The sequence below is a fragment of the Gleimia hominis genome (assembly GCF_002871945.2).
Classification (GTDB): domain Bacteria; phylum Actinomycetota; class Actinomycetes; order Actinomycetales; family Actinomycetaceae; genus Gleimia; species Gleimia hominis_A.
This window is the reverse complement of sequence record NZ_CP126963.1, coordinates 115,344-230,686: the sequence shown is the minus strand read 5'-3', so window position 1 is coordinate 230,686 and position 115,343 is coordinate 115,344. Positions and strand designations below refer to the sequence as shown.

Annotated in this window: 107 protein-coding genes, 1 tRNA gene and 1 pseudogene (2 of these 109 cut by a window edge); 34 read left to right on the top strand and 75 right to left on the bottom strand. The window is 57.4% G+C overall.

Features of this window, described 5'->3' with window-relative positions; translation table 11 throughout:
• Both CJ187_RS01060 and CJ187_RS01055 read right to left on the bottom strand, forming a co-directional pair.
• Positions 1–764: the 5' portion of an NTP transferase domain-containing protein gene (locus CJ187_RS01060; protein WP_434737328.1), read on the bottom strand. Its footprint begins 268 nt before the window's first position; 764 of the gene's 1,032 nt are visible here — the first part of the coding sequence; the start codon lies at positions 762–764; its stop codon lies beyond the left edge, outside the window.
• Positions 765–938: 174 nt separating this feature from the next.
• A tRNA-Gln gene (locus tag CJ187_RS01055) sits at positions 939–1,009 on the bottom strand.
• A 190-nt stretch (positions 1,010–1,199) separates the two neighbouring features.
• On the opposite strand from CJ187_RS01055, the gene CJ187_RS01050 reads away from it, so the two are divergent.
• The 4 genes from CJ187_RS01050 to CJ187_RS01035 all read left to right on the top strand — a co-directional run bounded on the left by CJ187_RS01050 (position 1,200) and on the right by CJ187_RS01035 (position 5,051).
• On the top strand, positions 1,200–1,793 hold the full coding sequence (locus CJ187_RS01050) for a TetR/AcrR family transcriptional regulator (protein WP_199171057.1): 594 nt from the start codon (positions 1,200–1,202) through the stop codon (positions 1,791–1,793).
• 100 nt (positions 1,794–1,893) lie between these two features.
• Entirely contained in the window at positions 1,894–2,421 is a 528-nt protein-coding gene (locus CJ187_RS01045; RefSeq protein WP_233187312.1) for a MarR family winged helix-turn-helix transcriptional regulator, read from the top strand.
• Between the two features lie 120 nt (positions 2,422–2,541).
• Positions 2,542–3,384, top strand: coding sequence for an ABC transporter ATP-binding protein (locus tag CJ187_RS01040; protein WP_102216142.1), 843 nt, complete (start codon positions 2,542–2,544; stop codon positions 3,382–3,384).
• The gene (locus CJ187_RS01035) at positions 3,369–5,051 is read left to right on the top strand and encodes a hypothetical protein (protein ID WP_102216143.1); all 1,683 of its coding nucleotides are present in this window, start codon (positions 3,369–3,371) and stop codon (positions 5,049–5,051) included. Before CJ187_RS01040 ends, CJ187_RS01035 begins: the two co-directional genes overlap by 16 nt.
• 155 nt (positions 5,052–5,206) lie before the next feature.
• Here the strand turns inward: CJ187_RS01035 and CJ187_RS01030 are convergent, their stop codons facing one another.
• The 8 genes and pseudogenes from CJ187_RS01030 to CJ187_RS09385 form a co-directional block, all read right to left on the bottom strand.
• Positions 5,207–7,075 carry an ABC-F family ATP-binding cassette domain-containing protein gene (locus tag CJ187_RS01030; protein WP_102216144.1) on the bottom strand — a complete coding sequence of 623 codons (1,869 nt, stop codon included), beginning with the start codon at positions 7,073–7,075 and terminating at the stop codon, positions 5,207–5,209.
• Positions 7,075–8,217, bottom strand: a complete 1,143-nt coding sequence (ispE, locus tag CJ187_RS01025) for a 4-(cytidine 5'-diphospho)-2-C-methyl-D-erythritol kinase (RefSeq protein WP_102216145.1) — start codon at positions 8,215–8,217, stop codon at positions 7,075–7,077. Before ispE ends, CJ187_RS01030 begins: the two co-directional genes overlap by 1 nt.
• Positions 8,214–9,104, bottom strand: a complete 891-nt coding sequence (gene rsmA / locus CJ187_RS01020; RefSeq protein ID WP_102216146.1) for a 16S rRNA (adenine(1518)-N(6)/adenine(1519)-N(6))-dimethyltransferase RsmA — start codon at positions 9,102–9,104, stop codon at positions 8,214–8,216. Before rsmA ends, ispE begins: the two co-directional genes overlap by 4 nt.
• A 165-nt stretch (positions 9,105–9,269) precedes the next feature.
• Positions 9,270–10,448 (bottom strand): resuscitation-promoting factor, encoded by a 1,179-nt coding sequence (locus tag CJ187_RS01015; protein ID WP_102216147.1) that lies wholly within the window; start codon positions 10,446–10,448, stop codon positions 9,270–9,272.
• 95 nt (positions 10,449–10,543) lie between these two features.
• Positions 10,544–11,482, bottom strand: coding sequence for a TatD family hydrolase (locus CJ187_RS01010; RefSeq protein ID WP_102216148.1), 939 nt, complete (start codon positions 11,480–11,482; stop codon positions 10,544–10,546).
• A gap of 9 nt (positions 11,483–11,491) precedes the next feature.
• Positions 11,492–12,880 (bottom strand): sugar porter family MFS transporter, encoded by a 1,389-nt coding sequence (locus tag CJ187_RS01005; RefSeq protein ID WP_102216149.1) that lies wholly within the window; start codon positions 12,878–12,880, stop codon positions 11,492–11,494.
• Between the two features lie 233 nt (positions 12,881–13,113).
• Positions 13,114–13,935 carry a substrate-binding domain-containing protein gene (locus CJ187_RS01000; RefSeq protein WP_233187313.1) on the bottom strand — a complete coding sequence of 274 codons (822 nt, stop codon included), beginning with the start codon at positions 13,933–13,935 and terminating at the stop codon, positions 13,114–13,116.
• Positions 13,936–13,995: 60 nt separating this feature from the next.
• Positions 13,996–14,118, bottom strand: a pseudogene (locus CJ187_RS09385) (LacI family DNA-binding transcriptional regulator); the annotation flags it as partial.
• A gap of 306 nt (positions 14,119–14,424) precedes the next feature.
• Here CJ187_RS09385 and CJ187_RS00995 point away from each other — a divergent pair.
• The 3 genes from CJ187_RS00995 (at position 14,425) to araA (ending at position 18,527) form a co-directional block, all read left to right on the top strand.
• Positions 14,425–16,041: a xylulokinase gene (locus tag CJ187_RS00995; RefSeq protein WP_102216573.1), complete on the top strand. Its 1,617-nt coding sequence runs from the start codon at positions 14,425–14,427 to the stop codon at positions 16,039–16,041.
• Between the two features lie 201 nt (positions 16,042–16,242).
• Positions 16,243–16,941, top strand: a complete 699-nt coding sequence (locus CJ187_RS00990; protein WP_199171080.1) for an L-ribulose-5-phosphate 4-epimerase — start codon at positions 16,243–16,245, stop codon at positions 16,939–16,941.
• A gap of 77 nt (positions 16,942–17,018) precedes the next feature.
• A complete protein-coding gene (araA, locus tag CJ187_RS00985) occupies positions 17,019–18,527 on the top strand; it encodes an L-arabinose isomerase (RefSeq protein WP_102216153.1) in 1,509 nt (502 codons plus the stop codon).
• Between the two features lie 235 nt (positions 18,528–18,762).
• On the opposite strand, the gene guaA is transcribed toward araA, so the two are convergent.
• The 3 genes from guaA to CJ187_RS00970 all read right to left on the bottom strand — a co-directional run bounded on the left by guaA (position 18,763) and on the right by CJ187_RS00970 (position 24,051).
• Complete coding sequence (gene guaA / locus CJ187_RS00980) at positions 18,763–20,337, bottom strand: glutamine-hydrolyzing GMP synthase (protein WP_102216154.1); 1,575 nt, start codon at positions 20,335–20,337, stop codon at positions 18,763–18,765.
• Between the two features lie 121 nt (positions 20,338–20,458).
• Positions 20,459–22,189, bottom strand: a complete 1,731-nt coding sequence (locus CJ187_RS00975; protein ID WP_102216155.1) for an ABC transporter ATP-binding protein — start codon at positions 22,187–22,189, stop codon at positions 20,459–20,461.
• On the bottom strand, positions 22,186–24,051 hold the full coding sequence (locus CJ187_RS00970; RefSeq protein WP_146003061.1) for an ABC transporter transmembrane domain-containing protein: 1,866 nt from the start codon (positions 24,049–24,051) through the stop codon (positions 22,186–22,188). The genes CJ187_RS00975 and CJ187_RS00970 overlap by 4 nt, the downstream gene beginning before the upstream one ends.
• Positions 24,052–24,287: 236 nt before the next feature.
• Here CJ187_RS00970 and pta point away from each other — a divergent pair, with 236 nt between their 5' ends.
• The 12 genes from pta (at position 24,288) to CJ187_RS00910 (ending at position 38,552) form a co-directional block, all read left to right on the top strand.
• Entirely contained in the window at positions 24,288–25,844 is a 1,557-nt protein-coding gene (gene pta, locus CJ187_RS00965; RefSeq protein WP_233187314.1) for a phosphate acetyltransferase, read from the top strand.
• Between the two features lie 46 nt (positions 25,845–25,890).
• Positions 25,891–27,066: an acetate/propionate family kinase gene (locus tag CJ187_RS00960; protein ID WP_102216157.1), complete on the top strand. Its 1,176-nt coding sequence runs from the start codon at positions 25,891–25,893 to the stop codon at positions 27,064–27,066.
• A 42-nt stretch (positions 27,067–27,108) separates the two neighbouring features.
• Complete coding sequence (locus CJ187_RS00955) at positions 27,109–29,181, top strand: NAD(+) synthase (protein WP_102216158.1); 2,073 nt, start codon at positions 27,109–27,111, stop codon at positions 29,179–29,181.
• A complete protein-coding gene (locus tag CJ187_RS00950; RefSeq protein WP_102216159.1) occupies positions 29,178–29,540 on the top strand; it encodes a hypothetical protein in 363 nt (120 codons plus the stop codon). Before CJ187_RS00955 ends, CJ187_RS00950 begins: the two co-directional genes overlap by 4 nt.
• Positions 29,541–29,804: 264 nt before the next feature.
• Positions 29,805–31,382 carry an FTR1 family iron permease gene (locus CJ187_RS00945; RefSeq protein ID WP_102216160.1) on the top strand — a complete coding sequence of 526 codons (1,578 nt, stop codon included), beginning with the start codon at positions 29,805–29,807 and terminating at the stop codon, positions 31,380–31,382.
• Between the two features lie 35 nt (positions 31,383–31,417).
• Positions 31,418–32,089 (top strand): iron transporter, encoded by a 672-nt coding sequence (locus tag CJ187_RS00940; RefSeq protein WP_102216161.1) that lies wholly within the window; start codon positions 31,418–31,420, stop codon positions 32,087–32,089.
• A 97-nt stretch (positions 32,090–32,186) separates the two neighbouring features.
• The gene (locus CJ187_RS00935) at positions 32,187–33,488 is read left to right on the top strand and encodes a Fe-S-containing protein (protein WP_158237713.1); all 1,302 of its coding nucleotides are present in this window, start codon (positions 32,187–32,189) and stop codon (positions 33,486–33,488) included.
• Positions 33,489–33,500: 12 nt separating this feature from the next.
• Positions 33,501–34,937, top strand: coding sequence for an ABC transporter permease (locus CJ187_RS00930; RefSeq protein WP_102216163.1), 1,437 nt, complete (start codon positions 33,501–33,503; stop codon positions 34,935–34,937).
• A 7-nt stretch (positions 34,938–34,944) separates the two neighbouring features.
• Entirely contained in the window at positions 34,945–36,237 is a 1,293-nt protein-coding gene (locus CJ187_RS00925; RefSeq protein WP_102216164.1) for an ABC transporter permease, read from the top strand.
• 20 nt (positions 36,238–36,257) lie between these two features.
• Positions 36,258–36,983 carry an ABC transporter ATP-binding protein gene (locus CJ187_RS00920; protein ID WP_102216165.1) on the top strand — a complete coding sequence of 242 codons (726 nt, stop codon included), beginning with the start codon at positions 36,258–36,260 and terminating at the stop codon, positions 36,981–36,983.
• A complete protein-coding gene (locus CJ187_RS00915; RefSeq protein ID WP_102216166.1) occupies positions 36,980–37,486 on the top strand; it encodes an FMN-binding protein in 507 nt (168 codons plus the stop codon). Before CJ187_RS00920 ends, CJ187_RS00915 begins: the two co-directional genes overlap by 4 nt.
• Positions 37,470–38,552, top strand: a complete 1,083-nt coding sequence (locus tag CJ187_RS00910; RefSeq protein ID WP_102216167.1) for an FAD:protein FMN transferase — start codon at positions 37,470–37,472, stop codon at positions 38,550–38,552. Before CJ187_RS00915 ends, CJ187_RS00910 begins: the two co-directional genes overlap by 17 nt.
• Positions 38,553–38,627: 75 nt before the next feature.
• Here CJ187_RS00910 and CJ187_RS00905 read toward each other — a convergent pair whose 3' ends face one another.
• The 3 genes from CJ187_RS00905 to CJ187_RS00895 form a co-directional block, all read right to left on the bottom strand.
• Positions 38,628–39,932, bottom strand: a complete 1,305-nt coding sequence (locus tag CJ187_RS00905; protein WP_146003062.1) for a glycosyltransferase family 2 protein — start codon at positions 39,930–39,932, stop codon at positions 38,628–38,630.
• A gap of 106 nt (positions 39,933–40,038) precedes the next feature.
• Positions 40,039–41,646, bottom strand: a complete 1,608-nt coding sequence (locus CJ187_RS00900; RefSeq protein WP_102216169.1) for an O-antigen ligase family protein — start codon at positions 41,644–41,646, stop codon at positions 40,039–40,041.
• A 7-nt stretch (positions 41,647–41,653) separates the two neighbouring features.
• On the bottom strand, positions 41,654–43,000 hold the full coding sequence (locus CJ187_RS00895) for an oligosaccharide flippase family protein (protein WP_102216170.1): 1,347 nt from the start codon (positions 42,998–43,000) through the stop codon (positions 41,654–41,656).
• A gap of 229 nt (positions 43,001–43,229) precedes the next feature.
• Between CJ187_RS00895 and CJ187_RS00890 the strand changes: the two genes are divergently transcribed.
• Entirely contained in the window at positions 43,230–44,246 is a 1,017-nt protein-coding gene (locus tag CJ187_RS00890) for a glycosyltransferase family 2 protein (protein WP_102216171.1), read from the top strand.
• Between the two features lie 125 nt (positions 44,247–44,371).
• Here the strand turns inward: CJ187_RS00890 and CJ187_RS00885 are convergent, their stop codons facing one another.
• The gene (locus CJ187_RS00885) at positions 44,372–46,405 is read right to left on the bottom strand and encodes a DUF6541 family protein (RefSeq protein WP_102216172.1); all 2,034 of its coding nucleotides are present in this window, start codon (positions 46,403–46,405) and stop codon (positions 44,372–44,374) included.
• A 127-nt stretch (positions 46,406–46,532) separates the two neighbouring features.
• Positions 46,533–47,852, bottom strand: coding sequence for a nucleotide sugar dehydrogenase (locus CJ187_RS00880; RefSeq protein WP_102216173.1), 1,320 nt, complete (start codon positions 47,850–47,852; stop codon positions 46,533–46,535).
• Positions 47,853–48,043: 191 nt separating this feature from the next.
• On the opposite strand from CJ187_RS00880, the gene wecB reads away from it, so the two are divergent.
• Entirely contained in the window at positions 48,044–49,108 is a 1,065-nt protein-coding gene (gene wecB, locus CJ187_RS00875; RefSeq protein WP_102216174.1) for a non-hydrolyzing UDP-N-acetylglucosamine 2-epimerase, read from the top strand.
• Between the two features lie 75 nt (positions 49,109–49,183).
• On the opposite strand, the gene CJ187_RS00870 is transcribed toward wecB, so the two are convergent.
• The 5 genes from CJ187_RS00870 to CJ187_RS00850 all read right to left on the bottom strand — a co-directional run bounded on the left by CJ187_RS00870 (position 49,184) and on the right by CJ187_RS00850 (position 56,624).
• A complete protein-coding gene (locus CJ187_RS00870) occupies positions 49,184–51,217 on the bottom strand; it encodes a DUF6541 family protein (protein WP_102216175.1) in 2,034 nt (677 codons plus the stop codon).
• Positions 51,210–52,346, bottom strand: coding sequence for a glycosyltransferase (locus CJ187_RS00865; RefSeq protein WP_102216176.1), 1,137 nt, complete (start codon positions 52,344–52,346; stop codon positions 51,210–51,212). Before CJ187_RS00865 ends, CJ187_RS00870 begins: the two co-directional genes overlap by 8 nt.
• Positions 52,343–53,422: a glycosyltransferase family protein gene (locus CJ187_RS00860; RefSeq protein WP_146003063.1), complete on the bottom strand. Its 1,080-nt coding sequence runs from the start codon at positions 53,420–53,422 to the stop codon at positions 52,343–52,345. Before CJ187_RS00860 ends, CJ187_RS00865 begins: the two co-directional genes overlap by 4 nt.
• Positions 53,423–53,515: 93 nt before the next feature.
• Complete coding sequence (locus tag CJ187_RS00855; RefSeq protein WP_102216178.1) at positions 53,516–55,246, bottom strand: asparagine synthase-related protein; 1,731 nt, start codon at positions 55,244–55,246, stop codon at positions 53,516–53,518.
• A gap of 106 nt (positions 55,247–55,352) precedes the next feature.
• Entirely contained in the window at positions 55,353–56,624 is a 1,272-nt protein-coding gene (locus CJ187_RS00850) for a glycosyltransferase (RefSeq protein ID WP_102216179.1), read from the bottom strand.
• 94 nt (positions 56,625–56,718) lie between these two features.
• Between CJ187_RS00850 and CJ187_RS00845 the strand changes: the two genes are divergently transcribed.
• Positions 56,719–57,807, top strand: a complete 1,089-nt coding sequence (locus CJ187_RS00845; RefSeq protein WP_102216575.1) for a glycosyltransferase family 4 protein — start codon at positions 56,719–56,721, stop codon at positions 57,805–57,807.
• Here the strand turns inward: CJ187_RS00845 and CJ187_RS00840 are convergent, their stop codons facing one another.
• From CJ187_RS00840 to CJ187_RS00825, 4 genes are read right to left on the bottom strand one after another with little or no spacing between them, the layout of a single operon-like run.
• Entirely contained in the window at positions 57,808–59,061 is a 1,254-nt protein-coding gene (locus tag CJ187_RS00840; protein WP_233187315.1) for a lipopolysaccharide biosynthesis protein, read from the bottom strand.
• Between the two features lie 33 nt (positions 59,062–59,094).
• Positions 59,095–60,081, bottom strand: coding sequence for a Gfo/Idh/MocA family protein (locus CJ187_RS00835; RefSeq protein ID WP_102216181.1), 987 nt, complete (start codon positions 60,079–60,081; stop codon positions 59,095–59,097).
• Positions 60,081–61,181 carry a DegT/DnrJ/EryC1/StrS family aminotransferase gene (locus CJ187_RS00830; RefSeq protein WP_102216182.1) on the bottom strand — a complete coding sequence of 367 codons (1,101 nt, stop codon included), beginning with the start codon at positions 61,179–61,181 and terminating at the stop codon, positions 60,081–60,083. Before CJ187_RS00830 ends, CJ187_RS00835 begins: the two co-directional genes overlap by 1 nt.
• A complete protein-coding gene (locus tag CJ187_RS00825; RefSeq protein ID WP_102216183.1) occupies positions 61,174–61,776 on the bottom strand; it encodes an acyltransferase in 603 nt (200 codons plus the stop codon). Before CJ187_RS00825 ends, CJ187_RS00830 begins: the two co-directional genes overlap by 8 nt.
• A 117-nt stretch (positions 61,777–61,893) precedes the next feature.
• Here CJ187_RS00825 and CJ187_RS00820 point away from each other — a divergent pair, with 117 nt between their 5' ends.
• Positions 61,894–62,568 (top strand): glycosyltransferase family 2 protein, encoded by a 675-nt coding sequence (locus CJ187_RS00820; RefSeq protein WP_102216184.1) that lies wholly within the window; start codon positions 61,894–61,896, stop codon positions 62,566–62,568.
• Between the two features lie 92 nt (positions 62,569–62,660).
• Here the strand turns inward: CJ187_RS00820 and CJ187_RS00815 are convergent, their stop codons facing one another.
• The 3 genes from CJ187_RS00815 to CJ187_RS00805 form a co-directional block, all read right to left on the bottom strand.
• Entirely contained in the window at positions 62,661–63,632 is a 972-nt protein-coding gene (locus tag CJ187_RS00815) for a glycosyltransferase family 2 protein (RefSeq protein WP_158237715.1), read from the bottom strand.
• Between the two features lie 84 nt (positions 63,633–63,716).
• Positions 63,717–64,760 carry a glycosyltransferase family 2 protein gene (locus CJ187_RS00810; protein ID WP_102216186.1) on the bottom strand — a complete coding sequence of 348 codons (1,044 nt, stop codon included), beginning with the start codon at positions 64,758–64,760 and terminating at the stop codon, positions 63,717–63,719.
• A gap of 149 nt (positions 64,761–64,909) precedes the next feature.
• On the bottom strand, positions 64,910–66,136 hold the full coding sequence (locus tag CJ187_RS00805; RefSeq protein ID WP_233187316.1) for a DegT/DnrJ/EryC1/StrS family aminotransferase: 1,227 nt from the start codon (positions 66,134–66,136) through the stop codon (positions 64,910–64,912).
• Between the two features lie 135 nt (positions 66,137–66,271).
• Between CJ187_RS00805 and CJ187_RS00800 the strand changes: the two genes are divergently transcribed.
• The 4 genes from CJ187_RS00800 (at position 66,272) to CJ187_RS00785 (ending at position 71,908) form a co-directional block, all read left to right on the top strand.
• On the top strand, positions 66,272–68,032 hold the full coding sequence (locus CJ187_RS00800; protein WP_102216187.1) for a polysaccharide biosynthesis protein: 1,761 nt from the start codon (positions 66,272–66,274) through the stop codon (positions 68,030–68,032).
• A gap of 67 nt (positions 68,033–68,099) precedes the next feature.
• Complete coding sequence (locus CJ187_RS00795; protein WP_102216577.1) at positions 68,100–68,417, top strand: DMT family transporter; 318 nt, start codon at positions 68,100–68,102, stop codon at positions 68,415–68,417.
• A gap of 41 nt (positions 68,418–68,458) precedes the next feature.
• The gene (locus CJ187_RS00790) at positions 68,459–71,314 is read left to right on the top strand and encodes an FG-GAP-like repeat-containing protein (RefSeq protein ID WP_102216188.1); all 2,856 of its coding nucleotides are present in this window, start codon (positions 68,459–68,461) and stop codon (positions 71,312–71,314) included.
• Positions 71,315–71,323: 9 nt separating this feature from the next.
• Positions 71,324–71,908: a sugar transferase gene (locus CJ187_RS00785; protein WP_146003064.1), complete on the top strand. Its 585-nt coding sequence runs from the start codon at positions 71,324–71,326 to the stop codon at positions 71,906–71,908.
• 82 nt (positions 71,909–71,990) lie between these two features.
• On the opposite strand, the gene CJ187_RS00780 is transcribed toward CJ187_RS00785, so the two are convergent.
• Positions 71,991–73,118: a GuaB3 family IMP dehydrogenase-related protein gene (locus tag CJ187_RS00780; protein WP_102216190.1), complete on the bottom strand. Its 1,128-nt coding sequence runs from the start codon at positions 73,116–73,118 to the stop codon at positions 71,991–71,993.
• A gap of 75 nt (positions 73,119–73,193) precedes the next feature.
• Between CJ187_RS00780 and CJ187_RS00775 the strand changes: the two genes are divergently transcribed.
• Entirely contained in the window at positions 73,194–73,883 is a 690-nt protein-coding gene (locus tag CJ187_RS00775) for an exonuclease domain-containing protein (RefSeq protein ID WP_102216191.1), read from the top strand.
• Here the strand turns inward: CJ187_RS00775 and guaB are convergent.
• Positions 73,880–75,391, bottom strand: a complete 1,512-nt coding sequence (gene guaB / locus CJ187_RS00770) for an IMP dehydrogenase (protein ID WP_102216192.1) — start codon at positions 75,389–75,391, stop codon at positions 73,880–73,882. The genes CJ187_RS00775 and guaB overlap by 4 nt on opposite strands.
• Before the next feature lie 195 nt (positions 75,392–75,586).
• On the opposite strand from guaB, the gene CJ187_RS00765 reads away from it, so the two are divergent.
• Positions 75,587–75,886 carry a WhiB family transcriptional regulator gene (locus CJ187_RS00765; protein ID WP_102216578.1) on the top strand — a complete coding sequence of 100 codons (300 nt, stop codon included), beginning with the start codon at positions 75,587–75,589 and terminating at the stop codon, positions 75,884–75,886.
• A 367-nt stretch (positions 75,887–76,253) separates the two neighbouring features.
• Here CJ187_RS00765 and groES read toward each other — a convergent pair whose 3' ends face one another.
• Positions 76,254–76,550 (bottom strand): co-chaperone GroES, encoded by a 297-nt coding sequence (gene groES / locus CJ187_RS00760; protein WP_102216193.1) that lies wholly within the window; start codon positions 76,548–76,550, stop codon positions 76,254–76,256.
• A gap of 254 nt (positions 76,551–76,804) precedes the next feature.
• The gene (gene tsaD / locus CJ187_RS00755; RefSeq protein ID WP_102216194.1) at positions 76,805–77,908 is read right to left on the bottom strand and encodes a tRNA (adenosine(37)-N6)-threonylcarbamoyltransferase complex transferase subunit TsaD; all 1,104 of its coding nucleotides are present in this window, start codon (positions 77,906–77,908) and stop codon (positions 76,805–76,807) included.
• 140 nt (positions 77,909–78,048) lie between these two features.
• On the opposite strand from tsaD, the gene CJ187_RS00750 reads away from it, so the two are divergent.
• Positions 78,049–79,458 (top strand): hypothetical protein, encoded by a 1,410-nt coding sequence (locus tag CJ187_RS00750; RefSeq protein ID WP_102216195.1) that lies wholly within the window; start codon positions 78,049–78,051, stop codon positions 79,456–79,458.
• A 119-nt stretch (positions 79,459–79,577) separates the two neighbouring features.
• Positions 79,578–80,117: an NUDIX hydrolase gene (locus tag CJ187_RS00745; RefSeq protein ID WP_102216196.1), complete on the top strand. Its 540-nt coding sequence runs from the start codon at positions 79,578–79,580 to the stop codon at positions 80,115–80,117.
• Positions 80,118–80,124: 7 nt separating this feature from the next.
• Here the strand turns inward: CJ187_RS00745 and CJ187_RS00740 are convergent, their stop codons facing one another.
• Both CJ187_RS00740 and CJ187_RS00735 read right to left on the bottom strand, forming a co-directional pair.
• Positions 80,125–80,793: an ABC transporter ATP-binding protein gene (locus tag CJ187_RS00740; RefSeq protein WP_102216197.1), complete on the bottom strand. Its 669-nt coding sequence runs from the start codon at positions 80,791–80,793 to the stop codon at positions 80,125–80,127.
• Positions 80,790–82,991 (bottom strand): hypothetical protein, encoded by a 2,202-nt coding sequence (locus tag CJ187_RS00735; protein ID WP_233187317.1) that lies wholly within the window; start codon positions 82,989–82,991, stop codon positions 80,790–80,792. The genes CJ187_RS00740 and CJ187_RS00735 overlap by 4 nt, the downstream gene beginning before the upstream one ends.
• Positions 82,992–83,508: 517 nt before the next feature.
• Here CJ187_RS00735 and CJ187_RS00730 point away from each other — a divergent pair.
• Entirely contained in the window at positions 83,509–84,339 is an 831-nt protein-coding gene (locus CJ187_RS00730; RefSeq protein WP_102216199.1) for an HAD family hydrolase, read from the top strand.
• 128 nt (positions 84,340–84,467) lie between these two features.
• Here CJ187_RS00730 and CJ187_RS00725 read toward each other — a convergent pair whose 3' ends face one another.
• Genes CJ187_RS00725 through CJ187_RS00715 form a run of 3 tightly spaced genes read right to left on the bottom strand, consistent with a single transcriptional unit; the run spans position 84,468 to position 87,908 of the window.
• Positions 84,468–85,217 carry a succinate dehydrogenase/fumarate reductase iron-sulfur subunit gene (locus tag CJ187_RS00725; protein WP_102216200.1) on the bottom strand — a complete coding sequence of 250 codons (750 nt, stop codon included), beginning with the start codon at positions 85,215–85,217 and terminating at the stop codon, positions 84,468–84,470.
• Complete coding sequence (locus CJ187_RS00720; RefSeq protein ID WP_102216201.1) at positions 85,214–87,193, bottom strand: fumarate reductase/succinate dehydrogenase flavoprotein subunit; 1,980 nt, start codon at positions 87,191–87,193, stop codon at positions 85,214–85,216. Before CJ187_RS00720 ends, CJ187_RS00725 begins: the two co-directional genes overlap by 4 nt.
• A 10-nt stretch (positions 87,194–87,203) precedes the next feature.
• Entirely contained in the window at positions 87,204–87,908 is a 705-nt protein-coding gene (locus tag CJ187_RS00715) for a succinate dehydrogenase cytochrome b subunit (RefSeq protein ID WP_102216202.1), read from the bottom strand.
• A 313-nt stretch (positions 87,909–88,221) separates the two neighbouring features.
• On the opposite strand from CJ187_RS00715, the gene CJ187_RS00710 reads away from it, so the two are divergent.
• Positions 88,222–88,818 carry a nitroreductase family protein gene (locus tag CJ187_RS00710; RefSeq protein WP_158237716.1) on the top strand — a complete coding sequence of 199 codons (597 nt, stop codon included), beginning with the start codon at positions 88,222–88,224 and terminating at the stop codon, positions 88,816–88,818.
• Positions 88,819–88,938: 120 nt separating this feature from the next.
• Here the strand turns inward: CJ187_RS00710 and CJ187_RS00705 are convergent, their stop codons facing one another.
• Genes CJ187_RS00705 through glmS form a run of 6 tightly spaced genes read right to left on the bottom strand, consistent with a single transcriptional unit; the run spans position 88,939 to position 95,063 of the window.
• Complete coding sequence (locus tag CJ187_RS00705; protein WP_102216204.1) at positions 88,939–89,499, bottom strand: GNAT family N-acetyltransferase; 561 nt, start codon at positions 89,497–89,499, stop codon at positions 88,939–88,941.
• The gene (tsaB, locus tag CJ187_RS00700) at positions 89,480–90,160 is read right to left on the bottom strand and encodes a tRNA (adenosine(37)-N6)-threonylcarbamoyltransferase complex dimerization subunit type 1 TsaB (RefSeq protein ID WP_102216205.1); all 681 of its coding nucleotides are present in this window, start codon (positions 90,158–90,160) and stop codon (positions 89,480–89,482) included. Before tsaB ends, CJ187_RS00705 begins: the two co-directional genes overlap by 20 nt.
• Positions 90,153–90,695 carry a tRNA (adenosine(37)-N6)-threonylcarbamoyltransferase complex ATPase subunit type 1 TsaE gene (gene tsaE / locus CJ187_RS00695; RefSeq protein WP_102216206.1) on the bottom strand — a complete coding sequence of 181 codons (543 nt, stop codon included), beginning with the start codon at positions 90,693–90,695 and terminating at the stop codon, positions 90,153–90,155. Before tsaE ends, tsaB begins: the two co-directional genes overlap by 8 nt.
• A 3-nt stretch (positions 90,696–90,698) precedes the next feature.
• Entirely contained in the window at positions 90,699–92,003 is a 1,305-nt protein-coding gene (gene alr, locus CJ187_RS00690; RefSeq protein WP_102216207.1) for an alanine racemase, read from the bottom strand.
• Positions 92,004–92,005: 2 nt separating this feature from the next.
• Complete coding sequence (locus CJ187_RS00685; RefSeq protein ID WP_158237717.1) at positions 92,006–93,082, bottom strand: ADP-dependent NAD(P)H-hydrate dehydratase; 1,077 nt, start codon at positions 93,080–93,082, stop codon at positions 92,006–92,008.
• A gap of 55 nt (positions 93,083–93,137) precedes the next feature.
• On the bottom strand, positions 93,138–95,063 hold the full coding sequence (glmS, locus tag CJ187_RS00680) for a glutamine--fructose-6-phosphate transaminase (isomerizing) (RefSeq protein WP_102216209.1): 1,926 nt from the start codon (positions 95,061–95,063) through the stop codon (positions 93,138–93,140).
• 128 nt (positions 95,064–95,191) lie between these two features.
• Here glmS and coaA point away from each other — a divergent pair, with 128 nt between their 5' ends.
• Complete coding sequence (gene coaA / locus CJ187_RS00675) at positions 95,192–96,139, top strand: type I pantothenate kinase (RefSeq protein ID WP_102216210.1); 948 nt, start codon at positions 95,192–95,194, stop codon at positions 96,137–96,139.
• Here the strand turns inward: coaA and CJ187_RS00670 are convergent.
• From CJ187_RS00670 to rpsC, 30 genes are all read right to left on the bottom strand, one after another.
• Positions 96,136–96,627, bottom strand: a complete 492-nt coding sequence (locus CJ187_RS00670) for a hypothetical protein (RefSeq protein ID WP_146003066.1) — start codon at positions 96,625–96,627, stop codon at positions 96,136–96,138. The two genes, coaA and CJ187_RS00670, sit on opposite strands and share 4 nt — an antisense overlap.
• On the bottom strand, positions 96,611–97,855 hold the full coding sequence (locus CJ187_RS00665; RefSeq protein WP_146003067.1) for an esterase/lipase family protein: 1,245 nt from the start codon (positions 97,853–97,855) through the stop codon (positions 96,611–96,613). The genes CJ187_RS00670 and CJ187_RS00665 overlap by 17 nt, the downstream gene beginning before the upstream one ends.
• Positions 97,856–98,049: 194 nt before the next feature.
• On the bottom strand, positions 98,050–99,399 hold the full coding sequence (gene glmM, locus CJ187_RS00660; protein ID WP_102216213.1) for a phosphoglucosamine mutase: 1,350 nt from the start codon (positions 99,397–99,399) through the stop codon (positions 98,050–98,052).
• 135 nt (positions 99,400–99,534) lie between these two features.
• On the bottom strand, positions 99,535–100,026 hold the full coding sequence (gene rpsI / locus CJ187_RS00655; RefSeq protein WP_102216214.1) for a 30S ribosomal protein S9: 492 nt from the start codon (positions 100,024–100,026) through the stop codon (positions 99,535–99,537).
• A 36-nt stretch (positions 100,027–100,062) separates the two neighbouring features.
• On the bottom strand, positions 100,063–100,512 hold the full coding sequence (gene rplM, locus CJ187_RS00650; RefSeq protein WP_102216579.1) for a 50S ribosomal protein L13: 450 nt from the start codon (positions 100,510–100,512) through the stop codon (positions 100,063–100,065).
• Between the two features lie 343 nt (positions 100,513–100,855).
• Entirely contained in the window at positions 100,856–101,797 is a 942-nt protein-coding gene (gene truA, locus CJ187_RS00645) for a tRNA pseudouridine(38-40) synthase TruA (protein ID WP_233187318.1), read from the bottom strand.
• Positions 101,785–102,534, bottom strand: coding sequence for an ROK family protein (locus CJ187_RS00640; RefSeq protein WP_102216580.1), 750 nt, complete (start codon positions 102,532–102,534; stop codon positions 101,785–101,787). Before CJ187_RS00640 ends, truA begins: the two co-directional genes overlap by 13 nt.
• 245 nt (positions 102,535–102,779) lie before the next feature.
• A complete protein-coding gene (gene rplQ, locus CJ187_RS00635) occupies positions 102,780–103,355 on the bottom strand; it encodes a 50S ribosomal protein L17 (protein ID WP_102216216.1) in 576 nt (191 codons plus the stop codon).
• 31 nt (positions 103,356–103,386) lie between these two features.
• Positions 103,387–104,376, bottom strand: a complete 990-nt coding sequence (locus tag CJ187_RS00630) for a DNA-directed RNA polymerase subunit alpha (RefSeq protein WP_102216217.1) — start codon at positions 104,374–104,376, stop codon at positions 103,387–103,389.
• A 139-nt stretch (positions 104,377–104,515) separates the two neighbouring features.
• The gene (gene rpsK / locus CJ187_RS00625) at positions 104,516–104,914 is read right to left on the bottom strand and encodes a 30S ribosomal protein S11 (protein ID WP_102216218.1); all 399 of its coding nucleotides are present in this window, start codon (positions 104,912–104,914) and stop codon (positions 104,516–104,518) included.
• A 38-nt stretch (positions 104,915–104,952) separates the two neighbouring features.
• Positions 104,953–105,324, bottom strand: coding sequence for a 30S ribosomal protein S13 (gene rpsM, locus CJ187_RS00620; RefSeq protein ID WP_102216219.1), 372 nt, complete (start codon positions 105,322–105,324; stop codon positions 104,953–104,955).
• A gap of 148 nt (positions 105,325–105,472) precedes the next feature.
• Complete coding sequence (gene rpmJ, locus CJ187_RS00615) at positions 105,473–105,589, bottom strand: 50S ribosomal protein L36 (protein ID WP_102216220.1); 117 nt, start codon at positions 105,587–105,589, stop codon at positions 105,473–105,475.
• A gap of 36 nt (positions 105,590–105,625) precedes the next feature.
• The gene (gene infA / locus CJ187_RS00610) at positions 105,626–105,847 is read right to left on the bottom strand and encodes a translation initiation factor IF-1 (protein ID WP_102216221.1); all 222 of its coding nucleotides are present in this window, start codon (positions 105,845–105,847) and stop codon (positions 105,626–105,628) included.
• A gap of 304 nt (positions 105,848–106,151) precedes the next feature.
• Positions 106,152–106,988, bottom strand: coding sequence for a type I methionyl aminopeptidase (map, locus tag CJ187_RS00605; protein ID WP_102216222.1), 837 nt, complete (start codon positions 106,986–106,988; stop codon positions 106,152–106,154).
• Between the two features lie 197 nt (positions 106,989–107,185).
• On the bottom strand, positions 107,186–107,773 hold the full coding sequence (locus CJ187_RS00600; RefSeq protein ID WP_102216223.1) for an adenylate kinase: 588 nt from the start codon (positions 107,771–107,773) through the stop codon (positions 107,186–107,188).
• Entirely contained in the window at positions 107,770–109,062 is a 1,293-nt protein-coding gene (secY, locus tag CJ187_RS00595; protein ID WP_102216224.1) for a preprotein translocase subunit SecY, read from the bottom strand. The genes CJ187_RS00600 and secY overlap by 4 nt, the downstream gene beginning before the upstream one ends.
• A 158-nt stretch (positions 109,063–109,220) precedes the next feature.
• Positions 109,221–109,673, bottom strand: a complete 453-nt coding sequence (gene rplO, locus CJ187_RS00590) for a 50S ribosomal protein L15 (protein WP_102216225.1) — start codon at positions 109,671–109,673, stop codon at positions 109,221–109,223.
• 2 nt (positions 109,674–109,675) lie between these two features.
• Entirely contained in the window at positions 109,676–109,858 is a 183-nt protein-coding gene (rpmD, locus tag CJ187_RS00585; RefSeq protein WP_102216226.1) for a 50S ribosomal protein L30, read from the bottom strand.
• The gene (rpsE, locus tag CJ187_RS00580; RefSeq protein WP_102216581.1) at positions 109,858–110,544 is read right to left on the bottom strand and encodes a 30S ribosomal protein S5; all 687 of its coding nucleotides are present in this window, start codon (positions 110,542–110,544) and stop codon (positions 109,858–109,860) included. Before rpsE ends, rpmD begins: the two co-directional genes overlap by 1 nt.
• 26 nt (positions 110,545–110,570) lie before the next feature.
• Complete coding sequence (gene rplR / locus CJ187_RS00575) at positions 110,571–110,939, bottom strand: 50S ribosomal protein L18 (protein WP_102216227.1); 369 nt, start codon at positions 110,937–110,939, stop codon at positions 110,571–110,573.
• The gene (gene rplF / locus CJ187_RS00570) at positions 110,939–111,475 is read right to left on the bottom strand and encodes a 50S ribosomal protein L6 (RefSeq protein ID WP_102216228.1); all 537 of its coding nucleotides are present in this window, start codon (positions 111,473–111,475) and stop codon (positions 110,939–110,941) included. Before rplF ends, rplR begins: the two co-directional genes overlap by 1 nt.
• 11 nt (positions 111,476–111,486) lie before the next feature.
• Positions 111,487–111,885 (bottom strand): 30S ribosomal protein S8, encoded by a 399-nt coding sequence (gene rpsH / locus CJ187_RS00565; RefSeq protein ID WP_102216229.1) that lies wholly within the window; start codon positions 111,883–111,885, stop codon positions 111,487–111,489.
• Positions 111,886–111,945: 60 nt separating this feature from the next.
• Positions 111,946–112,131, bottom strand: coding sequence for a type Z 30S ribosomal protein S14 (locus CJ187_RS00560; RefSeq protein ID WP_102216230.1), 186 nt, complete (start codon positions 112,129–112,131; stop codon positions 111,946–111,948).
• A gap of 2 nt (positions 112,132–112,133) precedes the next feature.
• A complete protein-coding gene (rplE, locus tag CJ187_RS00555) occupies positions 112,134–112,679 on the bottom strand; it encodes a 50S ribosomal protein L5 (RefSeq protein WP_102216231.1) in 546 nt (181 codons plus the stop codon).
• Positions 112,676–113,122, bottom strand: coding sequence for a 50S ribosomal protein L24 (gene rplX / locus CJ187_RS00550; RefSeq protein WP_102216232.1), 447 nt, complete (start codon positions 113,120–113,122; stop codon positions 112,676–112,678). The genes rplE and rplX overlap by 4 nt, the downstream gene beginning before the upstream one ends.
• Complete coding sequence (gene rplN, locus CJ187_RS00545; RefSeq protein WP_102216233.1) at positions 113,122–113,490, bottom strand: 50S ribosomal protein L14; 369 nt, start codon at positions 113,488–113,490, stop codon at positions 113,122–113,124. The genes rplX and rplN overlap by 1 nt, the downstream gene beginning before the upstream one ends.
• A gap of 365 nt (positions 113,491–113,855) precedes the next feature.
• Entirely contained in the window at positions 113,856–114,128 is a 273-nt protein-coding gene (gene rpsQ / locus CJ187_RS00540; RefSeq protein WP_102216234.1) for a 30S ribosomal protein S17, read from the bottom strand.
• A gap of 5 nt (positions 114,129–114,133) precedes the next feature.
• Complete coding sequence (gene rpmC, locus CJ187_RS00535; RefSeq protein WP_102216235.1) at positions 114,134–114,370, bottom strand: 50S ribosomal protein L29; 237 nt, start codon at positions 114,368–114,370, stop codon at positions 114,134–114,136.
• Entirely contained in the window at positions 114,370–114,789 is a 420-nt protein-coding gene (gene rplP, locus CJ187_RS00530) for a 50S ribosomal protein L16 (protein ID WP_102216236.1), read from the bottom strand. The genes rpmC and rplP overlap by 1 nt, the downstream gene beginning before the upstream one ends.
• Before the next feature lie 3 nt (positions 114,790–114,792).
• Positions 114,793–115,343, bottom strand: partial view of a 30S ribosomal protein S3 gene (gene rpsC, locus CJ187_RS00525; protein WP_102216237.1) — the 3' portion only. It continues 268 nt past the right edge of the window; 551 of the gene's 819 nt are visible here — the last part of the coding sequence; its start codon lies off the right edge, out of view; its stop codon occupies positions 114,793–114,795.

Genomic DNA, 115,343 nt, shown 5'->3' with positions numbered 1-115,343 from the left:
AGCATGTGCTTGCGCAGGATACGGCGGTTCATTTCGTCGCGCAGTTGTGCTAGTTGAGCGCGGTCGTTACAGCCTTGAGCTTGCCACGTGTCTTTCAGTAAGTACGCGCCCGCTCCCCCGTGTTGTTTGGCGAGGGCAATGGTGTCGGTCAAGTAGACTTCACCTTGATCGTTGTTTTGCTCGAGGCCCTGGAGCGCTTCTTGTAAGAACTGAGCGTCGAACGCGTAAATGCCCGCGTTCATTTCTTTGATTTCACGCTGCTGCGCAGTGGCGTCACGGTGTTCAACAATCGCTGTGACCGTTTCCCCGTCGCGGATTATCCGCCCGTATCCCGTTGGGTCATCGACTACCGTGGTCACCACGGTTACTGCGCGTTTTGATTCTTCGTGCATCCGCGTAAGTTCACGGATCGTGTCACCTTCTAATAGGGGTACGTCCGCTGATATCACGAGGATAGTGCCTTGCAAAGACGCGTGCTTAGAAAGCTCCTGCATACCGCACCACACTGCGCGGCCAGTGCCGGGCACGGCGTCTTGATCGGCAATAATCGCATCGGGCTTCAACTCTTGCACGGCGTTTGCCACGGCCTCACGTTGATGGCGAACCACCACCACCGTGTGCTCCGCGCCGGACTCTTCGGCGGCGTCAATCGCGTGCCCTACTAGCGGCAGTCCACACATTGTGTGCAGCACCTTAGGTGTTGCCGACTTCATGCGCGTTCCCTGCCCAGCAGCCAGGATTATCACAGCGGATGGCGTGGTCAAGTGCCCCTCACTTCAAGAATCGTGCGTTTACAAAACGCGTGCATACCAAGCGTTTCTGTCTCGATTGTAAGCCTAGCGCGCCCACCTTCGCCAAATGAGCTGTAAACAGACCCTAACCGACCAATTAATAGAGCCAAAAAATAGTGGACGTCAAGAAGGTGCGGATATAAAAAGTTCCGCCCCTAGGATTCGAACCCAGACTAGAGGTACCAAAAACCTCTGTGCTGCCATTACACCAGGGCGGATTAGCAACAGCTATTTTGCCATACTTCCTCCTCAGATATCCAATGCGTGTGAGATAACCTGCTCACACCCCGTTCAAAACCGCGAGGCAAGTACACTGATCACTAACCGGAACCTAGGTTTAGCCCCACCGCGTGGGCGACCTTAATACTTGCGGATGGAGGCCTCAAAATTACCGTCAAGCGCACGCGCATGAGCGGCATCGAACGCCGCGAACAACTAATAGAAGTGGCACGCACACTGTTTGCCTCCAAAGGGTTCGACAGCACCTCGGTAGAAGAAATAGCTTCCGCAGCCGGCGTAACGAAACCAGTGGTATACGAACACTTCGGTGGTAAAGAAGGCCTCTACGCAGTAATTGTCGACCGGGAAGTACGTCGGCTCGTTAGCACAATCGCGAACTCACTCGAATCCTCCCTACACCCACGTGAAATTGTAGAAAACACAGCCCTCTCCCTACTGGACTACATCGACAACCACGCGGACGGGTTCCGCGTACTGGTGCGCGACGCGCCGAAAGCACAGTCCCTCGGATCCTACTCGTCCGTCATTGGCGACGTCGCCTCACGCGTGGAACACCTACTTGCACGCCAATTCGAAGTCGGGCGAATGGATAAAAAATGGGCACCACTATACGCCCAAATGCTCGTCGGCCTCATCGCCCAAGTTGGCCAATGGTGGCTAGAAGAAAACGCGTTCGACAAACACACAGTTGCCGCACACGTGGTGAACCTCACCTGGCTCGGTTTACGCAACCTAGAATCAGACCCCCACCTCAAGGGATAGAAACCAAACGCAACCACCGCCTCAAAAAACAAGGGGGCGACACGCAACATAAGAGTCGAAAGTCCCACACAAACCTCTCGACATCAAGTATCTTGAAATTGTGAGTAATGAAGCTAGTCAAACTAGTCATGAGGATGACGTAGACCGGATTGTAGGTGCGTGGGAAGTGCAGCGCCCCGATCTGGATACCTCCCCCATGCTCATTTTCTCCAGAATCACCCGCATCGCCCGACACCTTGATCTGGCGCGACGAACCGCATTCTCGAGCCACGAACTCGAACCGTGGGAATTCGATGTGCTCTCGTCTCTGCGACGCGCCGGTAAGCCCTATGCACTGACGCCCGGGAACCTCATGAACGAACTACTAGTCTCGTCCGGCACCATGACCAACCGGATTGACCGTCTAGAAGCCAAAGGTCTAGTGGAACGATCCCGCTCCTCCACCGACCGTCGGGCAGTGCTCGTCACCCTCACGTCAAACGGGAAACAAAAAGTTGACGCGGCCCTGGCCTCTCTACTCGACGCCGAACGCGCGCTCCTGGTTAGCCTGACGAAACGGCAACGCGAAAACCTCAGTAAACTTCTGCGGCCCATACTGCTGACTTTCACGCCAAAAACGCGGCACTGAGGGCACGCGTGAACCTTGTTGGCATACCTGTGGTCTATTAAACTAAGTGGGTAATAGTGCGGATTAGCACGCAAATGCGTGTATCCACTACCATTTCGACACCCCTTTTTAAGGAGGACCATGGCGCACGAAGATGCACCCGTCGGGAACGAATCAAAAACCGATGGGAAACCGACACTGCCAAACTTCACCGAAGAACAACCACAATCGAACGAACCTGCGCTAGAAATGCTGCAGCTCGCTAAAGTGTTCGGCAACACAGTTGCGGTAGCAGACATGACGCTTTCCATCCCCACCGGATCGTTCTACGGCATTGTTGGGCCCAACGGGGCGGGTAAAACCACGTGCCTGAACATGGCCACCGGCCTGCTGAAACCAGACCACGGCACCGCCCGCATCTGCGGCATCGACATGTGGACCAACCAGGCTGAGGCGAAGACAAAACTTGGAGTAATGCCTGACGGCATGCGCCTGTTCAACCGCCTGTCGGGCCCGGCCCTCGTGACCTACATGGGAATGCTGCGCGGCCTTGACAAAGATGTGGCCCAAGAGCGTGCGGACGCGCTCGTGCGGGCACTCGGGTTAGAAGAAGCGCAGAAAAAACCCGTGTCCGACTACTCCGCCGGCATGACCAAGAAAATCGCGCTCGCCTGTTCCCTAGTGCACGGCCCCCGAGTGCTGGTACTCGACGAACCCTTCGAAGCGGTAGACCCGATTTCGGCAGCGAACATCCGCGATATCCTCAGCAACTTCGTCAACGGCGGTGGCACCGTAGTGCTATCCAGCCACGTGATGGCGAACGTGCAGAAAATGTGCAGCCACGTGGCAATCATCAACCACGGTAAAGTACTCACCCACGGCACCACCGAAGAGGTTTCGCAAGGCAAGGACTTAGACGACGTCTTCACCTCCCTCATCGGCGGCGTCCACCACGCGGAAGGGCTCGAATGGTTGCAACAGTAGTTTCCCTAAAACTTAGAATCTCTTGGGTTAATTTTGTCCAAGCAAAGTGGAAGATCATTCTTTTTGCCCTCGTCGGCCTGTACCTCTTAACTATCTACGGTGTAACGCAGGCAGCTATGTTTCACCTCGGAAGCGCAGGGGTCGCCCCCACGTCCGTGGCCTATGGCAGTATTCTGATGGGCCTGCTGATTGCACTTGGTTGGGCGGGCGCACCCTTCTTCGGGTTCGGGTTAGATAACTCGCTGACCCCTTCTAACTTCGCTCCTTTCGTAGCCCCATCGCGGTCACTAGCCCACGCTTTGATTTTGGCTACCATGGTTGGTCCCGGAGGTTTCGTCACCTTCGCGGTCGCAATACTGCCAGCTACATACCTATTTTCTGCCGGCCACGTTTTGGCGGGCGTTCTAGCCATCGTCGCGGCTCTAGTTTTTACCTATATTTGTGCGCTAGTAAGCCGCCTTATAGGGGTGGCTGTGGACGGTTCCCTGTCACACTCTTCTAAATGGCGGGACCGTTCGGCAACCATCGCCACGGTTGTCTTCCTTCTAATTGTCGCCCCTGCAGGCGCCTGGATGAACGCGTTGGCAGACAAGGATATTTTCAGCACCGTCCTGCGAATCGGCGAAGTCTTAAGCTGGACGCCACTAACGAACCCCACTGCCCTACCACCACTGTTAGCGGGCGGACAATACGTCCCCGCCCTGTTAGGTGTGCTGTACGCAGCCGTGGGGATAGCAGCTTTGCTGTGGCTTTGGACTCGGGCACTAGCCCCCAGTATGCGCGGGCGTTCCCACCCCATTAGCGGGCAGGCTCGCGAAGCGATTGCGGCTGGGCGCCACCTGGTAGACCCCACGCAAGAAGAAACGCGGCAGCAGAAACAATCTAAAGACAATGGTCTGCCTCTACTGGGCATGTGGACCCGCCTGGGAGTATCGAACCCCACCAGCGCTATCGCTGCCCGCACCCTGTCTGCTTGCCTGGGTGACCCACGGCTGTTCACCTCGTTCATCGCCACGTTGATTTTCCCAATCCTGGGCATTGCAATGACGAAACTTACCGCAGATTCTGACCCGACTACGGGCTCGATCGCGGGGATGTTCATTTACCTCGTTCCAATTCTTATGGGCTCCACCATGGCCCTGTTGGTATCCTACGATTCAACAGCATTCTGGATGCATGTCAGTGCAGGCGTCAAAGGCTGGCAAGATAGGTTCGGACGCTTCCTCGGAAGCCTGCTACCAGCAGTAACCGTAATCGTAATCTCTTCGATTGCCTTTGGAGTGTTCTTACCCGAAGCTGGCTCTGCTATCAACTGGACGTTAAAACTACTGTCGATTTACCTGGTGACGTTTGGTTTAGGCTCAACGTTCACTGGGCGTTACAGTATTGGCGTACAACCACCAGGGTCTTCCCCGCTGGCGTCGAAAGGCACGGGGAACCAGATGGTGAACATGCTCATTAGTTTCGGCTTAATGGCAGGCGGGTTCATCCTCTCGCTCCCAGGGTTACTGATTTACTGGAAGGTCCTCCCCGGCATAGCGGGCAGTCTTGTGATGCTCGCCTGGTCGGTAATCATCCTGCTTGCCGGCATGGCGATCGGCGGCAAAGTGTTCGACTCCGGCCAGGTCAAACTACTTAATCTAATCCGCTCCTGGCCCGGCCACTAAGCCTTGGCCAAAAGTCAGAACTGAGCGCGCTCGAGGCACCGGCCTCGGGCGCGCTCAAACATATCTAACCGATGCGTGCTCGCTGGCACGTAGCTTTCAAAAGCCGTTCGGGAGAATCGGGTATCCGCGAATGCGCTCAAGGGGGATAACTGGTGCTAGCTGAGGTCTTCCGCCCGCTGAGCGGCTTCTAACCACTGGGTTTCTAAGGCCTCATGGGTAGACTGAAGCGACTTCAACTGGGCCGCTAAATCCGCCATCTCTTGAATCTGCTGCGCGTTCGGAGTGGGGATAGACGAAACGTCCGCAAGCTGCGCTTCAACTTTTTCAATCTGCTGACTACTGCGTTTCATCTGCCGCTCCACCCGCTGCGCTTCTTTCCGTGCTTCCCGCGAAAGCTGGGCATCAGACGGACCCGCATCCGCAGCAGCCGCTGCACCGGCAGCAACCGCACCGGCCCCTTCCGTGGTCTGACCAGCACGTACCCGCAGGTACTGCTCTACCCCACCCGGTAGGTCAACGATTTTCCCATCCCCATAAAGGGCAACCTGAGAGGAAGTTACGCGTTCCAGAAGGTAACGGTCGTGCGAAACCACCACGAGTGTGCCCGCAAAAGAATCCAGCAGATCCTCCATTGCGGCAAGCGTGTCCGTGTCCAAATCGTTAGTGGGCTCGTCCAGCAGCAGCACGTTCGGCTGGGCCATTAATAGGCGCACCAACTGCAGGCGGCGCCGTTCCCCACCCGAAATATCGGCCACTGGTGTCCACGCGCGATCGCGGTTGCACCCGATGCGTTCCACAATCTGGCTGGCGGTCAACTCTTTGCCACCAACGTCAATCGACAACGCCACCTGCGCCACTGCCTCCGTGACCCGCAAGTGCGAAACCTCATCCAGCTCATGCGTGTCCTGCGACAGGGTAGCGACCTGCACGGTTTTACCGCGTTTAACCCGGCCATGGTCGGGCTGCAAATCGCCCGCCAGCAGCCGCATCAACGTGGTTTTACCCGCGCCATTAACTCCCACCACGCCCACGCGTTGGCCCGGTGCGAGCCGCCAAGTGACGTCATCAAAAATCACCCGGTCACCAAACCTCAGGCTCACACCCTCAAGATCTAAAACCTGTTTACCAAGCCGCGCGGACGCGATACGAACCAACTCCACTTCGTCGCGCGGTGGGGGCTCGTTCCCAATCAACGCTTCCGCCGCATCCACCCGGAACCGTGGTTTCGAAGTGCGGGCAGGGGCGCCCCGCTGCAACCACGCCAGTTCTTTGCGCAACAGGTTCTGCCGCTTCTCCTCAGCTAACTGTGCCAGCCGTGCCCGCTCAGCCCGAGCCAGCACATACGCCGCATACGAGCCTTCGTAAAACTCAATCCGCCCCGGACGCTGATCGCGGCCGTAACCCGGTTCCACCCCCGGTACCACTTCCCACACCTGGTTGCACACGGCGTCTAAAAACCACCGGTCGTGCGTCACCACAATCAACGCGCCATGGCCGCGTGCCAACCGCTTATTCAAATGCGCTGCGAGCCACGCCACGCCCTCAACATCTAAATGGTTGGTGGGTTCGTCTAACACCACCACGCCTGCGGGTCGGCCCTGCACCACGCCTTCGGACAGGACTGTGGCGAGCGAAACCCGGCGGCGCTGACCACCGGATAGTTCGTTCATCGGGCGGGTGATGTCAATATCGGCCAGCAGCCCTGAGTGAATGTCGCGAATATCTGGGTTCGACGCCCACTCGTATTCCTCTAACCCCGGGTGGATCAGCTGGACTGCCGGCACCGGGTCCGTGTTATCACGCTGCGTCAGGTGCGTGAACCGCATGCCTTCGCGGGCCGTGATATACCCCTCGTCGGGCTGGCGCAACCCCGTGAGCAAGTTCAGTAACGTGGACTTACCTGCCCCGTTCGGCCCCAGCACGCCCACGCGGTCACCCTCGTGGATAGACACGTTGATACCCGCCAAGATTTCGCGCGAACCCCCGATTGCCTTCAGGTTGTGGGTAGAGAAAAGGTGAGCCATTATTCCTCTGTTCTAGCCAGCGTCAGCATTTGTGGTTCCTGAGGGACCGGGGCGTCGGTGCGCGGTTTCTCGGTAGCCGGGTCGGTGCCCAGCTTCTCGGTCTCCGCGGTGTCGGTGCGCCATTTCTCAGTGGCCGCCGGGCCTGTCAGGGTTTCCACACGGGCGCCCCCTACTGGCCCGTGGGTGCATAGACAGTCTTCCACATCGGCAAATTCGCGGATTGTGCTGGCAAGTTGCTGCGCGTGTTCGCCGTCGCGCGCGAGCACCGCGATCGTGGGGCCCGAACCAGACACTAGCGCAGCCAGCGCATCCGTGTGGTTAATACGCGTCATTATGCGCGCCAGGTCTGGGCGCATTTCGAAGGCGCTGGTTTGCAGGTCGTTGGTCAAAAGGTGCTTGAGGTCCGTGGCGGACCCAAGGACCTTATGCCGGTCCTGCGGGCGCAAACTGCTTGGGAGCTTCTCGCGGCCACGCTGGTGGGTGTCGAATGTTTTGAACACAGCTGGGGTAGACAGGCCGTCGCGCACCAATACCATCACCCAGTGGCGCGTTTGCCCACGCCCCAGGTTGGTCATTTGATCGCCGTAGCGTAACCCTAGCGAGGTACCTCCCATAAGGCATGCCGGTACATCTGCCCCTAGTTCTGCCCCGATTTCTAACAGCTGCTGCATTGTTAGTTTGAGGCCCAGTAGTTCGTTGACCGCCACGAGCGCAGCCGCCGCGTCCGCTGACCCTCCGGCCATTCCCCCAGCCATAGGTACGCGTTTAAGAACCTCAAACTCTAATCCGGGCGGTAAGGCAGCTGCGCCATCTTCCCCTATGGCCCGCAAGCTCTGATTATGCGCACCCCTGGCGTGCTGCATACGCTTTTGCGCTTCTTGTAGCAGCCGCTCCCCCGCTTTGACCGCCAGGTTCTGCTGCGGTGCGAGCGCGTTTATGGCCGCTTCTATCCGTTTACTACCGGGCCCTAGCTGCACGGTGGTGTGCACGCGGCTGGGCCCTGCGCATGGTTTTACCCGCACGGTTTCGCGCATGTCTAGGGCCTCAAAAATGGAGTAAAGGGGGTGGTACCCAGCTTCTAACCGACCAACCTGGAGTACCAGATTCAGCTTAGCCGGCGCGGAAGCAGTAACTGCTTTCACCGGCTGACCTCCCGCTCTTGGTGCACGGCCCAGGCGAGGCGGTCAAAGTCTTCTACCGTTAAAGTTTCCCCTCGGCGCGTAGGGTCGATTTGGGCGCGGGAGAAAACTGTGTTTAAGTCCACGTCACTGAAAGTATTCTTTAAGGCGGCGCGCAGCATTTTGCGTCGTTGTGCAAAGGCGGTGTCGACCAGTTTGAACGTGGTTTCGCGCGGGGCCAGCCACGTCGGTTCGCTGCGGGTTACGCGCACAAGTGAAGAATCTACGTTCGGCACGGGCCAGAACACTGATCGGCTAATCGCCCCGGCCAGTTGTGCGTGCCCGTACCACGCGGTTTTAACCGACGGCACCCCGTAGATCTTTGAGCCCGCCTGTGCGCTGAGGCGCTGCGCAACTTCGGTTTGCACCATTACTAGCAGTTCGGTCACGGTTTCGAAATGCTTCAAAATGTTCAACACAAGTGGTACCGCCACGTTGTATGGCAGGTTTGCGACCATCCGCGTTGGCGCTTCCCAGTTTTCCGTTTCACCCTGCGCGTTCACAGCTTGGTTTAGTTCTTCGCTTGAGGTTACGGCCAACGCGTCTGCTTGCAGCACTCGCAGCGGCTGGGGTTCGTCGGTGAACCCTTGCACGGTGGCGGGCAGGGCGGTCGCGAGGATGGGGTCGATCTCGATTGCGCTGACGCGGGCGCCAGCTTCCAGTAGGCCAAGGGTTAAGGATCCGAGCCCGGGCCCGACTTCTAGGACGTGGTCGCCGGGTTGCACGTGGGCTGCGCGCACGATCTTGCGTACGGTGGCGGCGTCGTGCACAAAGTTTTGCCCAAGCGTTTTTGTTGGGCGTATGCCGAGTGTTTTGCAGATCTCGCGCACGTGCGCGGGAGATAGGAGCATGTATTACCAACCCATTGGATGTAGCGAACAGATTTTGGTGCCTACCTAGTATAACGCCTCCGCTGGAGGGCGCGGTTTCGCGTTTCCAACGGAGGCGTATGAGCGGCCTTGTTTACTGCCCGCGACCTTCAGCGCAAGCCTAGCGTTCAGAACAAGCCTAGGGTCTTAGCGCAAGCCCAGTTGCGACGTGCAGGCGGGCCACTGGCCCCAGCCGGCGCGTTGCTGTAAGATTTTTGCGCGCATTGTTTGCTCTTCAGCGGACGCATCCGATGGCAACCCGGAGCCACCTACGGAGTGCCACGTGGACGCCGTAAACTGGTACATGCCGTAGAATCCGTTACCCGTGTTTGTTGAGGGGTCGCCCCCGGATTCACACTGCGCTAACGCTCCCCAAACCCCGTCGGGTGCACTCCCGGTGCCGGCACCCGGCTGGGGGCTAGCATTGGCATCGCCATCGGTCTTTGCCGTTTCGGTTTCTGCCGGGCGTTCTTTGGTGCCGCGTTCGATTACCCGGTCCTCAGGTTCGGTGCGGGTCTGCTTCACCTGCGTGGAGACGAGGACGTCGTCACCGCGTTTTTGCTCGTAGGTAGTGGTCTTAATTTGACCTTTCTTACCTTCGGAGACGACCCGCTCTTCACCTTTGTACAGTTCGTCGGTGTCACGTTCCACGGTTTTGAAGTCGATGTCTTTAACTTCTTCTTTAACGCCGCGGCTAACGCGGGTGACGTCGATGAGCATGCCTTTTTCATCGGAGCTGACGTGCACCTGGTCGATTGGAGAAACTTTTAGCCCGGATTTTTCCAGCACGCTCGGCACCGTGTCTTCGGTGGAGGCGGCAACGGAGTGGGTTTTCCCATCGGCTACTACGCGGATGCTCTTGGGTTCGGATACGACTGCAGGTAGAGCAGAGCGCACCGATGAGCGGTCTGCGGCGACGGTTGTGTTGTCGCGGCCGCGTTGAGCCCCGGCCAGAACCTGGTCCATGGAGCTAGCGGCAGACCAGACGGCGCGCGAGGTACTACCTTCTTTAACCCGGTAGGATTTAGCGCGTTCCACTTTGATGTTTTGCCCGTTTTGGAGCCGCGCGTTGACGTTTGGGGTGACTTGGTCGTGGGTCGACACGTCTACGCCCGCGCTGTCTAGTGCGGTAGCTACGGTGCCGCCCCAGACGTCAACGGGGCGGGTGATGCCTTCCGCTTCCACGGTTACCGTGTGGTGCGAAGCTGCGACCCCAACTGCGGAGGTTGCCACAAGTGCAGCAGCGGCTAGACCGGCAGCTGCCGTAACAGTTTTTTTCGAGCAGGACGTAGCCCAACGGGGCTCGGTCTGATTCGAGTGCGTCAAAGTCTTTCCTTACGGTCGTTTCCTTAACTGTTTAACCGTAACCAATTTGTTATCTTTTCGTCACCCTTTACGACTCATTTCACAAATCACTTGGTTTAGAACCATTTGCCGTACACCTGTTCGGTGTTGCGTTCTAGCTGTTCGCAAGTGTTTTCGAGGGTTTCTTCCCACAGGTCTGCGATAAACCGGATGGTGTGGGTCATGACGTAACTTGCGTTTGGATTTCCCCGGTATGGCACTGGCGTTAGGTATGGGGCGTCGGTTTCTATCAGAATTTGGTTACGTGGCAGTGACTTAAAAGCGTCGCGTTGCGCTTCGTTCGGTTTAAATGTAAGGGATCCTCCGAATGATGCATACCACCCGTTTTTCGCGCATTCTTGCGCAAGTTGCATCCCCCCGGAGAAGCAGTGGAACACGATTGGGATATCCGTTTTGTCGGCGCCCGTGCGGTAGAGCGCATTGACGCATTGTTCGTGCGCTTCCCTGTCGTGTATTTGTACGGGTAGGTTGCGTTCCATTCCTAGCTTGAGGTGTGCGCTAAAACTCTCTTGCTGGGCTGCGAGCCCGGCCTCCGCGGTGCGGTATAGGTCTAACCCGGTTTCCCCTACTGCCACTACCTCCGGGCTGTCGAGGTGTTGTTCCACTTGCGCGAGCGCTTCATCGAGCGGCACGTGGTGTGCCTGCGGCTGGTAGGTCATGCCGTCGGGTGCCTGTTCTATTACGCCGGCGTGCAGTGGGGCTTCGTTGGGGTGGATGGCGAGTGCGAGTCGCACAGCCGGATGCGTTTCAGTTTTATTCCTGAGGTCCTTTGCCTGCTGTAGGGCCGGTACAAAGTCTGGGAGTTCGCACGCAACCGTGATAATCCGCTTGACCCCAACATTGAGGGCGCGTTGCAGCTGCTCGTCAAGACCCATTTTGACGCCACTAGCCGCGGGGATCTCTCCTTCATGTAACGGTAAGTGCGTGTGGTTATCCGTAACCGCCGCTGGTAACGGCTGTGCCAGCGGCGGCCACGTACGTTTCTTCTTACTCATACCACTAGTTTAGTGGCGCGCTGCAGTCGCGCTCTGTTCAATCTCCTCGAGGGTACGGCCTCGAGTTTCTGGCACCATTTTCGTAACAAACAAGACGCCCAACAGACAGATTATGCCAAAAATCAGGAACACTGACTCTTGTGGCATGTGCGCGGTCATGATTGGGAAAACGAGTCCAACCAGGAACGATCCGATCCAGTTGAAAGAAGACGCTAGCCCAGAGGCACGCCCGCGGATTGCAAGCGGGAAGATCTCTCCAACAATCACCCAGGTCAAAGACGCCCAAGTGAACGAGTAGAACGCCACATACAGGCTTAGGAATGCGACGATCATCATCGGAGGCATTCCCGGGAACATCCAGTTCAGCAACGAAGGGAGAATAAAGGATAGGGCCATAACTGACCCACCTATAATTATCAACGTTTTGCGGTTAATCTTTTCGGCGATTGCGATAAATAGTAGGGAACCTAGAACCAGGATTACCCCCTGGACAATCGGCCACATCAGCGCTTCACCCGCCGCCTGACCCGTTGCCTTTTCCACAATGAGGGGAATGTAGTAAAAGATCGCGTTCGCCCCCTGGAACTGCTGAAATGCTGCCACTCCTAAACCTGCAATAACCAGGTAGCGGTACCGAGAACTGAACAACATGCCCCAGCTGACTTTGTTTGAAGCTTTTTCTTCAGCGATCGCAGTTGCCTTAATCTCTTCTATTTCTGCATCAACTTCGCTCGCATTACGGATGTACGTTAGTATCACACGTGCCTGTTGCTCTTCACCATGACGGATCAGGTAACGCGGCGATTCGGGTAGCCTGAGCACACCGAAAAACAAAATGATCGCTGGCACTGCTGCGGCAGCGAGCATGACGCGCCATGCGTATTGATGCGGTAAACCTTTTAGGAGGTAGTCAACAATGTAGGAAATCAGCATTCCCGAAACGATCATAGTTTGGTTGAGACCCGATAAGTTGCCCCGCAAACGGGCTGGCGCAAGCTCGGACATGTATGCCGGCACTAATGCCGATGCCGCGCCGACTGCGAGGCCTAAAAAAATCCGCATCGCGATGAGCCAGGCTGCGCCATTGTCGGGCACGATCGCACAGAGGATTGACCCGGTAACAAAAACAATTGCCGAGACGAGGATCATTCGTCTGCGCCCGAACCGGTCAGAGAGCATACCGGCAAGCGCTCCACCAAATACGGCACCTAGCATTACGCCTGAAGTAATCCATCCGATTACGCTGGCGTGTCCTTCCAGGTTCCAGTCCTGTTGCAGAAACGGTAGGGCTCCGGTCATTACTCCGATGTCATATCCGAATAGGATGCCACCGAATGCTCCGAAGAAATATATAAACGCACCCGAAATCTTCCGACTGCCTCTTTTGGTTTCGGCCATCTCAGCTCCTTTGAGAAACTCCTCTGTTTCTTGTGTTCTCACCACAATGTGTTCACGAGTTCAGTTGTTAAATATTCACCGGCAGCGGCTCATAGCCACAACCGCTAATGTGAACGTTAACATTGGTGAGTATATGCAGACGCTTCTGCCAAGTGCAAACGCTCTATTTGATCACCGCACGGCCACTATGCACAAACGGCAGGGCCAAAACCTGTATCTACAAGGCGGAGGCTCTACTTTTGTCCTTGTTTAGACCGACGTTTTGTAGACTCTCGGACCACCAGCACGGCAGGCACGAGCGTGTGTGAGATGTTTGAGCTTTCCAGTAGGTCTAGAGATTTTTCAAGTACTGCTACCCCAAGTTGCTCGAAATCTTGAGCGATAGTAGTTAGTGCGGGCGTGTAGTAGGCACTTTCTGGCACGTTATCAAAGCCCACCACGGACACGTCAGAGGGAACACTAACCCCGCACTTATAGAAGGCCGATAGCATTCCCAAGGCCATGTGGTCGTTGGCAGCAAACGCTGCGGTAATCCCACTTTCATCTATTGTGGAAGCCAAATCGATGCCGATTTCGAAACCCGATTGCGCACTCCAATCTCCGTATTTGTAAGTGGCTGACATCCCTAGTCGACCAACTTCATCTTTCGCTGCAGCTAATCGAAGTTGTGCGTCCGTCCAGTTCGAGGGCCCAGCGATAACCGCTATTTTTTTGTGCCCCAACCGACTCAGATGCCGCACAGCCAGCCTGGCTCCCTGCGCCTGGTCTACGCTAACGTAACTCATGTTCCGCACGTTCTGCGCCTGCCCACCAACCATGACGATGGGCGTCTTGCAATCGAGCTCAGCAGCATATCTCCACGTGCGCTCTCTGGCCGCAATAACGATTATCACGTCTACGGAACGCTGTAAGAACGTGTTCACCACTCTGAGGAACTCAGTTTGCGAATCTTCTTTTACGGTAGCCAGCAAGGTTGCATAGTTGCGTTTTCGGGCAGCTTGTTCAATGGTCGTGAGAGTGTGAGTGGGGCCGAAAAGAAATGACCCAACTGCCACTACCCCAATCATCCCTGACCGATTGGTGACTAGCGTTCGGGCAGCGGTATTTGGGATATAGCCAGTTCGTTGTATGACCTCTTCGACCCGTTCACGCGTTTTCGGTCTAACTCCTGAACCACCGTTTATGACGCGCGAGACGGTTTGGTGCGAGACCCCAGCCATCTTTGCAATTTGGTTCATTGAAACCGCGCGATTACCTCTTCCCACCACACACCTCCCCGCTGTCTTGCGCATAGATTCTGCTGCATTAGTAAATATCACTACTACGTTACGCCAGGGCTTCATCATTGGGGGAATTACTTGCTCGCTCTTCGGCCCACTGCGCTAGCACTGCAACGTCGAGGCGGATTTAAGACGCTCACCCGCCCTATCAAAACAACTTGCGGGATTAAAACTGCTTTGGCATACTGAAAAACGAGCGATGTTAACGTTCACATTTAAGAAGTGATGGGTTTACAGTTGATTCAACACTCGAAGGAGAGTCTTATGCCAACGGATTTTGATCCTAAACAGTTGCTTGCCGCTGGGGACACGTCTTTAGGGATTGAGTTTGGTTCAACGCGGATCAAAGCGTGCCTTGTGGCCCCGGATGCAACCCCGATCGCAACGGGTGTGCACGAGTGGGAGAACCAGTTGGTCGATGGGCATTGGAGCTACTCACTCAAGAGCATCTGGTCCGGTGTGCAGGCTGCTTACACCTCGCTAATAAAGCAGTGCGAAGAAAAGTATGCATTCAAACCCACTAGTTACGCGTCAATCGGTGTTTCCGCCATGATGCATGGGTACTTGGCGTTCGACGCCAATGACGAACTTTTGGTGCCGTTTCGTACTTGGCGTGACACCACCACGGGCCCCGCTGCCGAACAACTGACTAAGGTTTTTAAAGTTAACATCCCGCTGCGCTGGTCCGTCGCCCACTACTATCAAGCGATGCTAGACCAAGAACCGCATATAGAAAATGTTTCCTTCCTAACTACCCTCGCTGGCTACGTGCACTGGAAACTAACGGGCGAAAAAGTTCTCGGGGTGGGGGATGCTTCAGGCATGTTCCCACTAAATAGTGACGGCACCGAGTACCGAGCGGACCTCATCGAAATATTTAACAAGATGAGCACCAGTGAACGAGACATTAAAGAACTACTCCCTGCAATCCGCACCGCCGGGCAATCCGGCGGGAAGTTAACTGAAGCGGGCGCGAAACTACTGGACCCAACCGGAAAACTCGAAGCGGGAATCTTATTTGCACCCCCTGAAGGCGACGCGGGTACCGGCATGGTCGCAACCAACGCGGTAAAGCCACGCACTGGAAACGTGAGTGTCGGCACCTCCATCTTCTTGATGGCTGTGTTAGAAAACCCATTGAAGCACCTGCATCCCGAAATTGACCTGGTCACTACACCAGATGGTCACCCCGTCGCGATGGTGCATTGTAATAACGGCGCGGACGAACTTGCACGGTGGGTCGATATGTTCCGTGAAGTTGCGCAGCTACTCAACGCCCCAGATACGAGTGCGGACGCCGTTTACGCAGCCACACTCGGCGCCGCACTTGAAGGTGAAGCGGATGCGGGAGGAGTGTTTGCGTTCAACAACCTCGCCGGCGAACCCGTCACCCACTTGGATGGAGGGCGGCCCCTCATCACCCGCTCCCCCTGGGCCACATTGAACCTCCCTAATTTCATGAGGGCACAGGTGTGCTCCACGTTCGCAGCTCTCGCGATTGGTTTGGAAGTGCTAGAGACGGAAGCAGTGCAACTGGACGTACTTTCCGCACACGGCGGCGTTTTCCGAACCGAAAAAGTAGCCCAGCGCCTACTCGCAGCCGCAACCCACACCCCCATAACCGTGCAAGACAGCGCGTCCGAAGGCGGGGCGTGGGGAATGGCAGTGCTCGCCGCTTACAGCGCGTACAGCCAGAACGTAGCCTCGCCCCAACCACTTGACGAATATTTAACAGACACCGTGTTTGCCTCCGCTGCGCAAGAAACAATTGCGCCGTCCGCAGCTGATGAACGTGGTTTCGCTACGTTCCTCGCCGGCTACAGGCAAGCGTTAACCATTCAACCTCATGCAATTCGGGCCCTCCCGCCACGCGCACTATAAGCACGCAAGGCGCTGTGCGGCCAGTTTCCGAAAAACAATCGCTGCCGTCAAAGGGGTGGAAACCGGCGCCGTCGAAGGTGTGAAAACCAGCTTATCTAAAGAGGTGGAAACCGGCCCATCCAAAGGGGTGGAAACCAGCTTATCCAAAGGCTTGGAAACCGGCAGTACGGGCATGGACTACGGAGCTAGTTAAAGGAGAACATTTTGCTGAACTATTCATCGGAAGTAATCGATAAAATCGAAAAAACAAAACAGGTCGTGGCCACGCTACACGCGGAACTACCCAGGTGGGGGCTTGTCGTTTGGACCGCAGGTAATGTGAGCCAACGCGTAGTGGTCGGCGCCGAACCCAGTGTGGACGACCTGCTGGTAATTAAACCTTCCGGCGTCAGCTACGACGAGCTCACTCCAGACGCAATGGTGGTGTGCAACTTGAACGGAGAGCTGGTGGAAGGCAGCAAGAGTCCCTCATCTGACACCGCTGCCCACGCCTACGTTTACGCACACATGCCGAACGTGGGTGGGGTCGTGCACACGCACTCCACGTACGCGACCGCGTGGGCAGCGCGGGGAGAAGAGATTCCGTGCGCACTCACGATGATGGCGGACGAGTTCGGCGGACCAATTCCCGTTGGCACGTTCGCAATAATCGGTGACGACTCGATTGGACGCGGCATCGTGGAAACCCTTAAAGATCACCGCTCCCCCGCTGTCCTCATGCAAAATCACGGACCGTTCACAATTGGCGAAGACGCGCGGGCAGCGGTTAAAGCCGCGGTGATGACCGAAGAAGTGGCTCGCACCGTCCACATTGCACGCAGCGCTGGCAACCTAATTCCAGTTCCACCCGAGGCAATCGACCGGCTCTACGACCGATACCAAAACGTGTACGGGCAGTAAACGAAATCGAATGAGACGTATTTAAACCGCAGCAGCACTTGAAGTTTGCATTTAATAGCACACAAAGGAGTAAGTACATGCAGAACCCATTTGAAAACAAGGAAATCTGGTTCCTAACCGGCAGCCAATTCTTGTACGGTAAAGAAACCTTGGATCAGGTGGCCGAGCAGTCCAAAACCATCGCCCAGACCCTGGATAACGCGCAGCAGATTCCGCTTAAAATCGTGTGGAAACCGGTGCTCACCACGTCGGATGACATTCAGCGCACCATTCTTGAAGCCGAAAACAACGAGCGCGTAGTGGGACTAATCGCGTGGATGCACACTTTCTCGCCCGCCAAAATGTGGGTTCGTGGCCTTGAGGCACTGCACACCCCACTGCTGCACCTGCACACGCAGATCGACCAGAAGATGCCGTGGTCGCGCATGGACATGGACTTCATGAACCTAAACCAGGCGGCCCACGGCGACCGGGAGTTCGGCTACATCCTCACCCGCATGGGCATTGCCCGCACCACCGTGGTTGGCCACTACACGGACACCGCTGTGCACGACGAGATCGCCACCTGGGCGCGCGCCATCATCGGTTGGGATGAAGCCCGGAACCTCAAACTAGTACGGTTTGGCGACAACATGCGTAACGTGGCCGTAACAGAAGGGGATAAGACGGAAGCGGAAATCCGGTTCGGCACCTCCGTCAACACCTGGGGTGTTAACGATCTGGTAGCACAAATCAACCAGGTCGAAGAAGCGGACGTTGATGCGTTAATACAGCAGTACCTAGACCTTTACGACGTGGCGCCAGAACTGAAACCCGAAGGTAAACGCCACGAGTCCTTGCGTTACGCCGCCCGGCAAGAAATAGCGCTGCGCACGTTCCTGGATAAGCAAGGGGCGAAAGCGTTTACAGATACTTTTGAGGATCTTGGTGAACTCAAACAACTACCCGGCCTGGCGGTGCAGCGGCTCATGGCGGACGGCTACGGTTTCGGAGCGGAAGGGGATTGGAAAACCGCGATTCTGATCCGCTTAGCGAAAGTGATGGGATACGGGTTAGACGGCGGCGCATCCTTGATGGAGGACTACTCGTACAATCTGGTGCGCGGGGACGAGAAAAACCTGGGTGCACACATGCTAGAAGTCTGCCCAAGCCTGACGGTGGATAAACCGAAACTGGAGATCCACCCGCTCGGCATTGGAGACCGCGAAGACCCGGTGCGGCTAGTATTCACTGCTTCCCCATCAGCTGGGGTTGTGGTTGCTCTATCGGATATTCGTGACCGGTTCCGCATGGTTGCGAACAAGGTGGAGGTAGTGAACCCAGACGAGCCACTGCCGATTCTGCCGGTGGCGCGCGCGGTGTGGAAACCGCTGCCGGATTTCCAGACTGCAACCCGCTGCTGGCTCGCTTCCGGCGCAGCCCACCACACGGTGATGAGCACGCAAGTGGGGCTAGACGTGTGGAAAATGTTCGCCCGAATCGCCGGGATTGAGTTCGCCGCGATTGACGAACACACTCAGGTCGATGCGTTCGAAGACCAGTTGCGTTGGAACAACGTGTTCTACCGCATCCAACAATCGCTCTAGGCGAGGCTGGGAAGAACTACCGCTGTAGATTGGTGCACACTGCAAATGCTATGAGCGTGCACGTACTGCACGTCCATTAACCAGGGCGGAACGCGAAACGCTTGCAGTGCCTAAATAGGTTCTTCAACTACACCTAATGTTCAGGTACATCTAAAGCATGGAATAACCAGTTCCCCGAAGGCTCAGACTAATAATCTGCCTTCGGGGAACTGGTTTAGCCACGTTGTTGGCCTGATTACTCCCATTCAATCGTGGCCGGGGGCTTGCTCGTGACGTCGAGCACTACCCGGTTCACGTCCTCCACCGTGTTCGTTATCCGGTTAGAAATCCGGGCCAGCAACTCGAACGGCAGGCGCGACCAATCCGCCGTCATCGCATCTTGCGACGACACTGGACGCAACACAATCGGGTGCCCATATGTCCGGCCATCCCCCTGCACCCCCACCGAACGCACGTTCGCCAGCAACACCACGGGGCACTGCCAAATCTCACGGTCCAGCCCCGCGTTCGTCAACTCCTCACGCACAATCGCATCTGCCGCCCGTAACACAGCTAAACGCTCACGCGTAACCTCACCAATAATCCGGATCCCAAGCCCAGGGCCGGGGAACGGCTGGCGCCACACAATATTCTCCGGCACCCCCAGTTCCAAACCAACCGCACGCACCTCATCCTTAAACAAGGCTCGCAGCGGCTCAATAAGATCGAAATCCAAATCCTCAGGCAAACCACCCACGTTGTGGTGCGACTTAATATTCGCAGCGCCCTCACCGCCACCGGACTCCACCACATCCGGGTACAACGTGCCCTGTACCAAAAACTTCACTTCTTCACCGGACTCCCCCGCTTCAGAAACCAGCTTGCGCTGCGCATCCTCAAACGAACGGATAAACTCCCGGCCAATAATTTTGCGTTTCTGCTCCGGATCACTCACCCCCGCGAGCGCACCCAAGAACCGGTCCGTCTCATCTACCGTGACCACGCGGATCCCCATCGAAGACGCGTAATCACGCTCCACCTGCTCGCGCTCCCCCTGGCGCAACAGGCCGTGATCCACAAAAATACACGTCAGCTGATCTCCCACAGCCTTGTGCACCAACGCGGCAGCAACAGAGGAATCCACGCCGCCCGACAGGCCACAAATCACGCGTTTATCACCCACCTGCGCGCGGATCTTCGCAACCTGGTCATCGATAATCGAAGTGGAGGTCCAACTCCGCTCTACCCCAACGGCATCCAAGAACGCCACCAGCTGCGCCTGCCCCTGCTGGGTGTGCGCCACCTCCGGATGCCACTGCACCCCATAAAAACCGCGGTCAGCATCCTCAAACGCCGCCACCGGTGTCTGCTCGGTAGAAGCCGTCACCGTGAACCCAACCGGTGCCTCCTGCACCGCGTCGCCATGGCTCATCCACACGGTCTGCTCGCCGCCAGCCCCAAGGATCTGAGAACCGCCCGTGACCTGCGTGGTCGTATGCCCATACTCGCGAGTTCCGGTGCGCCCCACCTTCCCTCCGAGCGAAGCCGCCATCAACTGGAACCCATAGCAGATCCCGAGGATCGGCACGCCCGCCTCAAACAAATCCTTATCAATACTGGGCGCACCCTGGGCGTACACGGAAGCTGGACCACCCGAAAAAATAATCGCCGCCGGCTGCTTCTGCAGCATCTGCTGCGCCGGCATCGTGTGCGGCACAATCTCTGAATACGCATTCGCCTCTCGAACACGCCGCGCAATCAACTGGGCGTATTGGGCACCGAAATCAACAACAAGCACAGGGCGCTGAGCGCCAGTTTGAACTTCACTCACGCCCTCCACACTAGCAGGTGCACCGCTTTCGAATCACACGCCAGCCAGTCAACCACCCGCCCAATTACCCGCGTTCGCGAACATGGTGCCAAGCGCGTCAACAAGCAGGTTAACCAGCCCACTACGCGTGTTGCCAGGCGTGCCACAGGGAGGCGTACTCGCCGCCGCGCGCCACCAGGTCCTCATGCGTGCCCAGTTCCTCAATCTTCCCGTCAATCATCACGGCCACCCGGTCCGCATCGTGCGCGGTGTACAGCCGGTGTGCAATCGCAATCACGGTTCTGCCCGCCAGCACGCGCGACAGTGCGGACTCCAAACTGCGCGCCGCCGTTGGGTCCATCAGCGACGTGGCCTCATCCAAAATCAGCGTGTGCGGATCCATCAGCACAATGCGTGCCAACGCCACCTGCTGCGCCTGCGCCGGAGTAAGTTCTTGCGCAGACGCCCCCACAGCAGTATCCAAACCACCCAGGGACTCCACCCAACCCCACGCATCCACGGCCCGCAACGCGTCTTCCAACTGCTCATCCGACGCGTCCGGCAGGGCCAGCGTCAAGTTATCACGCAGCGTCCCAGTGAACACATGGTGCTCCTGCGTCACCAAAATAACGTTCTTATGCAGATCCTCTTGCTCCAGATCCACCAGCGGCACCCCACCCACAGTCACAGACCCAGAGGTCGGTGGGTGAATCCCCGCGAGCATCCGCCCCAGCGTAGATTTACCCGCCCCAGACGGCCCCACTATTGCCAAGGTCTCCCCCGGCTTGAGATCCAAGCTCACGCTGTGCAAAACCGGTTTCCCCTCCCGGTACTCATAGCTGACATCGTGGGCGCAAATCTGCACCGAGTCGGGCTTCTGGCCGCTCGGGTGACGGTCAGCGGGAACCTCACCGACACCAAAAATACGGGACAAAGAAACAAAGGAAGACTGCAGCGTATCAATCAAAAATACGGACTGGATCAGTGGGGAACGCAGGCCCATCGCGTACATCGCCACGGTAGTGACCGCCCCGATCGTAACCAAACCTGCGGAAGACGCCCACGCGCCCACCAGCACCACCAGCACGGTTGGGGACAAGAAAATGATCGCGAAGCCAGCCAGCAAAAACCCGCGCACGTAAGACGTGTACCGTTTAGTGCGGAACAACTCATCGACCACGGCTTCGAAGTTACGCATCCGCAGCCGCCCCATCGACAGCGCATCGACCGTAGACGCGTGCTCAGCTGTTTCCGAAATCGACCCCGAAATCTTCGCCCACTGCGCCGACGCCGTCCGGTACGCCGGCACTGCCCGGCGCAAATACCAGCGGGCAATAAAGTACAGCAGCGGCAACGGCACGAGCGTGAACAACCCCAGCAGCGGGGACGTCAAAAACGCTGCCCCGTACGTCCCCAAAATAGTTATTACTACCACCAGGATCCGCGATATCCCCCGCCGCACCAAGAAATCGATTTGGTCAATGTCGTGCGTCGTGCGGCCCACCAGGTCACCCGTCCCAGCTGATTCGACCACGGACAGGGGCATGTGCGTGAGGTCGTACACCAGGTCCTCACGCAACTTAGAAAACACGGTTTCCCCCAGCACGCGCGCGTAATACTCCCCGATGTACGTCAAGATCGCTTGCCCAACCACCAGGATCACCACGAACGTAATCCAGTTCATCACAACGCTGCGGGTTGTGCCCGCCACAATCAGGTCAATAATGTGGCCAATCACCCACGGGGTCGCCACAATCGCGAACGTGGCGGCCAGTTGGAACACCAAAATCACGATCATGAGGCGCTTGTAGTCTTTGAACAAGCGCACACACCCGCGCCAGACCGACCGGTTTGATGCGATAGGTAGCCTCATTGTTCCACCCCCGTAGCTCGTTGCGCGATCCGTCTATACGTGCGTCCCGCCGCGTCTTCGCGCGCACTTAACTCGCTGTGCGTACCGCGTCCCAATGCCCGCTGCCCCGTTTCGTCCAGCACGATCACTTCGTCACACTGTTCCAGCACGAGTGGGGATTCAGATACGATCAGCGTGGTTCTCCCCTTGCGTTCGCTTGCGATTCTTGAGGCAATGCGTGCCTCCGTGTGCGAATCCACCGCGGAAGTCGGTTCAATCAAAACCAGTGCGGTGGCGTCCGTGTAGATAGCGCGAGCGAGGGCCACACGTTGGCGCTGCCCACCCGAGAGGGACCGGCCTTTTTCCGTGAGATGGCCATCCAGTCCACCGGCGAGGGAGCCGGCGATGTCTTCTCCGTCCGCCACCCACAGGGCGTGCATCACGGCGTCATCCACGGCTTGGCGGCTGTAGTGCGCTTGCGGTTCCTTCCCTTCCGAATGCACGTAGTCAGTGATGATGCGCCACAGGGGCCGGGCAGGAGCCTGCTGGGCCCGGGGCCCCAAGATCGCGTCGCGCAACGTGCCGACGAACAACTGTGCTTTAGCGCCAGAGAGCACCAGGTTTTCGCGAATATTCGACACCGGGATTTCGCGGGCATCCACGCCCGCGTACCGCACGCAGTCTTCGTCATCGACCCGGGTTAAGCGCGTCGCCACACGCGCGGAATCGTCCGGATCAACCGCCACCAACGCGGTGATTTTACCCGGTTCCACGCGGGTTCCAGTGGCCTCATCAACCAAATCAGCTGCCGGCCAGTCAACCCGCTTTTCGCCGCGCGAGTTAATGCGCGATTCAATCTGGTGCAGGTGCGCGATCTTCTTCGCCCCCACCCAGGCGCGCGTGCCCACCTGGATCGTGTTCGTAGCCGCGTTCAAGGGGCTCGACAGGAACGTGGTGTAACCGTAGAACGCAACCAGGTGACCGGCCGAAAGTTCGCCGTCGTAGACCATCATCGCGGCGATCGCCACCACAATAATTGTAAACGCGCTCGGCGCCGCTGCCCGCGACGTATCCAAAATCGCTTGGAAAGCCGCCACCGTTATTCCCCGGTCACGCACCACCCGGGACTGTTTCGTGTACCGACTGTGGAACTCGTCCTCCCCGCCAATACCACGCAGAATCCGCAGGCCCGCCACCGAGTCGGCCCCCAAGTTTGTGAGTACCCCACGGGCCTCACGCTGCCACATCTGGCGGCGCTGCAAAACTGGCACCACGCACGCCAGGCCGATAATCACTAGCGGCAACCCAATCAGCACCACGAGCCCTAAGATCACTGATGTTTTCAGCATTAGGTACGCCACCACAGCGGTGGAAGTTACGGCCGCCACAATCGCGGGAATAAAGGCAAATAAGGCGCCCACGTAGTCCGTGTCCGACGTGATTGTGGTAACGATGTCGCCGGGCGCTATTTTTTGGGTAATAGACCGGCCGCGTTTAGACGTGCGCGCGGCAACAGATTTACCGCCCAGCACGGGGCCGCTCATCCACCCGGCGATGTCCGTCAGCTGGGTGATCGCACTGCCCACCCCGGTCATCATCACGATCCCAATCAGCCCAAACGTCCACGGCAGCATGTGGACGCCAAAACCTTTCTCTAACCCCGAATCCAGTAGCTTCCCCAGACCCATTGGCACGAGCGCCATGGAAATGTAGTTGATTGAGTTCGCAATCGAACCCAAAATTAGGGGCACGCGGTTTTCTTTCGCGAGCGTCCACAGCACCCCACCCGCAGTTGTGGGTAGGTCTTGGGCCTGTTTTTTATCTACCTGGAGGAACTTGGGCCAGCGCCGGGGTTGGCGGGCGATCTTCACGGGGGTACTCAAATGTGCGATACACCTTCCATTAGTGCCGGGTTTACCTTGCTACGCCGGGTTAAGCCAGCCATTTCACTGTACTTGTTCACCCACCAGTTTTCGCCCGCAGGCAGCGCATCTACCCCGGGGAAGGGACGAAGATCATATGTTGACCAGTATTTTTCGCGTTTCGCACGCAAAATGTGGTGATATTAATAGGTACGAACAGGTTGTTAACGACGTATGCGCGTGGAAGGAATTAGGACGTGACCTATTCGCTGTACATCACGGCCACGGAGTCGGGTGAAGGTGGTTTAGCAATAATCCGCTCGGTTGTAAACAAGTTGAAAGATTCCTACGAGAAAGTGGGGGTTTTTCGCGCTTTTGTTAATGGTGAGGGCACCTTAGACCCGGTGGTGAAAGAGTTCGACGGTGGTTACGGTACTGCCCGAGCGCACTACGCGGACGACGAACTGAGTGCGATGCAGGCAGTTATTCGCGCTTACCGGGAGTTCGCGCGCCACTACGATGCGGTAGTTATTGTTGGGCGCATTGATGGGGATCCAACTAACCCTGGTTTACTGGCGCGGTCGGCCCGAACTGCAGCTAACGTGGGTGCGGCGATGGCGTTCATTGTGGATGGGCAAGACCGTTCTGCTGACACACTTGAGAACTACCTGGAGTTAGCCCGTGAGGAAGTGGCGTTAGCGAACGTACCGCTCGTGGCCGCGTGGCTTCTGGGTGACCCCGCCGAGCTTCCGCAGTTGGAGGGCGTGGAGATCCTCACCAGTGGGGATGACGATCGGGTTCCAGACCTACTGCGGCACCAACTGCAAACTACGACTCCGTTGATGTTCGAATCTGCGCTGATGGAACGCGCCCAGTCGCAAGTGCGGCGCATTGTACTTCCGGAGTCTGACGACGACCGGATTTTGCATGCAGCCGCGATCATTTTGAAATCTCACACTGCGAACATCACGTTCGTTGGGGACCAAGAGAAGATTCACCAGCGCGCAGAGGAACTCCAGATCGACCTGTCTGCTGCCGAAGTGGTGGACCCCACGGACGCGACGTACTTGGATCGGTACATCCCCGAGTTTGTGCAGCTGCGGAAGAAGAAGGGGATGACGCCCGAGCAGGCGCGAGAGAAACTCACGGACCTTTCTTACTTCGCCACCATGATGGTGCACATGGGGGATGCGGACGGCATGGTTTCGGGCGCATCCCACACCACGGCGGAAACCATCGTGCCGTCATTCCAGATCATTAGGCCCCGGCCGGGTACCTCTATCGTCTCGTCCGTGTTCCTCATGCTGCTTAAAGACCGCGTGCACGTGTACGGCGACTGCGCGGTGAACCCGAACCCAACCCCAGAACAGCTAGCGGACATTGCGCTCACGTCCGCGCAGACAGCACGGCAGTTCGGTGTGGAACCGCGAGTAGCGCTCGTGTCATACTCTTCGGGCACTTCCGGGGCGGGCCCGGACGTGGACGCGGTAGCGCAAGCCACACGGATCGCGCAAGAAAAAGCACCGGACCTCCCGATTGATGGGCCCATCCAGTTTGACGCTGCCACCGACCCGATTGTGGCTGCGAAGAAGATGCCGGGCTCGGCGGTTGCGGGCCGCGCAACCGTGTACATCTTCCCGGACCTCAACACGGGCAACACCACGTACAAAGCGGTGCAACGCACCTCGGGTGCGACCGCGGTTGGCCCAGTGTTGCAAGGCTTGAATAAGCCCGTTAACGACCTGTCACGCGGCGCCCTCGTGGCCGATATTGTGAACACAATTGCGATCACCGCTGTGCAAGCGCAGCACTAAACTCAAACCTGAATGCACACCTTAGGCTCGTAAGCGAAAGGTACTTATGACTGTTCTAGTAATAAACGCGGGATCTTCCTCGTTGAAATACCAACTGGTTAACCCCACCACCGGCGAATCTAACGCGTCTGGCCTCGTGGAACGCATCGGCGAAGAAACCGCGATGCTCAAGCACGAGCACGAAGGTGAGGAGTACCGGCTGGAACGCCACATTGAAGACCACGAGGTCGCCCTCAAACTCGTACTCGACATGTTCAACAAGTACGGTCCGGTACTTAAAGAAGCCAGTATTGAGGCAGTGGGCCACCGCGTGGTGCAGGGTGGGAAGTACTTTGACGGACCAGCGTTAGTGACCGATGAGGTGAGCGAACGGATCCGCACACTCATTCCGTTGGCGCCGCTGCACAACGGGGGTAACCTCAAGGGAATTGAAGTGGCGCGCGAACTGCTGCCAGAAGTACCACACGTGGTGGTGTTCGACACCGCCTTCTTCCAGCGCCTGCCCGCGGAAGCTTCGACGTACGCGCTGAAGAAAGAGGTGGCGGAAGAATACGGGATCTACCGCTACGGTGCGCACGGCACCTCCCACTTGTATGTATCCAAGCAGGTGGCGGAGCTGACCGGGAAGACGGATTTGAAACAGATCGTGATGCACCTGGGGAACGGTGCGTCCGTGTCAGCTGTTAAAAACGGGCGGGCCCTGGACACCTCAATGGGGCTCACGCCGCTGGAAGGCCTAGTTATGGGCACCCGTACCGGTGACATTGACCCGGCCGCCGTGTTCCACCTGCAACGCAACGCGGGAATGGACGTGGAAGAAGTGGATCACCTGTTCAACAAGGAATCGGGCCTGAAGGGATTGTCTGGATTCAACGACATGCGCACGGTGCGGGAGCTGGCGGATAAGGGCGATGAGGACGCGCGCCTTGCACTGGATGTGGCGCTGCACCGCCTGCAAAAATACGTGGGGGCCTACACCGCGGTTTTAGGTGGTTTGGACACCATCACGTTTACCGCTGGGATCGGTGAGAATGATAGCGACCTGCGGCGGGAACTGTGTGAGCGTCTCGCATACACGGGCATTGAGTTAGACCTTGAGAAGAATGAGGTACGCTCTAAGCAAGCGCGCTGCATCTCTACGCCTAACTCTAAAGTTCAGGTATGGGTAGTTCCGACTAATGAGGAACTGGAGATCGCCCGCCAAGCCATGACACTGGTGTAGCCGCACGCAGTTACTATTCGAGACAGTTAAAGAGGTATCGCCATGGGATCGACCCGCATTGCTCAGTTTGGTTTTATCCGCACCTGCGCCCTGTCTATCCCCATAGCGCTAGCTGACCCGGTTGAGAACGCGCGTCGCATCGCGCACGCGGCGGCGAATGCGCGCCAGCAGGGGGCAGATATTATCCTCACGCCGCAGTTGTCACTCACGGGAGCGTCGTGCGCGGACCTGTTCACACAGGCGCATTTGCTTGAGGCTACTAACCACGCGGTGGTTGAACTGTTACACGCAACTGCGGACAACCCTGCCCTGCTGGTGGTTGGCGCGCCGGTAGTGGGCGAATCTTCGACCCGCGTTTTTAATGGCGCGCTCGCTATGCAGTCGGGCGAGGTCAAAGCCGTGTTCGCGCAGGCAAACCCCAGCGATCTTGAGGCCCGCTGGTTCGCCCCCGCGTCCGCAGGTTTGCAAAGCCAGTGGGGCCCGGTGATCCAACAGCTGCGGGTTAACTTGGGTCACGACACTCCCCTTCCCGGCGCGGCAGTGGACGCATTCACGCTTGGAGTGAGCGTGGGTGACGATTTCGAATCCACACCTGGCCTCGCGCCAACGGTGCTGCTGCACATGGCGGCCGCTCCCGCGCAAGTGGGGCGCATTAGAACGGTTGAACGCGACGCTGCCGCACTGGCTCGGCGTCGCAACTGCGCGGTGGTTTATGCAAACGCGGGGTTCGGTGAGTCCGCTAACGACGCCGCGTGGTCGGGCCACACGTTTGTAATCGATCACGCCGACACCGTGAAACGCGGCGCCACGTACGCGCAAGAAACCGCAGGAGTCTGCGGCGACATAGACGTGCATGCCCTCGCGATCGAACGGCGAACCGGCGCGAACACGCCCCTCAAGACCGCGCAGCAAGCTGAAGAAGCCTTGTCGCTCGAAAGTGAACATCAAACCAAAGAACGCGCCCCGCTCGGCACTGAATCGATTGCTCTGAGCCCAGTTGCCACGAGTCTGCTCGACCCGATTGCCCGGTTCCCGTACACTCCGGCGGACACGGATGGTTCCGGTGCGGATTTACGGGAGATTTATGAGCTGCAAGCCGCTGCCTTGGTGGCGCGCATGAGGGCGATTGGCGATCCGAAGCCGGTGATCGGCATTTCTGGTGGTTTGGACTCCACCCAGGCACTGCTGGTGATTGCTCGGGCCATGGATTTGATGGGTCGGAGCCGTGAGGAGATCCTCACGTTCACCCTGCCGGGTTTCGCAACCACGGACCACACGAAGAACAATGCGCGCGACTTGTGCGTGGCGCTTGGCACCACGTTTGAGGAACTAGATATCCGCCCCACGGCCACGCAGATGCTGCAAGCGATGGGGCACCCGTTCGGGCGGGGCGAAGAGGTTTACGACGTCACGTTTGAGAACGTTCAGGCGGGGTTGCGCACCGATTTCCTGTTCCGCATCGCGAATGCCCGCGGCGGCCTCGTGATTGGCACGGGTGACCTGTCGGAGTTGGCGCTGGGCTGGTGCACGTTCGGGGTGGGTGACCACATGAGTGCGTACTCTGTGAACGGGGGCCTGCCCAAGACCCTCATGCAACATTTGATTCGATACACAATTCGAGCCAGTATGTTCGGCACCGAAGTTAATCAGACGCTTCAGTCGATTTTGGATACGGAAATCACTCCGGAGCTGATTCCCACTAAACCGGGGGCGAAAGCGCAGTCTACGCAGGGGTCGATTGGGCCGTATGCGCTGCATGATTTCACGTTGTACTACACGTTGCGGTACGGGTTCAGTCCGCGCAAAGTTGCGTTTTTAGCCCGCCACGCGTGGGAGGATGTTGAGCGTGGTTCTTGGCCTGAGGGCACCCCGGAACGCGATCGTACCGCGTACTCAAAGGAGCAGATTCTGCAGTGGATGCGCGTGTTCTACCGGCGGTTTATAAATAATCAGTTCAAACGGTCAACGCTCCCGAATGGCCCGTCGGCACTTGCGTTTGGCAGCGTTTCACCCCGAGGGGGTTGGCTGATGCCTTCGGACGCGCGTGCCCACGCGTGGGTTGCCGAGATGGACGCGTTAATCGCGGAGCAAACCACGGGGCGGCGGCCCGCGTGAGCTACGTTGCAACACTGGTCGCCCTAGTTTTCCTCACTTTTGCGTCTTTTACAACGCGAGTGGCCTTCAGTGCCGCAAAAGGACAGTTACCCAGCGCAGCCGAGCCGAAAAACCCTGAGGATGCACGGACACGCCGGGAGCAGCTCGCACAGCGGTCCCGCAGGGCTTTCCCGCTGATCGCGGTGCTAGCGGTGATCGCGTGGGCCCACGGGCTGGCTCTGCTCACCATGGGGGTACGCGGGTTCGCGGGTACCGCTCCCGGGCCTATGCCCGTGTGGGTGGTAATCGGATCTGGGATCTTCACGTGCGTTGGGGTCAGCCTGGTGGTTTTGAAGTTCTTGAAGAAAGCCGCGGATTAACACCTCACTAAAAGCATGACCTTAGTCCTACCTAAGTACCTCAGGCACATCTGCCACCGCGACTACCATGCGAAAACCCACATAATGACAAGGTGACACTTTACTAAAGTTTTGATTGCCTTAGCATCGGTGTATCGTGGAGCTTAGGTTAGCCCAGGCTAATCACACAATGTCATCAACATTGATCGAGGTACACACAGTGAACTCTCCGTTGTCGCGCCCCCGCCCAATTTTTGCAGGGCAGATCTACTAGCGGTACTCATTATGGCGTTAGCACTGCTAGTGGTCGCACCGCACGCGGACAGTTTCGCTTCCACCCAACCCGCCCACACACGCGGCGCAATCGTGAAAGCCGAATCGAAAGACGGGTGGGGCAAAACAGCACAGCAAACTGCCGCGCTCATTGACGAAGCGACAAAGGCATTCGAAGCAGGCGACACCGAAGGGGCCCGCGCAAAAGCGAACAAAGCCCGCTACGACGTGTACCAAGGCAAAGGTCTCGACAAACAGATTTCTGCGAAACTCTCCGGTTCAGACGCAAACCAGATTGACCTCAACTTCTCCTTGCTGATTCACGCGATCAAAACCGATGACAAAGCTCAAGTAGCGGACTCCGCCGCAGAGATCAAAGACAAACTTGAATCCTCCGCGCAGAAACTCTCTGGCGCCGACCAGGCCGCCCCTCAGGAAGTAAGTAAAGGCAAATGGGGGCAAGTCGCATCCACCATGATCGGCATTCTTGACGAAGCCAAAGACATCATGAAGAAAGGCGACGCGCAGGCCGCGAAAGACAAAGTTAACGAAGCATACTACGGGCACTACGAAACCACGGGGTTCGAAAAAGTCACCATGGCCCGCGTATCCGGCGGCCGGGTATCCGAGATTGAACTCGAATTCTCTCTGATCAAACAGGACATGACAGACGGGAACAGCGACTCTGCCCTGCAGCGCATAGACGAGTTAGAACCAAAACTCGTGGAAGACGCGAACAAGCTAGACGGGTTCGACCCCGAATCCGGTGCCGAAGGCGGCTCCTCCAGCACCACAATCTTCCTCTCCTCTCTACTCGTGATCTTGCGTGAAGGTGTCGAAGCGATCTTGGTGGTAGCCGCGGTGATCGCCTACCTCGTGCGTGCCGGCCACAAAGACAAGACCCGCACCGTGTGGTACGGAGCTGGCGCGGCCCTTATCCTGTCAATCATCATGGCGATCGTGCTGTCGAAAATCACGGCGCTGGCAGGTAAAAGCCAAGAACTCGTGGAAGGTATCACCGCCCTGTTCGCAGTCGCCATGCTGATTTACGTGTCCAACTGGATGCTTGGCAAGTCTCATCAGTCCGCGTGGGACCAGTACATCAAATCGAAAACCGATTTCTCTCTTTCAACCGGCTCCCTGTGGTCGCTGTCTTTCGTGGCGTTCCTAGCGGTTTTGCGTGAGGGCGCCGAGACCATCTTGTTCTACCAGCCGATCCTCGCGATGGCTGGGGACGACAAGCACTGGGTGTGGATCGGACTCGCTATCGGCGCGGTTTGCCTGGTGGTTATCTACACGGCGATTCAACTACTGTCGATCCGCATTCCACTGCGCCCATTCTTTATCGTTACCTCACTACTGTTAGCCGTAATGGCCGTGACCTTCACCGGTTCGGGCATTAAAGAACTGCAGGAAGCCGACGTGCTGCGCGCCACGCCCGTTAACGGCTTCCCCACCATAGACCTCCTGGGGGTATACCCCCGGGTGGAGAACCTCATCGCACAAGCGGTAGTTCTTCTTATAATCATCTCCCTGTTCATCTACGCGCGTTCCAAGAACAAGCGTCTGGACTCGGCAGATGCCAAATAAGCACTATTTATTGACAAATCTGTGGAGACAACTCAATGAACACTATTTTTAAGCGCGCACTCGCCATCGGTTCCGCCGTGGCTCTGGCCGGAACCCTCGCGGCGTGCTCGCCGCAAGCGAAAGATGACAAAGCGGATGCGGGTAAAGACACCGCTGCGTCACAGTCGCAAGAAGAAAACAAGGGTGACGACCAGAAAGAAGACGGAGGCGACGATGACGCCGGCTTCCGTGAAGAGCCCGTCGGTGATGACGTGATCGTCAAGCCCATTAAGGTTTCTGCGGTCTACTTCCAGCCCGTTCCCATGACCCCGGAAAACGCGGGCGGTACCCCCGCTAAGGAAGCGTCTATCCACCTTGAGGCTGACATTTCTGCAATGCCGGACAACGACCTCGGTTACGGTGCTGGCGACTTCATTCCCGGCCTGGGCGTGGACTACGAAATCCTCGACCAGTCCAGTGGAAAAGAAGTGCACTCGGGTAGCCTCATGCCGATGAACGCGTCTGACGGCCCGCACTACGGGCTGAACCTGCCGAAGCTCGACGCGGGTACGTACAAGCTGCGGATCAAAGTGAGGTCGCCCGAGAAGGCGTCCAGCTGGATGCTGCACACCGACCCCGAGACCGGTGTTAAAGGCCGTTTCTGGGGTGAAGACCTGGTGGCGGAGTTTGATAACTGGAACTATGATCCGGCTAACGCTTGGTGGTAAGCCACTGGGACTAAACCGGTAGGATGACGAAGCCGCTGACCTGCGGTCCATGCGGGTCAGCGGATTGTCTTCACGTTACTTATTGGAGAGGAGTCCCGTGAAGCATCTCGTTGATGTCACTGCTGCTGTGCTGTTGGTGGGGCTCAGCATTGGAGCACTAACCCCAACTTTACGTTTAGCGACCGGCTACCCCACTCGCGGTCGCGGCCGTCACTACACCGTGTGGGCCACCCTAATTGGAGCGCTTCTTGGCCTCGCGTTCGTGTACGTGCACGAGAACTCTATTATCCGGTTCGACCGGCAACGCCTAACGCTAACGACCCTGGAACCCACAGTGGTGCTGGGGCTTATTTTGATTGGCCTACTGTTTGCAGGTATGCGGTACACGACGCGGGCTCTTAAAACTGACCCGCGGCTACTAACTAACCCGGTACCCCGCCCCCTGCGGTACGCCACCGCGTTCACCGGTTGCATCTGGATTGTGCTGGCGGTGTTCCGCGATTCCCAACGCGTGTACATGCAGACCTTAACCTTGGTGCCTGCTACCAGCTCTGTTTTTTCTTCTGACACGTTCTTTAACACCCTGTTCTTTTTGCTGGGCTTACTACTGGTTGTGGCGTGCGGCGCCGGGGTGGCGAAACTAGTGCGTTCAGCCCCGCAGTATGCCGCTTGGGCTTCAGCCGCACTGATTGGCGTCATGTCTGCCACCCACATTTTCTTGATTGTGCGGCTACTGAACTCGATTCGGGCTATCTACCTGCCACAATCGACCGTTACGTTCCTGTTGTGGCTGGTTAATAACGAGAAACTGTTTGTTTTTGCCGCACTACTGGTGTGCGCGGTATTAGCCGCAGTAATCTTAGTAAAAGCCATCACAGCAGATAAGCGGGGGCCGAACGCGGCGGCGCGGCGGATTAAACGCGCAGAATCTAAAGCTTACACGCGTCGCAGCGCCCTGACCTTAGCGGCGTTCAGCGCTTCCGTGCTCACGTTGACTGCGGGCGCGAAGTACGCGTATAAAGAAGTTCAGCTTTCCCCACCGGAACCGTTTGATGTGAAGGACGGGCACGCGGTGATTCCCCTGTCCGCGGTGGATGATGGGCACTTGCACCGGTTTGAATACACCACCAAAGGTAAAGTTCCAGTGCGTTTTATTGTGATCCAAAAAGCCGGTTCGTCGTACGGGATTGGCTTAGACGCGTGTGAAATCTGCGGAGCCACAGGGTATTACGAGAAAGACGACAAGGTTATCTGTAAGCTGTGCGAAGTGGCGATGAATATTGCCACTATCGGCTTTAAGGGCGGTTGTAACCCGATTCCGATTGACTACGAGCTTGCGTCTGGGCAGATCACAATCCCCACTTCTGTACTTGAAGATTCCGAAAAGATTTTTGCGTGAGGGGGTAGGTGAATGTTTTTCCGGATGATACGCAAAGCGTTGCTGGGCCAGCGCGGCGGTAGAGCCATGATTATTTTCACCGTGGCACTCGGCACGTGCGTGGCCGCGTCCATGCTGTCGGTCATGTTTGACGTGGGCGATAAGGTGAATCAAGAGCTCAAGTCTTATGGTGCGAATATTACGGTTCGGCCAAAAGACGCGGCGATTGTGCAGGACCTGTACCAGTTCCATGATCAAAAAGAGCAGCAGTCGTACCTCAAAGAATCTGAACTGCCTAATATTAAGACGATTTTCTGGACGTACAACATTTTGGACTTCGCACCACTGTTGAACGTGCAGGCTGAAGTTAAAAACGGGTCTGATACAGCGCAGACTGTGCCCGTGGTGGGCACGTGGTTCGATGAGCACCTGGACCTGCCCACCGGAGACAAGGTGGACACGGGGCTGGCGAAACTGCGGCCCTGGTGGAAGCTAGATGGAAAGTGGCCAAAAGAAACTGCGCCAACCACGCAGGCTGACGCTAAGTCGACAACGGACGCTGCCCCTCAAGCGAAAAACCCCGAAGGCGCGGAAACAATCAAGGCTGGCACCGTAGTTCCTGCTAGCACACATACGGACAAGCGCGCCAAACCGGCCGCTGACCAAACAAAACCACAGGCGGTTGTGGGTACCCGGCTGGCTAAGAAACTGGGGGTGAAACCGGGTGGAACCGTGCAGGTACAGCGCAACGGCCATGACGAAACGGTTGCGGTTGCGGCAGTGGCCACCACGGGTGGGGACGAGGACGATCAGTTGTTCCTGCCCCTCCACCAGGCGCAAACCCTGCTGAACAAACCGGGTGCGGTGGGGCAGGTGGAAGTGTCGGCGCTGACCACGCCGGATAACGACCTTGCCCGCAAGGCCGCGAAGAACCCCGAGTCCCTGTCCATTTCGGAGCGGGAAACGTGGTACTGCACCGCGTACGTGTCTTCGATTGCATACCAGATTGAAGAGGTCATGACCGACTCCGTGGCCCGCCCCGTGCGTGCCGTGTCGGAATCCGAAGGCATGATCCTAGAAAAAACCCAGTTGCTGATGCTGCTGGTGACAGTCCTGGCGATGGCGGGCGCATCCCTGGCAATCGCGAACCTCGTTACCGCTAACGTGATGGAACGTTCGCGTGAGATCGGTTTGCTGAAAGCCATTGGCGCCCGCGACAGCTCCGTGGTGGGCCTGCTGCTGACGGAGATTCTGCTGATCGGCCTGGTTGGTGGCGCAGTTGGTTTCGGCGTGGGCGTCGGGTTGGCGCAGCTGATTGGCCACCTGGTGTTTTCCTCATCCATAACGGTGGCGCCCGCAGTGGCCCTAATTGTGTCGGCCCTGGTGCTGCTGGTGGTGCTCGGCGGGTGTATTCCCGCGGTGCGGTACCTGCTGCGACTGCGGCCCGCTGAGGTTCTACACGGACGGTGATTGACTGATGAATAAGCGAAAAATGTTCGTGCGGATGATCCTGTCATCCGTGTTGCGCCGCCGCTCCCGCGTTTTAATCGCGATCCTAGCGGTGATGATAGGCGCCACCACCCTGTCTGGTTTAGCTACCCTCGCGATTGACGTGCCCAAGCAAATGGCCCGCGAAATGCGTAGCTACGGCGCGAACCTGGTGGTCTTACCAGATGATACCGAAAAAGGTTTTTCCCCTGAGGTTCTAAACGCCGCTAAGTCCACAGTGCCGCGCGGACAGTTGGTGGAAGCCGTGGGCTTAGAGTACCAACCGGTACTGATTAACGACATGCCGTTCATGGCGGCGGGCACCGACGTGGAGGCTTTGCAGCGCATCAACCCGTACTGGTACGTGGATGGGAAATGGCCCACCTCCCCCACTGATGCGCTAGTGGGCAAAGAAGTGGCGGAACGGTTCGGCGCGCAGGTTGGCCAGAGCCTCAAGCTGAAACAAATGGTGTCGAAAAAAGTGGGGAACGCCCCCACTAAAGAAGAAAAGCAATCGGAATCCCCGCACGACCACGACAGTAACGGTAACGACGGTAAAGCCCACATGGAGGGTATGAGCGGACCTGAAGAACCGAATGCTTCCGATGCGCAGGCGGCAGCGCCGGGTGCCGGCGAATCCGCGAACACGGTTGACTTGAAAATCAGTGGCATCGTCGAAACCGGTGGGCCAGAGGACGCGTTCGTGTACACGGACTACAAGAACGTGAACACGCTGACGGGTAAGAAAACGGCGCTGACGGTCGCGGAGTTTTCAATCGCAGCGGACGAAGCGGCGCTCAACACAGCGGCGGAACACATGCAGGCGGCCGCGAAAGGAGTTTCTGCCGAACCGGTTGCCCGCCTGGCACATTCGGATGCGAACGTGCTGAACATGCTGCGGTCCCTGATGGGCATCATCACGGTCGTGGTGCTGGCCCTCATCATGATCGGGGTATCCACCACGATGATGGCGGTGGTGACGGAGCGGCGCAACGAAATCGGGCTGCGTAAAGCACTAGGGGCGTCAAACCGTTCGATAGTCGGCGAGTTCCTCGGTGAAGGCATCGTCATTGGCCTGGTTGGTGGTTTAGGCGGGGCAATCCTCGGGTTCGCGCTCGCGGGAGCCGTGTCTTCGTCCGTGTTCCACCGTTCGATCGGCCTGCACCCGTGGATCCTGCTGGTGACCATACTGGCTGCCATCGCGGTGTCTGCACTTGCAAGTTTGGTGCCGGTACGCCGCGCCGTAGACGTTGATCCCGCGCTGGTTCTGCGTGGGGAATAGGGAGAGTAGAAGAACTAGCTATGTCGAATAAAACGTTGTTAGAACTTGAGGACGTTTCGAAAATCTACGGGGAGCTGCACGCGCTAGACCGGGTGAACCTGAAGGTAACGCCCGGCGAGTGGCTGTCCATCGTGGGGCCATCTGGGTCTGGGAAAACCACCATGATGAACATTATTGGCTGCATGGACACGGCATCTAAAGGCAAAGTGGTGTTGGACCGCCACGACATTTCCACCGCGTCGAAAGATGATTTGACGCAGATTCGGCGTGAAACCGTGGGCCTGGTGTTCCAGCAGTTCCACCTGATCCCCCACTTAACAGCGGTGGAGAACGTGATGGTAGCGCAGTACTACCATTCGATGCCAGACGAGAAAGAGGCGCTGGAAGCCCTGGATCGCGTGGGGCTCGCGGATCGGGCAACCCACCTGCCCCGCCAACTGTCGGGCGGTGAGCAGCAGCGAGTGTGCGTAGCCCGGGCCCTCATTAACTATCCGAAACTAGTGCTAGCTGACGAACCTACCGGTAACTTGGATGCGAAAAACGAACACATCGTGCTCGATATCTTCCGCCAGTTGCACGCGGACGGAACAACGCTGATTGTCGTTACTCACGACACGACGGTGGCGGCGCGTGGGGAGCGGGAAATCCGGCTGGACCACGGGCAGATTGTGAACGAGCTGTACCACGCGGAAGGTGCGACGGATACGGAACCGGTGGGTTCCCTCATTACGAAAGAAGCGAAATGAAACGAAAAAGTGCGGTAACTGCGGGGGCGCTTTCGGCTCTACTGTTAGCAGCATGTTCCGCACCGCAGCTGGTGGACATGTCGGCCCCCATGAAGGACGGGCAGTTTGAAGGCGCGTCGAACCCCGATAACCAGGGGGCGGTTGGGCACGTGACGATCACTGTGAAAGACGGCAAGATCGCGGACGCGAAGTACGTGACGCTGCGCAAAGACGGGAGTGCGAAAGACGCGAACTACGGCAAGTCGTCGGACGGGCAGATCGGTAACGAAGAGTACTACAAGAGCGCTCAGAAAGCCGTTGCGTCTTACGGGCAGTACGCACACGCCCTGGTGGAAAAGCAAAATCCTGATGAGATCGCGGTGATCTCTGGGGCCACTGTGGGGCATTCACAGTTCATCCAAGCGGCCGCACGCGCAATCTTAAAGGCGCAAGGCCGGGAGGATGATGGCACGGTCGATTCCGTTACCGTGCCCGACCTGGAACTAGATGAGTCCGACTACTAACCCCCACTCCCAGGCGAATGCTCACCCTCACCATCGGGCGGGTGGGGCACGCGAGGCAGAACGAGGTTCGCGCCCAAGCGGTTTCGTTTCGCACAGAACGGGAACCTCGCACAGAACGGGCACCGGGGCGGGGCGAGCGCCCCATGCACCGAGCCCAGCGGACCAGGACGAACCGATTTGGCATTTGTCTTTACCGGCCATGGGAACGGTCGTTGACGTGTGGGCGCGCGGGCGCATTTCTGCTGCGTTGCCTGACGCGCTTGCGCAGCTGTTGGCGTATCAGGAGCGGTTGTGGTCGCGTTTCATTGAGGATTCGGACGTGTCGCGGGTAAACCGTGCGGCCGGACAGTGGGTTACGGTGGCGCCACTCACCGCTGAGCTGTTGGACGCCGCACTTGCTTATGCCGCGACCTCGGGCGGCGCGTTTACCCCGGTAATTGGCCGTTTAGCTCGCCTGTGGAGTGTTAAACGCTGGGCCGCGGCCATCGCGAATGGCCAGGATCCACAGCTGCCTTCCGATGACGTGGTGATGCGGGCTCGCCAGCAGTGTGACCCGCAGTTACTGCAAAAACGGGGGGCGTGTGAGTACCGGGTGCGCGGTGGCGCGCTGTTGAACCTCGACGGAGTGGCGAAAGGCGCGGCCGCAGACCAGTTGCGAGACCTGTGCGTCGCACGTGGCGTTGATTCCGCGTTGGTTTCCGTCGGGACTTCTTCGATTTCGTCTACGGATGATTCTTGGCGGGTTGGGATTTCCGATTTGAATCATGAGGGCGTGGCAACCACCGTGCGTTTTCGCGGAGCGCTGTCCACGTCCGGCGACTACCTGCAGCGCTTGCCCCAACTGGTGCACGGCCAGATGGTGCATCACGTGATTGACCCGCGCGCCGGCTGCCCATCCGACAGTGGGGTGCGGCAAGCGAGCGTGATCTGCGACAGTGGTATCCGCGCGGAAGTTGCCTCCACTGCCCTACTGGTTACCGGTGAGCCGAACCGGGAGTTACTGCGCGGCGCTCGGTGGCTCACCCTCGATCAGCAGGGCCAAGTCCACAGTTCTAGCGCGGTTTGAGGTCCCAGGCTAGTAGCAGGCGACATGAGTTCCCTAACTCGCCTAGTAGCAGGCGATTCAAGATCCCAAGTCGCTTTAATTTCCGCGCTGCTTTAGTTCTAGGGCCGCCCGGTAGATTGGCAGAGCTAAATCTGAGCTGGTTGCGAATGCGTGCAGAATCGCTTTTTCCAAAACGCTGGGGTGAGGCAAGTTGCTTCCCGCCCCGGGGTTAGGTGTGTAGCTGTTTACTCGCCGTTGTTGGGAACTGGCCCCTGCTTGTAGTTGCCGCCAGAGTATTTGTGGGTGCCGCCAGAATGCGCACGCCCGCAGTTGTGGCCCCTCAGTTTGACGCCTGTTTTGTGCATAGTTGGCAAGCACGCGGCGGGCCAGTACTTGAACGTGCGCTTTCAGCTTGTTGAACCGCGGGTCGGCACGCATGTGGGGGTACTTAGAGAACCACGCGAGGTTAGAGATCGCCGTTTTGAATGCGCAGTGTAGCGCCTGCACCGCGTGCTCACTCCCCTCACGCGCTAAATCCCGCGCGTCCCGCTCGTAGAACTTCAACGCATCCAACCGATTCCACCGCGGATCCTGGTTCATAATCGACCCCGGAGTATCCCGATACAAGTACAGGGGCGCATCCACTACCGCCACCGCATTGGCCTGCTGGTAAACACCAAGCGCGGTCCCCACGTCCTCATGAATCATCCCAACTGGAAAACGTAACCCGCGGTAGATCCGGCGGTGCAGCAACCTTGCCCAAGCAACCGTGAACTGCGCGAGCGTGTCAGTGCTGTACATAGCGTCAATCGCCCGATCGGACGTCAACAGATTCACCGGCATTCGCGACTGCCCGTGCCCCGTGTTCGCTTCCGCATTCGCGTCGGCATTTGCATTCGCGTCCGCATTTGCCCCCTTGTTCCCACTTGCATCTGCCTGCGCACACGCACCTGCATCCGAGCGGGGGTGACCAGTGGACCTGGGCGAGCCATTGGGCCTGGGCGGGCGCTTATCTAACTCAGGGGTGGTTCCGTCGGCAAACGATTCCAAACCGCACACCGCCACGTCCGCGCCCGTATCCCGCGCGGCATCGAGCAGGGCGGACACGTAGTTGGGGCGAAGTAAGTCGTCGGAATCAAAGAAGACTACGTATTCCCCCTTCGCCTGGTTAAGCCCCAGGTTACGCGCCGACGACAATCCCCCGTTAGGCACGTGCAGTACCTGCAGCCGCGGATCATCCCACTCATCCAAAATGCTGCCCGACCCGTCGATGGAACCATCGTCAACCGCAATGATCTGCAGGTTCTGGTAATCCTGGTTGCACACCGACCGCAAACTAGCGGCCAGGTACGGCTCCATGTTGTACACGGGGATAACCACCGTGACTAGCGGACTCTCCAACGCGTCCCTCCATCTTTCCCAGCCACCCACGGGCGGCGCTGCGCTTACAGATTAGCTACTGCCGTGCTTACAGATTAGCTTCCGCTGCACTTACAGTTTGTTTTCCTCAATTTTGCACCATTGGTTTTTGCACCACTATACGCGCTGGTTCGCTCTTTCGGTTGGCTAAGAAACCGCCGAGCACCATGAGTATTCCTTGCAGGCAATCGAAACCAAGATAAAGGGAAGACAAGAACGCCATGCCCACACCTATGAATACCGCGGCAAAGATAATGCACGTATCCGAAGCATCTGGGTAAGCGGGCTGCCCCAAAAGGTTCCCTGAGCCTCGCAATCGCCGAACGGTGCGCCCTATCACCGCCGTGCCTGCAGTTAAGTACACAGCCACCCCAGCTAACCCGTAGTAGACCAGCACATCCAAGTACGAGTTATGCACTACGCCGCTGATACGAATGTAAGACTCGGGGGTTCCCACCCCGTATTCCGCCGCGGCAATCCGCGTGTTGTACGGCCCGATTCCCAGCACTGGGCGGTGGCTCCAAATCTTCAGCGTGTCCGCCCAGATCGCACTGCGCACAGACCGAACTACCGCGCCCTTGTCTTGCTCCACCGTGGGTTTTTGCGCGCCCTCATCTTTCTTTTCTTTCGGCGTCAAATCCCCCGTCACCAAGAACCCGTGGCGATCCACGTACGTGTTCGTTATTTCCGTGAGGTACATGCTGGCTGCCCACTGGACAGCAACCCCGGTGCCTGTTACCGCAAGCAGTGCGACCACCACGGACACGAGGCCGCGTTTGGCTCGCTGCCGGCTAGAGAGCGTGCGCCAGCGGGCTCGCACCGCAATCGGGGCAACTAACAGCAATGAAACGTACAGCGCTACCTTGGCCCCGCGGGAGTTAGAAAGGATCATCGCGACCGGCAACACCACCCACGCCACTGCGTGCACCGCTGTGATTACGCGCCGCACCCACGCTGCCTCAAACTTATTTCGGTGGGCAAACAGCCAGAAAAAGAACACTAGCGCGACAATTGCGAAAAGGGCCGCGTGGTTGGAATCTTCGTTGAGTCCAAAAACGATCATGGGCCGGTGGGTTGGGTCGTAGTTAATGAACCGCACGCCCACAAAGTGTTCCGCCCCAGGCCGCCCGTACCAAAAACTCACGCGCGCCAGAAACGTTACAATCACCCCTAGCGCTTGCAGTAAAACGACCGTTGCCGCCGGGCAAAATGCCACCACCGCATCTTTCACGGGGGTGCGCGAACGCGCAAGATACCCACCCAGCGGGTAGGCAAGCATCAGGGATACGCACAGTAAGATCGCGGATTTAACCTGATCCACCACGTTGAACGCGGGTTCTGTGAGTCCGGTTAGCAGCGCCGTTAACGCCGCCACAGGAAGCAAGCACAGCAGGATTTTTAAGTACCGCACCCGCCACCACGCGCGGTCGAACACGGCTTTATGCCCGATCACCACTGCCGCCCACAGCACGAGCCCGTACTGCACGTAACGCAGGTGCGCGTTAAGCAGTTGCGTTTGATTCAAAAATAAAAACGTGAGGTACGCGCTGAAGCAATACAGCGGGTTAACCACTGCGCGCAGCAAGGTATGCGAACGCGCTGGATCTACCCAACGGTGCCACGAATCCGAGGGGGACGCTGCCGGTTGGGCCGCGGAAGAATCACGGTTGGTAGAGACCTCAGGGGTGTCGTTCATGTGCCTCTCATTCTTCCTCTTCGCATGCCGATGCTGAGCGGGCTTCGGTTACGTCCGGATGCCCGTCAGTTACCTGGGGTTCAGCTTCCGCTGGTTTCAATTCCTCACGGTACTTGTAGATCGCTCCAACGCAGTACGACAGCTCAATGATTTGTGTAAATAGGGTGCACCAGATAATTGACTTCGCACTCAAAGTGGAGGTGGCGTACAGGATCGCGAGCAGTACCACGTGTACGGCGCAGGCGGCGAACACGGAGTTGTTAACGGCCCTCGAATGCCCCATTGCCCCCAGCGTGGGGAACGAAAGGAGGAATATCGGCAGCGTAACCACAAAGATAGGCATCATCAGGCGCAGCAGTTCCCCCGCTTGCGCGTACTCGCTGCCGAGGATGAACACGCAGATGGGTTTGGCCCAAATCGCGATTATGGCGGCGCCAATAACCACTGGGGGCATCAGCCAAATAAGTAGTTTCTTCAACAGCTTGAAGTCGCGGTTACGCACCATGTACGGGTAGAGACTATCGGCAATCGGCCCGAGCCCCAGCCGCATGGTTTGCAGTATTTTGTCGGCCGACGCGTACGCCCCCGTGATGAGTGCTCCCACCGGGTTAATGATGCCCACCAGGAACATGTTCGTTGACGAGTACACGGAGGCAGCAACACGGGAGTAGAAGAAGATCGATGAGTAGCGCGCGAGTTCCCAGCAGTACCGCCAGTTTGGAAACACTATGCGGTAACCCAACTTCCTCACCATGTAGTAGTAAACGAACCCGAGCGAAAGCAGGTCGCCTATTAAAGACATGGCGGGTACAACCCAGTAGTCCGCCGGTTCGCGTAAGAAAATGAAGATGCAGATGGTGAAGATGACGCGGATGCCAACGGTGCGCATCGTGATCACTTTCATCTGTTCTATTCCGCGGTAGAAGAAGTCGAGCATAAAAGATGCCGACACGGTAGAGAAATACACGAGGATGTAGAACCACGGGTCGGTGTTCATCTTCGACCAGGTGAACGCCAGGGGAACCAGAACGACCAGGCCGATCAGCACGGTCACCACTTTGTTTATAGTGATGCCACCGACGATGCGTTCGATTTCTTCGCGGTTCTCGCGGTTGCGCGCAACCTGTTCGGTACCCGAAAGCATGTAGCCAAAGTCAATGAGGAGCGCAAAGTACGCCATGGTCGCTATCGCCCAGTTGAGTTTGCCATAAATCTGCGGGCCCATGACCCTGGTTTGGTAAGGGATTGTGATGGCGCCAAGAACATAGCTGGAGAATATGAGGATGTACAGGAAGAACGTGTTCTTCGCCAGAGTGCCGCGTCTACCCGCGAATCTCTGTTTGAGTTTCCCCACCTAGTCCCTCCTCTTGAACCTCTCCAGCATACGCGCCCGCCACTCGCGAGCAACCACCCGTAATGGGCGCGCACCTATCCGCACCTATCCGCAGTTGCCCACGGTTCACGAAGCGAGGCGGTTTCGCCGTGGCCTGCCGCTTACGTAACCGTGTTTTCGTCCCCGTCCGCTACTCACGCGGGTAGTCTACAATTGTCCTCAACGATTCTACCTATATAGGAAGTCTGCTGTGGTTAATACTCCCCTGTTGTCGATTGCGATTCCCCTGTACAACAAAGAGCAGTATCTGCGGGCGTGTTTGTCATCTATTTTTGAGGCGGCACACAACTGCGATTGGGTTGAGGTCCTGATCGTCAACGATGGTTCCACGGATGGGTCGATGCAGATTGTCGCGCAGTTCGAAGCGGATCGGCGGCTGCGGGTGGTGACGCAGAAGAACGGTGGGGTGTCGAAGGCGCGGAACACGGCGTTGCGTGAAGTCCGGGGGGATTTCATTTGGTTCGTGGACGCTGACGACATGGTTGCGCCAGGTGCCCTCAAGGTAATAAAAGCGGACCTGGATAGGTGGGCGGCGGACACGGAATTGTTCGCGTACCCGATGGTGTTGAAGAATGCGGATTTGTCGGGTGATGAGCGCGTGCTTATGACGTATATGCATCCGCAGCGGCATCGAATTGAAGGGCATGCGAATGTGAAGCGTCGGTTCCCAAGTGTGACGCAGGCACCGTGGTTGGTGAACTTGGATATTCAGGTGGGGATGCGGGTGATTGCCCGGAGTTTGTTTGATCGTTCTGGCTTGGATTTTCCACCGGGTTTGATTTATGAGGACCTGGCGACTCTGCCGCGTCTTACCATGGCGGCGCGTGGCATCCGGGTGAGTCGCAAGCCGTTGTGCTGGTACTTCAACCGGGTAGGTTCGATTATGAACACGCCAGATTTGCGGCAGAACCTGGATATTATTCCGGTGGCGAAGATGCTTACGCAGTACGCGTTAGATTTTGACGATCCACGCGTGTACTTGGAGGCGGAGTTTTTAGCGGTGGTTCATTTGATGGCGGCTACTTACCGGCGGGTGTATGAGATTGATCGGCGCGCCCCCGAACTGCCGGTGCTGCGCGACACGCTGCGGACCCTGTATCCGAAGTGGCGCGAGAACCCGCTGGTGCGGGCGTTGACGTGGAAGCGGCGGGCCCTATTGGAAGCAAACGCTCTTGGGTTAGGGTTCATTAACCGCTTCGTTGGATAAGCCGCTTGGCCTCGGTGATACGCGCGCGTTCTCGTGCCCCACTTGCATAGAGCGCCGCTCCCCCTGTTCCGCACATATTCTGGCATTACATGTACCCGCGCCCGCATTACGTACTTTTTTGCGCGTTATTTATGGACGGGGCAGTTTTTGATTTCGAACACGCGAGCCCCGTCGGCCTTGTCTATTAGCTTGAGGGCATCGGGGAACGCTTCGGGTTTGAACTTGGCTAGCCCGTCGAATTGCCCGTCGGATTGCTTCCCAATCCAGTAGTGTGAGCTGTCGGCGTACACGTACTTGATCTTGTGCTGCGCAATCCGCTCGCACAGGGGGGCGTCGTGACCGAACTTGTCGAAGTACTGGCCGATGTAGTACTGCGGGTACTGCCACGCGCCATCCAGGTGACGGAACAACACGGGTTGGCCCGTTAGTGCGTACACCAATGTAGTGCCTGCCCGCGGGTCCCCTATAACCACGCCACCGGGTTGGAGTTTGTTGCCCAGGCGTTTAATCATCTGGATCTCATCTGCGCTCACCAGCGAGTTTGGCCCCACCCCGGGTTTGTACTGGTAGAACTGCGCAAATTTCGCCTGCGCCTCCGCCACGCCCAGGCCGAGCGAAGCGATTATAAACACGACTGTGGTGGTAACCGCCCCCCACTGGCGCGCACGCGCCCCGAACCGGGGTTTACCAACGTGCCGCAGCGCGTCTAACCCGATCCCAGCCATAACGGCACCGAAAATCGGGAGTATTCCCCCCAGGCGCGCTTGGTCGTAGTACCAGAAAGCGGCCAGTTGGTAGCCGGGCAGCTGGTCTGTTTGCAACGCGATGTATACCCAGGCGAACACAATCCACGCGGCCACGAGCCACAGGGTTTGCAACCGCCGCACGCACACCACCATGCCAACGAGCAGCACAATTCCCAGCGCAACCGCCGGGATCCGGTAGGGGCTTTGCACGTCTAGCCCCAGTTTCACCAGTTCGCGCAGCGCATTACCTTCAACGATGCGCTGCGATTCCCATTCGGCAAACCATTCCCACAGGCGCATCCGGTAGATCAGCGCTATCCCCCCGACTGTTCCCAGCAGGCACAGCCCCAGCACCAGGTATTGACCCGCGTGGTAGAGCCGCCAGTTCCTCAAGATTTTGAACGTCCCAAATAGCATGAGGAACACGAGTGGCACGATCGCTGCCAGCACGCCCTGCGGGTGGGCCAGGCCAATCGCAAGCGTGACGACGAGGCACAGGGCAGCTGTACGCACACGCAGCGCACGTGGGGGCGCGGCAAGGAACAGCTGTACTAAGCCCGCCAGTAGGAGCGGCAGGAGTGCGTACGACAGGGTGAGGGGCCAGAGGGTACCGCGCGTGGCGGTGAGCTCTGGGAAGGTGGAGTACGTGGTTGCCGCGAGCGCCACGGCAACCGGTACGAACCGTCGGCCGGGTGCGAGTACCGCCGCGAGGCATGCGGCTGCCATCGGCCAGATGACCGCGCAGGTGATGAGCGACAGGGCGTTTGCTGCGACGATCACGTCTGTGCCCGGGGTGATGAGGGCGGCGATGTCGTGGAACGCAGCTGGGTAGAGGCCGCCGCGGACGGACTGGTTTTCTTGCAGCATGGTTGCCACGGCGGCGAGGTTGCGGGTGGATCCGTTGCCGGACTCGAGGATCCACCGGATTGCGGACAGGTGGAAGATGCCGTCCCAAGTTTGCGGTGGCAGATGCGGGTCTTTAATTCCGGCGATGAATGCTCCGAGTGCGAATGGGAAGCTGATTAGCGTCCCCCATACGGCCGGGCCGATCCGCGGCCGCTTGCTTGCGCTACCGGTCTCCAACTGGAAGTCACTCGCAGCGCGGAGTTCACCAGACTGAGGTTGGCGAGAAATCAGCCGGGTCGCGAAGAACCTCAAGAAGATATACCGCAGGAAATGTAGGACAGCGAACGCAGCCAGCGTGGCGATAACTAGTGGGGGCCACGAAAACTGTAGGTCTAAGAGGGGCAACGCGACCGCCAGGCCCGCAACCCACGCGATCGACACGGCGGGAGCGAATGCCCACATGTTGAAGCGGCGCGTGCCGAGCGCGGATAGGAGCATCACGCCCGGCACGTAAATCACTACGAGCGCCAAGAAAAATGGCAGTATCAGGGAAAACCAGTTCAGCATTCTTTTGTATCCTCAGCGCCGTTTTGTGTCCCGCGCAGCCAGTGGCGCGGATGGTGTGCCAGCTGTTGCAGCTCAGTGTCTGCTGACAGGGCTCGCCCACCTGGGTTTGTGCTGCGCGGGCTTTGGGTTACGCCTGGTGGCCAGTTTCTTCTGGGACGCGGTCACCGATCACGATGCGTGGCGTACCTTGCCACAGTTGCGGGTCGGTTACGCGGCGGCCGTCGAAAAGTAGTTTAATGCCCGGCAGGTCGCTGGGTTTGAGGGTTTTGTATTCCGCGTGGTCGGCTTGCACGATCGCGGCAGTGACTTCCTCTCCCAGGTGGTAGGCGTCCCAACCGAAACCGGCTAGTTCTTCGTCGGTCCACATGGGGTCGTGCACCAGTACCTTCGCGCCGCGTTCACGCAGTTGGTTCACGGTTTCAAAAACACCGGAGAACGCGGTTTCTTTTACGCCGCCGCGGTAGGAGGCACCGAGTACAGCCACGGTTTGCCCTTTGAGGTCACCGAGGAGCTCTTCTACACGCCCCACCACGTAGGCGGGCATGCCAGCGTTGAACGTGCGGGCGGTGCGGACTACGGAGGCGTCGGGGTCGGTTGATAGGTACAGCCGCGGGTACACGGGGATGCAGTGTCCACCGACGGCGATGCCAGGGCGGTGGATGTGCGAGTAAGGTTGCGAGTTGCACGCATCGATCACCGCGTTCACGTCGAGCCCTACTTTGTCCGCGTAAACTGCGAACTGGTTCGCTAACCCGATGTTCACATCGCGGTAAGTGGTTTCGGCAAGCTTAGCCATTTCGGATGCTTCTGCTGTCCCCAGGTCCCACACCCCGTTTTCGCGCGGTAGGTCGGGGCGCTCATCGAAGGTGAGCACGGTTTCGTAGAACTCGTGCGCGCGTTTTGCGCCTTCTTCTGTGAGTGCGCCAATCAGTTTCGGGTAGCGGCGCAGATCTTGGAAGACGCGGCCGGTGAGTACGCGTTCGGGTGAGAACACGAGGTGGAAATCGCTGCCTTCTTTGAGACCTGAGATTTCTTCTATCATCGGTTTCCAGCGTCCCCGCGTGGTGCCGACAGGCAGGGTGGTTTCGTATGAGATGAGGGTGTTTGCCGTGAGGTGTTCAGCCAGTGATTTCGTGGCTGCGTCCATCCACTTGAAGTCTGGTTCCCACGTTTCGTCGTTGACGAACAGGGGCACTACGATAACGACCGCGTCTGCGTCTGGGATCGCCTCCGCGTAGTCAGTGGTTGCGCGCAGTTTTCCTGCGGGAACTAGTTGCGCTAGTTTTTCTGCCAGGTGCGCTTCCCCAGGAAAGGGTTCTTTACCTTCGTTAATGGTGTCGACGGTTTTCTGGTTCACATCCACACCGATGACTTCTTGGCCACTTTCTGCGAACTGAACGGCTAGTGGTAAGCCGATTTTCCCCATTGCAACTACTGCTACGCGCATTGATACCCTTCCGATCGTTCATGTGCTGAATCGATTCTACAGCTTCCAATATTATAAATGGCTGTGCAACCGCGAACCAGACCCCCTATTGATGGTTGCGACTAGGTTGCGGGGCATTACTGTTCAGTCGTGCCCGGGTGCGGTTTGAGTAGCGTGCAGGCCTGTTTCTTGCGCTGTGTAAACTAGTAGTCATGAAGCTTATGTCTGTCGTGGGGGCGCGCCCTCAGTTTGTGAAGTTAGCTCCGATTGCGCATGCGGCTGCGGCTGCGGGTGTTGAGCACACGGTGGTTCACACGGGTCAGCACTACGATCCGATGCTTTCAGATGTTTTCTTTGAGGATCTGGGGATCCCTAAGCCCGATGAGCACCTGGGCGTTGGGTCTGGTTCGCACGGCAAGCAGACGGGCGCGATGCTGGCGGCGCTGGACGACATTTTAGAAAAGCACCGGCCCGACTGGGTGTTGGTGTACGGGGATACGAACTCAACGTTAGCGGCTTCCCTTTCCGCCGTTAAATTGCATTTTAAGGTTGCGCACCTTGAGGCCGGTTTGCGGTCTTTTAACCGGGATATGCCCGAGGAGATTAACCGCGTGGTTACTGACCACTGTTCCGATTTACTTTTGGCGCCCACTGAGGTGGCTGCGCAGCATTTAGCGTCTGAGGGGCTAGCAGCTCGCACTAAAGTGGTGGGCGATGTGATGACGGACGTGTTGTTTGAAACGCGCGATTCGGTGGCGCACCGGCCCTCACCAATTATGGAGAAGTTCGGTTTCTCGGAGGGAGAGTACTTCCTAGCGACGATTCACCGGCCTGCCAACACGGATTCGAAAGAGCAGTTGGACGCCGTGTTAGAGTCGCTGGCCCGGGTGGATGCACCGGTTGTTTTGTTGGCCCACCCGCGGCTGGTTGCGAAGGCGAAAGAACATGGGCTGGCGCTTAAACGTGGGCACTTGCTTTCCCACCCCCCGTTGGCGTACCCCGATCTGGTGGCGTCGTGCCTGCATGCACGCGGGGTGATCACGGATTCCGGCGGCCTGCAGAAAGAAGCGTTCTTACTGCGAACTCCATGCACAACTGTGCGCACGGAAACCGAGTGGGTAGAAACTGTTGAGCTGGGGTGGAACGTGCTGGTTAACCCCGGTGACGACCTCGTGTCCGCAGCAATGCGCCCACGCCCCACGTACACGGATGTTGCCCCCTACGGGGACGGCAGTGCTGCACAGAAAGTTATCGAAACACTCCTCGCGCAGCAGTAACCCCTTTCCCAGCTTGCGCGTTCGGAAACTCTCCCACCGGCAATGCTGGGGCTCCCATTGGAGACCGCATTAGCGCTACCAGCGGCCGCACGCATCAATCTGCCAGAACTTAGCGCTCCCACCCTCATCCAACAAAGTGAAGCCTTTGGACAGGTCAACGTTGTACATTCCAGGTCCGCGCCGCAGCTGGGAGGGGACGGGGAATCGCCTCATCTTATCTGAGTAGAAGTAGCGGATCTTGTACTTCTTCAAAATATGGCAAACCCGAGGATCCGTGTGGATCCGCCAGAAATTGTTCGCCAAATACATGTTCTCCTCATCCGGCTGGGAGACCGACCAGTACTCCAACTGCTTATAAACCACGGGCACGTTCTCCATCGGATACAGCAGCACAGAACCATTAGATGGCTCCCCCAGTACCTTGTACCCAGGTTCCACCTCAGCGGGAACCCGTTTAATCATCGCCAGCTCAGACGCATCCGCCAGATCATACAAATCATCCGGCCCCGGTTCGTACAGCGTGTGCGCATCCGCCACGCGGTTCGGTGCATGCAACCCCGCTCCCAGCAACATGAGCACGCAGGTAGCCACAATAACCGGCTTCTTAGGGGAAAACTGCACGCGCCTTCGCACAGCCCGGCTCAGCTTCCCATCACCCACTCTGCCAGTAACAACCAGGTGCACAGTGAGCGCCGCTAACAGCAAACATGGGATCGCTAGAATCGGCATAACCCGGTAGGTGGACGCGTAGAACACGCTGGCGTACATAGAGATGATTCCCAGAGGGAACATGGTGCTGAGCAGCAGCAACGTGAGTATCGCCCAAGACACCGAAAGCCACCTGAGGTAACCCGCGCGCCAAGCAAGCACTACCCCCAGCAAAATCGCGGCCCCCATTACCAGCAAAACCAGCTTGAGGACGATCCCGCCGCCTCCACGGGGAAAGAACGACACTGCTGACCACAGTTTAAAAATCGGATTGTGCCAATCCACGCTCTGGCTATACTCCAGCATGTTCGAAATACTCGTGTTCATCAGTGGCACAATGAGCACCGCCAGCAATCCGATCACAATCGCAGACGAACGCACAATCTTTTGCTTAAACGTCCAAGACGTAAACCAAACGCGCGCATTCCCCACCAGCACGCCTGCAGACAACGTGACCGTCAACGCGAAGAACGTAGCGGGATACGCGGCGGTCGCACCCGCAACCGCTAGCACCAGCAGCAAACCTTGAATTATTAACACGCGTACGTGGTGGCTCGGATCATCCTCAGGCCTGCGAATTGCCCTAAAAAACGTTAACGCAAACGCAATTAACCCCGGCACAATCGCCAGCCCCAACGCGTTCGGCCACCGCGCGGTAGTAACCAAGAAGTACACGGGAAACACCGGCAAAATCGACGCGAGGCCCACCACGTAAAACGGCGCCCCCCACAACCGGGGCAGCCCCACCTGTGCTAACGAAGCCATCGTCACCAGCCAGATGAGGCACACGGCCAAAAGCACTGCTTTCGAAGCCAACACCACCGTCGAAGGCGTAGCTATCAACGCCGTCAACTGATGCCAAACCGCCGGGTAAATCGCTGCAGCCCTACCCAGGCCGTACATGGAACGGAACGCGGTTAGGGGCGAAGCATCCCCCGTGTTAAGAATGCCTTGCGCAGCCGACATGTGGTAAATCGGATCATTCTGCTGCGGTGGTAAATCCAGCCCGGAAGCAAACGTGATCGGCACCCACATCAATAGCGCCGCCACCACAATAAAGGCGGTCAACAATACCTTGTCGCGCCTACTCATCCGCACATACACGTGCCCGGCAAAAGCACCGTGTACCACCCGCTCACGCCCGAGTACCAGCAGCCCCAAAGCCCCGCACAGCACCACGGATACGGCAAAAAACACTGCGAAAGACACCGGTGACCAGCGGATAGAAAGGAACGAGAATGCCAGTGAGGCCGCGGTCGTTAGCCCCGCGGTCCACGCCGGCGCTACCGCCCACATGCTCAAGCCACGCAACCCCAGCAGTCTTACACACAGGGCACCGGGTAGGAACGCTACCGCCACTGCAAGAACCGATAGCCACAGCAGTGTGCCCAACTCAGCCATTCATCGCCTCCAAAACGACCTTCGCGGCATCCAACCCCGTCTTCTTCGTAGAGCGATGTTCCACCACCCACCGATGTAACCGAGACCGGTCTAGCTGACCATTCATCACCTGCAGCATTGCATCGGCAACAGCCTCAACGTCATGGGCGCACGCAACCCCCAAATCATACTGGCCAATATCATCTACGGCAGGGCCCGGGCCGGCGTACACAACGGGAGTGCCGCATGCCAAACCCGCCAAAATCTTAGTCGGATACGCAAAATCGTAGCCTAAACCGGGTTTAATAGACGCTAGGTTCCCCACTGCCCCACGGTAGTACTTCGCCACTTCCTGCGGCGGCATGAGATCACGGAAAATGATGCGCTCATCCCCGTCAGCCACCTCTTGCAAATGCTGCCAGTCTGCTCCCTGCCCCACAAAAACAACCTTTGTTTGCGGAGCAGTCTCCCACACCTTACGTACAGCACGAATAAAAACGTCAGCCCCCTGCCACTCCGAGGTGGTGCCAGCGTAAATAAAGTACTCGCCGTCCACAGGCCCGCACGGCCCCTCGGGAGTTAATACCTGCGTATCCACCCCGTTGGGGACCACTACAACCCGCTTTGCCCCCAGTTCACGGCAACGCTGGGCCACGCCATCACTCACCGCGATTACTGCATCTGCCCGTCGCATCGCGAAAGATTCCATTGCCCGAACCGCGCGCACCACAATCGGTGGCACCCCGGTGGACTCGGAAGCGTCAGACCAAATATCTGCCGCGTAATACACGTGCCGGAAGCGCTTCAAAAGCGCAGCGGCAGCGGTAACCACCCCCGTGGTTGGTGGCGGCTCATTTACCACCACGGCATCCGAGGGGAGGCCCAGAAGGCGGAAAAACAGTGGAATGTCGAACGACATGTACTGCAGGTACCCGCGCACGTAACCCGTCTTATCGCGCAAAACTGGGAAACGTTTGACCTCGAAGGGGACGCTCGCGTCAAAAGCCTGTTCCTCGGCTTCAGATTCAGTTCTGGTGGTTAAAACCCGCGTAACACATTTTTCTGACAAGGCGTCAGCTAAGGCTTTTAGTCGAAACGACGCTGCTGCTGGTTCTGGCATAAAAATCCGCGAAGCCACGTAAGCGATCATGCTGCCCCTCCCATCAGGTCGCGCGCCACCTGCCGAGCACGCGCAACCCACGTATGCTGGTGCCGCAACGCCAGCACCCGCTGCGTCGCCGCCTTAACCTCCTGCGGATCAGACTGCAGGCGGGCCAACAACCGTTTCAAATCAGCCACTTCATTGTTCACAACCCACCCCACATTCATCTGCTCAACCAGTTCCGCAACCAGTGTTCCCGTGTTCGCAACCACCGGCTTACCCGCAGCCAAATACTCATAAAACTTTACCGGCTGCGCAAAACTACCGTACTGCGAATCCAACCCCACGAACGCAACAGACGCAGCATCATATAGCGGGTCCAACCCATCGCCAGACGCATGCGACACCTGAATGCGCTCACAAGCCGGGTACTCATGCCCATGCTCGTTCCACTGATTGCGCGGAACACACAGAGTTGCTCGGACCTCAGGCAAATCTGCTACCGCTTGGGTAAGTGGCTTCAACCGGTACTGCCCGGTAATACTACCCGTGTAAAAAACATTAAAATGCGCCGGCACCTGGCCATCTCCACGCAGCTGCCCGCCCGGCGGTAACTCCAAGGTGGTAGCGTGCAACTCAGGCACAAACGCTTCCATGCGCCGGCTTGGCAAATACACCACATCCGCATACTTGTTATACGTAGCTACCTCGTGCTGATACAACTTGGTCAGCGGCCACGCCAACGCTCCCACCTGGCTGCGCCACAAAGAATCGAACTTCCAATAAATATCGCGGTAAAAAACCCCTACCGGCACGCCCTGCTGGTGGAAAAAACGAAAAATTGCCCGATCCAACCCCAAATACACCGGCAGGTGCTTCGGTTCCGTAATGGACGGTGGAATCGTCGCGTTCTCACTGTAAACAAAATCAATGCGCAAACCGTTATCCATGTGCTCACGCAAATACCGCAACCGCGCCCGCCGCTCACGCGCGTGGCCAGTAATCTCAAATACTTTGTACCCCGCTTCTTCCAACGCATTACGCATCTTAATAGGGCGGATAGCTGATGCAGAAACCCGTTCCGGCTCAAGAGCATAGGGCGTATGAAATACGCAGGCAGGCATGGACAGATCCCTTCAATTCGTCGCGCGGTACACCAGCTGAACACAAAGTGGATACAACTTAGCCGAGTCTAGCACTCTACCTGCCCCCATCACCTACCGTAGCGGAGGCACCACATTTGCTTGATTCCACTGATTATCCAAAAACAGCTCGCAATAAAGGCCAATCTGACGCATCCCACCCAACAGACGGAGGCCAATCTCACGTTGCGACAGATTTCCGCACAGCGCTTCGAACGCCATTGGGTGACGCATCTCCGTCACAACACTGGACATCCGGTTGAGCTTGTGGCGCAGACCAATCTTGATCAGCAACGGAATCAGCACGCGGCGCAAAGCCGGGGGAATCCGATCTACTGGCGCACCCTGATACTTCAGCTGCTCTTGCGCCCACGCCTGCGTCTGACGCCCTCCAAACACGCCTTCCACAGGTTCATCCGCCACAAGCGCATCCGTAAACTCGCGGTACCACGTGCGCGCATTATCGCGAAACACCGCCCCCGCCTGGTTCCACACCTGCCACATTTCCACATCGCACATCGGCAGATCCCAACCGTAGCCAAAAAACTCGTACGCCCGCATGGAGTTATTAATGTACTTCGACTGCCGGTTCAACACATCAAATGCTTCCACAATATTAACTCGGCTCGGCACGCTAGCGAACGCGCGGTAGTCCTCAATAAAGCGCTCAATCTTCGCCTTCGAATACCCACACCTGGCGCCAAACAAGGGTTCGCCCCGCAGCATATAGTGGTGCCGGCTAATGATCTCCACCAGCTCCCCCGTAGGCGTATCCACCCGCTCTCCCAAACGGGTTTCACTTAGCTCATCGTGCCACACGCCCACCACCGTGTGCCCCGGCAAAACCACCGCATCCTCATCCACCAGACCACGCGCCCTTAGCTGCGACAGCGCATACCAATCCTGAATATGCGGCAGCGCCTGCGCGTCCCAACAGTACTCAACAAACCGTTTCGCCTCGCTCCCAGCCCAGCTTCGGCGAACCTCACGCGGATCCAAATCGATACCAACCCAACTCACGCCAAAACGGTCCGCTACTTGCCGCGAAATCGCGACCTCGCTACTACCCGTTTTACCGTACGTAAACGCGCGCAGATTCGGGTATTTCGCCCGGCTCAGTAACGCCACCAGCAGCCGCGAATCAATCCCACCCGAAAGCGGAATCAGCAACTGCCGCCCATCCGCATACTCCATCGTGCGGCGCAGCACCACTTCCAGCGCCCGCTTCATCGTTTGGGACATCTGCACGGGGTCCGTAACCTCCTCAGGTCCGTAACCGTGCATGTGGTAGGGACGGATTTCTACCGTCCCTTCCCCGCTATCTTTCCCATTTTTTGGCCTGAGGGTAATCACGCTGCCCGCTGGCGCCGCACTCACGCCCTGCAGCAACGTGTCGGTGCCAACAACGAAGCTGGTGTGCGCAAACTCCGCTGCAGCAGCGCGGTTCAACGCGTTGAGCCCAAACTCATTTTGCAGCGGCTCAGGCCGGTCGGCAATCACCCACTTACCTGCGGCGTGGGCAAACAGCACAGAGTACGCGCGCGACCGGTTCGTCACTATCGCGACCTCGTTTGCGCAAACCACTACGGCGGCGAACATCCCGGTTTGCCGCGTCGCCCAGCGTTGCAGTTGTTCTATCGAAAACCCCTGCGGCGCAACGTTGTGGTAGTTAGAGCGCCAAAACAGCGTGTAGGCGTTACCTTGCGAATCAGTGCCCTCAATCTTGCGCCACCCGGCGGCTGCGAGTCGGACCTCGAAACTGCCGGAACTGTATCGATACGCAAGTACCACATCTGGATATGTCATGGACGTAATTTTATAAGTCCATGAACGAAAATCCCCTCAATTTGCTACCACAAGTGTCGCATTTCACGCGCCATGCTACTAACGTTAGTTCGCGGTTTGTCTCGCATTACTTCGCGGTTTGCCTCAGCCGGTTAGCAATGTCGTTAGCCATCCACCGGTACTGCCGTTTAGCGTTCGACATCGCATCCCACGTGTCGTGCGCAGCGATGCACATGCTTTGATACTGCTCATCATCACTATCGATAACCTGGCGCATCGCCTGCGCAAAATCCTCTGCAGTGCAATCAACCGGGACCACAACCCCGTTACTCTGATCGTGCACGATCTCCGCGGTACCACCCGAAGAGGTCGCCACCACTGGCAGTCCATAAGCCTGCGCCTCCATAATCGAAACGGGCACACCCTCGCCGGTCGAAGAGTTCACGAACAAGCTCATATCCGGATTTGCATAAAGGGCGCGCGCCTGCTCGTTAGGAATGTAACCGGTGAACTCCACCTCGTTGCGGATCCCCAGTTCTTTCACCAACGCCTGCTTAGCCGCAATCTTCTCGTGGTCCCGCTCCCCCACGTGCGTCCACCGGAAACGGTACCCCCAGCTTTCCAGCACCGCGAGCGACTCAATGAGCAGCTCAATACGCTTGTAATCAGCCAGGTGCGAGCAGCTGACTATCCAAAACGGGGGTTTACGGGTGCGGCGTACCCGCCGTCCTTGCGGAACCCCCAGCCGACGCACCGCAACTTTGTGGGCCAGTTGGGGAACGCGCCGTTTCAAAATCTCCTCAGAATAATTTGAAATCGCACACACCCGGTTAACCACCTGCATTAAATACGGGCGGGCGGGTAGGTAACCACGGGGCGAATCGTCTTCGTCCACATCGTAGGCGTGGGCGCGCGACATGATCGTAACCGGAATCCCTTTGAACTCATTCTCTTTGAGCTGCTGCGCTACGGCCACGCCCGTGTAGAACCAGTAGGAGTACAGCACTACGGATGAGTACTGTGAGAAATCCTTGTCTTTAAGCGCTTTCGACACCCGCTCGTAGACCTCTAAAGCGTGGGTGCCGAATCGGATATCCATCATGATCCATTCAGGTTTACGCCAGTTACTCCAGTCCACTAGTTCCGGGCACGTGGCCATGAGTTTCGGCAAGTACGCGCCAGCGGTAACCCACTTGTTGTCGCTGAACGGTCGACCTGGCAGTACCGCACTTGCGTTCTTTGGTAGGGCGCGGGTTTGCCGGTCGGGTTTGTGCGCCCGCATGGGCACGCACAGTACCTCATCAACCGCATCAGCTAAGTACCCTATTTCTTGCTCAAAGAACTCTTCTCCTACTTCGTACGGAAAAAAATCTGTAAGCACCAGAACTAGCTGATTCATGCTTCCCCTCTTATGGTTGCGCCCAAATTGTCCCTCATCAGCATGGTAGTCTATAAACGCTTCGTAGTCTTTTGATATCCGCTGGAGGATGCAGTTGCGTATCGCTATTGTCACGCCATGGTTTCCAACCCGGGTCAATCCCGTTTCTGGTTCGTTCGTGTTGAAAGATGCCACCGCGTTCCAGCGTGCGGGCTTGGATATTCTGGTGTTGCATCTAGTTCCTCCGCATGAGGACGATGGCGTGCGACAAACCTACGTTGAGGGGATCCGCACTATCCGAATCCCGATGTCTACTAAGAACCCGGTGGATATGGTGCGGGCCCGAGCTTCGCTCACCCCTTATCTTGAGGGAGCGGACATCGTGCACACGCAAGCCCTGAGCGCAATCGAACCGTTTGTTTTCAAACGCCCGAAGCAGCCGTGGGTGCATACCGAGCACTGGTCTGCCATAACTACGCCCAGTACCCTGAGTGAGCGCGAACAGAAACTGCTGCCGTACCTGTTGAAGATGTCCGCACTGCCGGACGTAACGGTTTCCGTATGCCAGTTCTTAGCGGACGCAATCAGCCCAGCGCGCAGTAAACGCATTGAGATTATTCCGTGCCAGGTGCCTTCACCAACCCGGTTGATGCCGCGCCGGCCTGATCCGAAAGACTTGCGACTGATCTGCACGGGCGCGTTGATTGAACGCAAAGACCCGATTGTCGCGGTAAAAACACTGAAGGTACTGCAAGATCGCGGGCATGCGGTGTCGTTAACGTGGCTTGGAGAAGGCCCCTTGAGGGAATCGGCGCAACAGCTCGTTAAGGAACTCGGTGTGAACGCCACCTTCCCGGGCACTAAATCGCCTGCTGAAGTGCGGGTTGCCCTCGGGGAGGCGGACATGTTCTTTGGCCCCACTCGGGCCGATAACTTCTTTGTGGCCGCAGCGGAATCGATTGTTAACGGCCGGCCCCTGGTGGTGGGTGCGAACGGTGGTCAAGGTGAGTACATTGACCCGCGCGTGGGCGCAACCGTACCGGTTCAAGACCCGGTGGCATACGCGGACGCGATCGAAGACGTCCACCGGCGCACCCAGAACCTCAGCGCCCAAGAAATCGCCGCAACCGTAGGTGACCGGTTCGAACCCCACACCATTGCCCGCCAATACCAGCAGCTGTACCAGGAACTTGCCGGGCACTAACTACTGCGCGTCAGTTCCCTTACGGTCGTAGCGTTTAGCGGCGATAAGCGACATGGTCGTCATGATCACAAGGCACACGAACAGGACGGCACCCAAACCGTAAACCGTGGGCAGCAGTTCGAACGGAGAGAACCACAGCCAAGCCAGTGGAGCCGCCGCATAGAATACGGCGAAACCAAGTAGCCAGTGCTGGGTCCCGGTGACCACGAACATCGTTGAAATCGGGGAGGTGATCAGCAGCATCGCCACCCCCGGAATCAGTGCCTGCGCGTAATACCCCGAATCTGCCCACTGCGAACCAAACACGAATGGCAGCAACCAGGGCGCCACCACGTACAGGGCAGCGAACGGTAGCACTCCAATCTTGATGGATCGCACCACCGCGTTCTTCACCTCGCGGTACATGTCCCCCGGTTTAACCAGCGAAAGTTTTTGGAAGAACACTTGCGAAACCGCGGAGTTAATTAAGATCACCGGCACGTTCACCACGCGGTTAGCAATGTCGTACTGACCCAATGCCGACGCGTCCGCCATCCCGATCAGTAAGTTAATACCATTTAACCGCAGCGCATCCACCAGCGCGTTCGGCCCGTTCAACACCGGCATCTTCCAGTGCTTACGCGCAAGCGTACGCATTGAATCCGCACCCTTCGTGTCGAGCCGGCGAAAATCCTTTGCCCGCACCATAATCGACGTGAACGCGATCGCGTAGCCCGCAATTAATCCAGTGACCATACCGGGCAGACCACGGAACCCCACGGCCCCCACGGCTACTTGGCTTCCCGTAGACCCCACCTGCTGGTTCAGACGATTCAAAGCGATGGTCTTGTACTCAGTTTTGCGGTTAAACCAAAACTGGATCGCAGCCATCCCACCCAGCAAGAAAGCCGCGACGCCCACCAGGGGTATCATGCGCGACAGCGCGGGCGTAAAATGCTGAGCCAAAAGTGGGCGCGCCAGCACCAAAACCAACGTCGCGACCGCCGCGGAGAACGCCAGCAGCCGCAACGCTAGCAGCAGCATGACCTTCGCGTTGCGATCATCGTGCTCCAGCATCAATGCCATGTCGTAGCGGCCCGCACCTACCGCAACGATGATGCCCACGAAGGAGTTGAACAAGGCAAGTTCCCCAACCGCTTGGCTGCCGTACATCCGGGTGATGATCATCATCATTAAGAACACGATTACCTGGCCGATAGCGGTACCAGAAACCAGGGTGAGGACGTGACGTAAAAACGGTGAGGATTCACTCACCGTTTTTACGTATTCTTTTATCCGCGTGAACACTTAGAGTTGAACCGCTTCACCCGACTCTGCGGAACGCAACACCGCTTCCACAACCCGCATGGTTTGCAGCCCCTCACGCATCGACACGTGCTCGGACCCACCATTTTGGATCGCGTCAAAGAAGTGTTCGTGCTCCACCCGCAGTGGTTCGCGTTTAATCAACGCGAACCGGGTTACCACGCCTTCGGAAACACCGCGGAACGCAGCGATCTGCTCCCACTCGAGGGGGAACTTACCGTTCTCGTAGAACGTCAGGTCACTCATCGCCGTGTCCGCCACCAGCGCGCCCCGCTCACCGGTAACAATCGTCATCCGGTCTTTAAACGGAGTCAGCCAGTTAACCAGGTGCGACACGAGCACACCGTTTTCTAGCCGTGCGGACGCGGTCACCATGTCTTCAAACTCGCGGCCAGAACGGTACGAAGTTTGCGCATACACGGACTTGTAGGGTGAACCCGCAACCCAAGCGGTTAAGTCTACGTCGTGGGTCGCCAGGTCCTTAACTACCCCAACGTCAGAAATCCGCGCGGGGAATGGTGACTGGCGCCGGGTAGAAATCTGGTAGATCTCCCCCAGAAAGTTCTCAGACAGTAGGCGCCGCATTTCCAGCAGTGCGGGGTTGCAGCGTTCCACGTACCCAACCGCGCCCACCAGGCCGGCTTCCTCAAACGCTTCCACCACTTCCGTGCCCTGCTCCAGGGACGCCGCCAGGGGTTTTTCCACCATCGTGTGCACCCCGGCCTGTGCGAGTTTCAACGCAGCCTCATGGTGATAAACAGTTGGCACCGCAACGATCGCCGCGTTAATACCCGCGTCGATCATTTCGTCTACGCCCGAAAGCACTTCCATCCCCTGGGCAACTTCGAACCTGTCGCCGTTAGGATCTGCAATTGCCACCAAGTCGACGTCATCATTTTCACGCACGTTCCGAACGTGATGGCGGCCCATCGACCCCAGGCCGAGTACACCTACGCGCAGCTTAGTCATTACGCACCTGCCTTAGCGAGCGCGTTCACCGCGGTGACGATGCGGTCAAGCTCTTCTTGTGTGAGCGAGGGGTAAACCGGCAGGGACACCACGTGCTTCGCTGCTTCTTCCGTGGCGGGCAGCTCAAGGTTCGGGGCGTACGGAGCCAACGAGGGGAGGCGGTGGTTTGGAATCGGGTAGTACACGCCGGAGCCGATCTGGTATTCATCACGCAGCGCCTCCATGAACCGATCCCGGTCCGTGTCTTCCACGCGGATCGTGTACTGGTGGTAAACGTGTTCCGCGCCCGGCGCCACCTTGGGGGTCACTACGCCTTCCAGGTTCTGCGTGAGGAATGCAGCGTTTTCTTGCCGCTTCTTCGTCCACGCTTCCACCTTCTTCAGCTGCGTCCGCCCGATTGCCGCGTGAATGTCCGTCATCCGGTTGTTAAGGCCCACGAGTTCGTTCGCGTAGCGCTTTTCCATCCCCTGGTTGCGGATCAGCCGGGCTTTGCGCGCCAGTTCGTCATCACCCGTAGTGATCATCCCGCCCTCACCGGACGTCATGTTCTTAGTGGGGTAGAACGAGAACGCGCCAAACGTACCGAACGTACCTACTTTCTGCCCGTCAATTCCCGCGCCGTGGGCTTGGGCTGCGTCTTCAAACAGCATGAGGTCGTGTTTTTGCGCGATTTCTTTCAAAGCCGGCATATTCGCGGGGTGCCCGTACAGGTGCACCGGCATGATGCCGCGCGTCTTCGGGGTGATTGCCGCTTCAACCGCCTGCGGATCCAGGCAGTAGTAGTCGAGTTCAATGTCCGCAAACACCGGGGAGGCACCCGTGATGGCAACCGAGTTACCGGTACCAGCGAACGTGAAAGACGGAACGATCACTTCGTCCCCTGGGCCGATTCCGCTGGCGAGCAACCCAATGTGAAGCGCGGAGGTACCGGAGTTCACCGCTACACTGTGCGCACCCGAAACCATTTGGTTAGAGAATTCTTCTTCAAACGCTGCCACCTGAGGTCCTTGCGCAACCATGCCGGAACGCAGTACCTCGGAAACTGCCTCAATCTCATCCTCACCAATCAGGGGGTGAGCAGCGGGAATCATGTCACTCATTAGAGTTTTCCTCTTTCAGTTGATCTTCGTTTACTTCACGGTATCGCGAACCGGTCTGCGGGCAGACGAACACGCCGTCACCGCGGTCTTCTAATCGCGCTCCAGCTTTTCCGACCCAACCGATTCTTTTTGCGGGCACACCAGCTACCAGTGCGAAGTCGGGCACGTCGCGCGTCACTACCGCTCCGGCTGCTACGGTGGCCCAACGGCCAATGGTCACGGGGGCGACGCATACGCTGCGCGCCCCAATGGCGGCTCCTTCTTTGATGGTCACTCCCACGCTGTCCCAGTCGGACGCGGATTTGATGGTGCCGTCGGGGTTTACGGCACGGGGAAAGTGGTCGTTAGTGAGTACCACGGCCGGTCCGATGAACACCCCATCTTCGATCACAGCGGGTTCGTACACGAGGGCGTAGTTTTGAACTTTGCAGTTATTGCCCATCCGCACGCCCTCACCAATATAGGCGCCTCTGCCTATGATGCAGTTTTCACCTAACTGCGCGTGTTCTCTAACTTGCGCGAGGTGCCAAACTTTAACGCCGTCACCCAACTGGGCGTCTGCAGATACGTCAGCACTACTAACAACCGTTGCCATACGTCTCCCTTTATGTTGACTGCTTCGAGTTTACCCGCCCACGGGTTTGCTTGGAAATCGATGTGGATCACACTTCGAATGCGTGGATTACGGGTTTTTCATGGCACAATGAGGAGCATGAGCTTGGTAGATAAAACGTGGTTAGTTATTCCCCTTTACAACGAGGGCACAGTAATTAGGAACGTAATTGAAGAAGCCAAGCGTACTTTTCCGAACATTATTTGCGTAGATGATGGTTCGCGCGACAATTCTGCCCAGGAGGCTCATGCTGCGGGTGCTTACGTGGCTACCCACCCGGTTAACTTGGGGCAGGGAGCGGCGTTGCAAACGGGGATTGATTTTTTCCTCACTCAAACTGATGGCCGGTACTTGGTGACGTTTGACGCGGATGGTCAGCACGATGTGAACGATGCGCTTGCGATGGTGCAGGCTGCTGAGAAGGAAGATTTAGGGTTCGTGTTCGGGTCCCGTTTTTTGGGTGGCAAGCTTGAGGCTGGGCTCATTAAGCGCATTATGCTTCGTTTCGTAGCGTTCATCACGCGTTTGCGCACCGGGGCGGTGTTAACGGATGCGCACAATGGGCTGCGTGCGATCCGCAGGGATGCGGCGATGCAGGTGAATTTGAAGCAAAACCGGATGGCGCACGCAACCGAGATTGTGTACGCGCTGCTTGGCACCGGCTTGAAGTGGAAAGAGATGCCCACGCACATTCGGTACACGGATTATTCGCGGGGTAAGGGTCAGTCGATCCTGAACTCAATCAACATCCTGGTTGAACTAATCATGAAGTAAGCCCTGCCCTGGCAGCGCGCATGGGGAGCGTCGCCCGGAGGTGAATGCAGCCACCATGTGTGCAAAACAAGGCCAGAACACGGGTACAACCGTTAGTTAACGCCGCGGATTTTGCGGGCAGCGGCGTCGGCAAGCATCAGTGCCCTCAGACCGCAAGTACTGCGGTGGTGCACCAGCTGTGCCATTAGTTGATACCGCAGTGGTGCCCGCGAGCGCAAGAACGGGTTGCTGCTCCAGTGCGGGTATTGGGCCTCAAACTTGTCAAATAGCGTCCGCATTTTCTGCCCGCTAAGCCGCGCCCGGTTCACCTGCATCACGCACGACATGATCACTTCTTGAATGTAAACGTATTCCAACGCGTCCGGGTAACGGTCCCCAACGTGCTGGGCAATAAAACTGAAGGCCGCGAACGAGTTCTCAATTGTTATCGCCCGGTTGCGCGCAGATAGGGATCCGGGGTCCACGGAGTACTGGTACAGGGGTTCGGGTAGGTAGTAGATTTTTTCTGCTCGCGCACACGCCGTTTTTGTGAAGACCGTGTCTTCGTGGCGGCGCAACGGTGCGAACCGCAGGTCGTTTTCGGTCACAAGTTCGCGCCGGTAGCATTTACCCGAAGTTATGCCCATGATTAGTGCAAGCGCGGCACTCGGCTCCACCCAGCCCGCTTGCTCACCGGCGACCATGGGGTAGGTGAAGTCCGTTTTCGGGGTCACTGCGTGCAGGTCGTAGGCAATGATGTCGGGTTCGTGGGCAGCCACGACTCGTTCCAGTTGTTGGGTTATTGAGGGGGCAAGTTGATCGTCGGCGTCCAGGAAAATCAGGTATTCCCCGGTGGCTGCTTGGATCGCGCGGTTACGCGCGGGGCCGGGTCCTTGGTTTTTTGGTTGCCGCAGGCGTATCCACCCGTGTTTTTCTGCGACGTGCTTGAGGTTCTGCGCGTGCCGGCGCGTAGAGGCATCGTCAACGACAATCACCTCCACGTCATGGGGTTCGAGGGTGCGCACCAAGGTGGGTAGGTGCGCAGAACCGTTGTAGTAGGGAATGATCACGGAAAAACGGGGCACGGGAACCTCCTGAGCAGCGAGCTGACGTACATTTATATGGACTTACGGCATTTTACGGCGACGTAACTGTTGACTAATTGACGGCTACCGCTCATCTTTACAGAGTCTGCACTGCAGGTACTGCACGCTTCCGCGCGCAATTCCCACGAGGGTACCTGCGCCGTACGCCACGTGCAGCAGTGGGAAAATCCCCGCGAGAGTGACTGCGGTTTTGGCGTCACCCGGTTGTGCGGACGCGCTCATGAGGGCGTCGGCGGCTGCGTACGAACCTGTCACAGCGGAAAACCAACCGGGTTTCCCCGCCGCCGCTCTAGCGCCGGTGACCCCCAGCGCGGTGACGAACGCGAGCGGTACCAAGTGGTGTTTGCCCACAGATCCGGGTTGGATGAACAGGGTGCGGCCGATCCAGTAGCCGTTGCCGTATTTTTGCTTCACCATGGCCCGCAGGTTCGGGCGGATCAGTTGGTAAGAGCGGATCCGCGGGTCAAACCGCAGCCGGTAGCCCGCCTGGCGGACCCGGTAGTAAAAATCGTTGTCCTCGGTGCGCACCAGAGCTTCGTTTGCGAACCCTACTTTTTCCACCACTTCCCGCCGGTACGCGCCGTGAAACAGGGAATTCACGTACTGCTTGTGCTGCGGTTTCCCATTCGATTCGCGCGTGTCCCCGCGGTAGTTCGCCGGGGAAGATCCGAACACGGACGTTTCTGCTTTCAACAACACGTGCTCCCACTCTCCCGCGTCGTCAGGTACGATCGCTGGGCGCGGGCCACCGACCACGTCCTCACCTTCGGCCAGTACTGCGGCGATGGCGGATAAGAAATTCGGTGCGATACGCGCGTGCGCATCGACTCGCACCGCTACCTCACCGGTGAAGCGGCGTAAAAACACGTTCCACCCGCACGCTTGAATGCGTCCGGGGTTATCCGCCACGATCACGTTCGAATACGAATGTTTGCGCGCAACGCGGTGCATCAGCTCGCGGGTGCCATCGGTCGAACCTGAATCCACGAGGACCAGTTCGATCCGCTCCGCCGGATAGTCTTGCCGCGCAATATCAGTCAGCAAGTCCGGCAAATACGCGCGTTCATTCAACGCTATGATCCCGATGCTAATCGTTGGACAATCCATAGTCCCGCTTCCCCCTCTATCCACTCCGAGCCTCACGTGCAATCCGTACCCAGCGGTGCGATTCACCGCGGGAGCTTACCGCGCCGATCCGCTCCCAACGCGAGCGGCAACCACTCACCCGGTCCGCGGGCGCGCGCACGCCCTCAGGCTTAAATTATTTCCCTAACGCATTCCACTACGTATTGAACTTGCGCGTCCGTCAGCCGCGTGTGTAAAGGCAAGGTTACCTCGTTCGCGTATTGCGCATACGCGTTCGGGTAGTGGGCGATGCCGAACCCCAGCTGCCGGTACGCCGTGAGCATCGGCAACGGCTTGTAGTGCACGTTCGTCGCCACGCCCCGTTCAAACATTTGGTCAATAAAACGGTTCCGCGCAGCCTCGTCTTTACCATTTAAACGCAGCAAATACAGGTGGCCAGAAGACGTCCAACCTTGCCCGCGGTGTGCGTACGGCGTGCAGGGCAGTCCATTTAAGCCGGTGTCGTATTGTTTTATGAGGTCCGCGCGCCGCCGCAGAATTTGCTCATACCGCCCCAGTTGCGACAGTCCCAGGGCCGCGGTTATGTCCGGCATGTTCATTTTGTAGCCGGGGAACGCAATATCGTATTCCCACGAGGCTCCCCGCGATTTTTCGAGTGCGGTTTTGGTTTGCCCATGCAAAATCAGTTGTTGCACATGCCGCGTTAGCTCCGGCCCCACCGGAAGTTCTTTGCGCCACGTTAGCGCCCCACCCTCTGCTGTGGTGAGGTTCTTAACCGCGTGAAAGCTGAACGCCGTGAAGTCCCCCAGCGCGCCCGCACGTTTACCGTCGCGCCGTGCCCCCAACGAGTGCGCCCCGTCGACAATCACTGCGGCCCGACCCAAAGCCTCCTGCAAGTCACTAGCGGGTTTAAACAGGTGTCGATGCGACTCAAGAACCTCAAACAATTCCGCCGTATCTACCGGGTAGCCCGCTAGATCAACGGGAATGATCGCTTTCGTGCGCTCCGTAATCGCCTGCGCCCACTGCTGCGGCGACGGCACAAATCTTCCCGGCTGCACGTCAACCATCCGGATCGTCGCCCCGGTGTGGGCAACCACTGATGCAGACGCAGTGTACGTGTAGGCCGGCACCACCACCTCATCGCCCGGGCCTACCCCCAGGGCCCGCAACGCGGTTTCTAAAGCCGCGGTCGCCGAGTTCGTCAAAACCGTGTCCGCGCTGCCACAATAGTTCGATAACGCGTCGCGAAAACGCTCGCCCACCGGGCCAGACGTAATCCACCCCGAACGGAGCACATCCACCACCGCGTCAATGTCCTCAGGGGAAATATCAGGAGGGGAAAACGAAACCGACATCCGGTCTTGCTGCTGCGGCACACGCTTTTTATCAACCATGCTTCCCATCTTAATGCCGACCCCGCCCTCCGTGGCCCCTGTCACGCACCACCCAAGTTGGTCGTACAATCAAGCCACCGCGACGGGTAGTATCTAAACTGTTACATTTACACCTGTTCACAAACCGGGGGGACGATGAGTATCTCGACATGGCTGCGACGTGCCACTTTGGCGACCTCAGACGCATTATGTTGGATACTCGCAGCGGTTGCGATCACCGCTCTTCGGTTCAGCTTCAGCCTTTCCGCATTAGACCGCAACGCCGTAATCATGTACACGGGCGTAACCATCGCCGTGCAATGGTTAGTTGGGTTCATCACTAAGCAATACCGCAACCGCTACTGGATCGGCACGTTCGAAGAAATGGTGGCGCTCGCATTCCTCGCAGTCGGATCCTCCGTTGCCGGCGCCCTGTCTACCCTGCTGTACCCCGGCGAATTCCTCTCCGGTGCCGTCGCCGTCTCCACTCCCCCACTCGCACTACTACTCATGGCTGCCGCCCGCACCCTGTGGCGCGCCTACAAAACTCTCACCCGGCACAGTGACGCCGACCCCGAACCAGTTCTGGTTATCGGTGCGGGCATCGCCGCCCAGCAACTGCTGCGCCAACTGCGGCTAGACGAACACGCGCGGTTCAACGCAGTGGGCCTCATCGACGACTCCGAATCCAAACAAAACCTGCGGTTAGAAGGCGTGCGCGTACTCGGTAAACGCGCTGACCTGCCCGACGTGGCACGCAAACACGGAGTGTCCACCGTCGTTTACTGCATCAACAACGCCCCCTCCAATACTGCGCGCGAATACTCCCAAATCTGCGACCAAGCGGGCTTAACGATGATGACCATCCCCCCGGTGTCCTCCCTGCTTGGCTCCAAAATAGACCTCAACGACATCCGTGAAATCGACGTGACCGACCTGCTGGGCCGGCGTCAAGTTAAAACGAACCTGACGGAAGTGGCGGGGTACCTCACAGGGAAAACGGTGATGGTAACCGGGGCGGGCGGATCCATCGGCTCGGAAATTTGCCGGCAAGTAAACGCGCTAGGTCCGCGCGAACTCGTGCTACTGGACCGGGACGAATCTGCTCTGCACGCAATGCAGCTGGAACTATACGGCAAAGGCCTGCTAGACACCCCAGACATGGTGCTGTGCTCCATTCGGGACAAGGCCGCGCTACGGAGAATCTTCGCCCAACACCGCCCGCAAGTAGTGTTCCACACGGCTGCCCTCAAGCACCTGCCGATGCTGGAACAATACCCGGAAGAAGGGTGGAAAACGAACGTACTGGGCACCAAAAACCTGGTGGAACTAGCCGACGACTTCAACGTAGAAACTTTCGTTAACATCTCCACCGATAAAGCTGCCGACCCCACTTCTGTGCTGGGGCGCACCAAACGCGTTGCCGAAGAAATCGTGTCGTATTATTCGCACCGCTCCAGCACCCGCCTCGTGTCCGTCCGGTTCGGTAACGTGCTTGGCTCCCGCGGTTCCATGCTGTGGACATTCCGTAAGCAAATCGACAAAGGTGGGCCCGTGACCGTCACCCACCCGGAAGTGGAACGCTACTTCATGACCATCCCCGAGGCCTGCACCCTCGTAATCCAAGCGGGGGCAATCGGCCGGCCCGGTGAAGTGCTCGTACTAGACATGGGTGAACCCGTGAAAATCCTAGACATCGCCAAAGGCCTGATCGCGAAGAGCCACAAAGACGTACCCATCGTGTTCACCGGCATGCGACCGGGTGAGAAAATGACCGAAGCCCTGCGGGGCCGCGGCGAGCACGACGACCGCCCATTCCACCCCCTCATCAGCCACGTGGCGGTACCCGAACTGGACCCAGCTAAACTGGAAGAAATTCACGCGAAAACCACGGCGAAAGACGAAGTGCTGTACTGAACGTCTTCAGATGGTTAACGGCGCGCACGCTCAACCAGGTGCGCGCCCAGACCCTAAAGGAGGTTGCATGCACTGGCTAGTACTGGTTATCTCCGGCATGTTTGAAGCCGTGTGGGCCGTTGCACTGTCAAAAATCGAAGGACTATCAACCCCGGGGCCGATTGCACTGTTTATACTCGGAATGGTCGTTTCCATGGGTGGACTCGGGTGGGCACTACGCGAAATCCCCGTCGGCACCGGCTACGCCGCCTGGGTCGGAGTTGGCGCCGCCACCACCGCCCTGTACGCGTTCACTACGGGCGCTGAACCCGTGTCCGTAATCAAAATCCTCCTTATACTCGGTATCGTCGCCTGCGTGGCTGGGTTAAAACTCGTGTCCCAGTAGTCTCGCAGTTGGGTTCATCCTCTTATTCGGAAGGTTAATCAATGTCCCGCTCCTCCACGTTCCGCCGCAGGCTGCTGGCCATCGTCAGTGTTTTCACCACCACCGTTTTGACCGTGGCCGGGTGGGGTTTTGCGCCCGCCAGTTTCGCCACAGATTCCGATGAGGGACCAGCTGCAGGCATCCCGCCCGTGCGGATTTCTGACGACATCGACAACACTGATGCCACCACGAACGCGCTCGACTCGCTCGCACAACAGCCGGGTGAGGACGCCGATGTGCCCGACTCGCAGACACAACACTCGGGTGAGGACGGAGACGCTACTGCCCCGCAGCAATCCTCCAGCGGCACTACGGTTGACCTTGCGCCCGTGGACATTCCCGCAGGCCACCCCGCGGTGATTGGCGTGACCTGGACGGGCAGCGCCCGCGTGTCCGTGCAAGTGCAGTTACTGCGCGATGGCAAGTGGCAAGATGCCGAACACATCGACATGGAAGCCCCTCAGCGAAATGGGCGGCAAGGCATCACCCCCACTGTGGTGACGGATGCGCAGAAGGTGCGCGCCCGCCTCATAAGCAATAAAGAACAGCCGGTTACTGACCCGCAACTGCACGTCATTAACTCACAAATGACGCAGGCGGACCAGTGGGTTTCGGGGCAGCTGCGAAGCCGTGCGGTTGCAACCGACACGAGCACAGTTATTCATACGCGCAACGAATGGGGTGCGAATCCGGCGTACATGACGTGGCCCACGGAATACACCCTGGGCATACGCGGGGCTGTAATTCACCACACGGTAGGGTCGAACAATTATTCTAAGGCTGACGTGCCCGGAATTATCCGCGACATTTACTACTACCACGCCGTCACCCTGGGGTGGGGCGACATTGGGTACAACGTGCTGGTCGACAAGTTCGGGAACGCGTGGGAAGGCCGCGCGGGTGGACTTACCCGCGACCCGATTGGAGCGCACGCAATAGGTTCTAACTCGTACACGTTCGGCATTTCCGTACTAGGCACGTTCACTAGCGTGCAGCCATCTAATGAGGCGGTGGCAGCGGTGAGCAATATCGTTGCCTGGAAGTTCCGGTTGCGTGGCTTGAAAGCGGCTGCTCCCATGAGTATCCCCGGTAAAGGAACGATAAGTAGCAATATCGTTGGTCACCGCGATGTGTTCGCTACCGCGTGTCCGGGCGAAATGTTCTACCGCTACACACTGCCGCGGATTCGCACGAACGTCGCTCGCATCCTGTCGAACACGGCTCCGAGCGTCCCCCCAGCCACTCCCACTAACCCAAGTTCTTACACAAATATTGGCACGCAGGTGGGGCGCGGTTTTCCCGCGAGCGCCACGTATGACGCGGGGGATTTTAACTCCGACGGGGTGCGGGACACGCTGCTGGTCCGACCCGACGGTCGCCTCACGTTGTTTAACCACAAGAACTCCGCGGCAGTGCCCACGGCGCGTGACATTGGCCGGGGGTGGGGTGGTTTCGAAGACCTCATGACGGGCATCGACTTTGACGGCGATGGGCACCCAGATGTTCTGGCACGTGCCCAAGATGGGCGCCTGCTGCTTTACCCGGGGAATGGGCGCGGAGGGTTCCGCCCAAGCCGCCAGGTGGGAACGGGGTGGCATAACTTTGCGCGCACGTTCGCGGTAGAACACGGCGTGGGGAAGCGCCCCACGGTGCTCGGTTTGTACCCGAACGGTACGTTGCGTGCCTACCCCACCGACGGGTCGGGCCGGTTCACTAGTGCAATCGCGAACTTCCCCGGGGATTATTCAAATCTGGCCGGTGACCCAGCGGTGGCATACACCTCCCGGCCGATGCAACGGCCAGCGCGGGGCACGGGCCTGAGCGGTGCCTTCCCGATTGGAGATTTGAACCGCGATGGGTTCGACGACCTAGCGCAGCGCGACGAGCGGGGCATTAAAGTGCGGTTGGCTTCAGCCACGGGGTTCACCGCGCTTCCAAGTGCGCCAACAGTTGCGGTTTCCTCCAGTTATGCGCGCGGCAACCGGGTGCTCGGCACAGGCAGTGGGGTAACCCGACTTTCCTCAAGTGCTAAACAAGACGTCTTCGCCGTGGTGGATGGTCTGCGCGAACTGCGTATCTTCACCCGGACCATAGGTACCCCACCGGTGTCTTCCCCTAATTCTTGGGCGCTGAGGTGGGGTGAGTCCATGCCGATTGGCCGGGGCTTCCCCACGCAAACGTTCGCGATGGGTGGCTTCTCTGGCAATGGGTACACGGACGCAGCGTTTGTGGACGCGCGCGGCAACCTCAAGCTTCTACAGGCCAGATCCAGAACCTCATTCACATCTGCCCGGCAGATCGGCAGTGGGTGGAACACGGTTAAGCACATTATGACGGGGGTGGATTTTGACGGTGATGGTACCCCGGACGTGATGGCGGTGAACCGCGCCGGCGACCTCATGCTGTATCCGGGCAACCGCGCGGGCGGTTTTAAACCCACTCGGCGCATCGGCACGGGCTGGCAAGGTTTTGTGCGCCTGTTCGCGTTCCAAGATGCAGCCGGCGGCCACCCGGCGATCGGTGCTTTAGATAAAACAGGACGTTTGCGGCTGTATATTACGCGCGGCGGGGCGCAGTTCACTTCCCCACTGAATCTAGGGGTTGGATTTAACCACTTGAAGGACGCGTTTGCCGTGTCGGATTTGAACCAGGATGGGTATTCCGATTTGCTGTTCCGCGACGGGGCCGGCCAACTGTTCATCCAGTCGGTGGCGTCAGGCACCGCGAAGCAGCCGCGGGTAACGGGCCGCGGCTGGGGTGGGTTCACCGCCCTCATGAGTGCAAATCTGGATGACATTTGGGCACGCACCCCCGCTGGGCAACTGGTGCGCTACCAGACGCTTGGGCCGGTGCGGTAACCTCTGACTATGCGCGCTTTTGACGTTGTGACTTCCTCTGCCGCACTCGTGCTGCTCAGCCCCGTGTTCGCTGCAGTCAGTGTGGCAATTAAACTAGATTCGGCGGGCCCTGTGTTTTTCCGCCAGCGCCGCGTGGGGTTAGGTGGACGGCCGTTTAGAATCCATAAGTTCCGTACCATGACTGATGAGGTTCCGCGCGTGAACATTTCTGCCACGGGCGATCCGCGCGTGACCCGCGTGGGGCGGGTGCTGCGCAAAACTAAGCTCGATGAGCTCCCCCAGTTGATCGACGTGGTGCGCGGCGAAATGGCGTTGGTGGGCCCTCGCCCCGAAGTGCCGGAGTACGTGCAGCACTGGCCTGCGAAGTGGCGCCACCTGATCCTTTCGGTACGTCCGGGAATCACGGATCCCGCGTCGATTCGCTACCGCAATGAGGCCGATAAGTTGGCCCGCGCGGACGACCCGGAACGCTATTACATTGAGGTGATTTTGCCTCAAAAAACCAGGCTTTACGCCAAGTACGTGCGCGAGCGTTCCACGCTTGGGGATCTGAAAATTATCGCGCAAACGCTGCGCGCAGTACTGCGTGACTAGATGCCACAGTTGAGGATCGGGCTAACTCACTTGAGAACCCCAGCCGGCCTCGTGAGCACGCGTGGCACGCACACTTATGGCGTCACAGTGATTTTTCGTAGGGGGACACGACCATTTCGACCCTCTGCAGGTCTTTTACTTCCGCGTACCCGGTGGTGGCCATCGCGCGGCGCAGGGACCCGATGAAGTTCACTTTCCCGTCGGCCCGCGAGGATGGCCCCAGCAGGATCTGCTCCATTGTGCCAGCGGTTCCCACGTGCACGCGTTGGCCGCGGGGAAGTTCCGGGTGGTATGCCTCGCTCCCCCAGTGCCAGCCCCCACCGGGAGCTTCACGCGCCCGGGCGAGTGCCGCTCCGATCATCACTGCGTCTGCACCGCAGCCGATTGCTTTGATGAAGTCTCCGGATCTGCCGATACCACCGTCGGCAATTATGTGCACGTAGCGGCCTCCGGATTCATCCAAGTAGTCGCGCCGCGCTGCCGCCACGTCCGCGATCGCGGTGGCCATGGGAGCGTGAATCCCCAGTAGTTGCCGCGTGGTGTGCGCAGCTCCCCCACCGAACCCCACGAGCACTCCAGCAGCGCCGGTGCGCATCAAATGTAGGGCCCCGGTGTAGGTAGCGACCCCACCGACCAGGACGGGCACGTCGAGTTCGTAGATGAACCGCTTCAAGTTAAGCGGTTGCGCGCGCGATGATACGTGCTGGGCAGACACCGTTGTCCCCCGGATTACAAACAGGTCCACACCGGCATCCACCACGTACCGCCAGTACTTCTCGGTCTGTTGCGGCGAGAGTTTTCCGGCCACCACCACGCCCGCGTCGCGCAATTGCCCAAGTCGAGCTGCCATGAGTTCAGGTTTAATCGGTTCGGAATAAATCTCTTGAAGTCGCGCGTTCGACGCGTGGGCGTCTAGCTGGCGAATTTCTTCTAGCAGTGGCTGCGGATCCTCGTACCGCGTCCACAATCCCTCAAGATCTAACACCCCAATTCCACCTAAACGACCCAGTTCAATGGCGGTTTCCGGGCTCATGGTCGAATCCATGGGGGCACCCAGCAGCGGCATTTGCACGTGGTAGGCGTCAATCTGCCAGCTCACGTTCACGTCTTCTGGATCGCGGGTACGGCGGGCGGGGACGAGCGCCACGTCATCTAGCGTGTACGCGCGTCGCGCCCGTTTGCCACGTCCGATTTCAATCTCATAACTCATGGTTCTATCCTATGCAGGTAACATAGGCTGTTGAGCCTAACTGTTCATTTTGTCCACCATTGAAGGAGGATCCGCATGTCCTGGAGTGACGGGCGCCTACTGGGGTTCGATACGGAAACCACGGGGGTTAATACCGCGCAAGCACGTTTAGTTACCGCTGCGATAGTGGTTCGCGACGGCGGGCAGGACCAGACGGTCACGTGGCTTGCGGACCCGCAGGTGGAGATCCCTCAGGCTGCTCAGCGGGTACATGGAATCAGTACGGAGTACGCGCGCGAAAACGGTTCGCCGGCCCGACAGGTGCTGGCGGAAGTGGCGGACATGCTGGTGGAGCAGTTGCATGAGGGCCTGCCGGTGGTGGCGTTTAACGCCCCGTTCGACCTGGCTTTGATGGAGGCAGAACTCGCCCGCCACAACCTGCCTACATTGCGGGAACGTTTGGGGCATTTGAGCCCAATCGTGGACCCCTACGTGTTGGACCGGTACTGTTGGCGCTACCGCAAGGGTAAACGCACCCTATCGGCAACTCTGCCAGCCTACGGGTTGACCGTGGCACAGGACATGCACACCGCGGAAGTGGACGTGCGGGCAACACTCGATTTAGCGCAGGCCATTGCGGCGCGCTACCCGAAGGTCGCGCAGATGGAACCCGGTGAGCTGCACGCCCACCAGGTACAGTGGGCGAAGGAACTGGAAGATTCCTACGCCGCGTTCTTACGCAGCCGGGGCCGTACCCCGCGCCCGCGCGGCCCGTGGCCGATTTAACCGCGACCGAAGTGGTAGTTCGGTGCCTCCGTCGTCATCGCCACGTCGTGGGGGTGTGATTCTCTTAGCCCCGCACTGGTGATGCGCACAAACCGCCCGTTTTCGCGTACTTGCTTGAGGTTCGCGGCCCCAAGGTAGAACATGGATTGGTGCAGCCCACCGATTAGTTGGTACATGACGGCTGCGAGTGAGCCGGAGTACGGGACTTGCCCCTCAATGCCTTCGGGCACGATTTTGTCGTCGCTGGTGACGTCCGCTTGGAAGTAGCGGTCTTTGGAATACGATTTGCGTCCGCGCGAACTCATGGCCCCTAGCGATCCCATACCGCGGTAACGCTTGTATTGTTTACCGTTTGTGAAGACGAGTTCGCCCGGTGATTCCTCACATCCCGCGAGCATGGATCCGACCATTACGGTTGACGCGCCCGCCACTAGGGCCTTGGCGATATCACCTGAGTACTGCATTCCCCCGTCCGCGATAATCGGTATGCCCGCGGGGCCCGCTGCCTGCGCGGCCAGGTGGATAGCGGTGACCTGGGGTACTCCCACTCCGGCAACGACGCGGGTGGTGCAGATCGACCCGGGGCCCACCCCGACTTTCACGCCGTCCACTCCCGCTTCGATCAGCGCTTGCGTCCCTTCCGTGGTGGCGACGTTGCCGCCAATGATGTCGATTCCCTCAAACCGGGAGTCCGCTTTGATGCGCTTAATCATTTCTAACGCCAGTTTCGCCCCGCCGTTAGCTGTGTCGACGATCAGCACGTCCACGTCGGCGTCTGCGAGGGCTTGTGCGCGTTCCCACGAGTCCCCCCAGTATCCGATTGCGGCCCCCACCAGTAGGCGACCATCTTTATCTTTTGAGGCGTTGGGGTACTTTTCGGTTTTAACGAAGTCTTTAACTGTGATCAACCCCGATAGTTTCCCGGCGTCGTCCACGATGGGGAGTTTTTCAATCCGGTGTTTAGCCAGGAGGGCCTTCGCGTCTTCGCGGGAGATTCCGACGTGCGCGGTGATCAGCGGCATGGGAGTCATGCATTCACGGACTTTAGTGGTGGCCCACTGTTCGGGTGGCACGAACCTCAAGTCGCGGTTGGTGATGATTCCTAGCAGGTGGTTTTGTGGGTCTACCACGGGTAGGCCGGACACGCGGTAGTGGCCGCACAGTTCATCTAGTTCCTCAATGGTGGCGTCTTGGTGGATTGTCACCGGGTCGGCCACCATTCCGGATTCGGACCGTTTCACTTGCCGAACCTGCTGGGCTTGGTCTTCGATCGAGAGGTTGCGATGCAAGATACCTATCCCACCTTGGCGGGCCATGGCGATAGCCATGCGCGCTTCCGTTACCGTGTCCATCGCGGCGGAGAGAATGGGGATTCGAAGTGTTATGTTGCGCGATAGTTGCGCTTCCGTGTTCACTTCTGAAGGCACTACGTCCGTCAGTTCGGGCAGGAGGAGCACGTCGTCGTAGGTTAAACCGGTTAGAGCAAAGGGATCGTTCATAGCTGTCATCTTGCAAGTTTAACGTATCTGTATTTGCAGATGCTGCTTGCTTAAAAATTGTGACGGATGTGCTTGGGAAGAGTCGTTTTAGGTGATCACTTCGCAGTGAGCGCAAAAATTTCCTTGATTAAAGCGCGTGAAATCGATAATGTTAAAAACGTTTCCACAGCAGCGCGGTGTTTTCGCGCGGAAAGGAATGTGCGAATGACCGATGTTTCACGGTTGCCAGGTCCGGTTATGGATCGTTGGGATTGGCAATTCCAGGCTGCTTGTCGCGATATGGATACGGAACTATTTTTTCATCCTGAGGGAGAGCGCGGCTCTACCCGTCGCCGGCGAGCCGAGGCGGCGAAAGCGATTTGCGCGACGTGTCCGGTGCTTGAGCAGTGCCGCGAACACGCGTTGCGCGTAATGGAACCCTACGGCGTGTGGGGCGGTATGACGGAAGAGGAGCGGCGCGAAGTTGCCCGCAGTCGGAAACGTCGGCGCGCCTCGGTGGCATAAGTCGCGTGCCTAAGCTTCTATTTCTCGGTGACTTGAGCCCCGTGCTGAAGCTTCTATTTCTCGATGGTTTAAGCCCTGTGCCTATGCTTCCGTTTAGGAGTTCTGTATAGATTTAGGCTGCAAGCATAAATTACTCAACTGCGCGCAGTAGCGCGACCCCCACCCAGGCGGGTGGGGGTTTAATGTTTATTCGGCCGGGTAAAGAATGGTGGGGCAAACACCCCGGTCCAAGCATTACGGGTCCATGCGGCCTGGCCAAAAATTACCGGTGCGCAGGGTAGCGTTACGGGCAGCCAGTGCCAGCTCTGCCGGCTGGTTGGCTGCCCGTAACGGAAGTTTATTTACTTATTTCTAAGTTAACTCGGTGTTACTTCTCTACGATCGCGAGGATGTCACGCGCAGAGAGAATCAGGTATTCCTCACCCTGGTACTTAACTTCGGTACCACCGAACTTCGAGTAGATAACTACGTCTCCCTCAGAAACATCCATAGGAACGCGGTTACCGTTGTCGTCTACGCGGCCTGGACCTACTGCGACGACGGTGCCTTCCTGTGGCTTTTCCTTTGCGGTATCGGGAATAACCAGGCCAGACGCCGTGGTCTGCTCGGCATCGACCTGCTGGATCACAATGCGATCCTCAAGCGGTTTAATGGAAATCGACACTGGTCAACTCCCCTTCCATGTGTGATTAGTTTGTGCGTTACTGGTCCGCCGTCGCGGGTGGTCGGACCCCTAACGTTGGGTCTCGTAGCTGTTGCTACGTTCACTCTTTAGATTAGTTCCCCAGTTAGCACTCTGGCAAGTTGAGTGCCAAAAACATAAGTGTCAATAACATGAGTACTAAAACCATGGGGGCAAAGACTGTGGTACGCCCGCAATGCCTGCGCACCTATATCGGTACCTACCTTGCCGGTGATTTACATGACGGGCACGGTGAGGGACATTTGTGAATCCGGCGCAAAGTCTGGTTCCGAGGGGCGCACCCCCGCTCGTACTAAGGTGGAGCCTATCGCTGCTATTTGTGCCCCATTGTCGGTGCAGAACCGCAGCGGTGGCATGCGCACCGTTAGGCCTTTAGCTTGAGCGCGTTTTTGGATAAGGCTACGTAGCCGCGAGTTAGCACTGTACCCACCGCCAACTACGATCGTGGAGCACTCTAGGTCTAGGCACGCTTGCACGGCTTTTGCGGTTAAGGAGTCGTTTACGGCCTCAGAAAAACCGGCGCACACGTCTTCGTGGCTGAATGGTTCCCCCTTCTTCTCGTGGGCGGATACGTAGCGGGACACCGCGGTTTTCAGCCCAGAGAAAGAGAAGTCGTAGCGGTACTTGTTTTTGTCGCGCGCACTGGCTAGGCCGCGGGGGAATCTAATGGCTTCCACGTTTCCGGCTTGCGAAAGCTTATCTACGTGGGGGCCACCCGGGTAGGGCAGGCCGAGTAGGCGCCCAACTTTGTCGAATGCTTCACCGGCAGCGTCGTCCAGGGTGCCGCCGAGTTCTTCCACGTCTGTAGCCAGGTCCCGCACGTGCAATAGGTTTGAATGTCCCCCGGACACCACGAGGCCGATGAACTGTTCTGGCATTGGCCCGTCAACGAGTTCGTCAACCGCCAGGTGTCCAAGCACGTGGTTCACTCCGTAGATTGGTTTTCCTAGCGTTTGCGCGAGCGCTTTAGCGCCGCATATACCCACCGTTAGCGATCCGATGAGGCCCGGACCTGCTGCCACTGCGATTGCGTCAACGTCTTCGAGGCGCACATGGGCTTCGGTGAGCGCAGATTCAAGTGTGGGCAAGAAGGATTCCAAGTGGGCGCGAGACGCGATTTCGGGGATTATCCCCCCGTAGCGCGCGTATTCATCCATGGAGGTTGCGGTCCGGTCTACGAGGAGTTCACCGCCGCGCACCAGGGCGAATCCTGTTTCGTCACAGGTTGATTCAATGCCAAGCACCAGCGGGTTATCTTTCTTCCACCGCTGGGAGGTTTCTAACTGGGGTGTTTTCAAAGCCGTATCCACGCGCTTCATTCTAGTCCTCCTTCTACGCTAGGCGCCATAACGATCCAACCTATGCGGCAGCTGAATCCGGGGCAGCGCAGCTGATTTGGTAGTGCGGGTGACCCGGGGCACGTGCCGCATTAGGATCGTTTAGAGAGAAAGGAGGTCACGTGAAGGACGCGACTCCCCACCTTAAGGTGGAGACACCTGAAGAAGAACCAGAACCAACAGTGGTGGTTTACGATTTTGATTCTGTGCATCAAGCCTCGCTTTGGCGGTCTTTGGGGCCCGATGAGGCAACCGCGCAGTTGAACTCCGCGTTGCGAACCGCGGTGTTGCTGGGTGACCACCTTTGTTTAGATAGAAACCAGCTGTTGGATGGCATATTTTTCCTCTCTCAAGGCCCCGAGGGAATCGCTCACGAACTAGGTTTAGGTCCAAACGATCGCATTCCCATCACGGTTAACTGCCAGCCGACGCGGGAGGATGCGAGGTATGTGGATGTGGACTTCCAGCTACAGAAAGTTCGTAGCTCGACATTCCGGGCGGCGTCTTCGGCTATCATGGCCACCACCCGGGCGCATCCGCCTAATGATTGGCAATGGGCTCCGCGTGGCCCCGATTGGTATCCGGGTGCTGGGCTAGCTTTCCCAGCTAGTAGTTTGCACAGTGGTGAAGGTTTGGACGATCGTATGATCGTGACGCTCCTTGAGCGAGCGCAAGACAGGTGGGTGCAAGCCATGTTGGACGGTCGCGTAGGCGTGGATTTGTGGCAGTCTGGCGGGTTAGACATGGCTTCTGCGCTCCAGGACGTGCAGGCGGATTTGGAAAGCCGCGGGAAGGTACCGCAGTTGGCTCGTCATCTGTTCGACAACTCGAATGTGGCTGCCCGAAAGAGCGCGACCGCGTTGGTAACCAGCCTGCTGCCCAAGTTGGGGTTGAGTGAAGCGCAGGGGCGGGCTGCTATGGAGATGTGGTCGCGTGCGTATTATCGAGCGATTGCGAAGCGTAGTTCGAGCACGTACCTCACCTTTTACGACCAGCCGGAAACACTGGGGGCGGACATGGATCTGGCGTGCGCGTACGGGCTGGTTTTACCTGTGCGCAGCTGGTTTGAACGTCTGCGTGATCGTACTTTTACACCCGCACACGCCTCTAAACTCCGTGTGGAGGGTGAGATTTTAGATTACATGCGGGTGATTGCCCCACCATTGTTTGCGCAGTTACATGAGGTTACGCGCGAGCAGGCGCGGGCGTTGTTTCTTGAGGGGCAGTCGGGCGCCATGTTCAATATCGCTCTGGCTGCGCGTGAACTGGTTGGGCAAACGCATTCGCACCGGCACAAGAAACGAGTGACCCTGCTGCGGATGATAATCATGACGACGCTCGTGTTGTTCGTTGCGTTCTTGGGTTTGTACACGGATTCTGCGAACCTGTCGGCTTTTACGCGCGGCACGCTACTGGGGTTGGCGGGGGTGCTGGGTGCGGTGTCGTCGATGCCGTGGGATGATATAGCTCAGGTGTGGCAGCTGCGGAAGTCTTCGATGACTGCAACTTTGTCGATGGTGCAAACTGAGTGAGTTGTTTTGCGGACCCGGTTTTGGTGGGTGGTTAAGTAGTTATTTTTGGGCCGTCTCAAATTTTTGGAGCGTCTCTAATTTGAGTTTTTTGGGTTTTAGATCTTAAGGGAGGAACTGTGATGGTTGATTGGCAGACCATTTGGAAAGCACCGGAGTTTCCGTTGCGAGTCGAATCGGTGGTGGCCGCGGACGCGTCGGGGGTGGAGCGGACCCAGTGGCGGGTGCGTAATAGCGAGACGGCCAATGGTGGTGGAGCTGCGGTCTTGGTGGCTGAGGATACGCAGCGGGTCCTGTTGGTCCGCCAGTACCGGATTCGTTTGGATCGTTCACTTTGGGAGGTGCCGCGAGGCATGGCGGAACTGACCGACGCAAACCCGCTGGCAACTGCTCACCGCGAGTTGTTGGAGGAAACAGGGATCGACGGGGGCGACGGCGAGTTTTGCGGTTTGATCTACCCTGATTCGGGTCTGCTTGCTACGCAGACGGGCTTGGGCTTATTTGTAGTCCCTCATGAGGGAGTGCACGCTGGGCAGACGGACGGTGAGGTCGATGAGCAGGCTTGGTTCAGTAAAGAGGAGATCCGCGGCCTCATTAACTGCGGCGAGCTTCGTGACGCGATTTCTTTGGCTGCCCTTACAGCGACGGGAGTGCTGAACTAGCTGGCGCTTACGGCAATGCGGTTAGTTCGCCGTCACACAGGTAGTATTTTTTATCTGCACGCTCTGTAAGGTATGGATCGTGGGTAACCACTACAAGGGTGGCGTTGTGTTCACGTGCCTGTTCGATGAGTAGGCTACAGATTTCGTTACGCAGTTTCGGATCCAGCGAAGCGGTGGGTTCGTCCGCGATAATTATCTTCGGATTATTTATTAGAGCACGTGCCAGTGACGCTCGTTGGTATTCCCCACCGGACAGAGTTGACACGCTTCTTCCTGTAGGCACCTCCAACTCGTCAAGTAACGTTTTGACCGCGTTTTTCTTCACCTCCTGGTTCTGTACCCACAGTGGGAGGGAAACGTTTTCTTCTGCCGTGAGGTCATCTAGGAGCTCACCGTTTTGAAAAATGATCCCCATGTGGGTTCCTCTGAAAGCAGCACGTTGACTGCGCGAGAGTTTATTTATGGGGGTCTGCAAAACCGTAACGTCGCCGCTTGTGGGAGTTATTACTCCAAGTAGGCAAGAAAGCAAAGTGGTTTTACCTTCTCCGGAAGGCCCGGAAATCGTCACGTACTCACCGGGAGAGACAGAAAAAGAAATGTTTGAAAGAACTGCTTTGCTGCCAAACCTGTGGGTTAGCCCCGTGATTTTAACACTTGACAGGCTGTTACTTTTCATTCGTCATTTCCCCTCTTTGCGGTGGCTATAGTTCGCTTGAAGTTAGCTCTCGTCAGTAGCGAGAGGCTCGTATCGACCACAAATACCGCGCCGACCATAAGCAAAATCTTCAGGATTACCGGCTCTATTCCCCCAACCGCACTGTTCGCAGCCGTCGCGATTTGAGCCATGGGAGTGGTTATCAGAGCGCCCAGGATTAGCGTAATACCCGCTATTGTCGCGTTGAGCACTAGCACCGTCTTGTTCGGAAGTGTTCGCAAGTCAAAAGCGCGGGCAAGTGGCACTACTTTTGCTCGAAGCGTTTTGCGGTTCTCCTCAGATGCGATCAAAGCGGCACATAATAGCAGACAGGTTACGGCACCAGTACCGACGTAAAGCCACCGGTATTGGAAGGATTCATCGTTCGCCCCCGCTACCCATTCTTCACCTCCAACTTTTGGTTCAACGAATGGTGATAACGACTTTGCTGCAACTCGTGCAACCTTTAAGCGGTCTATAGAGCCTCCAGAGGCATCGAAGTAGATCGTGTCAATAACATGTTCACCATCACTTCTTCTTAGTTTCTCTACCTGTTGAGCAGGTAAAGACTTAGCCGTATTAAACCGTTGAATACCCGGCCCTAAGGCCAGTCTCATTCGGTCATTTAGTGAAGCGGTCGAATAAGTCCTATCAGCTTCAAGTCCCCATGCAGAAAGGGCATGAGTGGAGGCGACTAGCATGGCAGTTTGTTCAATACCAGACACATTGTGGTAGACGGAAATGGATTCGTAAGGTTTAACGGGCAAGGCCTGCCATTCTCCGCGTGTGTTTATAAGCTTGGTTTGCATTGAGCCATAGCTAATCCTAGCAATCTTATCGCTAAGCGCTGCTATATTGTCTCTAGCACGCACGGATTCCGCGGTTGTGGACAGGGCGAATGTAGCAGCGGTAACTGAGAGCACTATTAGTAAAACCCCGTTGCGCACCACTTGGGATCCTGCCCCGTCAGATACTAGGTGTCGGGAACTTATTAGTAACGATGGCGACTTTATCAAGGTGGCTATTTTGATACTCGTAACAGAAACGACATGAGTTACGTAACGGCAAATGAATGGGGCGAACACCACTGCCGTCGCTACCGATGCCCAAAACCAAATGAGGTGATTTCCTTCCCCACCATTTTTTACTGCCGCGCGCAATAAACGAAGGGATTGGAACGAGAACCCTATTGTTGCTCCAAGGCCCATTAGCGCCAGGTACGGATCGTATCGATTGCGCACATTTTCTTTTGGTCGATTTGTTTGTGAAGGCTGGCGCGGCCATGTTCCCACCAGCATCATAATAAGGGTGATTAGTAGTCCAAGTAAGTAGCATCCAATATAAACCTGCCAGTTACGCTCAACGTCTACACTGCGGATTTCGAAGCCAGTTCCAGGTAGCGAAAGGTCGGTCACGAACAGTGAGGCTAAGGTGAACGCTGAGGCAATTATTGCTGCGAGCGCCGCACTGTATAACCGTCGGAACAGTAGATGTTGAATACTGCTCGGTGGCATACCTATGATCTCTAGGGTCACTAATGCGCGTTTATTCCGATTCCGGATAACTCGTATACAAGTGTAAAGCAATATTGATGCGGGAAGAATGAGAACAGCAGCCCAGAAAATGTTCGATTGCGTCTTGGTGTATCGATCGTTGTTGAAAAACCCTGGGTCGAAGGTTCCGTGCCCGGGAGAGACGAGAACGTTTTCCCATTCACCGGGCGAACTTGGATGTGGGCGGTATAGGACGATTCTGGAGGTTGTTGAGGGAAGCAGTGTGGTTGGGATTTCACCAATAGATTCCCCGTACTGGGCTTCCAACTCCGGTAAGTAGGGTTTCAGGTCTGGGGAGATCAGGAATGAGCCTGCCTCTGGCCACTGGGAGAGTCCTAGTGGCGCGGGAGTGTCGGGTCTTGTAGGAACAATGGCAGCGACAGTAGCACTCCGTTTTCCTAGGATGGCGTAGTGCATTAAATACCGAGCATTACTGTTATTTTGCGTCGGCGCGTCTCTTATCCCTAGTTGGGAGATGAACGTGTCACGTGCGGAATGAGTGCTTTCGACCACCGCTATCGACAACGGTGATAAAGCACAGACAAATGCGCATACCCAAACAATCACTAAAGATACTGGTGAGAGTGCGGGAACCGCGCGGACATCCTTCCATGTACGCGCACTCACCAGCGGTTGTTCCAGCTAGTGCAGGCCATCGGGCCGATTCCACGAGAAATACATGCCTGGACGGCAGTTATTGTCTTACCTGCATTCTTAGAAACTGTTGTCTTGCAGCCAGAGTGGTTGCTCACGCCCCCTGTGTGACCTCCAACAGTTGAGTAGTTAGCGCGAGTCCCTTTGTTGTCACAAGCTGTATCAGCGCTGTAAATCACGGAACCGTTTGAGTAAGCCTCAGAACCAACAAGTGCAGCATAATGACTTGCCGCGACTGCAGAAACTGAACCGAAAAGCATCAACGCTACTAAGCTAAAAAAAACCGTGGCTTTTTCTCGCATCTTATTATCCTCATCACTGGATTAACATGACGTTTCGTATTTTACATCACTAATCTACCCGCTGTAAGAAGTAGAGTCGTAAAAAACTGGATGCTTTTTGAATCTTCGGTAAAACTACATGCACTACGTTCTGACGGCGCAAGAGTGATCACAACTCAGTTTGAAGTCGATGTGGGATAATTAGGGGTATGAAACTTGTTTGCATTGACGTGGATGGAACGATTATTGATCACAATCAGCGCGTGCCCGCCAGTGCGGCAGAAGCTATTAAACAGGCAGTAGCTAACGGACACATTCTGGTTATGTGCACGGGCCGTTCGCACCCTGAGATTTATCCGAAACTTTGGGACCTTGGTTTCCGAGGTCTGATAGGTGCGAACGGTGCGTTCGTGGAATACGACAACGAGGTTATGGACACCCACCTAATCCCCCACCCGGAAATCCAACGTATCACCCAGGTTCTTGAGGCAGCACACGCCCACTGGGTATGGCAATCACACGACCGGATCGTTCCCTCACGCAGCTATTACGAAGCATTCCAGGCGGCAACTGAAGAAGGAAAACAAGCTGAGGGACTCAACGGAGACTGGTCCGAATACGTGACACAAATCGAACCGTACGTAACTTGGGACCTGCCTAAAGACTCTTCGAAATGCACGTTCACAATCCCCACGGATTCACCACTCACATTCGAACAGGTCACCAGTCAGATTGGTGGTGACTACCTGCTGATCCCCGGTTCCGTTTCCGTCGGTGGGATCACCACAGAACTAACCGCACAACACGTCACTAAGGGAGAAGGACTGCGCAAGCTCGCACAACACCTTGGTATCAACATGGCAGACACCATTGGGATTGGTGACTCCGCAAACGACATCCCCATGCTGGAAACCAGCGGACTTGGGATCGCCATGGGAAACGGAATCGACGAAGTCAAAAAAGTGGCTAACTGGGTCGCTCCCGCACTTGAAGACAACGGGCTAGCAGCCGCACTTGACCACGCAGGGCTAACAGCCTAACCAAGATTAAGAGAACACTGTGAGGAAACAAACGCGGGTGAGATGAGCAACCAGATGCTCACCCCACCCGCGTTTTACAACCACTGCGCAACGCTAGTTAACCTAGCGCCAGTCGAAACACCTACCGGTTAAGCTTTAGTACCTTTCAGCACTGCTTTACCAAGCTGACGGTTCAACGTAGAAATCACGTCCAGAGGAATCTGCTTCGGGCACACAGCCGCGCACTCACCAATATTCGTGCAGGCACCAAACCCCTCACGATCATGCTGACCAAGCATCGCGGTGACACGCGCCAGGTTCTCCGGCTGCCCCTGCGGTAACATGTTCAAGTGCGTGACCTTCGCAGACGTGAACAACATCGCAGACGCATTCGGACACGCCGCCACGCAAGCACCACACCCGATGCACGCAGCCGCTTCAAACGCCCGATCCGCGTTATCCTTCGGAACCGCCGTCGCATGCGCATCCGGCGCCGCCCCCGTATTCACACTAATGTAGCCACCGGCCTGAATAATCCTATCCAAGGCCGAACGGTTAACCACCAAGTCTTTAATTACCGGGAACGGGCTGGCACGCCACGGCTCAATCGTGATCGTGTCCCCATCTTTAAACGAACGCATGTGCAACTGGCACGTGGTCGTAACCTCCGGGCCGTGCGCCACACCGTTAATCACCACGCCGCACTGGCCGCAGATGCCCTCACGGCAATCCGAGTCAAATGCGATCGGTTCTTCCCCACGCTGGAACAAATCTTCATTGAGAATGTCCAACATCTCCAAGAACGAGGAGTCTTCGGAAACACCGTGCACCTCGTACTCGTGCATCGCGCCCCGATCCTCAGGACCATTTTGGCGCCAAATCTTGAGTGTAATGTTCACTTGTAACTCCGTTGCTTCAACTCGATGTTGTTGTACACGAGGTCTTCCTTATGCAGGATCGGGGGCTGACCATCCCCACCGAACTCCCACGCCGCCACGTACAAGAACTTGTCGTCGTGACGCAAAGCCTCACCCTCTTCAGTCTGCGACTCCGCGCGGAAGTGACCGCCACAGGACTCCTCCCGGTGCAGGGCGTCAATACACATCAACTCACCCAGCTCCATAAAGTCCGCCAACCGGCCTGCACGCTCCAACGACTGGTTCATCTCCCCAATCGTCTTCCCTGGCACGCGCACGTCCCGCCAGAACTCCTCACGCAAATCACGGATCATACCGATCGCCTTCTTCAGGCCCTCCTCAGTACGTTCCATACCGCAGTACTCCCACATGATGTGCCCCAGTTCCTTATGGAACGAATCCACGGAACGCGAACCCTTCACAGCCATCAGGCGATCCACCCGATCCTGTGCGGACTTCAACGCTTCCTGCACTTCCGGGGTATCCTGATCAATCTTCGCTAGCTTCGACGCATCCGCCAAATAGTCATTAACTGTATTTGGCAGCACAAAGTACCCATCGGACAGGCCCTGCATCAACGCGGACGCACCCAACCGGTTCGCACCGTGATCAGAGAAGTTCGCTTCCCCAGCCACGTACAAGCCCGGCAGGTTCGATTCCAGGTCGTAGTCAACCCACAAGCCACCCATCGTGTAGTGCACCGCCGGGTAAATGCGCATCGGAACCTCATACGGATCTTCACCCGTGATGCGTTCGTACATGTCGAACAGGTTCCCGTACTTCGCACTCACACCATCGCGGCCCATGCGTTCGATCGCTTCAGCGAAATCGAGGTAAACCCCGCGGGCAACCCCACCAATCTCCGGGCCCACACCGCGTCCTTCGTCGCACATGTTCTTTGCCTGACGAGACGCGATATCACGCGGCACAAGGTTACCGAACGAGGGGTAAATCCGCTCCAAGTAGTAATCGCGGTCTTCCTCTGGGATCTCCCGCGGGTCTTTCTTGCAGTCTTCCTTACGTTTCGGAACCCAAATCCGCCCGTCGTTACGCAACGACTCCGACATGAGGGTCAGCTTCGACTGCTGGTCCCCATGCTGTGGAATACACGTCGGGTGGATCTGCGTGTAACACGGGTTACCGAAATACGCGCCCTTACGGTATGCCCGCCAAATCGCGGTGGCGTTGCACCCCATTGCGTTGGTTGACAAGAAGAACACGTTCCCGTAGCCACCTGTTGCGAGCACAACAATGTCGGCCGTTGTAGCTTCCAGCTCACCCGTCTCCATGCTCCGGGTAATGATGCCGCGGGCGCGTCCGTCGTGAACGATCAGCTCAACCATTTCGTGCCGCGGATACTGCACGACCGTGCCGGCCTTAACCTGACGTTCCAAGGCCTGGTACGCACCAATCAGCAGCTGCTGCCCTGTCTGGCCACGCGCATAGAACGTGCGGGATACTTGCACACCACCGAAGGAACGGTTATCGAGCATCCCCCCGTAGTCGCGTGCGAACGGCACGCCCTGCGCCACGCACTGGTCAATGATCGATGCGGAAACTTCCGCCAGGCGGTAAACGTTAGTTTCGCGTGAACGGTAATCCCCACCTTTAACCGTGTCGTAGAACAGGCGGAACACCGAGTCGTTATCGTTGCGGTAGTTCTTAGCCGCGTTAATCCCGCCCTGCGCAGCAATCGAGTGTGCGCGGCGGGGGGAATCTTGGTAGAAGAAGGTTTTAACGTGGTAACCCATTTCCCCCAATGAGGCAGCTGCAGCGCCGCCTGCCAAACCGGTACCCACCACGATGATGTGGAGCTTACGCCGGTTAGCTGGGTTAACGAGTTTCGCTTCAAACTTGCGTTGCTCCCACACCTGGGAGATCGGCACGTTCGTTGGTGCTTTAGTGTCCGCGACTTTTTCGCCCTCGCGGTAGAGCCCGTGGATTAGTTGATCAGTCATTTCACTTTCCTCAGGCAGTAATGAATCCCACTGCAATGGCGAACGGTGGCGCCATAAACATGATGAAGACAATAGCGGCTACGATCCCAGAAATAACGATCGTTGCGTGCTGGGTATTGCGGCGCAACCACCCCATGGTTTGCAGCGCAGACCAGATGCCGTGACCGATGTGGAACGCTACTACACCGACAAAAACGATGTAAATCAGCAGTACCCACCAGTGGCTAAACGCACCAACCATCCGCATGTACGGCGATGTCACTCCCGCACCGTATCCAGCGGGGATCGTGGCGGTTGTGAAGTGCAGGAGGTGGAAAATGACTCCTAGCAGAATCACGATGGCGGTAACCCGCATCGTCCGGGCCGCGTACGAATCCGCGATGTTGCGTTTCATTTCGTACTTGGTTGGGCGCGCCTTACGGGAGCGCCACCAAACGTGGAATGCCGAAAGGATGTGCAGTAAGGCAAATAGGATCATCGCGCCGCGGAACACGATGATCAACCCACCTTCCGGTAATAACGGGTAGAACGCATCACTCTTCAACCAGTGTGCGTAGTGGTCGTAAGCTTCCTGCCCGGCGAACATCTTCAAGTTGCCGTACGCATGCACAATTAGGAACAGGACGAAGAAGAGGCCAGAGATAGCCATCAACTGCTTTACGAACACATTTGTGCCCCAGGGGCGTGTCTTCTTAGCAATGGTCGTATTGGTCATACTTTGAGCCTACCCGCGCTTTAGGAACGCCGGGCTGCCAACAGTCCTAGTCCTCTTTTCATCCCACCAATTATGGTGACACTTAGACGCCAAAACCCGCCTTTATCACGGTTTCACCACTGTTCCTACCAAGTAATATAGGGCGCGCGTTTTAACTCACCTAGTGCACATACCCGCTGGTCTTGAACCCCAATTACGCAAACGTAAGTTTCGAAAATGCGCTATGTGGTTTCATTCACACTGTGTGCTGTGGGTGAAATTTACTTCTAGGACCTTGTACCCACCGCTATGTCATGGTGGAATTGGAAACGCTATGACTAAAAAATTAGAACACTCTGTACTAACTGAAGACCAGTTCAACAAGCTTTTTACTAACGCGCATTCGCAGCGAACATTCGAGCCGGAAGAACCGGATGTTGAGCTTCTCCGGCGTGCCTACAACCTTATTAAGTGGGCGCCCACAGAGTTCAACATTTCTACCCTTCGCATAGATTTATTTACTTCTGAAAAGGGACGCGAAGCCGTGGCGAAAACCATGTCACCCGGCAACCGCCCCGCTGCGAAAGCAGCGCCGTACCTAATGGTTCTCTCTTACGATGAGGCGTTCGAAAACCACCTCCCCGAGCTAGGGTTAGGCAACCAGCTTATAGACAGTCTGACAGGCAACCTAGAGATGGCTCACGACAATGCAATTGTCCAAGCCGGCTACCTAATTTTGACGCTGCGAGCCCTGGGACTGCACCTGTGCCCCATGTCGGGCGCTAACTTTGAAGAAATGAACGAAACCGTGTTCGCTGACTCCACCCGCCACCCATTCCTCGTCCTAGTAGCAGGCACGCATCCAACAGACGAAGGAATGCGTCCGCGCAGTGGCCGGATCGACGACTCCGACGCAATCAAAGTTAACTAACTAACATTCATACCATGATTAGCTAAACGATCTCTTAACTCACTGCGGGCCTAACCAGTAACTGGTTAGGCCCGCCGATTACTATACGACAACAGGCGAAAAGCACGTGCGTCGGGGATATTAGTAGGTTGCGCGCGTGTTTGGCACGATCGGACACTCCATCACTAACGCGTCCTCACGAGGCTGATGATAGTAACCGCGGATAGTTCCTACTCGGCGGAATCCCACTGATTCGTACAGCTGCTGCGCCACACTATTACTTGCCCGAACCTCCAATAGCACACGCTGCACGCGGCGTACAAGATGTTCAATCTCCCCTGGTTCATGCACCGGGACTCGCTCCGGCAAATGGAACACGCGCGGGCCTAAGAACCGTACCAACTGGACGCGGCGCAATAGTTCTTCCAACACCGCTCGCCCCAAACCTTGGCCCCGCGCAGCGCGGCTCACTCCCAAAGTCATCAAATCTGTATCTTCCGCGAGCCGAACACCACCGTACGCAACCAGCTCCCCCTCATCATAGGCGCCCACGTATAACCTGTCGGGCCGCGTTAACTCCTCTAGCACCAATGCTTCTGACCAGGCTTCAGAAGTGAATACACTGCGCTCTAATTGGAATACCGCGAACGCGTCTGCACCCGTAAGTACCCCGATCTGCACCTCAAGCAGTTTTGTGTCCATATCCCGGATGAATGTCAGGCCTGCGCAAATACAGCGGCTCCGTACCGAACTCGTCCACCCCAGCGTTCAAACGCGCCCGCACAATCCGGGCCGCCACCGCCGGATCAATCACACTCGTAGCAACCGGTGCGTCAAACACCTGCGGGTAAAGCTCGCAAGCTGGCCCTGCGAACAACGTTCTCTCTGCCGCGAAGCGGCTCGCAACGCTTTGTGGAAGATCTACGGACGGACCATCCAGACAAGTCACATCATCGGGTCCATTTGCCCGGTAGTGCGCCCAGTACACCTCCTTGCGGCGCGCATCAGTTACCACCACAAGATCTTGTTCAGCACTCATGCTGTCCAAGTACTCTCTTGCGTAAATATCCAGTGAACAAACTCCCCGCACAGGCAGTTCCGCTGCAAACCCCATTGCCCGAGCCGTCACCAATCCCGAACGCAGCCCAGTGAAAGGCGCGGGCCCGGTTCCCACAATTATCTGCTGCACCTGCTGGTGAATCTGCGCAGCTTCAACCCCCGCTTCTTCCAACGCCTCATGAACCAGAGGAGACAGCTTCTCTGCATGCTCGCGGTTGCTTACCGACCGCTTACGCACCACTTTGCTACCATCCACCACAGCCACGGAGGTTCCCGCAGACGTGTCGATCACTAAATCAATCATTCTTACCTTCCTGCACCTGAACCAGCGCCTGCTGCACCGCATGTTCAATATCCACGCCGTCCCAGCGTGGCCCCACCGGTGATATTTCCACTAGGCGCCGACCATCATCTAGCCCCTCAAGATCATTCGAAATCGCACCATCCGCAGGGAACGGACCACGCAACACGATTTCAAGGCGGGAAGTGGAAAGCGGTTCAGTCTTACCCTCTCCCCACTCAACTACAACCACGCGATCTTGCAGCTGCGTGTCCAAATCTAGAGTTTCTAAATCCTCCAGGTCCGTAATCCGGTACGCGTCTGCATGCACCAGATCTGGCCCGTGATCATTTGGATGGATACGGGTGATTATGAACGTGGGGGACGAAACCCTGCCACTCACCCCCATGGCCTCGCCAAGCCCTTGCGTCAAAGTGGTTTTCCCACTCCCCAGCTCACCGGTGAGCATAATCAAATCCCCCGCCCGCACAATCGGCGCCAACGCAGCACCTATAGCGCGGGTCTGATCTGGGTCATTAACCTCGAAACTGTACTTCATCGCCTATCTTTCTTTACCACCCGCAGGCTCGTTTGCCGCAGAATCACAACCGTTCGCAGGCTCGTTTGCCGCAGAATCACTACCACCCACGTAACACTTCGGAACGCGCGCGCCAACACGCGTCAACAACTCGTACGAAATCGTATCTGCCCAACCTGCCCACTCACTAGCAGTGGGACAGCCGCGCGTTTGTGTGCACGTAGGATCCCCGTAAATAACCACGCGGTCCCCCACCGCAGCTGGCGGCCGCTTGCCTTCACCAAGTTTGATCACGAACTGATCCATGCAGATCCGCCCCACCACCGGCGCATCCCACGCACCCGTTTGAGAATACACCCGCACCCGCGCCCGGTTCGACGCCGTCCGTGCAATCCCGTCCGCATACCCGATCGGTACCAGGCCAACCCACGTGTCCTCATCGGCCCGCCACGTTCCCCCGTAAGACACACTCCAGCCGCGTGGAATCTTCTTTACTTGCATCAGTCGCGCATTCAACGTCATAGCCGGGTGCAAGCCCAGTTCTTGTTCCGTTTGCACCTGAGGGTTTGGGCTAAGCCCATACAGACCAATTCCGTCACGAACCATGTCTAAACGAGTGTCAGGGTGCCAAAGCTGCCCGGCAGTAGCCGCTAGGTGCAACGCTAACGGCGACTGCGGCTGCCGCGCACCACTCTGAGCTTGCCGCACTTCCGCATCAACCTGCCGCACCCTATCGTGGGTTTGCTGCAAATAGTCGAGTTGACGCGCGGTGAACGCCCGTCCCTCAGGAGTATCTGCGTCGGCTTTAGCCAGGTGGCTCCACAACCCCACTAGTTGCACGCGGCCGGCGCACCGCTGCAACGCAGCAAGTACCCCCTGAATCTCATCTGGAAGTAAACCGGCGCGACCCATCCCGGTATCAACCTTTAAGTGGACCCGTGCATGCCGGTTAGTTGCCGCGATCGCCAGCACTTGTTGCGGTGTGGAAACTGACAGTTCAATCCCTAGCTCCAACGCCCGCTCAATCAGCTGCTGACCACCCACCGGGGGCACCAGCCAAGAGAATATCCGCGCATCCACATTGGTTTCGCGCAAGGCTTCCGCCAGGTGAATGGCCTCTGGGATCTGCGCGATTCCAAACACACTGCGCCCCGCTTCCGCCAATGCGGTAGCAGCTGGCACTAGGCCGTGTCCATACGCATCCGCTTTTACCACCGCCATGTGCACCGGCCCGTTTGGGCTCGAGAGTTCTTCAAGCCTGCGAGCATTTGCTTTCAACGCATCTAGATCCACCGTTGCCCAAGCAATCGCGTTGTCATCCGCTTGCATGCTCACTCCTCTAACTGCTGCGCAATCGCGCGTGGTATCGCATCTGCCACTTCCATCGGTTCTACGGGGTGGCCCCATGCAAAGCGTTCCACTTCTGCCGCCGCACGTCCAGCTGCAGCCACAATCCAAACACCGCTGGCCACCGCCCGATCAAAAGACTCAACCGCGCGACCATTCTCACGATCCGCCTGCCACGCAGCCACGCGCGCCCCAATCGCCCCGGCGAGCACATCCCCACTGCCAGCCGTGCCCACCCACGCGCACGCACCCGTAACCACAAGCGGAGTTTGCCCCGGACTGCACACCGCCGTATCCGCACCTTTCACCGCCACAGTTGCCCCCGTTAGATCCGCGAGCTTTGCCGCACAGTCCGCAAGTGCCTCATGAACTTGATTCCACGAGGTATCTTGCTGAGACAACTCCGACATCATCCGGACTGCTTCCGTCACATTCGGAGTCAGTACCGTGGGCACGTCAGCACGCTGGTCGCGGCCACCTTCTTGCGCAACAAATTTCGTATACCCCGGTAGCGCAGACGCGTCCACTACCAATACCTCACCAGTTTCGTTCAGGAGGGGGCGCACCCGAGTGTCGAACTCATCGTCGTCAATCCCACTGCCCACAACGTGGGCTTGCACGTGTCCGTCCCCAACCACGGCAGATGGGAAGTGGTTCAGCACTAGGCGGGCGGGTAGTTCCGGCCCCTGGTAACGCACCATCCCCACCCCGGTGCGCAACGCCCCAGCAGTAGCCATCACAGCAGCTCCCGGGTACTTATCTGACCCAACCACGAGCCCCACTACCCCACGCGTGTACTTGTGGTCGCGCGCATCAGGGATACGGTAAGCCCGAGCAAAGTCCGGTCGGCTAAAGGCCTGCGCGCAGCTCGTTCGATTAGGAACCTGCGCACAACCCACGCGGCTAGGGGCTTGCGCACGGCTCGCGCAGCTAGACCCCGGTGATTCGCTCGCGGAGTTCGCTCCAACCGCGGCGTTTACTTCACCCGCGGAGTTCGCTCCAACCGTGGCGTTCGCATCAGCCGCGGCTTCCACCCGCCGGTGAGCACTCGCAGAATCCATCTTCCTGTGAACGCCCGCAAAGTCGGGTTGGTGTGGGTGGGGCGTGTGCATCGGACTATTCCACCGTCACCGACTTCGCCAGGTTCCGGGGCTGATCCACATCGAGTCCCTTCGCACCGGCTAGTTCGGACGCGAGAATCTGCAGCGGAATCACCGACAGGAGAGGCGCGTACAACGTGGGCACAGCAGGCACGCGAAAAACAAACGAGGCATACTCATCCACCGAGGTGTCCCCCTCCTCCGCAATCACAATCGCGCGCGCTCCCCGGGCTCGTACCTCCTGAATATTCGACACCACCTTGCGGTGCAGCTCCGGCCGGCGTGGGGTGGGCACAATAATGATCACCGGGTGTCCCTCTTCAATTAGGGCAATCGGACCGTGTTTCAATTCCCCAGCTGCGAAACCTTCCGCGTGAATATACGCGATCTCTTTGAGCTTTAACGCTCCTTCCATCGCCACCGGGTACCCCACGTGACGGCCGAGGAAAATGACGGACTGCTCATCTTTCATCTGCCGCGCGATCTGACGCATATCCTCTGCGTGATCCAACACCACCTGCGCTTTAGCGGGCACGCGCGCCAGTTTCTCTAGGTAATCCTGGATTTCATCCACGTACTTATTGCCCCGCACCTGCGCTAGGTACAAACCTAAAATGTAGGTCGCGGCAATTTGCGCGGTGAACGCTTTCGTAGACGCCACCGCAATCTCCCGGCCCGCGTGCGTGAGGATCACCGCGTCCGACTCACGTGGAATCGTGGACCCGGGCGTATTCACAATCGCAATCACCCGCGCCCCCTGCTCCCGAGCGTGGCGGATAGCCATGATCGTATCCATCGTCTCCCCAGACTGGGAGATAGCAACCACCAGGGTCTTCTCATTCACCACCGGGTCGCGGTAGCGGAACTCGTGTGCCAACTCCACTTCAACGGGAATGCGGCACCAATGCTCAATCGCATAGCGAGCCACCTGCCCTGCGTAAGCTGCGGTTCCGCAGGCCACGATGATCATCTTGTCGGCAGTGCGCAACACCTCAGAAGGGATCCGCAACTCATCTAACGCTAACCGACCCTCCGCATCCACTCGGTCTTTAAGCGTATTCGCAATTGCCAGCGGCTGCTCGTGAATCTCCTTCTCCATGAACGTGGGCCAACCAGCCTTATCCACGTTGTCAGTCGACACTTCCACGTCGAAGGCCTTGGGTTCCACCTGATCCCCCTCGGCATCCAGGACGGTAACCGCAGTTGGGGTCACCACCACCACTTCGTCCTGCCCAATCTCTAACGCCCGGTGCGTGTGCTCCGCGAAGGCGAGCACGTCCGAACCCAAATAGTTCTCTCCCTCACCCAGGCCCACCACCAGTGGGGACGAACGGCGCGCCGCCACCACCACACTAGGCGCATCCTCATGGACTGCCAGCAGTGTGAACGTGCCGTGCAGCATCGGGGTGAGCCGCTCCATCGCCCGCGTCAAAGCAGCCGCTGCCACCCGCGCGTCAGCTGGCACGCCCTCAAGCGACAATTTGTTCCCAACCAAGTCGCCCTTACCGTATTCCTCTAGGAACAACTGCCCCAGCAGGTGCGCTGCAACTTCCGTGTCCGTGTTCGACACGAACGTGATCCCATCGGCCTTCAACTGGCCACGCAACGCGTCCGCATTCTCAATGATCCCGTTATGCACAAGCGCCAACGCACCCCCCAGGGCGACGTGCGGATGCGCATTCTCGTTAGACGGACGCCCATGAGTTGCCCACCGCGTGTGCCCAATCGCACTGCGCCCAGCCAGGTCCTCAAGCTTATCCAGCTCGGCTTGCAGGTTCGCAAGCTTGCCTACCGCTTTTACGACCGTCATCTGGTTACGGGAACCAACCGCGATCCCCGCGGAATCGTACCCGCGGTACTCCAGGCGGGCGAGCCCACCCATAACGACGTCGCGGGCGCGAGAAGAATCATGTTCACAGACATATCCAACAATTCCACACATGCTTTTTATGGTGCCACACATGAGCCCGCGGGATGTAACGAAACTGGGAATTGGGGGTAACTACACGTTGTATTGCGACTAATTGCGCATTCTGTTCCATTTTGGGGCACCATTTATGTGTGCACATTATGAAAGAACTCGGCTTGTCCCCTTACGAGACTTTTACGCGTGAGGCTTGGAGCGCGCTCGCGAAAGAAACTCCCCTGCCGCTCACGGAAGCGGAAGTGGGGCGCCTTGCGGGTATTGCTGACCCCATGGATTTGCGGGAAGTGGATGCGATTTACCGGCCGCTTTCGGCTTTGCTGCAGATGTATTTTGATTCGCAGCAGCGGTTGGCGTTTGATCGGCGTCATTTTTTGCATGAGCCGAACCGTCCGCGCCCACCTTTTGTGATTGGGATTGCGGGGTCTGTGGCTGTGGGGAAGTCCACCACTGCCCGCCTGCTGGTGGAGTTGATGCGGCGTCTTCCCACTATCCCCCGCGTACAGTTGGTTACTACTGACGGGTTTTTGCTACCAAATCGGGAGCTTAAGCGCCGTGGCATTATGAACCGCAAGGGCTTCCCGGAGTCTTACGATCGCGCGGAGTTACTTGAGTTCGTTGCTGCGGTGAAGGCAGGTTATCCTCAGGTGGAGTCCCCGGTTTATGACCACACGGTTTATGACATTATTCCGGGTGAAAAGCAGGTTACTACACGGCCAGATATTTTAATTGTTGAGGGTTTGAACGTGTTGCAGTCGGCCCGTACTGCGCAGGGACGCACCGGGGTGGTTGCTGTTTCAGACTATTTCGATTTCACGATCTATGTGGATGCGCACCCCGCTCATATCGAAGCGTGGTACGTGGAACGGTTTTTAAAGTTGCGTTCAACCGCTTTTACGGAACCGGATTCGTACTTTAAGAACTATGCGCAGTTGTCGGATACGGAAGCGATAGAGCGGGCTCGGCATATTTGGAAGAGTGTTAACTTACCGAACTTGGAAGAAAACATTCTTCCCACGCGGGGACGGGCCGATCTGATTATCACTAAAGGTGCGGACCACCGCGTGTCACAGCTTCGGTTGCGCCGCATTTAAGGTTCGGGGCTGGCTTCTTCTATTGGCAGGGTGGTTACGAGTTGCCAGCCGCGCGTAGTTTTACTAACGACGGCGGCGTACTGTGCTTCTTCCCCATCGGGGAGTTTGACAGTTGTGGGCACCATCGCCGTGGTTTCGTCGACGTCTGTCCAGCTTTCCTGGTCTACCTCTACTTTGGTGCCCTCTGGGAGTATCTGGTTAACTTCAACGCCATAGGATTTTGCTACTTCTGGATCCACGATTGCTTCGGGTTCCTCCACAATGTTTTCCAGCTTCGCTACCGTACTTTGAACCTCGCGTTTACTCCGGTGAATCTCACGTTTCGTGGGGTCGGCGTTATCCGCCTGCGATTGCGCACCACCAGAAGCAGCTTCTGCCAACGTAGTTCTCTGATGGAGGATAGCCCAGCCTAATAGAACTGCTAGCACCACCACCACGACACCCAAGATGACAAGCAGGAGCTTACGTTTGCTAGTCGAGGTCTGCATAGAGCACCGCTTTGTCTAAGACGTCATTTAGTTTCAACGCAGCACCCGTTTCCCGAGTGAGGTTAGTGTGAAAACAAGGCAATTTGTTCGGCGATGCAGTCCCTCTTCGATCACCAAAATCCACATCTAGATTTAGATGTATTCTTCCCTTCCTAGATTCCGCCTTTACAACGAGTTTTAAGCCACTACATTTAACTACGTGTTGGTTCTTCTCTGGCGTTCCACTCAACGCAGAACTCTTAGAGACAATACCGTCACCGACGGAAATAGGACCTTCCAATTTGTGATTGAACAACGCTAAACCGCCGATTCTCATGTCTCCAGCTACCACATGCACATCCACTTCTTTAGGCATTTTTGGAAGCCGTTTCAACTCTGGTGAACCAGCCCGAAGGGCTTTACCAGCTTCTCCTTCGAACGCATCCACAAATGGTACACCGGTTAAACCCTTACCTGTTTGATCGTACAAATCAGCATTGGTACCTAGTGTTTTATCAAACAAAAGATTTGTAACAGCGTTCGAAATACCTTTTTTTGTAAGTCCTATTGCACTACCAACATGTCGTGCCACACGTGATCCCTCATTTGGTGTTCCTATAGTTAATACATGCGAGAGAACACGGTTAACTGGTCTGTCCAACCGTGACGCCGCTTCGCGGACCGCTAGACCACCCATCGAGTGCGCGACCACCACTGTCGGACGCAAGTACGTTTCTGCTAAACACTCCAGGCCGCGAGCAAGTTTCGAACCAATGTCCTTATCCGTTACCCACCGCCCATTCACCTTCGAATAGTCAAACGTGTAGCTTACAGTTCCAGTGTGATCTTGAACCCAGTCAATCAGCGATACTTTCCTCGCCCTAACGCCCATAGAGATTAATTTTGGTGCGCCATCTGATCCCATATCAACTGCTTTTGAAAACGCCCCCGTACGGTCTTTATTATGCGTAGAACTACTCAGCCAACCGTGAGCAAACACTACGGGAACGTCTTTTCGCGTAGGTTCCCGTTGTCTGGACGCTTCTTCTTCCTTTTCCGCCTCTAGTCGCCATTCCTCCGGATTGGATTTTCCAAGTTTCCAGTTTTCAGGAGCGGAAAGAATCGGGGCCCGGCTGACGAACTCAGAACACCTATCTGGATCGAAACCACGGCGTTCCGTATCGTCTGCTGCCGCATTAGTAGCTGTGGGCAGCAGGCCCAGCAATGAAATCGAGAGTGCTATCCACACGGCCGCAACCCGGTTCCTCAGGCGCATCAAGTCTCCAAACCACGTAGTGCAACATTTGCGTCCTAGACCACACTACTAAAAGGGACTAAAGTCCCGCTACTTATTGCCCTAGGTACTCTGCACGAACACAAAGCGACCATTGGGCGGCACTTCAGCCGCAGAGCACAAGCCACGCACCCCGATTTTGCGCGCCTCTACAGGGCTAACCGCTCCTTCACCACTGCGGCCAGACGATTCGCGTGCTCATCCGCCTCCGCCTGCGTCGCGGCCTCCACCATAACTCGCACCAACGGTTCCGTACCCGACGAACGCAACACAACACGCCCCGTCTCACCCAACTGATCTTCCGCCTGCGCCACCGCTTCAGCCAGCCCCTCATCCGTAGAAGCACGCACCTTGTCCACGCCCGGCACATTCACCAACGTCTGCGGCAAACGCTGCACAAAACCCGTAAGAGCCGCCAGCGACTCCCCAGACTCCCTCACCATCCGCGCTACCAGCAGGGACGTGAGCACGCCGTCCCCCGTAGTTGCATGCTCAGCAGAGATCACGTGGCCAGACTGCTCACCGCCCAACGCATACCCATTAGCACGCATGCATTCAAGCACATACCGGTCGCCCACGGCAGTCTGAACCGTTTTAATCCCCTCTTTTTCCATCGCCAACAGCAACCCCAGGTTAGACATGACAGTCACCACCAGCGTGTCCTTACTCAATTCCCCACGCTTCTTGAGGTCCACTGCCAAAGCCCCCATGATCTTATCGCCATCAACCAACTGGCCCTCATGGTCAACAGCTAGGCACCGGTCCGCATCCCCATCGTATGCAACCCCGAAGTCAGCGGACTCCTCCACCACCTTGCTTTGCAGCATCTGCGGGTGCGTCGACCCGCACTCGTCGTTAATATTCAAACCATCCGGGCTAGCGTTAATCACCACAACCTCAGCGCCCGCCTTACGCAAAGCTTCCGGCCCCAAACTAGATGCCGCCCCATTCGCACAATCCATAACAATCTTCAAACCCGAAAGGTTCGTTCCACAAGCACGCACCAAATGATCCACGTACACGTGTTCCGCGTGCTGCGCACCCGGCTCAATCTGCCCTACTAACGCGCCGGTTGGCCGATCCCACTGCGACTCCAACAGAGCCTCAATCTCATCCTCAACCGCGTCTTCCAACTTGAAACCGCCATGCGCAAAAAACTTAATCCCATTATCCGGCATCGGATTGTGCGAAGCAGAAATCATGACGCCAAGAGCCACATCCTCCGTTGCCGTCATATACGCAACCGTAGGGGTAGTCACAACCCCAATCCGTTCCACATCCATACCCGCAGCAGCCAAACCCGCTGCCAACGCATGATCCAAAAACTCGCCAGAAATACGGGTATCGCGCCCAATAATTGCCTTCGGTTTGGCCGCATCCGCAGCGCGGTCCTTCATCACATACCGGGCTGCAGCCTCACCTAACCGCAAAGCCAGCTCCGGGGTAATGTCACGATTCGCTAACCCGCGCACACCGTCGGTACCAAACAATCTAGGCATTATCGATCCTTTCAACGACCATTAACCACTCCATCATAATGCACCAACTACCCCACAAACACGCGCGAACCTGCGGGCATACAAAAATCCCTGCGCTCTAACAAAAGAGCGCAGGGACCTTTAAAGAAGCAAAGATTAACGCTTCGAGAACTGCGGGGCCTTACGTGCCTTCTTCAAACCAGCCTTCTTGCGTTCCACCGAACGGGCGTCACGCGTCAAGAACCCAGCCTTCTTCAAAGCCGGCCGGTTCGCATCCCGATCAATCTCGTTCAGCGCGCGAGCGATGCCAAGACGCAACGCACCCGCCTGCCCAGACGTACCCCCACCGCGGATAATCGAAATGACGTCAAAACGCCCTTCAATATCCAACAGTGCGAACGGCGACCGCACCAGCTGTTGGTGCAGCTTGTTCGGGAAGTACTCGTCTAGCGAATGGCCGTTAATCTTCCACTGCCCCGTGCCCGGAACCAGTCGCACGCGCGCAACCGCGCGTTTACGACGACCCAGTCCGTGACCAGGAGCGGTGATTGACTGTCCAGCACCCTCGGGTGCGGACTCGGTTTCAGATGTGTAAGTGCTCGGGACATTCTCCTCTTCGAGCACGTCAGTTTGCGTGGTGTCAGCCACAGTTATCCTCAGTTTCTACCGGTACCGTCCAGCGGGTTACGCCTGCTGGGCTACCTTGGTGATCTCGTAGGGAATCGGCTTCTGAGCATCATGTGGGTGCTCGGAGCCGCGATAAACCTTGAGCTTGCGCATCTGCGCGCGGCCGAGGCTGTTGTGTGGAAGCATGCCGCGAACGGCCTTTTCAATGGCGCGTTCTGGGAACTTGTCTAGCAGTTCACGGTAAGACATGGACTTTAACCCACCCGGGAACCCGGAGTGGCGGTAAGCGAACTTCTGATCGAGTTTGTTACCAGTCAACGCAACCTTGTCTGCGTTAATGACAATCACAAAATCGCCCTGATCAGCATGCGGGGCGAAAATTGGCTTATGCTTCCCACGAAGTAACGTAGCAACGCTTGTTGCTAGGCGACCGAGGACGACGTCAGTGGCGTCAATGACATACCACTGTTTCTCGTGGTCCCCAGGCTTAGGACTATAAGTGCGCACGGGCGTGGCCTTCTTCTTCCAAATCAGGGGCGCAACGAATCCCACCTGGATTTCCAGAGGTTCGTGCACCGCACGTATAAGATCTTGCTCACGTCTGCGTCCGAGCCGACCATCCGACGAGTGGGAAAATATCGGTCTGGTGCTCCCTAGGACGCACAACATCTAACAGCTTAACCGCGCGGGCGGCTACTCGTCAAAGCTTATGCCCATTTGTGGTCCATTCCTCAAGCACAACCAGACCCACGTGTAGGCGCCAAATAATCCAATTTCAAAACTAACGTACCTGCACGGAAAACCGTTGCCCCAACGCGGAACGATCAGTAACCGTTACGCGTAACCCGAGCTAGCACCCACATGGACTTGTGCGGACACGCCGGGTTTTCCTCTGCTGCTCAGCCCACAGCGCCGGCGGCGGATAGTCCACCCCCACAAGAGTAAGCCCGTGCGCCGGCGCAATCGGCACCCCATGAGTCCGCGCTGGTTCCCGCACCAGTGTCCGCGCCCAAGTTGTGTCGCGGCGGCCCCGCCCAATCTCAACTAGCGCCCCTACTAGTGACCGCACCATCGAGTGGCAAAACGCGTCCGCACTCACCTGCACTTCCACCTCACCAGCCGCATTACGCTCAACCGCAAGGGTTTTCAAAGTCCGAATCGTAGTTGCCCCCACTCTGGGTTTACAAAACGACAAAAAGTCATGCTCCCCTACCCACAAGCCCGCTGCTTCATTCATTTTGTCTAGCCTGAGGCCTTGCGCCCCTGTCCACCACACGATGTGCGCGGTGGTTGGGTTCAGTGCTTCGTCGCGGTCGCACAGCGTGTACTGGTAGTGGCGCGTGAGGGCACAAAACCGGGCGTCAAAATCTGCGCCTACCCGCTGCACGCGGTGTATCACCACATCTGCGCCCGGGGTTTCAGTGCCGCGTGCAAGCAGGGAGTTAAAACGCCTACGCAGCTTCGCAAGAGCCTCAGGTGAATCGGTGACAGGCAACAACTTCGCCCACGCCGAAGCCGGGACATCGCAGTGAGCCACCTGGTGAGCCGCGTGAACTCCCGCGTCAGTGCGGCCCGCGACCGTTAGTTCCACTGGGGCGCGCACCACGGTTTGCAGCGCAGCCTCAACCTCACCCTGAACGGTCCGTAACCCCGGTTGCTTTGCCCAACCGTGAAACCCCCCGCCCGCATACGCCAAATCCAAGCGGATACGCACTAGTTCTTCATCCTCAAAGGAACGTTTTGAACCAGGTTCCGGTTCGCTTACTGTCCTCGCTGAATCTAGAGATCCCAAGCGCGCACTCCCCCGCGGATCCCCGCATCGTTTGGCACAATCACCACTTCGTCCCCCAGCCGCTGCCGGTGAGTGGGCGTGATCCGCACCGAGTTACCTCCACCCAAATACAACCGATCCCACATGTACATCGACCGCAACGCTGCGACGATACGGCGGATCCGCCGCGACCAGTGCGCGTCACCCAATCTGAGTCGCTCGTGCTCACCCACGTAGTCGTCATAGGTCAGTCCCCACCGCACAGGGCCCTGCGAGATTTCTGTATGCGGCGCTAACCGTCCACCATCGAACACTGCGTTACCCAACCCGGTTCCAAGCGTCACAATCATCTCTAAGCCAGTTCCGGTGATAACACCCGCGCCCGCGACCTCCGCATCGTTCAAAACCAGGGCAGGGCTGCTTAACGCGGCTTTGAGCGCACTACGCATATCAAACCGCTCCCACTGCTCCACCAGTTCCGGGAGCACCCGCGACCGCGGACCGTCGCGCGTCACATAATGTGGAGTGGCGATCACCACGCCGTGCCGGATCATCCCTGGCATGCCAACTGTAACTCGGTCAAAGTCGGGCAATTGCCCGGCCAGGTCCTCGATCGTGGACACCAGAAGCGTGGGAGGCAACGGATACGGGGTAGCTGTCCGCACCGCTGGTGCCACCATGGTTCCCGAACGGTCCAACACGGAGGCCTTAATCCCCCCACCACCACAATCCACTGCCAGCGTTCTAACGTCGTCCATGCCTCCGATCATACTGTCTGAAACAATCCGGCGTCCGCACCTTCCTCTGCCCCAAGCTGCGTCGGCTCACGCACAACGCTTACGCGCACATTCTGACCATGCGTGTGGAACTTTATGCCAGTGCTAGTGCAAACAACAAAAGTGGCGCTCCCCAATGGGGAACGCCACCTATCGTATTGAGACTGAACTAAGCGAATGCAGCCACCTGAACGCCAGCTGCTAAGCAGAAGTTCAACCGAAGCCGGTTACTTATCCTCAGAAGCTTCCTTGGTGTCAACAGCTTCAGGTTCCGAAGCGGAGTCAGTTTCCGCTTCAGCAGCGGAGGCAGCTTCAGCAGCCTCGTCCTTAGCTTCCTGCGCCTCTTTATCTTCAGCTGGTTTCGACGCTTCGTCGGCCTCTGCCTTGTCAGCTGCTTTCTGCGCAGTCTTTTGCGCTTCCTTCACAACAGCTTTCTTCTCAACCTTCTCTAGCACCAGGGAGATCTGCGCCATTGGCGCATTGTCTCCGCGGCGCGGTGGAAGGTCAACAATCCGGGTGTACCCACCGGCACGTTCCGGATCGATCTGTTTCGCAACCTCATCAAACAGAACGTACAGGATGTCCTTGTCCTGAATCTTCTTCGCAACCGTGCGGCGCGCGTGGATGTCACCGCGACGAGCTTTAGTAATCAGCTTCTCCGCGTACGGCTGCAAACGGCGAGCCTTCGCCCGCGTAGTCGTGATCTGCTTGTGCTCAAACAAGTCGCGGGCCAGGTTAGCCAGAATGTGTTTCTCGTGTGCGGGACCACTTCCCAAACGAGCGCCCTTTGTAGGTGTGGGCATTGTTACTCCTATTAAAACTTAACGGACGAGTTTACTCGTCACTGAACTGAATGGAACCGGACTGATCACCACTGCCAGGTGCTGGCGCCTGATCTTTCAGGGTCATCCCCAGGCCCGCCAACTGTTCCTTAATCTCCTCAATCGACTTGGAACCAAAGTTGCGGATGTCCAACAGGTCTGCCTCTGAATGAGCAACCAGTTCACCAACAGTGAGGATCCCACGGCGACGCAACGCATTGTACGAACGCGACTGCAACCCCAGGTTCTCAATCGGCAGTGCCAGGTCTGCAGACAGCGTCTCATCCGTCGCAGCCGGGCCGATCTCAATGCCCTCAGCTTCCGTGTTGAGTTCCCCAGCTAGGCCGAACAACTCCACGAGGGTTTTGCCGGCAGACGCAATCGCATCGCGCGGCAAAATAGCTGGTTTCGTTTCAACATCAACGATTAGCCGGTCGAAGTCCGTGCGCTGCTCCACACGAGTCGCCTCAACCTTATAGCTCACCTTCAAAACGGGGCTGTAGATCGAATCCACCGGGATCCGCGCCAGCTCGGCGTTCGGATCCTTATTCTGATCCGCCGAAACGTAGCCGCGGCCACGCTCAACTGTCAGTTCAATCTCCAGCTTGCCCTTTTCAGACAAGGTAGCTAGGTGCAAGTCGGGGTTGTGGATCTGCACTCCCGCAGGCGGGGTAATGTCCGCTGCGGTCACCTCACCAGTACCCGCCTTACGCAAGTACATGACGACAGGTTCGTCGTTTTCTGAGGAAAGTACGAGGTCCTTAATGTTGAGGATAATTTCCGCAACATCTTCTTTAACCCCAGGAATAGTTGAGAACTCATGCTGCACCCCATCGATGCGGATCGAGGTGACCGCTGCCCCCGGAATTGAGGAAAGCAGTGTGCGGCGCAGCGAGTTACCCAGTGTGTAGCCAAAACCTGGTTCCAACGGCTCCAGGGTGAATCGTGAACGGTACTCGCTAACCTGCTCTTCAGTAAGAGTGGGTCGCTGTGCAATTAGCACGTCTTTGGTCCTTTCTTCCTAAAGCATCCGCCATATGACGCTTCAGGTACGTTACAGGTCAGTCCTGAAACAAGTGCGGCGTTACGCAAAGGCGTTGTGCGTAACTCGACGTGGAAGACGCGAAGTCTTCGTACTTCCCTTAGACGCGACGGCGCTTCGGGGGGCGGCAACCATTGTGAGCCTGCGGCGTCACATCCTGGATTGACCCCACCTCAATGCCGGTGGCCTGAAGTGAACGGATAGCGGTCTCACGGCCCGAACCGGGGCCCTTAACGAACACGTCAACCTTCTTGACACCGTATTCCTGAGCGCGGCGAGCAGCGGATTCAGCCGCTAGTTGCGCTGCGAACGGTGTTGACTTACGCGAACCTTTGAAACCAACCTGTCCGGATGAAGCCCAAGAAAGCACCCCACCGGTCGGATCCGTGATCGAAACGATCGTGTTATTGAAAGTAGATTTAATGTAGGCGTGCCCGTGGGTTACGTTCCGGTGTTCCTTACGCTTCCCTTTGCGCGCCACTGAAGATTTAGTAGCCATAGATCATATTCTCCTACGAGTATCAGCGAAGCCGCAGCTTACGCGCTCTTCTTTCCGGCAACAGTGCGCTTGGGGCCCTTACGGGTGCGCGCGTTTGTCTTGGTGCGCTGACCATGCACGGGCAGGCCACGGCGGTGGCGCAGACCCTGGTAGCAGCCAATCTCAATCTTGCGGCGGATGTCAGCCTGCACCTCACGGCGCAAGTCACCCTCCACCTGATAGTTACCTTCGATGTACTCGCGGAGCTTCACGAACTCTTCTTCGGTAGCGTCCTTAACGCGCGTATCGGGTGAAACGCCAGTGGCTTTCAAAGTTTCTTTAGCGCGTGAACGACCTACTCCGAAAATGTAGGTGAGCGCTACCTCTAACCGCTTTTCGCGGGGGAGGTCAACGCCGGCAATACGTGCCATACTTGTTCTCCAAATTTGGAAAGGGAGGTGGTCACCTTACCATCTGGTGGCGAGCTGACGCTGCCAACCAGCCTCGGCCTCCGGTCCGAGGGTCCCGCCTAAGCGACCGGTAAAGTGCTTATATCTTTATTTATTGAACAGCGGTGCCCTATCGGCCTTGACGCTGCTTGTGTCGCGGATTGTCGCAGATCACCATGACTTTGCTGTGGCGACGAATCACCTTGCACTTGTCACAGATCTTCTTGACGCTCGGCTGTACCTTCATGGTTTACCTCCGCCAATCGGTGTTATTGTGTCTTATTTACTTGTAGCGGTAAACAATCCGGCCCCGCGTCAAATCGTAGGGCGAAAGCTCTACAACAACACGGTCTTCCGGCAGAATACGAATGTAGTGCTGACGCATTTTCCCAGAAATATGCGCGAGCACGATGTGCCCATTAGGAAGCTCCACGCGGAACATTGCGTTCGGCAATGCCTCCGAAATGGTGCCTTCCATTTCAATGACGCCATCTTTTTTGGCCATACGCTTCGTCTAACCCCTCAAGTGTATCTGAGCTTTGCGTTCGCAAAGCCCGGTCCGCCCGCCTCCACAAATACCGCGGATACAGACAATGACCCGACTAATCAGTTTAATGGAAAACCAAGCTCAACTACAGGGCAGTCCCTGTTATTTTACTCACTCTCCCGTGGCGCGCTTGCAAGAGCCCTTTGTCGTCTGCCGAAACGACCAGAGGTGTTGAAGTGCGTGAACGCTACATCTGCGAAGCAACGCTACATCTACGAATGAGCGTTACATCTGCAAAGCATCGTTACGTCTGAGGAAAACGTTACGGCTGCGGCGTAATGCCATACGGCGCAAGCCCAGACTCCCCACCATCTGGCGCGGTGAGTACCCACACCCCGTTATCGGTGAGAGCGATCGTGTGTTCCCAGTGGCTCGCCAGACGGCCATCCACCGTCTTCACCGTCCACTCATCGGCCAGCGTTTTTGTGTCAATCTTGCCATCGACCAGCATGGGTTCCACCGCGAGCACCATGCCGCGTTTCAAAGCCGGAGTTCGGCCCGCTACCTCATAGTTGTATACCGAGGGATCCATGTGCATCGCGGTCCCGATCCCGTGCCCCGTGTACTCCTCGATAATGCCCGCTTCCCAATCGCCATCGCGGTTCGCAGCCACCACCTGTTCCACCGCGCGGCCAATGTCATTAGTGCGTTTACCTGTCGCCACTGCAGCTAAAGCCGCCCACATTGACTGTTCCGTAATTCGGTTCAAACGACGTGCGGCCTCACTGCCCCGTTCGTCGCCTCCTACGATCATCGTGAACGCTGCGTCACCGTGCCACTGCTTCCCATCGCGTTCCACGTACGCGCCGCAGTCGAAACTCACCAGGTCCCCCGCATTCAACGCGGTTTCGTCTGGGATCCCATGCACGACCGTGTCATTTACAGAGATGCACACGGTTGCGGGATAACCGTAGTAACCAAGAAAATTCGACTTCGCTCCCGAAGACTCGATGACGTGCGCACTCACCGCGTCCAGTTCCAGCAAAGTCACGCCCGGTTGCGCCGCCTCCCTCAGGGCCTTGTGAATCTTTGCAACAATCAAACCGGCCTCCCGCATGTACTCAATCTGCTTCCGGTTTTTCCGTTGAATCCGCGCCACTGTTAACTCCTCACTATGTGAAACCACCCGCTGTTCGTGCGGCAACAGCGGGTGGAAAACGTTCTAAAACTGGCATGTAAACGACGCGCTATCGACTTACAACACTGCTATAAGGTGCAGCGCCACTAACAGGTTGCAGCGCTGGTAACAAGGGTGCACCACCGCTAGCAAAATCTGCTGCCGTTTGCGCCAGAACGCTATTTCTCCTTCAACGCTTCATCAAGCACCGTTTCGACCCGGGCCCAAACCTCATCCACGCTGCCGGTACCATCGATTTGAACTAGCATGTCCTGGTCTGCGTAGTACGTAGCCATCGGCTCCGTCTGCCGGTGATAGACCTCCAGTCGGTGGCGGATAACCGGTTCAGTATCGTCCGCGCGGCCCTCTTGCTCAGCACGTTTCAATAGCCTGTCAACAACCGAATCCTCATCAACCGCAATCTCCATTACCAGAGTAATCTCTTGGTGAAGCGCTGCCAGGGCGTCCCGCAGAAAATGCGCTTGCTCGAGAGTGCGGGGGTAACCGTCCAACAGGTAACCATCCTGAACATCCGGTGCTTTCAAGCGAGCCTGAACCATCGGGTTCGTCACGGAATCGGGCACGAACTCACCCTTATTGATGTACTCGCGGGCCTGCTGCCCCAAAACCGTGTCCTGAGCCAGGTTCTCTCGAAATATAGCACCCGTTGAGATAGCTGGAATGCCGAGTTTTTGCGCGATACGCTTCGCCTGCGTGCCCTTGCCCGCACCTGGGGCACCCAGCATAATGATCACTGGTTTGCTCATTGCAAGAATCCTTCGTAATGGTGTTTTTGAAGCTGTGAATCAATCTGCATCACCGTCTGCAGGCCAACGCCCACGACGATCAGCAGCGTAGTCCCACCGAACGGCATCTGCCCGCCCTCAAGATGAAGTGGAATCATCGCAATCGAAGGCAACAGGGCAACAATCACCAAATACAAAGCGCCGGCGGTGGTAATCCGGTTCATGACGTACCGCAAGTAATCTGCAGTCGGAACCCCGGCGCGGATACCTGGAATGAAACCACCATACTTCTTCATGTTGTCCGCAACCTCATCTGGGTTAAACGTAATCGACGTGTAGAAGAAGGTGAAGAACAGGATCATCAATCCGTTCGCAACCAGATAAACAACGGTAGTGCGCGCAAAGTTAGCGTGAATCCACTGCACCCACGAGTCATTGGGGCTACCGAAGTTAGCGATCATCGTTGGCAAAGCCAGAATTGAGGTCGAGAAAATCACTGGAATAACGTTCGCCATGTTGATCTTCAGTGGAATATAAGTGGATGACCCACCCATGAGGCGCTGCCCCACCATCCGTTTCGCGTACTGTACCGGGATGCGACGCTGAGCCAGCTCAATGTAAACCACCACCATGGTGATCACCAAGATGAGCGCCAGAATCCAGAAGACCTTCCCCCATGCCCCAGCGCGGCCAATGGAGAACAGGTGCGCCGGCAGTGTCGCGGTAATTGAAGTGAAAATCAGTAGGGACATGCCGTTGCCAATGCCGCGTTCGGTGATGAGCTCACCCATCCACATGATCACGCCGGTACCGGCAGTCATAACCAGTAGCATCATCAAGAAAGTACCAGCGTTCTTCTCTGGAATCACCGGGGCAGAACAGCCGGGGAACAACCGGTCTGCCATAGCCAAACTGATCATTGTAGAAGACTGGAGGACGCCCAAGAAAATAGTTAGGTAACGCGTGTACTGCGTTAACTTCGTCTGCCCCTGCTGACCTTCCTTATGGAGGTCATCGAACCGTGGAATCACGACGCGAAGCAACTGCACAATAATCGACGCCGTAATATAGGGCATGATCCCCAGTGCAAACACTGACAGCTGCAGTAATGCTCCACCGGAAAACAAGTTAACGAGATCCAGCAGGGAGTTCTCCCCCTGCTGCGCCACACACGTTTGAATGTTAGGCGTGGACACACCCGGTGTAGGGATAAAAGACCCCAGGCGGAACAGCCCCATTATGAGCAAACTGAACAGCAGTTTACCCCGCAGATCAGGCGTGCGAAATGCCTGTGCAAATGTGCTGAGCACGCGTCCTCCTCATAAAATATGCGCACTAGTGCACGACCTAGCGTACCGGAAAACAATCGCTGGCGGTAAATCGCCCAAACTCTAAAACTGAAAGCTCACACAGCAAGGTGGCTCGACCACGAATGATCGAGCCACCTTACATATTCACCAGCCTCGAATTACCGAGCCTGGATGGTGCCGCCAGCCTTGGTGATCTTCTCCTCAGCGGACGCAGACCACTTGTCGACGGTAATGTTGAACTTCTTCGTAACCTCGCCCGTCCCAAGTACCTTCACGGGACAGTTCTTACGAACCGCGTTCTTCTCCACGAGAGCGTCAACAGTTACGTCGCCACCCTCCGGGAAAAGCTCTTCCAACCGACCCAGGTTCACAACCTGGTACTCAACGCGGAACGGGTTTTTGAATCCACGCAGCTTAGGCATGCGCATATGCATCGGCATCTGCCCACCCTCGAACGCTGCGGGAACGGTGTTACGAGCCTTCGTACCCTTCGTACCACGGCCCGAAGTTTTACCCTTCGAACCTTCACCGCGGCCAACGCGTTGCTTACGCGTGGTAGCTCCGGGTGCGGACTTTAGGTCGTGCAGGCGTAGAACCTTCTTCTCAGCCATGGTTACTCGACCTCCTCTACCTCAACCATGTGGCGGACAACCTGGATGAGGCCGCGAACGGACGGCGTGTCATCACGGACAACGCTTTGACCGATCTTGCGCAAACCCAGAGTCACGATGGTGGCGCGCTGCTTAGGCGTGCGACCAATCGACGAGCGCGTACGGGTAATCTTCAGTTTCGCCATTACGCACCTACCCCTGCTGCTGCCTCGTTCTCAGCGATTTCAGCCATGAGGCGCTCCGCCTCTTCACCTTCAGCACGGGCACGCAACATCGATGCTGGCGCAACGCGTTCCAGTGCGAGTCCGCGGCGGGCTGCCACGGCCTCAGGCTGCTCAAGTTCTTTCAAACCAGCAACCGTAGCCCGAACAATATTCAGTGCGTTTTGCGATCCCAAGGACTTCGTCAGCACGTCGTGTACACCAGCGCATTCCAGCACGGCGCGCACTGGACCACCCGCGATTACCCCAGTACCGGGGGAAGCGGGGCGCAGCAACACGATTCCAGCCGCATCTTCCCCACGCACCAGGTGCGTGATCGTCCGGCCAATCATGGGGACGCGGAAGAAGTTCTTCTTCGCGTCTTCCACACCTTTTGCAATCGCCTGAGGTACTTCTTTTGCTTTACCGTAGCCAACACCCACGGTGCCTTCGCCGTCACCGACCACTACCAGAGCGGTGAATGCGAACCGGCGCCCACCCTTAACCACTTTGGAAACGCGGTTAATGGTGACCACGCGCTCTTCGTACTGGTCGCGGCTATCATTGCGGCGGTTGTCGCGACGCTCGTTACGGCCCGACCGACGCTCACGCCGGTTATCCTGCCGCTCCTGCGTCTGCTGGCCGCCCTTCTTCGTCTCTTCTGCAGCCATCTGCGTGTTCTCTTTCTTCTGCTCACTCATAGCTTCAAGCCACCCTCACGGGCACCCTCGGCCACAGCAGCTACGCGTCCGTGGTACTTGTTTCCCCCACGGTCGAACACCACTGCGGTGATGCCAGCCTCTTTAGCGCGCTGTGCAACCGCTTCACCCACCTTGCGGGCGGCGTCAGTTTTGTTCTCTGCGCCCTCGAGGCCGGATTCCATTGTTGACGCCGACGCGAGTGTGTTCCCCAAGTCGTCATCGATCACTTGCGCCACCATGTGGCGGTTAGACCGGGTGACAACCAGGCGGGGACGCTCAGCGGTGCCATGAACCTTGTTACGCACGCGGTGGTGGCGGCGGAGCCGAGCAACGCGCTTACCTTTACCTTTAACGGTGTAAGACATTACTTACCAGCCTTTCCAACCTTGCGACGGATTTGCTCACCCGCGTAACGAATCCCTTTACCCTTGTAGGGTTCGGGCTTGCGGATCTTACGGATACGAGCAGCGGTTTCACCAACCAGTTGCTTATCAATACCCGCTACCGAGAACTTGTTCGCAGACTCAACTTTGAACTCGATGCCTTCAGGCGCTTCGAATAGCACCGGGTGAGAGTATCCAACCGCGAACTCCAGGTTCTTGCCTTTAGCTGCTACGCGGTAACCGGTACCCACGATCTCCAGGGCTTTCGTGTACCCTTCGGTAACGCCGATGATCATGTTCTCAATCAAGGACCGTTCCAACCCGTGGCGGGAACGAGCTACTCGGGACTCGTCAGGGCGCTTCACGAACACCTGCGCGTCCTCAACAACAGCGGTGATTGGTTCAACAATCGTGTGCTCAAGGCTGCCTTTCGGGCCCTTAACACTCACGTGGGCGCCATCAATAGTGACATCCACGCCGTTTGGGATTGCGATAGGAGTCTTACCGATACGTGACATTGGTTTCCTCCTTACCAGATGTAGGCGAGGACTTCCCCACCTACGCCCCTGTTGAACGCTTCACGATCCGTCAGTAGACCGGATGAGGTCGAAAGAATCGCGACACCCAAACCACCACGCACGCGCGGCAGCTCGGACGATTTCGCGTACACGCGCAAACCCGGTTTGGATACGCGTTGTACACCTGAGATGGCGGCCTCACGGTTGTGGCCGTACTTGAGGTCAAGCGTCAGGGTCTTACCGACCGGCGCTTCCTCTACCTTCGTTGCGGCAACGTAACCTTCCGCAACGAGGATTTGTGCAATTGCTGCCTTCAACTTCGAGTGCGGCATAGACACGGAATCGTGGTGCGCGCGACTCGCGTTACGCAGACGCGTCAGCATGTCTGCGATCGGGTCAGTCATTGTCATTGGGGTTTCCCCCCTTCCTCAACGTGGTTTCCTCCAGTGAAGGACCTGCGCTGTAGTGGTTTACCAGCTGCTCTTCGTCACGCCTGGGAGTTCACCCGCAAGGGCGAGCTCACGCAAGCAAACGCGGCATAGTCCGAACTTGCGGTACACCGAGCGGGGACGCCCGCACCGGTTGCAACGCGTGTATCCACGAACCTTGAACTTTGGTTTCCGGTTCGCTTTAACCTTCAAAGATGTCTTCGCCATGCTTACTTCTCCTTGAACGGGAAGCCGAGCCCGTGAATCAGAGCGCGACCTTCCTCGTCGGTCTTAGCTGACGTGACAATCGTGATATCCATGCCACGTACGCGGTCAATTGAATCCACGTCGATCTCGTGGAACACCGATTGCTCCGTGAGGCCGAACGTGTAGTTACCCTGACCGTCGAACTGATTGGGGTTCATGCCGCGAAAGTCGCGGATACGGGGAAGAGCCGTAGAAATCAGACGGTCCATGAATTCCCACATGCGATCCCCACGCATGGTCACGTGCGCACCAATTGGCTGGCCCTGACGCAGTTTGAACTGCGCAATGGATTTACGTGCGCGGCTCACAGACGGTTTCTGGCCCGTAATTTTCGTGAGGTCCCGAATCGCCCCATCCATTGCTTTAGAGTCGTGCGCTGCAGCCCCGACACCCATGTTCACAACTACCTTCACGAGTGATGGCACCTGCATGGTGTTCTCGTAGTTGAACTTCTTCTCGAGGTTCGGGCGTACCTCGTCTACGAACTTAGTTTTTAGACGCGGGGTCATGCTCCGATCTCCTTCCCGGTCTCGAGGCCGCGTGCCGCTCCACCGCGGATAACGCGGATCGGGTTGCGGTTAACGCGCTTGCCGTTCTCGTCAACATCGATGCGGAAGCCAACGCGTACGCGCTGCTTCGTGTCGGGGTCAACGAGCATTACTTTAGACACGTGGATCGGTGCTTCAACCATCTCAATACCACCGGTTGCCGCGCCCTGGGCTGTCTGCCCTTGACGCACGTGACGCGTCTTTAGGTTCACACCCTCGACCAAGACTTTTTGGTCTTTGGGGAATACTTTAATTACGCGCCCCTGCTTACCCTTGTCACCGGGTTTGAGTGGTTCTAGTCCCTGCTCTGCACGACGGGCGTTGCGTGCATCAATCTTCTTCTGGTCTGATGTGCGGCCAGAGATGACCTCAACCAGATCGCCCTTCTTAATCTTTGCTGCCATTAGAGCACCTCCGGCGCTAGTGACACGATCCGCATGAACTGTTTTTCACGCAGTTCACGGCCCACGGGCCCAAAAATACGGGTCCCGCGAGGTTCGTTGTTGGTGCCGAGGATTACGGCTGCGTTCTCATCAAAACGAATGTAGGAACCATCGGGACGCCGGCGTTCCTTGCGCGTGCGCACAATCACTGCCTTAACGACCTCACCCTTTTTGACGTTGCCGCCAGGGATCGCGTCCTTAACTGTGGCGACGATGACGTCACCTACACCCGCGTAGCGTCGACCGGATCCACCGAGCACGCGGATGCAAAGAATTTCCTTCGCCCCCGTGTTGTCGGCGATCTTCAGTCGCGACTCCTGCTGGATCATTAGTTGTTCTCCAATCGTCGAACCGGTTCTCCAGCCCAGCGGGCTGAGCCTTGTCGAACGTATACGGACTCGTGCAACCAGGTGGCTGCACATCTTCTTCGCCAGTTCCTGCACGTGCGGCACACGAACCACACTCGTGCGATGCGGTGCCGGTTAGTGCCTGGCTCGCGTTTACGCCTAAACCTCGTTATCCCCACGCTCTGAAAATGAGCGTGCGTACACTAGTTCCGCGTAAAAACGCAACCTCATTAGTCTATGCCATCCGCTTCCCCAATTGGAAGGAGGATTAGTCGCACCATCTGTGCCTTTGCTCACGATAAAGTGAGAGGCCGCCCCGAGGGGCGGCCTCCAGTAACAATCAAAAGTTACTTCGCGCGTTCGATGATGTCGGTTACGCGCCAACGCTTCGTTTTCGACAGTGGACGGGTCTCCATGATCCGAACAAGGTCACCAATGCGCAACTCATTGTTTTCGTCGTGCACCTTAACCTTCTTCTTTTTGGTCATAACCTTGCCGTAAAGCGGGTGCTTAACCCGGTCTTCCAGCTCCACTACGACCGTCTTGTCCATCTTGTCGCTAACCACGTGGCCGCGACGAACCTTACGTTCGCCCCGCACCGGTTTCGTTGCATCAGCCATTTAGATCACTCCTCACTCCCAGGCGCCGTGCGGATCCCCAGCTCACGCTCACGCGCCACAGTGTAAATACGGGCAATATTTCCACGCACCGCCTTGAAGCGACCGTGATCCTCTAGCTGACCGAGAGCCTTGGAGAACCTGAGGTTAAACAGTTCCGCCTTAGCCTTCTCCAGTTCGGAAGCCAGCTGCGTGTCGTCCATCTCATCGAGAGCGGCGGTTGTCAGACGATTGTTGTCTGCCATTATGCGTCACCACCTTCACGAACAAGGAAACGAGTCTTAATAGGAAGCTTGTGCTGGGCGCGACGCATGGCCTCGCGAGCCACGCTTTCCGGCACACCAGCTAGTTCGAACATCACCCGGCCGGGCTTCACGTTCGCAATCCAGAACTCCGGAGCACCTTTACCGGAACCCATACGCGTTTCCAACGGTTTCTTTGTGAGCGCGTGATCGGGGAAAATGTTGATCCACACTTTACCGCCACGCTTAATGAACCGAGTCATGGCAATACGCGCTGCCTCAATCTGACGGTTCGTAATGTACGCCGGCTCCAATGCCTGGATGCCGTAATCACCGAACGAAATCTCGGTGCCGCCTTTAGCCATACCGCTACGCGTTGGGCGGTGTGGCTTGCGGTACTTAGTACGTCTTGGGATAAGCACGGCCTAGCCCTCCGATCCTTTTTGCTCAGCCTTCGCGTCCGCAGCGGGTGCTGCCTCACGCTTTTCTGACTGATTGTTCCTACGCTGCCCACCGGAGCGACGCTGGCCCCGGCGACCACCACGGCGTTCGCCTCGACGACCACCACGGTTACCAGCCTCGACTTGCTGCTGAGCGAACTCCCGCTCCGTCAAGTCACCCTTGTAAATCCACACCTTCACACCAATGCGGCCGAACGTGGTCACGGCCTCGTAGAAACCGTAATCAATGTTCGCGCGCAGCGTGTGCAGTGGCACCCGGCCCTCACGGTAAAACTCCGAGCGCGACATTTCCGCGCCCCCTAAACGGCCGGAGCACTGAACGCGGATACCTTTAGCGCCCGAACGAAGAGCGGACTGCATGCCCTTACGCATCGCGCGACGGAACGACACGCGCGCCGCCAGCTGCTCTGCAATCCCTTGCGCAACCAGACGCGCGTCCATTTCCGCGTTCTTAACTTCCAGGATGTTCAGCTGAACCTGTTTGCCCGTCAGCTTCTCAAGCCGCTGCCGCAACC

Excerpts from the sequence above, each read along its gene's own strand:
- CJ187_RS00805 (WP_233187316.1), bottom strand. The coding sequence starts at position 66,136 with ATGGTTGATAAAAAGCGTGTGCCGCAGCAGCAAGACCGGATGTCGGTT.
- CJ187_RS00705 (WP_102216204.1), bottom strand. The coding sequence starts at position 89,499 with ATGGACACAAAACTGCTTGAGGTGCAGATCGGGGTACTTACGGGTGCA.
- tsaD (WP_102216194.1), bottom strand. The coding sequence starts at position 77,908 with ATGAAGCGCGTGGATACGGCTTTGAAAACACCCCAGTTAGAAACCTCC.
- CJ187_RS00780 (WP_102216190.1), bottom strand. The coding sequence starts at position 73,118 with ATGAGTTATGAGATTGAAATCGGACGTGGCAAACGGGCGCGACGCGCG.
- coaA (WP_102216210.1), top strand. The coding sequence starts at position 95,192 with ATGAAAGAACTCGGCTTGTCCCCTTACGAGACTTTTACGCGTGAGGCT.
- CJ187_RS01050 (WP_199171057.1), top strand. The coding sequence starts at position 1,200 with ATGAGCGGCATCGAACGCCGCGAACAACTAATAGAAGTGGCACGCACA.
- CJ187_RS00685 (WP_158237717.1), bottom strand. The coding sequence starts at position 93,082 with ATGGATTCTGCGAGTGCTCACCGGCGGGTGGAAGCCGCGGCTGATGCG.
- CJ187_RS00995 (WP_102216573.1), top strand. The coding sequence starts at position 14,425 with ATGCCAACGGATTTTGATCCTAAACAGTTGCTTGCCGCTGGGGACACG.
- CJ187_RS00720 (WP_102216201.1), bottom strand. The coding sequence starts at position 87,193 with ATGACTGATCAACTAATCCACGGGCTCTACCGCGAGGGCGAAAAAGTC.
- CJ187_RS00865 (WP_102216176.1), bottom strand. The coding sequence starts at position 52,346 with ATGATCGCTTACGTGGCTTCGCGGATTTTTATGCCAGAACCAGCAGCA.
- CJ187_RS00730 (WP_102216199.1), top strand. The coding sequence starts at position 83,509 with ATGAAACTTGTTTGCATTGACGTGGATGGAACGATTATTGATCACAAT.
- CJ187_RS00915 (WP_102216166.1), top strand. The coding sequence starts at position 36,980 with ATGAAACGAAAAAGTGCGGTAACTGCGGGGGCGCTTTCGGCTCTACTG.
- CJ187_RS00855 (WP_102216178.1), bottom strand. The coding sequence starts at position 55,246 with ATGACATATCCAGATGTGGTACTTGCGTATCGATACAGTTCCGGCAGT.
- CJ187_RS00945 (WP_102216160.1), top strand. The coding sequence starts at position 29,805 with ATGGCGTTAGCACTGCTAGTGGTCGCACCGCACGCGGACAGTTTCGCT.
- CJ187_RS00765 (WP_102216578.1), top strand. The coding sequence starts at position 75,587 with ATGACCGATGTTTCACGGTTGCCAGGTCCGGTTATGGATCGTTGGGAT.
- rpsE (WP_102216581.1), bottom strand. The coding sequence starts at position 110,544 with ATGGCTGCAGAAGAGACGAAGAAGGGCGGCCAGCAGACGCAGGAGCGG.
- CJ187_RS00960 (WP_102216157.1), top strand. The coding sequence starts at position 25,891 with ATGACTGTTCTAGTAATAAACGCGGGATCTTCCTCGTTGAAATACCAA.
- CJ187_RS01035 (WP_102216143.1), top strand. The coding sequence starts at position 3,369 with ATGGTTGCAACAGTAGTTTCCCTAAAACTTAGAATCTCTTGGGTTAAT.
- CJ187_RS00740 (WP_102216197.1), bottom strand. The coding sequence starts at position 80,793 with ATGAAAAGTAACAGCCTGTCAAGTGTTAAAATCACGGGGCTAACCCAC.
- CJ187_RS00825 (WP_102216183.1), bottom strand. The coding sequence starts at position 61,776 with ATGGCAACGGTTGTTAGTAGTGCTGACGTATCTGCAGACGCCCAGTTG.
- CJ187_RS00745 (WP_102216196.1), top strand. The coding sequence starts at position 79,578 with ATGGTTGATTGGCAGACCATTTGGAAAGCACCGGAGTTTCCGTTGCGA.
- rplN (WP_102216233.1), bottom strand. The coding sequence starts at position 113,490 with ATGATCCAGCAGGAGTCGCGACTGAAGATCGCCGACAACACGGGGGCG.
- CJ187_RS00830 (WP_102216182.1), bottom strand. The coding sequence starts at position 61,181 with ATGAGTGACATGATTCCCGCTGCTCACCCCCTGATTGGTGAGGATGAG.
- rplQ (WP_102216216.1), bottom strand. The coding sequence starts at position 103,355 with ATGCCCACACCTACAAAGGGCGCTCGTTTGGGAAGTGGTCCCGCACAC.
- rpsH (WP_102216229.1), bottom strand. The coding sequence starts at position 111,885 with ATGACAATGACTGACCCGATCGCAGACATGCTGACGCGTCTGCGTAAC.
- alr (WP_102216207.1), bottom strand. The coding sequence starts at position 92,003 with ATGCAAGCGGATGACAACGCGATTGCTTGGGCAACGGTGGATCTAGAT.
- CJ187_RS00930 (WP_102216163.1), top strand. The coding sequence starts at position 33,501 with ATGTTTTTCCGGATGATACGCAAAGCGTTGCTGGGCCAGCGCGGCGGT.
- rsmA (WP_102216146.1), bottom strand. The coding sequence starts at position 9,104 with ATGCTCCTATCTCCCGCGCACGTGCGCGAGATCTGCAAAACACTCGGC.
- tsaE (WP_102216206.1), bottom strand. The coding sequence starts at position 90,695 with ATGAAGTACAGTTTCGAGGTTAATGACCCAGATCAGACCCGCGCTATA.
- rplX (WP_102216232.1), bottom strand. The coding sequence starts at position 113,122 with ATGGCAGCAAAGATTAAGAAGGGCGATCTGGTTGAGGTCATCTCTGGC.
- wecB (WP_102216174.1), top strand. The coding sequence starts at position 48,044 with ATGAAGCTTATGTCTGTCGTGGGGGCGCGCCCTCAGTTTGTGAAGTTA.
- CJ187_RS01010 (WP_102216148.1), bottom strand. The coding sequence starts at position 11,482 with ATGAGTAAGAAGAAACGTACGTGGCCGCCGCTGGCACAGCCGTTACCA.
- CJ187_RS01030 (WP_102216144.1), bottom strand. The coding sequence starts at position 7,075 with ATGGCTCACCTTTTCTCTACCCACAACCTGAAGGCAATCGGGGGTTCG.
- CJ187_RS00560 (WP_102216230.1), bottom strand. The coding sequence starts at position 112,131 with ATGGCGAAGACATCTTTGAAGGTTAAAGCGAACCGGAAACCAAAGTTC.
- araA (WP_102216153.1), top strand. The coding sequence starts at position 17,019 with ATGCAGAACCCATTTGAAAACAAGGAAATCTGGTTCCTAACCGGCAGC.
- guaB (WP_102216192.1), bottom strand. The coding sequence starts at position 75,391 with ATGACAGCTATGAACGATCCCTTTGCTCTAACCGGTTTAACCTACGAC.
- CJ187_RS00870 (WP_102216175.1), bottom strand. The coding sequence starts at position 51,217 with ATGGCTGAGTTGGGCACACTGCTGTGGCTATCGGTTCTTGCAGTGGCG.
- CJ187_RS00975 (WP_102216155.1), bottom strand. The coding sequence starts at position 22,189 with ATGAGGCTACCTATCGCATCAAACCGGTCGGTCTGGCGCGGGTGTGTG.
- rpmD (WP_102216226.1), bottom strand. The coding sequence starts at position 109,858 with ATGGCGAAACTGAAGATTACCCGTACGCGCTCGTCGATTGGTCGCACG.
- CJ187_RS00885 (WP_102216172.1), bottom strand. The coding sequence starts at position 46,405 with ATGCTGAACTGGTTTTCCCTGATACTGCCATTTTTCTTGGCGCTCGTA.
- CJ187_RS00795 (WP_102216577.1), top strand. The coding sequence starts at position 68,100 with ATGCACTGGCTAGTACTGGTTATCTCCGGCATGTTTGAAGCCGTGTGG.
- glmM (WP_102216213.1), bottom strand. The coding sequence starts at position 99,399 with ATGCCTAGATTGTTTGGTACCGACGGTGTGCGCGGGTTAGCGAATCGT.
- CJ187_RS00920 (WP_102216165.1), top strand. The coding sequence starts at position 36,258 with ATGTCGAATAAAACGTTGTTAGAACTTGAGGACGTTTCGAAAATCTAC.
- CJ187_RS00955 (WP_102216158.1), top strand. The coding sequence starts at position 27,109 with ATGGGATCGACCCGCATTGCTCAGTTTGGTTTTATCCGCACCTGCGCC.
- CJ187_RS00810 (WP_102216186.1), bottom strand. The coding sequence starts at position 64,760 with ATGGATTGTCCAACGATTAGCATCGGGATCATAGCGTTGAATGAACGC.
- CJ187_RS00860 (WP_146003063.1), bottom strand. The coding sequence starts at position 53,422 with ATGCCTGCCTGCGTATTTCATACGCCCTATGCTCTTGAGCCGGAACGG.
- rplO (WP_102216225.1), bottom strand. The coding sequence starts at position 109,673 with ATGGCTGAGAAGAAGGTTCTACGCCTGCACGACCTAAAGTCCGCACCC.
- CJ187_RS00715 (WP_102216202.1), bottom strand. The coding sequence starts at position 87,908 with ATGACCAATACGACCATTGCTAAGAAGACACGCCCCTGGGGCACAAAT.
- CJ187_RS00910 (WP_102216167.1), top strand. The coding sequence starts at position 37,470 with ATGAGTCCGACTACTAACCCCCACTCCCAGGCGAATGCTCACCCTCAC.
- glmS (WP_102216209.1), bottom strand. The coding sequence starts at position 95,063 with ATGTGTGGAATTGTTGGATATGTCTGTGAACATGATTCTTCTCGCGCC.
- CJ187_RS00790 (WP_102216188.1), top strand. The coding sequence starts at position 68,459 with ATGTCCCGCTCCTCCACGTTCCGCCGCAGGCTGCTGGCCATCGTCAGT.
- rpsK (WP_102216218.1), bottom strand. The coding sequence starts at position 104,914 with ATGGCTACTAAATCTTCAGTGGCGCGCAAAGGGAAGCGTAAGGAACAC.
- CJ187_RS01040 (WP_102216142.1), top strand. The coding sequence starts at position 2,542 with ATGGCGCACGAAGATGCACCCGTCGGGAACGAATCAAAAACCGATGGG.
- CJ187_RS01005 (WP_102216149.1), bottom strand. The coding sequence starts at position 12,880 with ATGGCCGAAACCAAAAGAGGCAGTCGGAAGATTTCGGGTGCGTTTATA.
- CJ187_RS00800 (WP_102216187.1), top strand. The coding sequence starts at position 66,272 with ATGAGTATCTCGACATGGCTGCGACGTGCCACTTTGGCGACCTCAGAC.
- CJ187_RS00710 (WP_158237716.1), top strand. The coding sequence starts at position 88,222 with ATGACTAAAAAATTAGAACACTCTGTACTAACTGAAGACCAGTTCAAC.
- rpsM (WP_102216219.1), bottom strand. The coding sequence starts at position 105,324 with ATGGCACGTATTGCCGGCGTTGACCTCCCCCGCGAAAAGCGGTTAGAG.
- rplR (WP_102216227.1), bottom strand. The coding sequence starts at position 110,939 with ATGTCTTACACCGTTAAAGGTAAAGGTAAGCGCGTTGCTCGGCTCCGC.
- rpmJ (WP_102216220.1), bottom strand. The coding sequence starts at position 105,589 with ATGAAGGTACAGCCGAGCGTCAAGAAGATCTGTGACAAGTGCAAGGTG.
- rplE (WP_102216231.1), bottom strand. The coding sequence starts at position 112,679 with ATGACCCCGCGTCTAAAAACTAAGTTCGTAGACGAGGTACGCCCGAAC.
- rpmC (WP_102216235.1), bottom strand. The coding sequence starts at position 114,370 with ATGGCAGACAACAATCGTCTGACAACCGCCGCTCTCGATGAGATGGAC.
- CJ187_RS00900 (WP_102216169.1), bottom strand. The coding sequence starts at position 41,646 with ATGAACGACACCCCTGAGGTCTCTACCAACCGTGATTCTTCCGCGGCC.
- CJ187_RS00880 (WP_102216173.1), bottom strand. The coding sequence starts at position 47,852 with ATGCGCGTAGCAGTAGTTGCAATGGGGAAAATCGGCTTACCACTAGCC.
- CJ187_RS00850 (WP_102216179.1), bottom strand. The coding sequence starts at position 56,624 with ATGAATCAGCTAGTTCTGGTGCTTACAGATTTTTTTCCGTACGAAGTA.
- CJ187_RS00835 (WP_102216181.1), bottom strand. The coding sequence starts at position 60,081 with ATGACTAAGCTGCGCGTAGGTGTACTCGGCCTGGGGTCGATGGGCCGC.
- rpsQ (WP_102216234.1), bottom strand. The coding sequence starts at position 114,128 with ATGGCTGATGCAACGAAACCGGTGCGGGGCGAACGTAAGGTTCGTCGC.
- CJ187_RS00775 (WP_102216191.1), top strand. The coding sequence starts at position 73,194 with ATGTCCTGGAGTGACGGGCGCCTACTGGGGTTCGATACGGAAACCACG.
- tsaB (WP_102216205.1), bottom strand. The coding sequence starts at position 90,160 with ATGATTGATTTAGTGATCGACACGTCTGCGGGAACCTCCGTGGCTGTG.
- CJ187_RS00600 (WP_102216223.1), bottom strand. The coding sequence starts at position 107,773 with ATGAGCAAACCAGTGATCATTATGCTGGGTGCCCCAGGTGCGGGCAAG.
- CJ187_RS00670 (WP_146003066.1), bottom strand. The coding sequence starts at position 96,627 with ATGCAGACCTCGACTAGCAAACGTAAGCTCCTGCTTGTCATCTTGGGT.
- CJ187_RS00940 (WP_102216161.1), top strand. The coding sequence starts at position 31,418 with ATGAACACTATTTTTAAGCGCGCACTCGCCATCGGTTCCGCCGTGGCT.
- rplF (WP_102216228.1), bottom strand. The coding sequence starts at position 111,475 with ATGTCACGTATCGGTAAGACTCCTATCGCAATCCCAAACGGCGTGGAT.
- CJ187_RS00925 (WP_102216164.1), top strand. The coding sequence starts at position 34,945 with ATGAATAAGCGAAAAATGTTCGTGCGGATGATCCTGTCATCCGTGTTG.
- CJ187_RS00785 (WP_146003064.1), top strand. The coding sequence starts at position 71,324 with ATGCGCGCTTTTGACGTTGTGACTTCCTCTGCCGCACTCGTGCTGCTC.
- CJ187_RS00820 (WP_102216184.1), top strand. The coding sequence starts at position 61,894 with ATGAGCTTGGTAGATAAAACGTGGTTAGTTATTCCCCTTTACAACGAG.
- infA (WP_102216221.1), bottom strand. The coding sequence starts at position 105,847 with ATGGCCAAAAAAGATGGCGTCATTGAAATGGAAGGCACCATTTCGGAG.
- CJ187_RS00640 (WP_102216580.1), bottom strand. The coding sequence starts at position 102,534 with ATGGACGACGTTAGAACGCTGGCAGTGGATTGTGGTGGTGGGGGGATT.